A 113,330-nucleotide genomic window follows, 5' to 3' on the forward strand; every position below is an offset into this window, starting at 1 on the left:
GTCCTTCAGGCGGAACGCCCGCTCGATCGGCTCGGCCAGCCCGGCCATCGACAGGCTCTTGCCACGCAGGCCGCCGCGCGTGGCGATGACGCCGTCGAGCCGCAGCACGGCGACGACGGGCGGCGGAAGCGGCAGGTGCCCCCCGGAAAGGCGATGGAGAAGGGTGCGAAGGCTCATGATGGTCAGGGAGATGGGGTGAGTGCGGCGGAATCTCCAGAGCGCGTCCGATCGTCGTCAATGTCACCCGGAGCTTGGATCGCCAGATCCGCTGCATGGGTGCCCAGCGCCTCGGATAGCCGCCGGGTCACCTGGACCATCAGATCCGGCTCAGTCCGGTCGAAACCATAGACCCAGAGCGGAAAATTAAGCGGCGCCTGCAATGCCGCAATTTCGTCGTGCCGATCGGGCGACAGGATGCGCGCTGGATCGCCGACGGCAATCCAGCCGATCGGCACGGTCACGCCCGGCGCGAGCCGCGTGCGCAGATGCACGGTGGCGTGAATGCGGACTTCCGCCCTTCGGCCGAGATGCGCGCCATGGAACACGGCCGCCCCGGTCGCAATGAACACTTCATCTTCCAGCACGGCGCCGGCGATATGCGCATTGGGGCCGATCAGGCAATGATCGCCGATGGTGCAGGTGTGGCGGCGGCTGGCGCGCACCACCGCATTCTCCATGACGATGCAGTTCCGGCCGATCCTGATGGCGCCGCCCGCCTCGCCGACGAGACGGGCGCCGTGCAGGATGCGGGCGCCGGGGCCGATCACGACATCGCCGCACACCGTGGCGTCGGGCGCCACCCAAGCGGAAGGATCAATGCGCGGCCCGACGCCGTCGTGGGCGATCAACATCTTCCATTCCTTTCGGATTGTCGTTCGATCTCGGTCGCGCGCGTCCCGACCGGGCAGCGTGGTCCGTCGCATGTCGTGTGGTCGCACATCCGGCAGACGGTGCGGGCGAAGGCCCGGGACGTCGTCGCCGCAGCCAGCACCTGATCCACGGCCCGCTCGAACGCGGCCTGATCCGGTTCCGGCAAGGCGGCGAGCAGACGATCCAGCACTTTGAGCCGCGCCGTGAGCAGAGACTGCGCCCGTGTTGCTCCTGCCTCCGTCAACGCCAGCGGGACTGTCCGCCCGATCCGGTCGTGACGGTCGACCCAACCGCGCCGGACCAGGCCGTCCAACAGCCGGACGGCGGTCGGTTGGGCCACTGCCGCCACCTTGGCCAACTGGGTGACGGTCAGGTTCGGGCTTTGGTGCAGCGTGAGCAACAGGGCCGCCGCACTCGGCGACAGTTCGCCCAGCGCGGCGTCGGTCGCGTCGGAAATCAGCACGCCGAGCGCGCCGAGCTTGTTGGCATTACTCATATGCATAGCCTATGCATATTATACGCACAGTCAAGCGCAGTCTGCTCGATCCCGCATCGTCTCTAACGGAAACAGAACACTTGAACGAGGCTATCCGCGATCGGACGGGTCGGCATGCCCAGTGTTTCGACGCCGTTCTGATTGAGGAACGCGATCAGGTCCCGGGACGAAACGGCCAGTCCCAGTCCCTCTGGAATTCCCAGCAGGACCAGTTCGGGATCGTGGGCCGGCCGGCCCTTGAAGGCGATGCCGAGCACCGCGCCATGCGCATCGACGATCGGTCCGCCGCTGAAACCCGGCGCGGCATCGCCCAGAAAGTCCCACAGGTGGAACTGCAGGACGTCGTCCGGTCGCGACGCGACGAGATGCGCGATCGGGCTGGCCGCAGGATGGGGCGCCATTGTGCCGTCCGGATATCCCAGCAGAGTCACGGCACCGGATGTCTCGACCTCGCCGCCCCTTCCATAGGGCACGCCCGCAATCTCGGCATCGTCGGGCCAGAGATCGCTGAACCGGGCGGGCGGCCAAGGCGCCCCGATCAGCGGGGCGGCTTCCAGCAGGGCGACGTCGAGTTCGAGCGCGCCATGGGAAGGGCCGGAGGCCTTGATCCGCGCCGGAACCGCCCGAAACCGGTCGGACGCTGCGGCGAGCCGGATCACCTTGCAGCCCCGGACCACATGCCCCGCCGTCAGCACGAGCCCATCGGCGACGATGACGCCGGTCCCGTTGGTCGCGACCATGCCGGGCGCCGGCCAGGGGCCGCTGAAGGCAGTCCAATCCGGGCTGGCCCCGTCACAGGCGGCAAGCAAAACCGTGGCGGCAAAGGGGGCAAACCGCTTCATCGAACAGCCCGGCCGCCTACAGCACCAACCCCCAGCCGTCCCGCAGCACGGCCTCGGCCTCGGCGGTGAACTTGCCGTCGGCCGCATGCAGGATCAGGCCGGGCGCCAGCCGGGTCGGCGTCGCGATGTCGCGCCGCGCGCGGACCAGCACGCGTTTCGCCGGCTTGCCGATCGCCGGCCACAGCGGGAACACGACGATCTCGCCGGCCCGACCATGCAGCTCGGTCAGCAGCCCGTCGATCCGGTCGGCCCGGTGGATGAAGGTCACCGTGCCCTTGGGCCGCACCATCGACAGGGCGAAACGCACCCAGGCCTTGAGATCGGCCGCCCCCTCGCCGACCGCGGCGCGGCGCGCCTCGTTCTCGGGCAGGGTCGCGGTGCCGGCTTCCAGGTAGGGCGGATTGGCGATGACATGGTCGAAGCCGCTGGGCGCCAGGCGCGGCGGCGGGTTGAGGATGTCGCCGAACACGAACGCGACCGTCGCCTCCAGTTCGTTGAGCGCCGCATTCTCGCCGGCGATGCGCACCAGGTCGCGCTGCAGCTCGAGACCGGTGACGCGAATGCCCGGCACCCGGCGGGCGAGGCACAGCGCCGCGGCCCCGGTTCCGGTGCCGATGTCGAGCACGCTGTCGCGCACGGTCGCCGGTACGCTGGCCGCCAGCAGCACCGGGTCGATCGCCGCGCGGAACCCGTCCGCCGGCTGGCGCAGCACGACGCGGCCACCCATCAGCTTGTCCTCGGTCTGGCCGCCGGTCGGCTGCGTCATCGGGCACCCCTCACCCCGGTCCCTCACGGGCAAGCTCGCCGGCCTCGACCAGCAGCCGGCGGGCCTGGGCGAAATCCTCATCATCGACCATCAGCCGCGGCGGAAAGGCGGCACCCCAGGTCGCATTCATGTTGCGATCCAGCACCAGCACCTCGATGCCCGCCTCGCCCAGCAGCGCCTCGAGGAAGCTCAGGCGCACGAAATCGGCGGAGCGAAGCAGTTCCTTCATGCCGCCGCCCGGGCGATGGCGCCCAGCACGGATGAGACCTGCGGCAGATGCGCGCGAAAGAGGTAAGGCACCGGATGAACTGCTCGCTCGGATCTGTTAGGTGTACCCTGGCTGGGCCGGGCTCGTCGGGGCGGTGCCGCGACGCGGCTTGACCCTCCCTTCCCGCACTCTATTCTGCCGGGCGGCAACCTGTCATGCCCCATGGGGATCGAGCGGACGGAAGGCGTGAGCTTGGGAGTAGATGGATTGGCAGCAATGCCCGGTTTGACGAATACGGCGGAAGCGGCGCGCAAGCCGGATATGAGCGCCCTGTCGGCGCTCGTCGATTCGGACCTGAAGCGCGTCAATGCGCTGATTCTCGACCGGATGCAGAGCCCGGTCGCGCTCATTCCCCAACTGGCCGGCCATATCATCGCCGCCGGCGGCAAGCGCCTGAGGCCCATGCTGACCCTGGCGTCGGCCAAGCTGGTGGGCTATCGCGGCGACCGGCACCTGGCGCTGTCGGCCGCGGTCGAGTTCATCCATACCGCCACCCTGCTGCATGACGACGTGGTCGATGCCAGCGACCTGCGCCGCGGGCTTGCCACCGCGAACGCGGTCTGGGGCAACAAGCCATCGGTCCTGGTCGGTGATTTCCTGTTCAGCCGCGCCTTCCAGCTGATGGTCGAGGACGGCTCGCTCGACGTGCTGCGCATCCTGTCCGGCGCCTCCGCCGTGATCGCCGAGGGCGAGGTGCTGCAGCTCGTCACCGCGAACGACATCGAGACGACCGAGGAAGCCTATCTCCAGGTCATCGGCGCCAAGACCGCCGTGCTGTTCGCCGCCGCGAGCGAGATCGGCGCCGTGGTCGCCGGCCGGCCGGAAGAGGAGATCAAGGCGCTTGCCCGGTTCGGCCAGAGCCTGGGCATGGCGTTCCAGCTGATCGACGACATGCTGGATTTCTCGGCGCGCGAGGCGGAGCTGGGCAAATCGGTCGGCGACGATTTCCGCGACGGCAAGATGACCCTGCCGATCGTGCTCGCCCTGAAGGCCGCCGACGATACCGAGCGCGCCTTCTGGCGCCGCACGCTCGAGGAGCAGGAGCAGACCGACGCCGACCTGGGCCACGCCATCGGCCTGCTGCGCAAACACGGCACCCTGGACGCCACGATGGAGCGCGCCCGCTTCTATGCCGAGGATGCCGCCGCCGCCCTGATGCTGTTCCCCGACCAGCCGATTCGGCGCGCGCTGCTGGACGTAATCGAGTTTTGTTTGCAACGGGGTTACTAGCAGCCATGCGGGTCGATGATGCCTGTTGCAGTCGGCCCATGAGCTGTCTATAACCCGGCTCCTGCGCACGGCGGAGTGTAGCTCAGCCTGGTAGAGCACTAGCTTCGGGAGCTAGGGGCCGGAGGTTCGAATCCTCTCACTCCGACCAAACCGGACGCGGGACAAGACGAAGAGAAACAAGGGGCTTGGCCGGTTACGGTCGGGCCCCTTTTCTTTTGCGCGATCGGATCAGAGCCAACTCTCGGGGATGAGAGCGACGATCGCCGCTGCCGTCCTGGCCAGCCTGGTCGCAATCGTCCTGGTCCGGCGCTTCAGCTTCCTTGCGACGCGGCGCGGACCCGGCAGGCATGCCTGGAATACCGGCACATCCGGCAGGTATTCGATATGGACCTCGGACGCCCCGTCGGCATTTCGCCGAACCGTGTAGAATTTGCTGTGATAAAGGCGTTGGTGCCGCAGACGCGCGCGATAATCGCGATTGTTCCAATGCGAGACCTGCGGATGGGAGGTATCGAAGTAGACGTCGTCCTCTTCCTCCCGCGTGTACCAGTCCAGGTGCAACGCCTCGAACGGCTCGTAGACCCGCAGGCCCGGTTTATGTCTGCGGAACGACGCGCCGGCGCGATGGACGGCGAAAGTCGTATCGACCCCGCCCGACAGCACGGCGACCTCGCCGGCCGAGGTCTGCACGAACGCAGGCCTGCGTCGCCAGAACTGTTCGATGTGGGCTTCCATGACGCTGTTGAACAGCGGGTACGATCGCGGGATGTCGCGGATGCGCAGCATCGGCCCGACGCATTCGACATGCCGGAACCGATCCAGCAGTTCTTCATAGAGATCGAGGGCGCGCGGATCGGCGACGGACAGGTCGATGTCGCAGTCGCTGACCGCATAGGCCGACAGTCGGCCCCGCTCCGCGAAATACGCCTGGACCGTCCGGTCCACCTCGTTCAACGCGTCGGCCGATGCGATCGAGGGAAAGCGGAACACCCGGATGCCGCCTCGCTCCAGGTCGTCGAGGATCGCCAGGGTGGACGGGTCCGTGCTGCCGTTGTCGTGGATGACGATCTCGGTCCGCCGCGCTTGCCGCCCGATCGCGGCGATGGCTCGCTGCAGCATGGCGCCGCGGTTGAACGAGATGAGGAAAACCGGCATCGCCGTTCCAAAAGGGCGAAGGTCGCGGTCCGGCTCTTGGAGAAGTTGCATCTGATCACCCGAACGAAGGGCCAGCCGAACGACGTGCGCCAAATATCTTGCCACGACAGCCTCCGCACGCAACAGGAGACCGGCTTCACAGGTCCCGCGCCCGGCCATGTGGCATACCGAGATACCTGGTATTTCACCCCGGATTAACTTACGATTAACCATATTCATCGGGAGGCGGTCATGGTCAATTCGACGGCGAACGTGTTGAAGGGCAAGATCAAGCGCATCACCCACAACCCGCCCTACATGCTGGCGACGATCGAGCTCGATCCGAACGCCACGCAGGAGATTACGGTTTCCTACCTGCCGGTCGGTGGAACCGCCAAGGAGCCGGTGACCGGCACCGAGCCGCAGGCGGCTGCCGACCCGGCCGCAGCCGCGCCGCTGACCCAGGGCGATGGTGTCACGGTCCTGGTGCCGGTGCCGAACGCTGTGATCATGCGGGGCTTCTGAACCCTGTCATTCCGGCGCCGGAAGCAGTTCCCGCACCACGAAGGACACGGCATCGTCCTCGCTCCATCGGGCACCCTCCGCGGCGGCGGCGGCGATGCGTTCCGCCGCCAGGGCTCCGGTCAGCCGGGACCAGAGCCGGTCGCGGATCTGCCGCTCCGTCGGTTGCAGGGTTTCGCCGGCAGCGTCGAAGCCGGCATCGACGAAGCCCAGCAGGCGAGCGGCCTGGATCGGGTTGCCGTCCAATGCGCCCAGCAGCGCCCATTGCAGCAGGCAGACGCGAACGATGAAGCCGCCTTCCTCGCGGACCAGCGACAGGGCTTCGCCGGCGACCGGCCGTGCCTCCTCGCCATTGCCCTGCGCCAGCAGGTAGGACGCGAGATTGCCGAGCGCCCAGCCGAGTTCCGCGCGCACGCCGGCCTGGCGCAGCCGGCGCACGGTCTCCCGGCCGCGCTCGACCGCCTGATCGACCTGGCCCAGGCTGAACTCGACCTCGGCCAGGTTGGCGAGGATCAGGGCCTCGCGCGTCAGGTTCCGCTGCGATCGGGCGAGCGCCAGCGCCGTCTCGAAATGCGTCCGCGCTTCGGTCAGGCGGTTTCCGAGCAGCGCCAGCGAACCCAGGTTGTTCATGACGTTGAACAAGGATTTCGGTGACGAGGACGACACCAGGATCGTCTTCGCGACCGACAACGCCGCCGCCGCCTTTGCCTCCTGCCCCAGGCGAATGTGGATGCTGGCCATGAAGGCCTGCACCGCACCCAGGCCGAGCGGATCGGACTGCCGGCGATACAGATCGCTCGACCGCTGCAGCAAGGTCATCGCCCGCTCATGGTCGACGGCATGCCAGAACAGGCCGGCATAGCGCAGCAGGCGCGCCGCGTCGGGCGAGGGATCGCCGGTTTCGACGAATTCGAGCGCCCGGTCGGTATGGGCCCGGCCCTCGGCGACGAGCGACAGCACCAGCCACAGCAGCGCGCTGGCGCCGGCCAGCTTGACCGCGAGCGGCCGACGGTCGGCAGCCCCGAAGGCCCAGTCGAGCGCCGCCCGCACATTGTCCAGATCTGGCACGTGGCGCTCCAGCCATTCCTTGTCCGGCGTGGTCTCCCACGCAGCGCTCGCCTCGTCGAACGAGGCCGCGAAATATTGCGCATGGCGCGCGGCTATTTCTGCCGCCTCGCCGCTCTCGTCGAGCCTTTCGAGCGCATAGAGCCGCAGGGTTTCAAGCAGGCGGTAGCGCGGCCGATCCCGGCCCTCGACGACGACCAGGGATTTGTCGACGAGCCGGCTCAGGCCTTCGATCGTGTCGTAGAGCGTCTTGCCGTCGCTCGACACGACCGCCGACGCCGCTTCCAGCGTGAAACCGCCGACGAAGATGGCCAGGCGCCGAAACACCGCCGCACTGGTCGGGTCGAGCAGGCCATGGCTCCAGGCGACGGTGTCGCGCAGGGTCTGGTGGCGAGCCTCGAGCGTGCGCGGTCCTGTCGTCAGCACATGCAGACGGTCGCCCAGGCGGTTGCGCAATTCCTCGACCCCGAACATCGGGACGCGTGCCGCAGCCATCTCCAGGGCGAGTGGAATGCCGTCGAGTTCCCGGCAGATCTCCGCGATGGCCGCCATGTTGGTCGCGACCAGTTCGAAGCGGCGATCCAAGGCGCGGACCCGGGCGATGAACAGTTCGATGGCGCCGAAGCGATGGATGTCCCGGGCGTCGGCCGGCGGCAATTCGAGGGGATCGAGGCGAAACACCTGTTCCCATCGGCTGCGCAGGTTTTCCTGGCTGGTCGCGAGAGCCGCGACCGCCGGTGCCTGCCGCAGCAGCGCGTCGATCAGTTCCACCACCGCCGGCAACACATGCTCGCAATTGTCGAACAGCAGCAGCAGCGAACGCTGGCGGATCGCCGTCGCGACGGTATCGACCGACAGGCCGGCCGCGCCCGGGACGACCGAAAGGACGGTCGCGGTCGCGGCAAGCACCATCGCCGGGCTGGTGAGCGGCGCCAGATCGACCAGCCAGACGCCGTCCGGGTAGCGCGGGCGCAAGGCGTCGGCCAGCGCGACCGCGAGCCGGGTCTTGCCGATCCCACTCGGCCCGGTGATCGTCAGCAGGCGATGCCGTTCGCTCAACTCATGCAGTTCGGCCAATTCCGAGCCCCGGCCGATGAGCGGCGTCGTGGCGTCAGGCAGGTTCGATGTCGGCAAGACCATATCGGCCGGCGCCTCGGGCACGTCGAGCGACGCCGAGGCGCCCATCGCCGGGTCGTCCTCGACCGGACCGGTGAACTGATAGCCGCGTCCGGGGATCGTCGCAATCCGCGCCGCGCCAATCGTTTTGCGCAAGGCCGAGATATGGACGGTGAGATTGTTCTCTTCGACGAAAGTATCCGGCCATACCAAGGTCATCAGTTCGTCCTTCGGGACGATCCGCTTCCGTCGTTCGACCAGGACCGAGAGAATGTCGATGGCACGCGATGAGAGGTGGACCGGACCGTCCGGCCCGATCAGCGCCCGCCGGTCCGCCGGAAGATAGAAATCCCCGAATCGATAGGGTCGCGCCGACTGCTCTGCCGCCATTCATGCTCCTTCCGCGGCCGATACGGCCCACCAGATGCGAAAGTTGCGACGACGGCGGTCTTGGCGCTGCCGGTCAGGGATCAGAGTACCGCGATCCAGCGCGGCGCGCGACCCCCTGGAGTCATCCCGCCGTTAGCAAACTTTAGCATCCTTTAGACCGGCGCTTAAAGATCCGGAGCCGCCCCCGGCGTCATGGTCCGGGTGTCGGCGATCATGCCGATCCGCATTAAGGGGCTTCATGATGCTTTCGATTGGCAAAGACCTCGTCAAGATCTCCGCCGGTCTCGTGATCTTGTCCGGCTGCTTCTCCTCGACCCTCGCCTTCGCCGCCGAGCCGGCGACGCGGGAGGTGCCGCTCAACCTGCCGGGCGCCCGGACCTACGTGGATCCGCCGGCCGCGTTCAATCCGCTGACGGCACCCGACGCCGACCTGGCACTCTATGGCTTCCCGCCCCGTCCCGACGCCACCAAGTCGCCGGCGACGTTCGCCACCTGGCAAAAGGCCATGGCCGCTTCGCAGAACCATGTCGTCCCCGCGCTCGAGCAGACGCAGATCATGCATGGCCCGGCGAACAAGTCGGCCTCAGTCAAGAACACGAGCTCGTCCTACAATTGGAGCGGCTATGTCCTGACCAACCAGGCGTCGAGCTACGGTTCATCGTCCTACTATTTCCTGGTCTCGGACTATATCGTGCCGATCGCCGAGCAGGCCTTCGGGACCTGCAACAACGGCTGGGACTATTCCTCGACCTGGGCCGGTATCGACGGCTGGTCGAACGGCGACGTGCTGCAGGCGGGCACCGAGTCCGACGCCTATTGCTACGGCAACAGCTCCTCCAAGGCGACCTACTATTCGGCCTGGTACGAATGGTATCCGTACGGCGAAGTCCGGATCGGCAATTTCCCGATCGCGCCGGGCGACGACATCTTCGTCGAGGTCTGGAGCACCAGCAACACGGCGGGCCATGCCTATATGGTGAACTACACCAACAACACTTACGTCAACATCGCTTTCTCTGCACCGCCGGGAACCCATCTGGTCGGCAACAGTGCCGAGTGGGTCGTCGAGCGCCCGTCCGTCGGCGGTCGCCTCGCCAACCTCACCAACTACGTGTCGGACGTGCTGTGGGCCGCCGACGCCTATGATTTCGGCTATCGTGCGGGCTCACCCGGCGCACCGGGCGCGTCGAGCTCGATCCCGGTCCAGATGCTGGACAACAACGGGGCGGTGATCTCCTACCCGACCTTGATCGGCCCGGCCGCCTTCGTCGCCAACGACACCGGATCCGCCCGTTAGGTCGATCCTGCGATCCTGCGGACCTTCGCATTCCGGCCACGGGTCTTCCCGTGGCCGGACGCGTCTTGGGCGAGCCCTATTTGCCCATCTCATCCTGCTGGTAGATCCGGATGATCTCCTCGAAGCTGGCATCGGCCTTGAAGCCGAGCGCCAGCGCCCGCTTCGGATCGAAATTGCGCGACCAGCCATCGACGATGTTCCGGATCGTCTGGTCCGGCTCTTCGCGGATCAGCGCAACCGCCGCGTCGCCCGCGACCTTGCGCAACGCCTCGATCTGCTCGGCCACCGTCACCGAAAGGCCGGGCATGGTCAGGTTGCGGCGCGGCCCCATCTCCGCGGTATCGAGCCCGGCCGCATGCAACAGGAAGCCGATCGCGGCACGCGGCGAGGCATGCCAATGACGCACGGTCTTCGGCACCGGCAGGATCGCCTCCATACCATTCAAGGGCTCGCGGATGATGCCGGAAAAGAAACCCGAGGCCGCCTTGTTGGGCTTGCCCGGACGCACGCAGATCGTGGGCAGGCGGATGCCGACGCCGTCGACGAAGCCGCGGCGTGAATAGTCCGCCAGCAGCAGCTCGCAGATCGCCTTCTGGGTCCCGTAGCTGGTCAGCGGGGTCAGGTGGAACTCGTCGCCGATCGCGTCGGGGAACGGTGCGCCGAACACGGCGATCGACGAGGTGAACACCAGGCGCGGTTTGTAGCCGCCGCCGACCTGGCGGATGGCGTCGAGCAGCAGGCGGGTGCCATCCAGATTGATACGGTAGCCCTTGTCGAAATCCGCCTCCGCCTCGCCCGACACGATCGCGGCCAGATGGAAGATCACGTCCGGCCTGCTGGCGACCAACTGTTCCGACAGGCCCGGTTTGGAGAAATCGCCGGCGATGGCACGGGTTTCGAAGGCGGCGCCTGCCGGGGCCGCCGGCTCGACGATGTCCTGCAGCACCAGCCGGTCGATCTTCCGGCCGCCGACGCTGCCGTCCGCGACCAGGCGATCGGCCAGTTTGCGGCCGATCATCCCGGCGCCGCCGATAATCAATACTTCCATCAATCCCTCCCCGTTCGGTGCTTTGCGCAGCCGACCGGAGGAGCCTAAAGGCCTCGAGCCCGCTTCGGAAGAGCCGCGCGACAATCGACCACGGCCGGCCCCCCGGCGGGTCAGAACATCGTATTGCCATTGGCGGCAGTTTCCGGGATCGGCTGCACGACATCCCCACGCTCGACGTCCTGCGGCGATCGCGCGGCCGGCGGGACGGCAAGCTATTGGGATTCCTTACGTCTTGTCCATCAGATGACAGGCGACCCGGCGGCCCGGTGCCACTTCCTGCAACAAGGGGATCTCCTCCTTGCAGCGGGGCATGACGTGGGGACAGCGCGGATGGAAATGGCAGCCGGGCGGCGGGTTGAGCGGTGAGGCCGGGTCGCCGGTCAAGCGCACCATGGTGACCTTGTGCGCCGGGTCCGGCGTGGGCGTCGCGGCGCGCAAAGCCTGGGTATAAGGATGCAGAGGTGTATCCAGCAGCGCCTCGGCCGGCGCTTCCTCGACGATCCGCCCCAGATACATCACCGCGACGCGTTGGCAGAAATAGCGGACGACGCCCAGGTCGTGGGAGATGAACACCGAGGCGAGATTGCGCTTCTCGCGCAGCTTGTTCAGCAGCACCAGCACCTGGGCCTGGACCGACACGTCGAGCGCCGAGACCGGCTCGTCCAGGAACAGCAGTTCCGGCCCGACCGACAGCGCGCGGGCGATGCCGATGCGCTGGCGCTGGCCGCCGGAAAACTCGTGGGGATATTTATGCACGGCCTCAGCCGGCAATCCGACCTCGGCCAGCAAGGCCCGCACCCGCTCGGGCCATTCCTTCGCCTCGGCGATACCATGGACCTTCATCGGCTCGGCGAGCGTGTCGCCGATGCGCCGGCGCGGATTGAGCGAGGCATAGGGGTCCTGGAACACGATCTGCAACCGCCGGCGCAGGCGGCGCAGGTCCGGTCCCGTCGCCTTGAACAGATCGGCACCGTCGAACAGGGCCTCGCCGCCGTCGGGCTCGGTCAGCCGCAGGATAGCGCGCGCGGTCGTCGACTTGCCGCAGCCGGACTCGCCGACCAGGCCCAGCGCCTCGCCGCGCGCGACGTCGAACGAGATGCCGTCGAGTGCCTTCACGCTTTGCACCGGGCCGGAAAAGCCGAAGCCGGAGCGCACCGGGAAGGTCTTGACCAGATTCTTGATGGCGAGCATCAGGCGCCCTCCCCCTCGGCACCGGCCGGTACGCCCAGCCAGCAGCGCATGCGATGGTCCGCCCGGCCGCCGACCGGGACCAGCGGGGGACGCTCGACACAGCGCGCCATGACCTGGGGGCAGCGCGACTGGAAGCGGCAGCCGGCGGGCATCTGCAACAGGGTCGGCACCTGACCCGGGATCGGCTCCAGCGCTTCCGGCCGACGGTCGGCGCGCGGCACCGACGACAGCAGGGCAGCACTATAGGGGTGGCTCGGCCGGGCGAAGAAATCCTCGACCTGGGCGGTCTCGACCACGTCGCCGCCGTACATGACCACGACCCGCTGGGCGATCGAGGCGACGACGCCCAGATTGTGCGTGATGAACAGCACGGCCATGCCGTCCTCGGCCTGCAATTCCGCCAGCAGGTTCAGCACCTGGGCCTGGATCGTGACGTCGAGCGCCGTGGTCGGCTCGTCGGCCAGCAGCACCTTGGGCCGGCAGGCGACCGCCATGGCGATCATCACGCGCTGGCGCATGCCGCCTGAGAATTGGTGGGGATAGTCGTCGATGCGCCGGGCCGCGGCCGGAATCTGCACCCGGTTCATCAGCCGCAGCACCTCGGCCCGCGCCGCCGCGCCGTCGAGCCCGCGATGGCGCCGCAGGGTCTCGGCGATCTGGAAGCCCACCGGCAGCACCGGATTGAGGCTGGTCATCGGCTCCTGGAAGATCATCGAGACCAGGTTGCCGCGCAGGGATTCCAGCTCGCGTTCGGCGAGGCCGACCATCTCGCGCCCGTCGACCGTCACGCTGCCCGTGAGGATCTTGCCGACCTTGGCCGGCAGCAACCCCATGACCGACATCGCGGTCAGACTCTTGCCGCAACCGGACTCGCCGACCAGCGCCACCGTCTCGCGCGGTGCGACCTCGAACGAAACGCCGCGCACGGCCTCGTGCCAGGCGCCGCGGATTCTGAGACCGGTGGTCAGATCCTTGACCGCCAGCGCCGGCGGGGTTTTCAGCGGCACGACGTTGCTCACGATACCGCCGCCTTCGGGTCGGTCGCGTCGCGCAATCCGTCCCCGATCATGTTGAGGGCGAGCATGACGACCAGCACGGCCAGGCTCGGGAAAACCGCGAGCCAGGGCGCATCCAGCAGGTTCTCGAAACCCTCGCGGATGATGCTGCCCCAGGTCGCGGTCGGCGGCGGCAATCCCAGGCCGATGAAGCTCAGGCTCGCCTCGGTCCGGATCGCCGTCGCCAGCCAGAGCGAGCCCATGACGATCAGGTCGTCGAGCACGTTCGGCAGGATATGCACCAGCATGATGCGGCCGTTGGAGAAGCCCAGGGCCCGGCAGGCCTCGACGAAATCGCGTTCCTTGAGGCTCAAGGTCGGCCCGCGCGCGACCCGGGCGAACGGCGGCACGGCGGTGATCGCGATCGCCAGGATCAGGTCGCCGAGATTGGCGCCGAGCAGCGCCACGATGATCAGCCCCATGATCAACTGGGGAAAGCTCAGCAGCACGTCCATCACGGCCATCACCGTCTGGTCGAAGCGCCCGCCCAGATAGCCCGACACGATGCCGATCGTGCCGCCGACCAGCATGGAGATCGCGGTCGAGACGGCACCCACGAACAGCGAGACCCGTGCGCCCCAGATCACGCGGCTCAGCACGTCGCGGCCGAAGAAATCCGTGCCGAACCAATGCTCGGCATTGGGCGCGCCCAGGCTCAGCACCGGATCCTGGTCGTTCGGATCGAACGGCGAGATCCACGGCGCCAGCACGGCGAGCAGGATTATCAGGGCAAGGATGACCAGGCCCGCCATGAGCGAGCGGTTGCCGAGCGCCCGGCCGGCGATGCCCTTGGGTGCGGAGACGGCGGCGACGGTCATGTCAGCGCACCCGGATGCGCGGATCGACCGCGCCATAGGCGAGGTCGGTCGCGAGGTTGGCCACGACCACGACCAGGGCATAGATGACCATCAGGCCCTGCAACATCGTGTAATCGCGGTCGTTGAGCGCGCCGACGATCAGCTTGCCGAGGCCCGGCCGGTTGAACACGATCTCGGTCAGCACCGAATTGCCGATCAGGATGCCGAAATAGAGCCCGACCACGGTCACGACCGGGATGAGCGCATTGCGCAGCGCATGCCGCCAGACCACCAGCCGCGCCGTCACGCCTTTGGCGCGCGCGGTGCGGATATAATCCTCGCTCAAGGAGGCGAGCATGCCGGACCGGGTGACGCGTGCCACGTAGGCGACCATGATGAAGCCCAGGTTGAGCGCCGGCAGCACCAGGGCACGCAGATGGGCCGGCGGGTTGTTGAACGGCGCGTTGCCGATGACCGGGAACCAGGGCAGCTCGACCGCCAGCAGCAGCAGCATGAGGATGCCCGAGATGAAGGCCGGAAAGCTGAGGCCCAGCAGCGAGGTCCAGCGCGCGACCGCGTCGATCCAGCCGCCGCGATGCTGAGCGGCGAGCACGCCCAGGGGCAGCCCCATGACCACGCCAAGGAAGATGCCGAGGAACGTCAGTTCCAAGGTATAGGGCAGTACCGTCGCGACCTCGCCCCAGACCGGACGGTTGCGCACCATGGATTGGCCGAGATCGCCGCGCAGCACCTGCCCCATGAACTGCAGGTATTGGTCCCACAGCGGCACGTCGAGCCCCATGCGGTGGCGTAGCGCCACCAGCGCCTCTTCGGTCGCCTGATCGCCCAGGATGACGAGCGCCGGATCGCCCGGCACGATCCGCACCAGGACGAAGACGAGCGACAGCACGGCCCACAGCGTGGGCAAGGCCATCACGAGACGAAGGGCGACGAAACGCAGCATGTGGGCGATGGTTCTCTCTCGGTCGTCATTGAAACTCACCGTCATGCCCGGGCTTAACCCGGGCATCCACGCGCCTCCGCCTGATCGGTGTCGGCAAGAAAGGCGCGCTGCACCAAGGCGTGGATGGCCGGGTCAAGCCCGGCCATGACGGCTTAGGTTGGGTGGCGGCTTCCGATCAATCCAGCGTGGACGCCTCGGTCAGGGTCGGGCCGAGGTTGAGCGAGCCTTTGAGGTCGTAGTTGAAGTGCAGATTGGTGTGATGCGCCCAGACCTGCAGCTGCTCGAACAAGGGCACGGCACAGACGTCGTCGACGATCTTCTGCTGGGCGGTCGCCCAGAGCGCCTTCTGCTTCGCCTCGTCCGGCTCGGCCCGCGCCTCGTCGATCTCCTTATCCGCGACCGCGCAATGGGAGAAGTTCGTGGCCGCGGTCGGTGTCAGCACCGTCGAGCGCGAGTGGAAGAACTGGGTCAGATAGATGTCGTCGACCGGGAAACGGGCCGCCGAATAATACACCGCCATGCTGAGGTCCTTGCGGATCTGGGCGTGGAAGGTCGCATGGTCGACCACCTGCAGGTCGAGCGTGATGCCGGCCTGCTTCAACTGCGCCTGCACGATCTGCATGGAGTTGAGCATGGTCGGCAGGCTGGTCTGGATCGCGGTGATGGTGACGCCGTTCGGATAGCCCGCTTCCTTGAGAAGTTCCTTGGCCTTGGCGACGTCATGGGGGAACAGCTTGGCTTTGATCGTGCCCAGATAACCTGCCGGCACGACCGACAGCGCCGGCTCGGCCGTCGCCTCGCCCTTGAACTTGGCGATGCCTTCACGGTCGATGGCATAGGCGACCGCCTGCCGGACCTTGAGATTGTCGAGCGGCTTCTTGGTCTCGTTGAGCGACAGCTCGGCCAGCTCGGCCGGGCGGATCACGTCGACCACGGTCTTGGGCGCTTCCTTGGTCCGCTCGACCCATTTCTGATCCTGGCGACCGTAGAGCAGGTCCAGTTCGCCCGAGGAGAAGGCCAGGTCGCGACTGGCATCCGACGGAATGAATTTGTAATTGATGCCATCGATCTTCGGCTTGCCGCGGAAATATTTCGCGTTGGCGACCAGCGTGATGCCCTGGTTGGGCTGGTATTCCTTGATCTCGAACGGCCCGGTGCCGACCGGCATGGTGCGGAACTGGTCGCCCAGCTTCTCGACCGCCTTCTTCGAGACGACATTGCCGCCCTGGTAGTTCGAGACCAGACCCAGGAAGCCCGGCACGACCTGCTTCAGCTTGATCTGAACCGTATAGGGATCGAGCGCCTTGATGCTGTCGACATTGGCGTAGTCGGCGGCGAAGGAGGACTGGTCCTTGTTGGCCGCCCGCTCGAGCGAGAACACCACGTCCTCGGACGTCATCTCGCCATAGCCGCTCTGGAACTGCACGCCGTGGCGCAGATGGAACGTCCAGGTCAGCTTGTCGGCGGAGGATTCCCATTTCTCCGCCAGATCCGGCTCCAGGTCCTCGATCAGGACCGAGCCGGGCTTGAAGCGCACCAGCCCGTTGAACACCCAGTTCATCACGGGCTTGTCCTGGGTCGAGACCGCGCGATGCGGGTCGAGCGCGCCGATGTCAGCCGCCGCCATGCCGACGTTCAGGATCTTTTCGGCCTGTGCCGTTCCGAGCGCCAAGGGTGATGCCATGCAACACAGCGCCGCCGCGAGGATGTGAAACCGCTTCATCGTCCCTGTTCCTTTTCGTTCGCCCTTTGCGGGCATCTTGGTTCCGGATATTGAATCACTGAAAACGCGCGATTGCGAAAGCCTTGATATCGGTCGACGTCTCGCCATCGACGATCAGCTCGCACAAAACCTCGCCGACCGCGGGCCCGAGCTGGAAGCCATGGCCGGAAAAGCCGAAGGCATGCAGCAGTCGCGGATGGTGCAGGCCGGGTCCGATCACGGGGATATGATCCGGCATCTCGCCGTCGAGGCCCGACCAGGATCGGATCACCATCGCGCCCTTCAGCGCCGGGATCATGTCGATCAGCTTCGCCATCGCGGTTTCCGTGGTGGGTGCCAGGGGCCGCGCGCGATCCAGGTCGATATCACCCCAGCCGGCACCGCCGCCGAACACGACGTTGCCGCGATCGACCTGGCGCACGTAGACGTCGCCGCCGCAGACGCCGATCGAGCGCGAGATGAAGAACGGCAGCGGTTCCGTCACCGCCATGTTCGGCGCCAGCGTCGCGACCGGCGCCGGATCGCCGAACCATTCCGCGACTTTGCCGGCCCAGGCGCCGGCGACGTTGATCAGCCAGCGGCTCTCGACCCGCAGGCCGCCCGCCGCGACGGTTTCGAACGTCTCACCCCCGAAGCTCGCGGACTCGACCCGGGTCAATTCGCGGATATCGGCACCCGCACGGCGCGCGGCACGGGCGAAGGCCGGACCGACCAAGCGTGGATTGGCCTGGCCGTCGTCGGCGCACAGCGACGCGCCGACCACCTTGGGCCCCAGCCAGGGATACGCGTCGCGCACCGCGTTCGGGCCGATCAGCTTCAGATCCAGCCCATGCTCCGCGGCACCCTGCGCATAGGTTTCGAGCGTGGCCATGTCGGCTTCGGACCGCGCCAGCTTGACGTGGCCGGTCGCCTTGAATTCGCCGTCCTCGCCGACCAGCTCCGGCAAACGGTCCCACAGCGGACGGGCGCGCGCCGCCAGCGGCAATTCGGCGAAGCTGCGCCCCTGGCGCCGGACCCCGCCGAAATTGACCCCGCTCGCCCCCGCCCCGCAGAAGCCCTTGTCGAGCAGGACCACCGACAGGCCGCGCTTGCGCAAGGCCAGGGCGGCAGCACAGCCGGCCGTCCCGCCGCCGATGATGGCGACATCCGTCGTCAAACGTTCGCTCATGCCATGGTCCCTGGTGACGATTCGGCGACCGGGATCGGTTTGACCGGCGCCTGGCCGCGCAAGCGTCCGACCGCGCCGACCTCGGCCGCACGCCAATGGCTGAGCAGCTCGGTTCCCGCCGAAGCGCACATGCGCCCCTGACAGCGCCCCATGCCGAGACGGCTGTAGGCCTTGAGCCGGTTCATCTCGGATGCTTCGCGACCATCCACCTGGCGGCGCAGGTCGCCGGCGGTCACGCCCTCGCAACGGCAGATGGTCAGCGTGTCGGGAATCGACGCATGGAAACGATGGGGAAACGGAAAGGCCGCCTCGATCGCCCGACGGAAGCGCTGGATCCGGGCGAGACCGCGGTCGAGCATCGCGATCCGGCCGGCATCGACCCGGCTGCCCAGGTCGCCGAGCAGGGTCAACGCGACCCGCTCGCCGGCCAGTTCCGCCGCATCTGCGCCGGCGATACCCGCGCCGTCGCCAGCCAGATAGAGATGCCGCTCCGACGCGCGCCCTTCGGCATCCTTGACCGGCAGCCATTGGCGCGTCAGGTCGTCGAAGGCGAACGCGCAGCCGAGCAGATCGGCCAACTGGGTCTCCGAGCGCAGGCCGAAGCCGGCGCCGACCGCATCGCATTCGATCCGTCCGCCCGTGGTGCCGTGCCGCCAGGTGATCGCCTGCGGCGCCGTGGCGCCCTCGACGGCAAGGCCCTCGACACCCTCGACGATCGGAATGCCGCGCCGTTTCAGCTGCGCCAGGTAATAGAGCCCTTTGGCGAAGAGTTTTGGCAGGGTGAGCAGCCCTGGCGCCGCCTTCAGCTTGGTCAGGAAGGAGCTGGTATCCAGCACGGCCACCACCTCGGCGCCGGCCTTGGCATATTGGTAGGCGACCAGCGGCAGCAGCGGCCCGGTGCCGACGAAGGCGACGCGGCGGCCGATGGCGCAGCCCTGCGCCTTCAACGCGATCTGCGCGCCGCCCAGGCTGAACACCCCGGGCAGGGTCCAGCCGGGAAACGGAATGGACCGGTCGGTCGCCCCGGTCGCCAGGATCAGGCGATCGAACACCAGCCGTTCGGTGCCCCGCGGTCCATTGAGGTCGAGCACCCGGTCGCGGGCGTTCCACACCAGGGTTTCCGGGCGATAGTCGATCCGATCCTGCAGCCCGTCGAGCGCGCGATGGATCGAGACCGCCTTCGCCGCTTCGAAGCCGTAGAGCGCTTCCGGCGGCCGTTCGGCACCCGGCGGCGGCTGGCGGTAGATCTGGCCGCCGATCCGCATGTTCTCGTCGATCAGCACGACCGGCCGGCCGGCCCGGGCGAGCGTCGCCGCCGCGCGCACGCCGGCCGGGCCGGCGCCGATGACGACCAGGCGGGGCTCAACCATGGGGCGGCATCCATTTCGTGAACAGCGCCATATCGGGCTCGATCAGGGTCGAGCAGCCGCGGCGACGCCGGCCTTCGGCATCATGGACCCAGCACGCCTGGCAAGCACCCATCAGGCAGAAGCCGGCCCGGTCGTGGGGCGTGAAATCGCTGGCGCCCAGGCTCGGTCGGTTCAGCAGGATCGCGGTCAGCACCGTGTCGCCGGCACGCGCGGTCGCGGGCGTGCCGTCGATCGTGAAATGGATCTCGGCACCCGGCCGCTCGGCCAAGCGGACGAACTGTCCTCGGGGGCTCATAGCGTGGTCTCGTAGCGGCCGTTGACCAGCAGCTCGGCGATGGAGGCGGAGTTCGGCAGGGTTAGCAACAGCTCGACCATGCGGGCCAGATCCTCTGGGCGGATCAACTCGCCGGCCGGCAGCTCGGTATGACCGGCGATCAGGTCCGTGTCGACATAGCCCGGGCAGAGCGCGGTCGCCCGGATGCCGTGGGGCCAGCCGACCCGCCGCACGGCATGGGTCAGCGCCACCACGGCGTGCTTCGACATCTGATAGCCGACGTTGAGGCCCAGCACGCGCTTGCCCGACAGCGAGGCGAGATTGATCACACGCCCCTGCCCGCTCGCCTTCAGGTGCGGCAGGGCGGCGCGGATCACCCGGAACGGTGCCTTGACGTTGACGTCGAACAATTCGTCCAGCACCTCGTCGTCGCCGTCCTCGAGCCCGACATGGGGTGCGATGCCGGCGTTGTTGACGAGCGCGTCGATACGGCCATGGGCCTCAATCGCCTCGGCGATCCAACGGGCAGCCGCCCCGCGGTCCAGGGCGTCGTAGCGATGGGCGGTCAGCACCTCCGACGGCGCCAGGTCCCCGGTCAGAGTATCGGGCGAGCGGACGCCCAGCGCCAGACGCCAGCCGGTGGCCGCCAGACGTCGCGCAATGGCAGCGCCGATACCTCTGCTCGCTCCCGAAATCAGCGCGACCCGCTCCATCCGTCCTCCATCGTCTCACTCGGACTGCATCACGGCATGGTCGGGTCTGTCAAAGACGATTTCACATCATGATATTTATCTTCAATTGAATTCCATAATATGGAACAGTTGGATAATGGTGCCCGCCCAATCCACCCAGAAAAGCTTCGACGTGCTGCGCACGCTTGCTGCCCATGGCGCTGCCGGCGCCAGCCTGGCCCAGATCGCCGGGGCCGTAGCGCTGCCCAAGCCGACGGTGCACCGGCTGTTGGCCGCGATGGTGCAGCAGGGTTTCGCCCTGCGGTCGGCCACCGGCCGCCGCTATCAACTGGGGCCGGAGATCTATGCGCTGGCGCTCAAGTCGCAATCGACCATGGGCTTGGTCGAGATGTGGCGCGGCGCCCTGATGCGGGTGGCCGAGCGGACCGGCGACAGCGCCTTCCTGATGGTGCGCAGCGGTTACGATGCCGTGTGCCTGGCAAAGCAGGACGGCATCGTCAGCGTGCGGACCTTGACCGGCGGCATCGGCGGTCGCATCCCCCTCGGCATCGGACCGGGCAGCCTCGCGATCCTGGCAACGCTCAGCGAGGACGAGTCCGACACGATCCTGGTCCACAACGACCGGCGCCTGCGCATGCTGGTGCCCGATCTGCCCGAAAGCCTGCCGTCCTGGGTCGAGCGAATCCGCATCGACGGCTTCGCCCAATCGGGCGGCCTGTTCCTGGCCGAAGTCGGCGGCGTCGCCGTCCCGGTGCCGCGCCACCTGGGCGCGCCCGAATGCGCGATCAGCACGGCGACGCTCGCGTCGCGCCTCGATGAGGTCCGCGTGGCCGAGGTCGTCGCCATTCTCAAGGAAGAGATCGCGGCCGTCGTGGGGAAGACGGCCGGATAGGCGGATCGCTCCAGCACTACTCCAGTACTTACCGCCCCATTCCCGGGCGGCGATGGAGTTGGCGAAAAGTTGCATTTGCCCGGTCATATTCCCGTCGAAACCGAACTCCCATCACGTCGCGGATCGTCTATCTTCGATCGCCGAAATTCAAATGAATCCAAGTAATGATTTAGGCGATTCTGGAAATTCTTACACTTTCAACTATTAACCATGTCTTTTTTCTCTTATATTCCAAAAAAGATCGGTACCTGGATCCGCTCATCGCGCGCAGAATCGTGACTGAATGAGCAAACCGTCGGCCTAGGCCGGCAAGAATCTGGCTGAAATACTTGATTTTTTGGCAAACTCCCCTGGAGGGATCGGAGGATCCGGCACGCGGCGAGCGCCGCAACAGGTATCTTTTCAAGCGGTGATTATTAGTTTATCGTTACTTCATTAATAAAGAGAACGCGCAGCGGCGGTCCGGATTCCACCCGTTTTCGGGCGCCAACTTGTTGATGATCTGTCCGTCGACAGTCAACCGGGGGGACTCGTCATGCGGTTCGGCATTTATTTTGCCATTTCGTGTTTTGGGCTTGCTGCGCTCGCCGCCGCACCCGCAAGGGCCGACCTGATCGGCACGGGCACCAATACGGTCGATGCGATCTTCTACCTGGGCGACCGCGTTTCCGGCGACGCCGAGGATGAAGGCACGCAGACGATCACCAATCCCGGCGGCGCCTCGTACGCGCCGGGGGCGAACAGCGAAACGGGCATCGCCGTCGGCGGCTCGAAGATCACGCTGACCAACCAGTCGACCTTTCCGTTCTGCAGCACGGGCAACCCGTGCACCGATACCTTCACCGGGTTCGAGTTCTTCTTCTCGTCCGGCGTCGATATCACGGGCGTCTCCATCGATGCTTCGAGCGCCGCGGACTTCCTGCCGGTCGCCCTCACCCTGGTTTCGCCGACCGATCTGCGCATCAATCTGACCGGACTCGAGCCCAACCTGAACGACATCCTGGCGATCGACCTGTCGTTCCAGACCGGAGGCGGCACGGGTCCGACGCCCACGCCCGAGCCGATGAGCCTGGCGATCCTGGGTGCGGGACTGGCCGGATTGGCGGTCGCGAGGCGCCGCAAATCGGCCGCGCCGACCCAGGAAATCGCCTAGCCAGCCGACGGGCGGTCGCGCGCTTCCGCCGGAAGCGCGCCAGACGCCGCGAGCAGCGCCATCAACGCGGGGAACGAGCCCATGAGCAGTCCTATCCTCGGTCAAATCGCCGTGTTCGCCGGAAACTTCGCCCCGCAAGGCTGGGCCTTATGCAACGGGCAGATCCTGCCGATCTCGCAGAACACGGCGCTGTTCTCGATCATCGGCACCTTCTACGGCGGGAACGGCACGAGTACCTTCGCCCTCCCCGATCTACGCGGCCGCGCGACGGTGCATTCCGGCCAAGGCCCCGGTTTGTCGCCTTATGACCAGGGCGAGGCGGGCGGCAGTGAAAGCGTCGGCCTCACGGGCGGCCAGACACCCGGCCATTCGCACAATCTGATGGGTGCCACGACGGGAAACAGCGCGGCGCCCGGTCCCACCACCGTGCTCGGCGCCTCTCCGGCAACGACCTCGGCCTATATCCCCCTGCCGTCGACGGCCGGCGCCACGACCTTGGCGCCCAACGCGATAGCATTGGCCGGCACCGGTCTGCCGCACGAGAACAGGCAACCCCTTCTCGTCATGAACTACATGATCGCGGTGTTCGGGATCTTCCCCTCCCGGAATTGATGCCGGAGAGCCGGAGCAGATCGAACGCGCGGACGGGCCCGGATGGGCCGGCGACCAAAACGGAGTGAGTGACGATGCCATCGACGCCATTGTTGGGCCAGCTCATGCCCTTCGCCGGCAATTTTGCCCCCCGCGGCTGGGCCGCCTGCGCCGGGCAGTTGCTGCCGATCGCGCAGAGCACGGCACTGTTCTCGATCCTCGGCACATCCTACGGCGGGAACGGCACGACCAATTTCGCGCTCCCCGATCTGCGCGGGCGGGTTCCCGTTCACGCCGGCCAAGGGCCGGGTTTGAGCCCCTATGACCTGGGTGAACAGGACGGCGTCGAGCAGGTGACCTTGAATGGGGGCGAGTTGGGGAGCCATTCCCATGCCCTGCCGGCGCTGGCCGCCTCGGCAACCGTCGGCCCGCCGACCGGCGCCGCGCTCGCCGAGGCCCATGGTTCGGGCCGGGGCGGCGTCGGGTTCCCGATCAACCGCTACACGACCGCGACCAGTCCGCTCACCTCGCTCTCGCCCCAGGAACTGGCGGCCGCCGGTCAGTCGCAGCCGCACACCAACCTGCAGCCGTCCTTGGCAATCACCTGGTGCATCGCGCTTCAAGGAATCTTCCCCTCTCGCAATTGAGCCGTTTGGCACTTGAAGGAATGTGACGGATGTCAGAGCCATTTTTGGGCGAGTGCATGATCTTCGCCGGAAACTTCGCTCCCCAGGGTTTCGCCCTGTGCGACGGACAGCTGCTGCCGATCTCCCAGAACACGGCGCTGTTCGCGATCCTCGGCACGACCTACGGCGGGAACGGCACGACGACCTTTGCCCTGCCCGATTTCAGGGGCCGCCTGGCCGTCGGCCAGGGTCAGGGACCCGGCCTGTCGCCGTACAATGTCGGCGACCAGGTCGGCGTGGAAAGCCACGCGCTGACATCGGTGGAGATGCCGTCCCATACCCATACCGTCGCGGCGGTCGCGAATGGCACTACCCTCGGCACGAACGTGCCCGGAACGGGTGCGCTGCTGGGCTCCAGCTATGCCAACGAGGCGAACAATCCGACCGAGGCCGTCTACAGCACCGATGCGCCGACCGTCGTGCTGGGTCCGGTCGGCAACGGCGGCGGCAACCAGCCCCACGAAAACCGCATGCCCTTCCTTGCCGTCACCTGGTGCATCGCGCTGTTCGGCGTGTTTCCCAGCCGCAACTGACCATCGCCGACCGGGTCAGTTGAAGATGACCTGATAGTCTTGCTCGGCGCCTGGCGGCGTTATGATGGGAATGATGTAGAGGTCGAACGGCCCGCTATCCTCGGCTTCGACCGTATAGGCCCCCTCGGGCAGAAGCCGGTCGCGCGGGCTCTGGAAAAACAGGATGAACGGCTGACGGGCGCTGCCTCGAGGCGCGCGCCCATTTTCCGTAGCGACGAGCGTCAGCCGATCCTCGCGGCCGGCCACGGAAAATACGCGGCCGATATGCGGCGAAAAATCCTCGATGGTCAGCGGTTCTCTCATTGGGCATCCCTCCTGGTTTCCGGTTGGGTTCGAGCGTCGACGCCCAGCCGCAACGCCTCCAATTCGCGATAGACCGGACCCAGCCACCGTTCGGCGGCGGCGCGAAAGGCCGGCGGCGCCTTGCGTTGTTTTTCCACCACGTCCGGCACGAAGGCGAAGGATGGCGACTTGGAGTCGAATGTCAGCGTTTCCGCCATCAGGGCCCGTTCGGATACCGCCCATTCGGTCCCGAAATGCCGGCTGATCCTCGTCCAGAACGCGTCCGGCAATTCGCTGTAGTTGACGAGCAGGCCCGCCTTGGCGTGATCGAGCGCCGCACGACACAGCGCCGCCAGAACTTGCGCACAATAGTCGGGACCCGGCATCTGCACCGCGGCGGCGAAATCGATCCCGAACAATTCCGGCCGGATCATGCCGGGAACGGTCTGCACGCCGCGCTGCTTCATCTGCGACACCAGGACTTCGACCGGATCGCGATACAGAAACAGCCAGGGCACGGTCGGGAACGCGCGGCGGATCAGGGCCAGGTTCAACGTGTGCCAGCAGTCGAACTTGACGAACAGGCGGCGCTCGTCGCCCGCGCGGCGCTGTCCGAACGCGCCGATCACGCCACGCAGCAGACGCACCCGCTCCTCATCGCTCGTGCCGGCGGGGCCGAGGTCGGGCCGCAGGATGGCGTCGACCGGCGACGCCTCCGAGATCGCGATGTTCCGCGGACTGGCGGCCAGCATTTGCGACACCAGGGTCGAACCGCACCGGGACATGTGAAAGATGAAACCGGTCGGCGGCACCGGCCGGTGGTGGTCCAGCCAGTCCTCCAGCGTCGCGAGCGGCGTCTGCGGACGGAACAGCAGGTTGAAAGGCTTGCGGAGCTGTTGCGTTATCGTCTCGTCGAAGAACGGTTCGCTGAACCGCGCGCGCCCAAGCGGGCACCAGTCGATCCAAGGACCGTCCTCCTTCCAGTGGATCCGGATCGGGACGCAGTCGCCCAACGGAACGGCGCCATTCGTCATGACACGAGCGACCGTTCGAACCAGGTTCGCCGGGCCGCCTGCATGACTGCGCCCACATCGTCGGCGGTGAAGCGAAATCCGTGCCGGCTCCCGATCTCGACGACCAGATCGACGAAACGGTCGGCATGCTCCTCCTGCCGGAAGCTTTCCCGCAACCCGGCGTCGCGAAGCACGAGCGCGCAGAAATTTTCCAGCTGGCGCTGCGACGAGACCGATGCCGCCTCGGCCATCTGCGGCGACAGCCGCTGGACCTCGCTTTCCGCATCGTCCGGAAACCGGGACAGCAGCCAGTCGTTGACCTCGCAATCGAGCACGAGGTGGATGCGGTCCGTCGGCCCGTTGTTCTGGACCCGATGCGGGCGGGCGAAGTCCAGGTACCAGCACTCGCCCACTCCCATCGCGACGCGCGCGCCGTCCAGATAGAATTCGACGTCGGGTCCGGTCTCGAGCGGGACATGCAGGCGGATCACGCCCTGTTCGAAGCCCAGCCCATAATCGCGGTGCTCGCGAATCCGCGAACCCGGCGCGAGCCGCAGCAGCCGCGCCGACTGCAGCGGGCAGTGGAACCGGGCCAGGGCGTGCGCGAAGGCCGGAAGCGCCGCCAGGAGCGGCGTGTCGGCGTAGGCCGCCTGGGGGACCGGTTCGGGATAGAGGGCGACGGCGCTGCCGGCGACCGCGCGCAGGGCCAAGCCGGTCCATCCGTCATGATACTCGGCGTTGAAATGGGCGCCCCAGCCCGGCGTGGAAATCCGCGCCAGATCGGTCAGGAGCGAGGAGGCATCGAAGGCCAGCGACAGCCGACAAAAGCTAGCCTTCCCGAGCACGCCCTTCTCCCCGCGCGAGAAAAATCCGACTTCGCCTTACGAGCGTCCAAAATCGCGATATTCCGTCACGATAGCTGGTTTTAAACTACCAGGATAGCGCTTAGGATAGTCGAATAGCTCAGTCGGATTCTGGTTCATACGGGCGTCGTGCGTCGCTTTTACCGGAGGAAACCTATGCAGCCCATTTTCTCTTCCAGATTGTCTTCCCGGCGGCAGATATTGGCGGGAGCCGGCACCGTTGCCATCGGCCTCGCGGGTCTCGGCAAGGTCGCCTGGGCCGGGGCGATGGTCGATCATCGGACCCCGCAGATCACGGCGGCGACGTTCACGCCGTTCGTCGACGGTTATTTCAAGGTCTATAACGACGGCAAGCCGATGCCGACGCTGAAGCTCGTCAAGATCCTCCAGCAGGCACGCGGCACTCGCCCGTCCGCTCTGCGCGATCCGTTCTCGCTGATCCTCGCGACCATGGACGGCCTGCCACTGGCGGCGGACCTCCATCGGGTGCAGCTGCCAGATCGGCAATGGGTCGACATGTTCCTCAGCCCCATCTCGTCGGATTCCACGCGATACGAAGCGGCGTTCACCTAAAATCTCCGGAGCGACGAGGGCCGTGCCGCAGGGCCGGCCCATCATCTTCCTTCGCCTCCATTTGGCGCTTCCCAGCATGCACCCGCATCGGCTAAGCACGGTCGTCCCGTTCGCCTGGCCGGAGCCATGCCCTCATGATCGACGACCTCGGTGCGGCCGTTTCCGAGCTGTTGCGCAGCCATCGTTCGATCCGTCGTTTCAAGACCGACCCGATCGCCCCCGCACTGATCGAGCGGATCTGCGACGATGCGATCCGCGGCTCCTCCTCTTCGGGCAACCTCAATAGCTTCGCGCTGGTGCTGACCGAGGACCCGGCCCGCAAGGATCATCTGTGCGCATTGCATTACGACCAGCCGATGATCCGGCAGGCGCCGCTGCTCATCACCTTCTGCGCCGACGTGCATCGCACCCGCCGCTGGCTGGCACTGCGCGACGCGCGGGATAATTTCAACAATCTGCAGGGCTTCCTCGTCGCGGCGTTCGACGCGATCATCCTGGCGCAGAGCGTGGCGCTCGGCTGCGAGGCCCACGGGCTCGGCATCTGCTATCTGGGCACGACGGTCGACGCGGCGACCGAGATCGCGAAATATCTGGAGCTGCCGGAGACCTGCGTGCCCGTGACCAGCCTGGTCGTGGGCTACCCGGACGAGGCGCCGGCGGCGCGCGATCGGCTGGCGCTCGGGGCCTACCTGCATCGCGAGCGCTACCGGCCGCCGGCCGACGAAGACCTGCTGGGCCTCTACGCCGATCGCGAGATCAAGGGCTGGCAACGCTACCAGGCGCTGGGTCCGGGAATGGCTCAACAGATGGCCGACCACGGCATCACGTCGCTCGCCCAGTTCTATACGAGCGATCTGAAATATACGCCGTCGCGCTGCGAAGCGACCTCGGAACAGTTCAGCCAGCTACTGATCGACAGCGGCTATACCGACCGCCTGCGCGCGACGGCGCGACGCCGAGAGGACTGAGCCCCGCCTCACTCCCGGTTGCGGCCCATCGCTTTACACTTGAAATTTCATAATACTTCCGATATCGGATTGATTGCGCTCTCGGGACCGTTTCGGGAGCCATGGAGAGTCCGATGTCCGCGCTGCCCCCGACCGTCCGTTCCGACAATCCGCCCGAAAGCGTCCGGCGCTTCGTGCTGCGCCACCTGCGGGCCGATCTGCCGCGGGTCGTCTGGTTCCTGCTCGGCCAGGTGGTCTTCGTCGGCCTGACCGTCGCGTCGACCCGGCTGATCGGCAACGCGGTCGAGCTGGCCGGTCGGGAGACCGACCTCGCGACCTTCGTCACCCGCTTCGGCGAAATCCTGGGCGTGTTCACGCTCGCCGTGCTGTTCCGCTGGCTGGCCGACCGGGCGATCAACAAGCACACCGCCGATGCCATGGTCGAGATCTATCGGGCCGGGTTCGAGAAATGCCAAGGCTTCGATACCAGCTGGCATGCCGATGCCTTCGCCGGCTCGACCTCGCGCAAGATCACTCGCGCCGCCCAGGGCTACGACATGTTCGTCAGCGTCTGCTATTTCCTGTTCGTGCCGTCGGTGCTGCTGGTGCTGATCACGGCCGGCACCATCGTGAACGACAGCGCGCTCGCGGCCGCCGCGATGATCCTGGGCGCCGTCGTCTATTTCATCGTGATCGCCTGGTACAACCTGACGCGCGTCATGCCGGCGATGAAGGATGCGTTCGCCCAGGACAGCAAGATCACCGGCGAACTGGTCGACGTGCTGGGCAACAATGCGGCCGTCAAATCCTGGGCGACCGAGCCCGGTGAACACGAGCGGTTCCGCAAGGCGGTCCGGACCTGGCACGGGAAGATCATGGCCGGCTGGAACGGCGCGGTGAACAGTGGCGCGCTGTCTTCGTCGATCTCCGCGGTCATCCTGATCCTGCCGATCGCCATCGTCGTGGTCGAGGCGCGCCGCGGGCTGGTCGAGGCCGGTACCGTCGCCATGGTGATCGGCGCCGGCTTCGTGTTGCGTGGCTGGCTCGGCAACATGGGCCAGGGCATGCGCGAGGCCCAGAACGCCGTATCGGAAATGACCGAGCTGCTGGCGCTGATGGCCCGGCCGAACGAAGCGGAAGAGGATGCCGGCCTCGCCGAGTTCGAGCCCGGCCCGGGCGCCATCCGGTTCGAGCGGCTGGGCTTTCGCTATGCCGAGGCGAACGGTTCGGTGTTCGAGGAGCTGGACGTGACGATCGAGGCCGGCCAGACGGTCGCATTGGTCGGCCCGTCGGGCAGTGGCAAGAGCACTTTCGTCAAGCTGCTGCTGGGGCTCTACCGGCCGGACGGCGGCCGCATCCTGATCGACGGCCAGGACGTCGGGCGCTGTACCCGCGCGAGCTTCCGGCGCGAGATCGCCCTGGTGCCGCAGGATCCGGTGCTGTTTCATCGGACGATCGCCGACAACATCGCCTATGGCCTGCCCGGCGCCACGCGCGAGCAGGTGCGGGATGCGGCGCGGCGCGCCCGGCTCGACGAGATGATCGAAGGCCTGCCGGCCGGGTACGAGACCCTGGTCGGCGAGCGTGGCATCAAGCTGTCGGGCGGCGAGCGTCAACGGGTCGCGATCGCCCGCGCGCTGGTCGCGGCCCGCCCGGTCCTGGTGTTCGACGAGGCGACATCGAGCCTCGATACCGAGAACGAGCATGCGATCCAGCAGGCGCTGGCCCAGGCGATGAGCGGACGGACCACGATCATCGTGGCGCACCGCCTGTCGACCATCCGCCACGCCGACCGGATACTGGTGTTCGAGCACGGCCGGATCGTCGAGGACGGCTCGCACGACCAATTGGCCAAGCGCCCGGGCGGCCTCTATGCCCGGCTGCTGACCGCCGACCGGGAGCAACAGGCGGCATGAGGTTGCTGACCCGCTCCCTGGACAGCCCGTCCCGCATCCTCCGGCAATATGACGCCGAGATGCGAGCGGAACCGCCGCCGGAACCGGGCGTGTCGCGCGTCTGGTCCGGCGGCGTGCTCCGCACCACCGGGCAGTACCATTGCATCGGCTATTCGACCCTGGCCGGATGCGACGTCGACCGCGAGATCGCGACCCAAGCCGCGTTCTTCCGCATGCTGGGCGCGACGGTGGAATGGAAGGTCTACGGCCACGACCGGCCGGCCGACCTTGAGGACCGGCTGGCCCGCGCCGGCTTCGTGGCCGAGCCGACCGAGCATCTGATGGTGCTCGACCTGCAGGCCGGCGGCTTCGACGACCTGCCGCCGGACGGCATCGACCTGCGCCAGGTCCGCTCCGCGGCCGCCCTCGACGATTACGTCCTGGCCGTCGGCACCGCCTTCGATCGGGACGAATCGAGGACGGTCGAGGCTTACGGCACCCGCCTCGCCGACCCGACCCTGGCGCTGCTGGTGGCCTACGACGGCCAGTGTCCGATCGCGGCCGGCCGGCTGGAAATGCCGCCCGGCCGATGCTTCGCCAGCCTGTGGGGCGGCGGCACCGTGCCCGGCCACCGCGGCCGCGGCATCTATCGCGCCATGGTCGCCGCCCGCGCCTGGGAAGCGCTGTGGCGCGGCTACCGCTACCTGACCGTCGACGCCCGCGACACGAGCCGGCCGATCCTGGAACAGTTGGGGTTCGTGGAGCTGACAACGGTTACGGGCTGGGTGCTGGAAGCGTAGGGCTGCCGACTGAACTTGGTCGGGACTGGCTGTTTACGATCCTACTTTACCGTTCACCTGCAAATTGGGCTCGCCTGTAAGCGGTTGCTGGCGGGCGTCGGTCTAGTCATGCCAAACCGCAAGATCGGTCGAGCACGTTACGGCCATTTGCGACCAAGTTGGAGCTGCCACGGAGGATGGACGATGAAGGCGGCACTTGAAAACTACCATGCCCGAATGCAGCGGGTGCTGGACCACATAGACCGGCATCTGGACGACGATCTGGGTCTGGAAGCGGTCAGCGGTGTTGCCGCCTTCTCGAAATTTCATTTCCACCGGCAGTTCAAGGCAACCTTCGGGTTGTCCGTGCATCGCTATGTCCAGCTCGCTCGCATGAAGCGCGCTTCGTACCGGCTGGCGTACAGGGACGTCCAAAGCGTCACGGACATAGCGATGGATGCCGGTTACGAGGCACCGGATGCCTTCGCCCGCGCCTTTCGGCAACGGTTCGGGCAATCGCCTTCCTTGTTCCGGAAGTCTCCCGACTGGGAGCCGTGGCTTGCGGCCTTCGGGCCTTTCGACAACGCGAGGAGCAAGCTCATGAAGACCTTTACCACTGACGACGTGATGATTCGCGATGTGCCACCCACGCCGGTCGCGATCATGGAGCATCGGGGCAACCCGGCAACGATCGGCGCCACCGTCCAGCGGTTCATCGCGTGGCGCAAGGCCGCTGGCCTGCACCCCAAGACAAGTCCGACGTTCAATGTCTGGCGTTCGGAACGGCGACCTGCGTCGCCTGCCGATTATAGCATGGACCTTTGTGTCGGGACCGACCAACCGATCGAGGCAAACGGCGAGCAGATCAAAGCCAGCGTGATCCCTGGCGGACGCTGCGCGGTGCTGCGGGTCATCGGCAACACCGACAATCTGGAGCCCGCTGCGCTCTACCTCTATCGGGATTGGCTGCCGGCAAGTGGCGAAGAGGCGGGAGACTTCCCGATCTATTGCCAACGGCTCAGCTTTTTCCCGGAAGTGCCGGAGCATGAAACGGTCGCGGAACTTTTCCTGCCGCTGAAATAGCGCCCTTTGACGCCGGCCTGTCCCTTCCGATCGCAAGAAGCGGGCAGGCCGTTGTCCACTCATCTGCCTGAAATCCTGAGCGAGTTCTCGCCCTACACCAAGCCCCGCACCCGCTCCCCCACCGCAACCAGGGCCGGCACGCGGCTCGCCAACAGCCTCTCCGCAATAGCCGCGCGCATGTCGGGCGTGCCGCCTTCGGCCGCGCGCCAGAACCAGTCGGCGGCGGCGGGGATGTCGCCGCGCTGGACGAGTGCCGTCGCGTAATTGTACTGCGCGCGGAAATAGCCGCCCTCGGCGGAGCGGCGGTACCAGTCGAAGGCGGCGGCCAGGTCCTTGTCCGTGCCCCAGCCCTCCTCGTAGCACCGCGCGGCGAGGTTCATGGCGCGGGCGTGGCCCTGGGCTGCGGCCTTGAGGTACCAAGCGAGCGCCTGTGCCGGATCCCGCGCCACCCCGTTGCCGTCGAGGAACAGGTGGCCGAGATTGTACTGGCCCCAATCGTTGCCGGCCGCCGCGGCCTTGCCGTACCAGGTTGCGGCGGCGGCGATGTCGGCCGGCACGCCCCAGCCATATTCGAAGCAGCGGCCGAGCATGTTCATGGCGTCGGCATCGTGCGATCGCGCGGCGGTCTTGAACCAGCGCACCGCCGCCGCTTCGTCCTTGGGCAGGCCGGTGCCGTCGAGCAGCATGCGGCCGAGCCGCACCTGCGCCTCGGTCAGGCCGCCCTCGGCGGCGACGCGAACCCAGCGGGCGGCGATCGCGGGATCGCCGCTCAACAGCTGGTGCAGTTCGTGGCTCGACATCCGCGCCAGCTTGGCCGCATCGGGCTCCTCGTGCGGACCCGCCGCCTGGCGTCTGCGCGACCACATGGGTTCAGCCCTAGACCTCGGCCCAGCGGCGCAGCAGGTTGTGATAGCAGGCGGTCAGCCGCACCGTCGTCGGCGAGTCCGGCGCGGCCTGGCCGATCTCGCGGATCGCCATGTCCAGGTCGAACAGCAGGCTGCGCTCGCCATCGTCCTTGACCAGGCTCTGGGTCCAAAAGAAGGCCGCGACCCGGGCGCCGCGCGTGACCGGCATGACCTGGTGCAGGCTGGTCGCCGGATAGAGCACCATGTCGCCGGCCGCGAGCTTGACCGAATGGGTGCCGTAGGTGTCTTCGACGACCAGTTCGCCGCCGTCATATTCATCCGGCGTACTCAGGAACAGGGTCGCCGACACGTCGGTCCGGACGCGGTGCGCCGTGCCCGGCACCTGGCGGATCGCATTGTCGACATGGGCGCCGAACGCCATGCCCGGCACATAGCGGTTGAACAGCGGCGGATAGACATGGCGCGGCAGGGCGGCGGCCAGGAAGTCCGGGCTGCGTTCCAGCGCACGCAGCACCAGATCGCTCAGCTCGCGCGCGACCGGATCATGCTCGGGCAATTGCAGGTTCGCCTTGACCCGGGCGGACTGATGGCCGGCGGTCAGCCGGCCATCGTGCCAATCCGCCCGGTCGAGCCGATCGCGACATGTGGCGACCTGCTCGGCTGTCAGAACCCCGGGGATCGTCAACAGCATCGTCAGAACGTGAAGCTGGTCGAGAGGATCACCGTGCGGCCGGCACCTGGAACGACGTGATTTTCCGCCGCCGAGGTGTAATAGGCCGCGTCGTAATAGGTCTTGTCGAACAGGTTCGTGGCGTTAACCTGCAGCTTCACATTATCGGTCACCTGGTAGGATGCGACGGCATTGAAGATGACGTAGCCGGGCAGATTGGCCTGCTGGGCGAAATCGGCGTAGCGATGGCCCAGCCAGTTGGCGCCGCCGCCGATCATCCAATCGTCGGTCAGGTTGTATTCCGTGAAGATGTTCCCGGAGTTGCGGGCGACGTTCTGCAGGAACTCGCCCACATTGGCAGTCGTTCCCGACTTCGTGGTCTTCGCATCGAGATAGGTATAGCCGGCATAGATCTCCCACGCCGGGGTGATGTAGCCGCTGACGCCCAGTTCGAAGCCCTTCACCAGCTGATTGCCGGCCAGGGTCGTGATGCCCGGATGGTCCGGATCGTTGGTCTGGGCATTGTCGACTTCGGTATGGAACACCGCGGCGTTGACGTTGAGCGCGCCACCCAGCCACGAGGTCTTGGCGCCGCCCTCGTAGGTCTTGGCCTCGACCGGCCCCAGGCCGGATGTCTTGGCCGTCAAGGTCAGCGCCTCGGCCGACGGATCGAACGATGTGCCGTACGAGAAATAATAGCTCTGGCTATCGTCGGGCTTCAGCACGATGGCGGCGCGCGGGCTCGTCTCGTGATCGGTCGCATCGAGATGGAGCGTGGTATGCGAGGCCACGGTATACTGGTTGAAGCTGGCCGCGAACCGGTCGTACCGGACGCCGCCGATCACATCGACGTAGGGGCCGATCTGGATGGTGTCGGTCAGGTAGCCGGCGCTGGTGAACGCCGTCGTGTTCTGCTGGGACGAAATGCCTTGCGGCGGCTGGATCATGTTCGAATTCGGATCGAGCAGCGGGGTCTCGGGCACGAAACTGTTGTTCTTGTTGAACGGGTTGTTGAAGCGGCCGATGTCGGAGGTCTGGCGACCGAACTCGGCGCCCACGATCAGGATGTGGTTGACCGGGCCGGTCTGGAACCGGGCCGTGACATCGGTCTGGTTGGTGATGTTGGTCTGGTCGCCCTGGCTCGACGGCGCATCGCGCCCGACCACGATCGTGCTCAGCGGCGTGCTTGGGGTTGGGACCTTGGACCCGAAATTCGGCGCGCTGAAGTGATAGCCGAACAGATAGCTGGCGCCGCGCAGCGTGTCGGAAATCGACAGGTCCTGGTTGAACTCGTGCTTGATGCGGATCGTCGCGATGTCGTCCCGCGTCGTGTTCGAGTCGGAGTTGAGGCCGTAGAAGTTCGAGCGCTTGACCGGCGCCGGCTCGCCATTGATGAACGGAATGCCGAAATCGGGAACGTTGTTCTCTTCCTGATGCAGGTAGGACAAGGTCAGCGTGGTCGGTGTGCCGAGGCCGATCGCATAGGATGGTGCGAAGCCCCAGCGCTCGTTGTGGGCGCGGTCGCGATCGGCGACGTCCGACCGCTCGTCCATCGCATTGAGCCGGATCGCCGAGGTATCGGACAGCGGCTGGTTCACGTCGGCGGTGCCGCGCAACAGGGCATTGGTCCCGACCGAAGCGGTGCCGGAATAGAGCGGCGCCAAGGTCGGCGCTTTGCTGACCTGATTGATCACGCCGCCGGTCGATCCGCGACCGAACAGCACCGCGGACGGTCCCTTCAGGACCTCGACCTGGTCGAGGTCGAAACTGTCGCGGGTGTAGATGGCCGCGTCGCGGATGCCGTCGAGGAAGAAATCGTTGAAGGCGGAAAAGCCGCGCAGGTTGACCGTATCGCCGCGCGCGGCACCTTCGCCGGAATTGAAGGTGATGCCTGGCACGTTCTTCAACGCATCCTGCAGCCGCGTCGCGGCCTGATCCTTCAGGAGTTGCTGGTTGACGACGTTGATCGTCTGCGGCGCGTCCTGCAGGCCGGTCGGCAGCTTGTCGTTGACGAGTGCACGCACGCCGGTGACGGTGATCTGCTCGACCGGCTTGGCATCGGCCTGCTGCTTCGCCTGATCGTTCGACGCCGTCTGGGCGAAGGCGCCCGACAAGCTCGCGGCCGACGTCACGCAGAAGGTCGTCGCGGTCAGCGCCGGTTGCGGCAGCCCCAGGAACGAAGAACGACGCGGATTTCCGCCAACCGAACCCAATGAACGCATTTTCGAAATCCCACCCTTTGTCTTCGGCGGGAAGGAAGCGATTTCAGCACCGAAACCCTCGGTAGCCGGGTCGCCCGTTCCCGCTGTCTCCATCGACGGAGCGGACACTAAGCGGGCATCGGCTCATTTGCAAACGATTATCAATACCATTCGCAACTGCTTGGCGCATGACTGCCGCGTGACGCCGTTCCCGGGAAATGGTTCAAAGCCAGCGATCGATCGTGCCGATGAAGCGTTCGGGATCGAACGGCTTGGTCACGAAATCATCCATGCCGACCGCCAGGCAGGCCTCGCGCGCGCCCGTCAGCAGGGTCGCCGTCATGGCGATGATCGGCACCCGCGCCATGGCGCCGGCCGAGGCGCGGATGCGTTTGGTCGCCTGCAGCCCGTCCAGACCCGGCATCTGCAGATCCATCAGCACCAGATCGTAGGCCTGGCTCTCGATCGCGACCACGGCCGCATCGCCGTCGGTCACCGTGTCGACGACGAAACCGGCGTCGAGCAGGATCGTCTCGGCAACCTGCCGGTTGATGAAGTTATCGTCGGCGACCAGGATGCGGCCGTGTCGCACCGCGGCCAGAACCCGGGAGACCTCGGACGCGTCGACCGCCAAGGCCTGCCGCAGCGCCTCGATCATGGGCTGCCGCGCCGGCGGCTTGGCCACGATCGCTTTCGCGTCGGGCATCTCGGCCCGCCCGAGCGTCGTCAGCAGGACCAGCCGCGAGCCGTCGGCCCCGGCCAGCAGCAGGCGCAGGATCTCGGCATCCCGATCGGCGATCGCCTCGTCGGCCAGGATCGCGTCGAACGGCTGGGGCGCCGTGCGGATCGCATTCAAGGCGGCGAGCGCGTCGCCGGTCTCGGTGACCAACGCCTTCGCCTCGCGCAGCCACCGCCCGCAGATCGCCCGCCGCGGGGCGAAGTGGTCGACCAGCAGCACGCGGCGCCCGGCCAGATCGATCGACGGAACCGGAACCCGGGCATCGGCATGGCGCAACGGCACCTCGACCCAGAATCGGCTGCCGCCGCCCGGCCGATCCTCGGCGCCGATCGTGCCACCCATCAGATCGGTCAGGCATTTCGAGATATTGAGGCCCAGGCCGCTGCCGCCGAAGCGGCGCGCGATCGATCCATCGGCCTGCTGGAACTTCTGGAACAGCTTGCCCTTGGCCTCGGCGCTGAGGCCGATCCCAGTGTCCTCGATCGCGAACCGGATCCGGCTGCGCGCCGCTCCGGTTCCCGACGACGTGTCGATCAAGGGATCGCGCGGCAGTGGCTCGGCGGTGATCTCGACCATCACATGGCCACGCTCGGTGAATTTGACCGCGTTCGAGATGAGGTTCAGCAAGACCTGCCGCAGACGCGACGGATCTCCGTGGAACGCGCGGCGTGCCGCCGGATCGAGCCAGCAGACCAGCTCGATCCCTTTCGCGGCCGCGCGCGGCGCTGCCAGTTCGACGGTCTTTTCGACCACGTCCTGAAGCGGAAATTCGATCGTTTCGAGTTCGACCTGACCCGCTTCCAATTTCGAGACATCCAGGATGTCGTTGATCAGGTCCAGCAGCACGTCGGCCGAATACCGCACCGCTTCGGCGAATTTTCGCTGCTCGGGCGCGAGATTCGTGTCGAGCAGCAGGGCGTTCATCCCGAGCACGCCGTTCATCGGCGTGCGGATTTCATGGCTCATGGTCGCGAGGAATTCGCTCTTCGCCCGGTTCGCCGCCTCTGCCGCTTCGCGTGCCTGGATCAACTGGCCCGCCTGAACTTCGAGATCGAGCTTGGCACCCTCGATCTCGTGCTCGCGCGCGACCGCGTCGGTGACGTCGCGGATCAGCGCCAGATACCCGCCATTGGCGGTCGGCACGCAGCGCCGCTCGATCCAGCGGCCGGACCCCAAATGATGCCGGTCTTGCAGCGGCACGCCCTCACGGATCGACCGGCGTCGCGCCTCGATCAAGCCCTGGGCCGATCCGCTGCCGTAGAAATCGGCCGACGCCAGGGCCGCGAGCAGGATGCCCAGCGGATCGTCGCTGGCGTCGGCGATCGAGGGATCGAGATCCAGCAGCGCCAGGAGCTGCCGGTTCCAGGCGACCAGTTGCGGCGTCCCGTCCAGCAGCGCGATGCCATCAGGCGTATTGTCGAGAACGGCGCTCAGCCTCGCGTGCTGGAGTTCCAGAGCCGCAGCGCCGCGCCGACGATCGGTGATGTCGCGCGCGCCGAAATGGACCCGCGCGATCCGGCCCGTGTCGTCCGGCATCGGAACGACCACGACCTCCCAATCGCGGCGATCATCCGGCCCCTCGCCCTCGGCGATTTCGAACTTGAACGGCTGCCGGGTCGACACGGCCGTCGCCACATGTTCGTGGATCACGGCGGCGCCGGCCGGCGCCACGATCTCCTCGACCGGGCGTCCGCCCATACCGACGGGGTCGATGCCCAGGAAATTGCCCTCGACCCGGTTGCTGGTCTCGAACCGGACTGTGCCGTCCCAGGCGATTTCGAAAACGATGAGATTGTCGGGCGAATGGTCGAAGGCGGCGCGGAACAGCCGTTCAGCCGATTGACGCCGGCGAACCTGGGTACCGAGCCGCCATCCGATGGCACTGATTGCCAGGATGATGCCGATCAGACCGCCGACCTCGATCTGGGCGTAACGCCACCAGGCACTCAATATTTCGTCGCGGCCGAACGAGACGACGGCAACAAGCGGAAAACGCTCGGCGCTGTAGTAGCCGGTGATGCGCTCGATCTGGTCGAGCATCGACACGTGGCCGAAGTTCCCGAATGCCGCCTTTGGCAGATAAGCTCGAAACAGCAGGTTGTCCGACAGGTCGCGGCCGATTTCGCTCGATTGGAACGGTTGTTCCGCAAGCAGGGTGCCATTCCGGTTGAGCAGGCGGATCGCCCCGTCGGTTCCGACGTCGAGCGTGCCGTAATATCGTTGGAACGACGTCTGGCTCAAGGTCGCCAACGCGACCCCGGCAAAGCTGCCGTCCGCATGATTGAGCCGACGCGAGACCGGGATGATCCATTCGTTGCTCGACTTGCTGACGACCGGCGCGCCGATGTGCAGGGCGAGATCCGCATGCTCCCGATGATACTGGAAATATTCGCGATCCGAATTGTTCATGCCCGCCGGCGTCGATGGCAGGCCAGTCGCCAGCCATTCGCCGGCCTCGCCATAGACGAACAGCCCGAACAGTCCCGGCACCGTCGTGAGCTGGGTCGCGAGATGGTGGTCCAGCCGGTCGAGCGCTGCCGCGCCGATGCCATCCGCCTCGACCCGCTCGGCAATGTCCGTCAGGATCGAGTTGGCGCTCTGCACGACGTCGTCGGCGTGCTTGGCCAGCGAACGCGCCAGATTCTGCGTCTCGGTCTGGGCATGCTCCAGTTCGATCGCGCGCGATTGCAGGATCACCCAGCCGTCAACCAGCGCCAGGGAGAGACAGGCCAACAGCACGAACCCGAGAATGCCGGACGATGATGCGCGCCGAGGCTTCGAGGCCACGCGGCTCGGATCTGAAATGGACGTCACCGGGCCGCTCTCCAAACAGGTTCAAGGAAAACAGCTTAGCCTACCCATGGTTAAGCGAACCCTGCCGGTCCGGAGCATGTTCCGAGCTAGCCACAGCCGGTCGCGGCGCTCTTTCCATTCGTCGGCGAGGGCTCTAGGCTGGCGCTTTGATGGTTTTGGCGGCGGCGACCGATCAACGGTACCGCGGAGACGGGACGGCAAGCCGTTCCGTTCGGAAAAGCGGGGTATCAAACCCGATGTTTCGCCTGCTCATCCTCGGCGGCACTCAGTTCCTGGGCCGCCATCTGGTCGAGGCCGCCGTGGCGCGGCATCACCAGGTCACGCTGTTCACGCGCGGCAAGACCAACCCGGCCCTCTTCCCCCAGATCGAGCGCCTGGTCGGCGACCGGGCCGGCGATCTGCGGGCACTGACCGGCCGGCGCTGGGATGCCGTGATCGATACGTCGGGTTATGTACCGCGCCTGGTCCGCCATGCCGCCCTGACCCTCGAAGGGGCCGTGGGCCACTACACGTTCGTTTCGTCGATCTCGGTCTATTCTGCCCCGCTGCCGCGCGGGCTGGACGAGGCCCACCCGATCGCGACCCGGCTCGACGATCCGTCGACCGAGGAGATCCAGCCATCGACCTACGGGCCGCTCAAAGCCCGCGCCGAGACCGCGGTCGACGCGATCCTGCCCGGCCGGACGCTCATCATCAGGCCGGGCCTGATCGTCGGCCCGCACGACCCTTCCGATCGCTTCAGCTATTGGCCGTGGCGGCTCGCCCGCGGCGGCGCCGTGCTGGCGCCCGGCCGGCAACGCGCGCCGATCCAGGTGATCGACGGCCGCGATCTCGCGCATTGGATGGTCGCCATGGCGGAATCCCAGGCGACGGGAACCTATAACGCTGCCGGGCCGGCAGCGCCGATCACGATGGCCGACCTGCTGAAGACCGGCCGGTCGGCGCTGGGTGCCGATGCCGATCTGCATTGGGTCGACGACGCTTTCCTGCTGCAGCAGGGCATCGGCATCGACCGGGGCATGCCCGCCGAGACACTGCCGCTCTGGTTGCCCGCACGCGAGAAGGTGCTGGCCGGCCTGTTCGCGATCGACAGCCGCCGGGCGATCGCCGCCGGCCTGAAGTTCCGGCCGCTCGCGGATACGTTCCGCGACACCGCCGACTGGCTGGGTACGCGCGATCCGACCCGCAGTTGGCGCACCGGCCTCAGCCTGGAACGCGAGGCCGTCTTGCTCGCCGCCTGGCGCCAAGGCCAGCTCGCCGATCACTCGGCGGCGAAGCGCGCCCGATAATCCAACGGGCAGACGCCGAGGCGACGCTGGAACGTGCGGCGCATACGCTCCTCGTCGCCGAAGCCGAAATCGAGCGCGATCCGCTTCAGCGGCCGGTCGGTCGCCTCGAGCGCCCGGCGCGCAGCTTCGAGCCGCAGCGCCTCGACCATGCGCGCCGGCGTCCGGCCGGCCTTGGCCGCATAGGCGCGGGCGAAGGTGCGCGCCGACATGCCCGCCTGCTCGGCCAGCCGCTCCACCTTGATTTCCTCGGCCAGATGTTCGCGCACCCAGGCGTGCAGCCCGGCGAAATCCTGGTCGGCGGCGATCTGCGCCTCGAGTGCCGCACTGAACTGGGCCTGGCCACCCGGCCGTTTCAGGAAGACCACCAGATGGCGCGCGATCAGCATGGCCTTGTCATGCCCCAGGTCGTCCTGGATCAGCGCCAGGGACAGATCGATTCCGGCGGTGACGCCGGCCGACGTCCAGATACCGCCATCGCGAATGAAGATCGGCTCCGGCACCACTTCGATCTTGGGAAACCGCCGCTGCAGATCGTCGGCAGCCCACCAGTGGGTCGCCACACGCCGGCCGTCGAGCAGCCCGGCCTTCGCCAGCAGATAGGCGCCGGTACAGACCGACGCCAAGCGGCGCACCTTTGGCGCCAGGTCGCGGATCGCCTGCACCAGCGTATCGTCATGCATCGCCCGCCGCGTGCCGATGCCGCCCGCCACGATCAGCGTGTCGAGTTCCACGCCGTCGAGATCGGCAAGCGCCTGGGTCAACACGACCAGACCGCCCGAGGTCCTGAGCGCGCCGCCGTCCCGCGAGACCACCAACGGCTCGTAAGGCGGCGCGCCCTTGGCACCCTGCAACTCGTTGGCGCTCGCGAAACATTGGAACGGGCCGCTGATGTCGAGCAGGTGGCCATCCGTCACGGCGAGCACGGCGATCTTGCGGGGCATGGCATTCTCCCTGGCAGAAAAGGAGGGGGATTTGACGTAGCTGCCAAGGATGCCACCCTGCACTATCGCCCTGCGGCCGTCGAGGCCGTCCCATCACGGTGGAGCGTCGCGTGGAAAAGAATTCCTTCCGGATCGGCTTCGTCCTGTTTCCGGGCATGACCCAGCTCGATCTCACCGGACCCTACGAGGTCCTGGCCCGCCTGCCGAATGCGACGATCCACCTGGTCTGGAAGGATCTGGCACCCGTCGCGTCGGACCGGGGCCTTGCGATCGTGCCGACCGATACGCTCGAGACCTGCCCCACGCTCGACCTGATCTGCGTACCGGGCGGTCCCGGCATCAACGCGCTGCTGACCGACCAGACCGTGCTGGAATTCATCCGGCACCAGGCCTGGGGCGCGCAATACGTGACCTCGGTCTGCACCGGCGCCCTGGTGCTGGGGGCTGCCGGCCTGCTGCACGGCAAGCGCGCGACTACCCACTGGATGTCGCATGACCTGCTGGCAGAATTCGGCGCGATTCCGGTCAAGGCGCGGGTCGTCAGCGACGGCCGGACCATCACCGGCGGGGGTGTCACGGCCGGCATCGATTTCGCGCTGACGGTGATTGCCGAGATCGCCGGCCGGGAATTGGCGGAGGCGATCGAGCTCGGCCTGGAGTACGACCCGAAACCGCCGTTCGGTACCGGAACGCCCGAGCGGGCCGGTGCCGAGCTGGTAGCGCGGATGCAGTCGCGCTCCGCCAAGATCCAGGGCATTCGGATCGAGCAGGTGCGCCGAGCTGCCGCAGCGCTCGTGCCGGCCTGATCGGGTAGCGTCCGCGCATGAACGAATCGCAAAATAAAGACGGCCAGCGCCGCAGCCGGCGCCTGGCCCTGGTCCTGGCGGGTGGTGTGGTCGGCATGGTGGCGTTGAGCTATGCCGCGGCCGTGTTCTATCAGCTGATCTGCCGCGAGGCTGGCCTGGGCGGTGCCACGCAGATCGCTCAGGAGGTACCGGACAAGACTTTCGACCGGACCATCACCGTGCGGTTCGACACGGCGGTCCAGCCGGACCTGCCCTGGGCATTCTATCCGGTCCAGCGCGAGATCAAGGTCAAGGTCGGCGAGAATGCGTTGGTCATGTTCCGCGCCGAGAACAAGTCCGACGAACCGGTGATGGGCCAGGCCGTCTACAACGTGACGCCGGACAAGATCGGGCCATATTTCTTCAAGGTCGCCTGCTTCTGCTTCGACGTGCAGACCCTGGCGCCACACGAGGTCGCCGACATGCCGGTCAGCCTGTTCCTGGATCCGAAACTGCTGAAGGACCGCAATGCCGATGATGTCGGCGTCGTGACCTTGTCCTATACGTTCTTCAAGGCCTCGACCCAGCCGACCCAGGTCAGCGAGGCGAAATAGGCCGATGCGCTGGCGTACCGCCCTTTCGCTCGGCGCCGCCGCGGGCCTCGTGGCCGGCCTCGCGGGCGTCGCCATGGTCGAGCTGACCCGACCGGCCGAAGCTGTCACGGCGGGACCGGTCGCCGTCGACTTCCGCCTTGGCGACGCGGCAGGCCAGACCGTGACGCCGAAGAGTTTCCCCGGCCGCTGGCTGCTGATCGACCTCGACCAGCCGGATTGCACCTGTGACCGCCCGGGCCGCATCGACGCGATCGGCCAGGCCATGAAGCTGATGGGCCGGCGCGGCCGCGAGGTGCATATCCTGGTCGCCTCGCCCGATCCAGCCATCGCTGCCGTTCCGGTCGCCGATAGCGAGCGCAGCGGTGCTACCGGCCCGGCCGAGACTTTCCTCCGCTTGCGCCGCGCCCTGGTGGCGCCGGATCCCCGTTCGCCAATGCTGGTGCTGCTCCATCCCGACGGCAGCCTGGACCGGACGATCGAGGGGCCGATCAAGGGCGAGCAGCTGGCCAAGGACCTGCTGAAATACCTGACGCGCGGCTACTGAGGCCGCCGTCGCGGGTGGACGCGGCTTCCGCCGATCATTTGTTGCGCAGCAACGCGAGCGCAGTGCCGGCACCCATCAGCAGGCCGCCCGAGATCCGGTTGCGCAGCTGGCCGCGCCCGGCAAGCAGGCCGCGGGCGCGGCCCGAGAGCAGCGCCCATCCGCCGTCGACCAGCAGGGCCAGGACGAGGAAGGTCGTCGAGAGGATTGCGACCTGCGTGGCAACGTCCCCGCTCGTCGTCAGAAACTGCGGGAAGAACGCGCCGTAGAACAGCAGCGTCTTCGGGTTGGTCAGCGAGACCAGCAGGGCCCGCAGGTAGATCGCGCGCGGCGACTTCGGCTGCGGCCGGGTCCGCGTCAGGTCGATCGCGGGCGCGCGCCACTGCAAGATGCCCAGATAGACCAGGTAGGCGACGCCGATCCAGCGCAGCCCCTCGAACCAGATGCCGGCTGTTGCCAGCAACTCCGTCATGCCGAGCGCGGTGAAGGCGAGCTGGATCACCATGGCCGAACTGGTCCCGGCCACCGTCAGGAGGCCGTATTTCGGTCCGTAAGCGATACTGTTGGCGGTGATCAAGGCGACGTTCGGCCCGGGGATCAGCATGAGAACGGTGACGGCGGCAACAAACGTCAAAAAAAGACCGGGGTCGATCATGTGGCTCTCCCAAGAAAGTAGGCTGATCGGCGGGAGTCCTGAAACGAAAACCCCGCCGGAAAAGGCGGGGTGCGGTTGACGGCAATGCTTAGGCGATCGTCAGGATCGTCGCATTCCGGCCCCATCCACGCGCACGTCGCCCGCCGCGGTCGAAACTCGATCGCATTGTCGTTGCGCCGCGGCGGGAAGGATCTGCGTCATGCCCCGATCGTAGGGGGCCGCGGGACGAAGCGTCAATCGGCGAAATCCACCGCCCGCGATGATCGTTTTCGCCACCGGATGGCGGAAACTACCATTTTCCCGCGAACCCTTTCGCAGTGTCTTTCGGATTATCCTTCATAAACAGCCGGTTAGACCGTGCCAAGCGAGTTGGCATGCGGCGTGAAATAGCTCTTTCATCGGCGCTGAAGCGTAGCGCGAAGCCGGCGGAAAGAGGACCCAGTCCCGCCGATGCTTCGAGCAGGCGATCAGCAAAGATGGAAGTGACGGCAGACGGAACGGACAAGACGCCGAAGCATGTCTGGCTTGGCGGAGCCCCCCTTACTTGGATGATCCGGCAGCCGTCACTTCAAACCGACAGATGAATTCTGGTTGAGACCCGCGCGAGCCCCGGCAACACCGGCGAGGCCCCAAGGCGGGAACGCTACCCCCTTGTCCCGAGGGACGGGGAGATGAACGGAGTACGGAAGATGTCGACGAAGAATATCTGCCTCGCCCTGGTCGCCGTTGCGCTGACTGCCGGTCTCGGCACCGTGGCGCATGCCCACCGCAGCCTGGCCGTGCCGACCGCGGCGACCGTGCCGGCCGCCTGCACCACGAGCTATGAAACGGTCACCGGCGCGGACGGCCGCCCGGTTTCGGTGACCACCCTGACCTGCTCGCGCTCCGCCCAGCGGCTCGCGAACGGGGCAGCCCTCTAACCGGGGCTGCCAACCCCACGTCCCGGACGGAGTCGCGGCTGGGCGGGACGTGGGCACCTTCTTCGAACAATCGATTTGCCTCGCGTGGCCGCCTCTGCGGCTCCGCGAAGCAGAGCGCCCCTCGCGAGAGGGACGCGAAGCCCCCCGTTCCGGACGGAGTCGCGGCTGGACGGAACGGGGGATTTCACGGGAGGCGGTCTACCAGACGCGGCAGGCGTTGGGGCGGACCATCGGGTCCGCTGCCTTGCAGGCGAACGCCTTCTTGAATTCCGGCATGTTCGAGACGACACCGTTCACCCGGTATTTGGCGGTCGAATGCGGATCGTTGAGCGCCTGGTAGCGGACCGCCTCGTCCCGGTCGTTCTCGCACCAGACCTGGGCGAACCCCAGGAAGAAGCGCTGGTCCGGCGTGAAGCCGTCGATCGGCGCGGTCTTCCTGCCCTTCAGCCGCCGCTGCAGCGCCTGGAAGGCGATATGGGCGCCGCCATTGTCGGCCGTATTCTCGCCCAGGGTCAGCCGACCGTTCAGTTTCACGTCGCCGACCGCCGTGTAGGCCGAATATTGATCGGCGATGCAACTCGCCCGGGTCTCGAACTTCTGAGCGTCCTCCTTGGTCCACCAGTCGTGCAGATTGCCGTCCTTGTCGAAACGGCGCCCCTGGTCGTCGAAGCCGTGGGTCATCTCATGGCCGATGACCAGCCCGATGGCGCCATAATTGACCGCATCGTCCTGGGTCGGATCGAAGAACGGCGGCTGCAGGAAGCCGGCCGGGAAATTGATGTCGTTGCGCAACCACGCGTAATAGGCGTTCACCGTCGGCGGGGTCATGCTCCATTCCAGGCGATCGACCGGCTTGCCGATCTTGGCCAGATCGCGCCGGGTCTCGAACCGGTCTGCACGAAAACCATCACCCAGGTAATCGTCCCGCACGACATCCAGCGTCGAGTAGTCGCGCCATTTCTCGGGATGGCCGATCTTGCGGCCCATTGCGCCCAGCTTTTCCAGCGCTCGCTGCTTCGTCTCGGCGCCCATCCAGGGCAGGTTGCGGATGTCGGCGGCATAGGCCGTCTTGAGGTCGGTGATGAGCTGGCTGATGCGCTTTTCGGATTCCGGCGGATAGGCCTTGGCGACATACAGCTTGCCCAGCGCCTCGCCCAGCGCGCGATCGGTCGCGATGACGCAGCGCCGCCAGCGCGGCTGCTGGTCTTTCGCCCCGTTCAGCACCTGGTCGTAGAAGGCGAAATTCTCGTCGACGAACGCCTTGGGCAGCAGGGGTGCGGCCCGATGCACCAGATGCCAGGTCAGATAGGTCTTGATGTCGTCGAGCGACGTCGTGCCCAGCGACGCGTCGAATGCGGCCAGGAATTCCGGCTCGGCGATATTCAGGTCGTCGAAACGCGGCGCACCCGTCGCGCTGAGATACGCGGCCCAGTCGAACGACGACGCCAAGCCCGCGAGATCGGCCGAGGGCCGCTTGTGATAGATCGCACTCGGATCGCGCCGGCGCAGCCGATTGAGCGACTCCTTAGCCAGCGCGGTCTCGATCGCCATTACCACCGTCGCTTTGGACTCCGCCGCTTCCGGTGCATCGCCGAGCAGCCCGAACATCTTGGCGACATGGCTCGCATAGGCGGCACGCTGCTCGACCGACTTTGGATCGGTCTTGAAGTAATAGTCGCGGTCCGGCAGGCCCAGCCCGCCCTGCTCGACTGCCGCGATGTCCTGCCCGGTGTTCTTGAAGTCGGGCTGCGCGCCGAAACCGAAGAAGACGTTGACGCCGATTTCGTGCAGATGGGCCAGCAGGGCCGCCAGGTCTTTTTTGTCGGCGAGGGCCGCGACGCGGGCCAGTTCCGGCTGCAGCGGTGCTATCCCGCGGGCCTCGATCCCCGCCTCGTCGCTGCAGGCGGCAAAGAAGTCGCCGACCTGTTTCGCCTCGCCCGACGGGTCGGCCGCAGCGGCATCGAGAATCTGCCGCAGGACGTCGCGATTATGGGTCGCCAACTCGTTGAACCGGCCCCAGCGGATCTGGTCGGCCGGCACCGGGTTGTTCTGGATCCAGGCCCCGCAAGCAAACTTGTAGAAGTCCTGGCACGGGGCGACTGACCGGTCGAGGAACGCGGGATCGAACGAGTGGGTCGCCGTCTCGGCGCGCGCGATGCCTACCGACAGCAGCGTTGCAACGGCGAGCCCGACCAGGGCCGAAATCTGGCGCATGCAGACTCTATTCCTCGTGACGGGCGATCGTGGATGGATCGTCAGGCTGCCAGCACCTTCTCGGCCTCGCTCACCACCTCGGCAAGCGCGCCTGGCGCGAATGGCGACACGAGGCCGGCCGAGCGTACCAGATCCTGGAACGAGGCCGAGCCTCCACGGGCACAGAGGGCGATATAGGCCTCGAGGCTGCGCCGGTAGTCGCGCCGCGACTTGACCCAGAACTGCATCGCGCAACACAGCGCCAGCGTATAGTCGATGTAATAGAACGGCAGGGAGTAAATGTGACGCTTCGCCTGCCAGCGGCCGCCCTTTTCGCAATAGGCGATGTCGCCATAGTCGGTCCAGGGCATGTAGCGTCGTTCGAGGCTGTGCCAGACCGCATGCCGCTCGTCCGTGGTCATGTCCGGCCGCGCATAGATCTCGTGCTGGAAATGGTCGACGCAGACGCCATAGGGCAGGAAGGCGAGCGAATCGATCAGATGCATCCTGCGGAACCGGTCGGCCGCGTCGGCGCCGACCATCAGCTCCATCTGCGGATGGGACAGGAACTCGAGCCCCATCGAGTTGATCTCGGCCGCCTCCATGGTCGGCCACAGATAGTCGATGCCCGGCTGATGGCGGCTTTCCCAATTCTGGAAGGCGTGGCCCATCTCGTGGACGAAGACCTTGATGTCATGGTCCGTGCCGTTGAAATTGGCGAAAATGAACGGCACGCCATGGGTCGGGAACGAGGTGCAGAACCCGCCGCCGGCCTTGGCCTCGCGATTCTTCAGGTCGAGGAAGCCGCCCTCGTTCATCAGGCGATAGAAATCGCCCAGGCGCTTGTCCATGTTGTCGAACATGGTCTGGGCCTGGGCGACCAGGAAATCATGGTCGCCGGCCGGCACCGGATTGCCGGCGGAATCGGTCAGGCTCTCGTCCCAGAACCGGATCCTGTCCCAGCCGTTCTCGCGGCGGCGCGCTTCCATCACTCTCGCGATCAGCGGCACGACATGCTCGGCGACCTGGTCGCGGTAACGCGCGACGTCGGCCGCGTCATAGTCGACCCGGCGCATGCGCCGATAGCCGAGTGGGATGTAGCTGTCGTAGCCGAGCTTCAAGGCCATGGCATGCCGCAGCTTCACCAGCTTGTCATAGATCTCGTCCAGTTCGGCGCCATGGGCTTCGAAGAATGCCCAGCGCACGCGCTCGGCCCGATGCCGCGTCTCGCGGTCGAGAGCCTGGGCGAAGGGTTCGATGCCGGCGAGATTGACGGCCTGCCCATCGATCTCCAGCTTGGCCGCCGACAGGATCTCGGTGTACCGCGCGCCGAGCTTGGCTTCCTCCTCGAGATCCTTGGCAATGACCGGATCGAAGGTCGTGACGTCGGTTTCCCACAGCCGGATCGCATGGGCGCCGACCAACTGTTCCAGACCGGCACGGTCGGCGTCCGCCAGCAGCCGGCGCTTCACCGCGACCTCGAGCCCAGTCGCGTCGGGCGACAGCGCATCGCAATAGTCGCGCGCCTCCTTGGCCGCCACGTCGGCGGTATCCTGCTGGAAACGCAAGCCCACCAGCGCGCTCCAGCTGTCGTATTCCCGACGTACCGTGTCCCATGCCGCGACGGCCTCGGCGCGGCTGCCCCGATCCAGCAAGGCGTCGATCGCCTGGTAGCGGGCGGCCAAGCTGTCCTTGGTCGGGGTCGCGACCGAGATGTCGGCGAATCGAAGCGGCATGTCTGTTCCTTTCACGCGAAACCATCGTCGGCCGGACATTGCCAGAGGCGCCCTCGCCCGTCGATGGGCTGGACCGTCGCGGAAAAACTCTCGCGGCGCAGCAAATTTGGCGGATGATAGAGGTGTGGTCTGCCGTTGGACCGACGGACCGGTTCCTTGCTGCCCGCATTGCGAAAGCCAAGCCGATGCACGTTCTTGCTATGACCCAGGCCGATAACGCGGACCGCCGGCTTGCCTGGTCGCTGGCAACGATTGCCGGCGCGGTGAACGGGGCCGGCTTCTATGTCGCCGGGCACTACACGTCGCACATGACCGGCACGATCTCGCTGCTCTCCGATGCGTTGGCCCTGGGCGACCTCGAGCAAAGCGCCGTGGCGCTCGCGGTCATCGCCAGCTTCGTTGCTGGCGCGGCGGTCTCGACCGTCCTGATCAACCGGGCGCAGCGACGGCTGCCCAACGGCGCATATGCCTTCAGCCTGCTCGCGGAAGCGGCACTGCTGTTCCTAGGCGGACTGATCGAGGTATTGGCGCCCGAACCGATGCGCGCGCCGCTGCTGATCCTGAGCCTGAGCTTTATCATGGGGCTGCAGAACGCCATCGTGACCCGCGTGTCGAATGCCCGTGTTCGCACGACACACGTGACCGGCATGGTGACAGACATCGGCATCGAATTGGGGCAATTGCTGGATCGCCGCCTGTCGCCGCGCGACGACGGCGTGGCCGCAGCCGATCGCCGGAAACTGGCCCTGCACATCCCGACTGTCTGCGGATTCCTGGTGGGCGGCATCCTGGGCGTCATCGGCTATAGGATGATCGGCGCCTTGCTGCTGCCGGTCGCCGGCAGCCTGTTGATCGCGATCGCGGTGCCGGCCATCACCCGCCGCAGCGTGGCCGGCCGGATGGCTCAGACCATGCCGAAGTAGGTCAGCGGCCCATCTTCGATTCGCGGAGCAGGCGCTCGGGCCGGCGCCAGAATCGGGGACTCATGCTCAGTCGGCACTTGAAGCCGACCGGCAGGCGCGCTTCGATCAGGCCTAGCCGATAGGCGGCATATTTGACCAAGACGCGGGCGCTGGCGGACAGGATGGCGAGCGGGTCATGCTTCAGCAGATAGCCGAACTGGGCGCGAATGAACGCCAAGCCCTCGCCCTCGGCGCGCCCGAATGCTTCGAGCAGCCAATGTTCCCGGGAATGCAGGACGCCAACGTCGAAATAGCGGCGAGCCTCCTCGCTGATCAGATAGTCGTGGGAATGCACTACGGCCGCCCTGCTGACGTATGCCTTCGTCCAGCCCGCGAGCAGCAGGCGGCCGGTGACGATCGCATCCTCGCCGAAAATCGTTCCGCGCGGAAAGCCGCCGACCTGGGCCAGGGCATCGGCGCGATAGGCGGCGAAGGAATTCGAACAGAAACTCGCCTTGATTCCCATGCCGCGCGCACTGCTGGGCGTCACGATCCGGTCGGTCGGCGGATAGTTGAACAGGCGCGCCACGGCTTCCAAGGCGCCGGCCTCCGGGCGCGGCAGCTGCCGGCCATAGGCGACGCCCACGGTCGGATCGGCGAAGGCTTCGACCAAACGGCCGATCGCATCGTCGTCGGCCGGAATCGCGTCCTGGGTGAGGAAGATCAGAAATTCATATTCGTCGCAGAGATCCGCGCCCTGCTGCCGCGTACCGCCATGGTCGAAGTTCGCGCGCTCGACCTCGATGACGTCGGCGCCGGCGCGACGAAACTTGTCCGCCGTGCCATCGGTCGACTGCGAGTCCAGGACGAGCAATTTGGCGGGCTTGAACTGCTGCCGATCCAGGGCCTCAATCAGTCGGTCGGCCATGTCTCCGGCATTGAGCGTCGGGATGATCAGTGCCGAACGAGATCGTGCGTCGAATACCATGAGTACCTGCTAGTTCGCCCGCGACCGACAGGCGACATTTTCTTGGTGAGCCAACGACAAACTTCCCCGATGCGAATCGGTCGGCATCAAACTTAGACCCTCACGGATCAACACGCGCATTAGATCGCTTGTCAATCTTCAATTGTCTTTTGTAGATCTCGATACCGCACGACCTGCAGAACTTTCCATCTGGGATTTAGGCGCGCGGGCCTGCCCATATCGTTCAGAGGCTGAGATCGAATTTCTGTTTCGCCAGCGCCATGAGGTACTGGCCATATTCGTTCTTCAGCAAAGGCTTGGCCAATTGGATCAGGTCGGCCTGGCTGATCAGCCCCGTACGGTAGGCAATCTCCTCGGGGCAGCAGACCTTTAGATTCTGGCGCTGCTCGATCACGCGCACGAATTCCGAGGCCGTCAGCAGGGACGTATGGGTGCCGGTGTCGAGCCAGGCATAGCCGCGGCCCAGCTTCTCCACCTGCAGCGCGCCACGGTCCAGATAGATGTTGTTGAGCGCGGTGATCTCGAGTTCACCGCGGTCCGACGGCTTCACTTGCTTGGCATATTCGACGACGTTGCGGTCGTAGACGTACAGCCCGGTGACCGCGTAGTTCGATTTCGGATGCAGCGGCTTTTCTTCGATGCTGATCGCACAACCCGCGTCGTCGAACTCGACGACGCCATAGCGCTCCGGATCGGACACCTGATAGCCGAAGACAACCGCCCCCTGCTTCAGCTGGACCGCGCGACGCAAGGTTTCGGTGAGGCCGTGACCGAAGAAGATATTGTCGCCCAGAATGAGCGTGCACTCGTCGTCGTCGATGAATTTCTCGCCGATGATGAAGGCTTGCGCCAGCCCATCGGGCGACGGCTGGGCCGCATATTCCAGGCGAATGCCCCATTGGGTGCCATCGCCCAGCAGGGCCTGGAACTGTGCCTGGTCGCCCGGGGTGGTGATGATCAGGATCTCGGTGATGCCGGCCAGCATCAGGGTCGACAATGGATAATAGATCATCGGCTTGTCGTAGACCGGCAGCAGCTGCTTGCTGACGCTGCGGGTGATCGGATAGAGGCGCGTTCCGGTGCCACCCGCGAGAATGATGCCTTTCATGACGCGTTCCTTGAAATATCGCCGGTACCGCGCAAAATCGTCTCGACGACCGTGCTTAGCGTTGCCTGCCAGTCGGGCTGCCGAATGCCGAATTGCGCCTCGATCCTGCGGCAGTCCAGCTCGGAATTCGCCGGACGGCGCGCCGGCGTCGGATAATCGGCGGTGCGGATCGGCGTGACCGTCGGAAGACGCTGCAGCCACGGCGCGGCCCGCGCTACGATCTCCCGGGCGAAGCCGCACCAGGTGACGGCCGGCGCGCCGCTGAAATGATAGGTCCCCCAGGGATCGCCCTGGTCGAGCTGCCCGGCGATGGCGAGCAAGGCGTCTGCGATGGCGCCGGCCTCCGTCGGGCCGCCGCGCTGGTCGTCGACCACGCGCAGTTCCGGACGCCCGCCTGCCAGGCGCAGCATGGTTGCGACGAAATTGCCGGTCGAGGCGGCATAGACCCACGAGGTTCGCAGGATGACGTGCCGCGGTTGGGCAGCCCGCACCGCCTCCTCGCCGGCGAGCTTGCTGGCGCCATAGACGCCGGCCGGCCCGACCGGGTCGGTTTCGCTATAGGCGCGGTCGCTCCTGCCGTCGAACACATAGTCGGTCGAAACTTGCAGCAACGGAATGCCGTGTTCTGCCGCGGCCACGGCGAGGTTCTGCGGGCCGTCCCGGTTGATTGCGAAGGCCGCCGCCGCGTCGCTTTCGGCTCGGTCGACCGCGGTATAGGCGGCGGCATTGACGATCGCCGAACAAGGGCGACGATCGAGCGCGGCGCGCACCTGTGCCAGGTCGGTGATGTCGAGTTCGCCTCGCGTCAGGCCGACGATCTCGACCCCATCCGTCCCTTTGCGCGCGCAGAGCGCGCGACCGAGCTGGCCACCGGCGCCGACGACGAGGATGCGGTTCATCGGACTGCGGTCTTCCGTGCGCCGGCCAGGCCCAGCCGTTCGCCGCCGTACTGGCGGTCGACCAGCGGTCGCCACCAGGCTTCGTTACCCAGATACCAGGCGACGGTCCGCTCCAGCCCGGCCTCGAAATCGACCGAGGGCGTGAAGCCGAGCGCATCGCGGATCTTGCCGGCATCAATCGCATAGCGGAAATCATGGCCGGGCCGATCGGTGACGAACGTGATCAGGTCCCGATGCGACGCGCCACCGGCCCGCGGCCGCAGCCGGTCCATCAGCGCGCAGATGGTCTCGACGACGGCGAGATTGGTCCGCTCGCTGTTGCCGCCGATGTTGTAGCTCTGCCCGACCCCGCCGCGCGTCAGCACCAGGGCCAGCGCCGCCGCGTGATCCTCGACGAACAGCCAGTCCCGCACGTTGCTGCCGGTGCCGTAGACCGGCAACGGCTTCTCGGCCCGGCAGTTGAGGATGGTCAGCGGGATCAGCTTCTCGGGAAACTGATAGGGTCCGTAATTGTTCGAGCAGTTGCTGACGACCGTCGGCAGGCCGTAGGTGCGCTGCCAGGCCCGTACCAGATGATCCGACGAGGCCTTGCTGGCGGAATAGGGCGAACTCGGGTCGTAAGGCGTGTCCTCGACGAACTGGCCGGTGTCCCCCAGGGCGCCGAACACTTCGTCGGTCGAGATATGGTGGAAGCGAAATGCCTCGGCCTTCGTGCCCGCCAGCCCACGCCAATAGCCGAGCGCCGCGTCGAGCAGCGTGTAGGTCCCCAGAATATTGGTGCGGATGAAATCGCCCGGGCCGTCGATCGACCGGTCGACATGGGATTCGGCCGCCAGATGCATGATCGCATCCGGCTGGTGGCGCTGCAGGATCGCCTGCATCGCCGCAGCGTCGCAGATATCGGCCTGCTCGAACGCATAGCGGCCGGTGGCGTCGGCCTGCTCCAGGCTGCGCAGGTCGGCCGCATAGGTCAGCTTGTCGACATTGACCACGGTATGGTCGGTTGCGGCCAGCACGTGGCGGATCACCGCCGATCCAATGAACCCTGCCCCACCCGTCACCAATATCTTCATCAACATGCCTCTCGCAATCGCAGTCGGGCCGCTCGCCCCCCGCCGTCAGTGCCGGAAGTAGAACACCGGCTCGACGTCTTTGAGGCGCGGCTGGTGGCGATCCTTGTCGGACAGCGTCGCGACATCGGGCTCCACCGGCCAATCGATGCCGAGATCGGGATCGTTCCAGAGCACCCCGCGGTCGCAGGCGGGGCTGTATGGAGCGCTGACCTTGTAGAGCACCATGGTATTCGGTCGCAACGTGCAGAACCCGTGGGCAAAGCCGACCGGCACCAGCAGTTGGGTCAGTTCTTCGGCCCGCAGTTCCACGACGATCGACTGCCCGAAGGTGGGCGATCCGTACCGGATATCGACGGCCACATCGAGGATGGCGCCCTGCGCCACCATCACCAGCTTGTCCTGCGCATCCGGTGGTTCCTGGTAGTGCAGTCCCCGGACCGTGCCTACGTCCGCCGACAGGGACAGGTTTTCCTGCACGAAATTGATCTGCGGCAGCCAATCGGCCCGAAAGACTTCGCAGAAGAAGCCCCGATGGTCGCCATGGACCTTGGGCGCCAGGATCTTCACGCCATCAATTTTCGTGTCGGTAATTTTCACGAAATCTCTCCGAACGATCTCAACAGCAAACGACGCATCGGCCGACGGCGGACCGGCACGGACGGGCGACATCGCGATGGTTTAGCCGAATTTGCCCGCGGCCGGTTACGTCATTCAAGCGACTCTCCCCTTCACGGCGCTGCCTCCTCGCCGACCTCGCTCAGCAGCCAGTCGCGGAAGGCGGCAACCCGCTTCAGCTTCATCCTGGTCGGGTGACGGACCAGGAAATAGGCGCCCTCCAGCGCCAGAATGCGGGGGAACAGCTGGACGAGCCGACCCGACTCCAGCTCTTCGCCGACCAGGGCCGGATCAATGACCGCGACGCCCAGGCCCTGGAGCGCCGCCTGGATGACGAAGTTCCGCGTCTCGAACAACGGTCCGGCGCGGCAGTCGAGCTCGTCGAGGCCCGCCTCGTGCAGCCAGATGCGCCAATGGTCGGCGCGCAAACGGGCGTGCAGCAGGGTATGGGCGCGCAGATCGCCCGGTTCGGCGAGCGGCGGTCCCTTGGCCAGTAGTGCCGGGCTGCACACCGCGGTCAGCCGCTCCGCGAACAGGCGATCGGCGACCAGCCCGGGCCAGTCGCCGCGTCCGAACCGGATCGCACAATCGATGTCGCCTCTGGCTAGGTCGACCAGTTCGACCGAGGTCGACAGGCGCACCTCGATCTCCGGATGGGCTTGGTTGAAATGCCCCAGTCGCGGCAGCAGCCAGCGCATGGCGAAGGTCGACAGCATGCTGACGGTGACGACGCCGCTTTCCGGACGCGGCCGGACCTTGTCGACCGCCAGGGCGATACGCTGGAATCCGTCACTGAGGCCGGTGAGCAGCGCCGTGCCCGCCTCGGTCAGCACCAGCCCCGTCCGCACGCGGCGGAACAGCGGCAAGCCCAGATCCTCTTCGAGCTGCCGCACCTGGCGGCTGATCGCGGACGGCGTCACCGCCAGGGCGTCGGCCGCGGCCGTCACGCTCAACAATCGGCCGGCGGCCTCGAAAGCTTTCAGTGCGTTCAATGAGGGTAGTCGGGTCTGTCTCATGGCATCTGGAGATTTTCTCAAACCGCCCGACAAGTAAAGTCCTTTGCCAGCCTCGCCTTCGGCGCTCTCAGATAAGCGGAACGCTCAACCATCGAGGATCGCCCCATGAGCGACGCCGTCAAGAAATTCGACCCCGCCCGCGCTGCCGCCTACGATCGCCAGGCCCGCATAGCGCTGGCCGGCTACGAGGCCATGCACGAACTCGGCGCCTGCTGCCTGGCAGCGGCGCTGGGTGCTGGCGGGCAGCGTTCCCTGCTGGTGGTTGGGGTCGGCACCGGCCAGGAGATCGTGACGATCGGCGCGCTCGAACCGGCGTGGCGCTTCACGGCCGTCGATCCTTCGGCCTCCATGATTGCGATCGCCCAGGAGCGGCTGGGAGCGGCCGGCCTCCTCGATCGTACCGAACTGGTGACCGGCGAGGTCGCGGGTTTGAGCGACACCCGGCACGACGGGGCGACCTTGATCGGCGTGCTGCACCATCTGAGCGACGCCGCGACGCGCGTCGGCCTGCTGCGCGACATCGCCCAGCGCCTCGGGCCCGGCGCCCCGCTGATCCTCGGCGGCAATTTTCGGAGCTACGCCCGCGAACCGCTGTTGCTCGCGGCCTGGAAGCAGCGCTGGCGCCAACAGGGCATCGCTGCCGAGGACGCGGACGCGCAATTCGCCCGCATCGTCCAGGGCGTCGTGCCGCCGGATTCCGAGGCGGAGGTCCATCGGCTGCTCGCGGCCGCCGGGTTCACCCGGGTGACCCGGTTCTTCAACAGCCTGTTCTGGGGCGGCTGGGTCGCCTTCCGGGACGCGGATCAGGCCTTGTAATAGTCGCGATACCATTCGACGAAGCGCGGCACGCCCTCGTCGATCGCCGTCGTCGGGACGAAGTCGAAGTCGCGGCGCGTCGCCTCGATGTCGGCAAAGGTTTCCGGCACGTCGCCGGCCTGCATCGGCTTGAACTGGATCTTGGCTTCGCGGCCGCACGCCTGCTCGATCACCCGGATGAAGCGCAGCAGCTCCTCCGACCGGTTGTTGCCGATGTTGTAGACCCGGTGCGGCGGCGTCCGGCCATCGTCGACCGGCGGCCTGTCCAGGCAGGCGACCACGCCCGACACGATATCGTCGATATAGGTGAAGTCGCGCTTCATCTCGCCGTTGTTGAACACCGGGATCGGCTCGCCGGCCAGGATCGCCTTGGTGAAGATGAAGGCCGACATGTCCGGCCGGCCCCAGGGGCCGTAGACCGTGAAGAAGCGCAAGCCCGTCGCCGGCAGCCGGAACAGGTGGCTGTAGCAGTGGCCCATCAGCTCGTCCGCCTTCTTGGTCGCGGCATAGAGCGACAGCGGCGCGTCGACCGGATCCTCGATCGCGAACGGCAGCTTGGTATTGCCGCCATAGACCGAAGAGGAACTGGCATAGACCAGATGGTCGAGCTTCTTCAGCCCACGGGCCAGTTCCAGGATTTCGAGAAAGCCCACCACGTTGGTATCGACATAGGCGCGGGGGTTTTCGAGCGAATAGCGCACGCCCGGCTGGGCCGCCAGATTGACGATGCGCGTGATTTCGGGATGGGCCTGGGCCAGCGCCGCCATGGCCGCGCGATCGGCGATGTCGACGCGCAGGAACGTGAAGCCCGGCTGCGACGCCAGGCGCGCGAGCCGCGCCTCCTTCAGCCGGACGTCGTAATAGTCGCTGACCACGTCGAGACCGATCACCGCCTCGCCCCGCGCCAGCAGGCGGTGGCTGAGATGAGAGCCGATGAAGCCGGCGGCACCGGTCACTAGAATCGCCATGTCGTTCCCTGGGCCTTGCGTCGAGAGGTCGGGCGCCGCTTTTCCGAAGGAAGCCGGCGCCGGCGGCACTCTACCCAGATCATCCGGGGCACGAAAGCCCCGCGAGCCTCAGTGGACCGAGGCGAACACCGGTGCCATCTCGTCGACCGGAACGACCGCGTCGTGCACATCGTCGGCGCGCAGGCACGCCAGCAGATCATCGACCGTCGGTGCGGCGTGGAGCGCTTCGATCAGCCGATCGACCAGCATGAACGCGGTATAGAGCAGGCCGGTAACGTCCGGTTCGTCGGCGCCGTAGATCAGGCAGGTCTCGGCGGCGGCGACCATGATCGTCTCCGTCACCAACGCGCGCGGCCCCGGTACCGGCAGGGTCGCCGGCAATTCGCGCTCGCCCGAGCGCGCCGCCCGCAGGCCCCGGATGATGAGCCGGTCGCGGATCGCCCCTTCGAGGATCGACACCATCGTATAGCCGCCGACCTCCTCGACCGCCGCCCGGACCCGCTTCACAGCCGCGATCAGGCCATGGGCCACGTCGCCGACCGAGGCCCGGTTGTTGGCGATGGTCAGGCTATGGTCGATGACGGGTTCGATCATCTCGATGAAGCTCATGAGGCTGGTCCTTGTCTTTCCTGTGCTAGGCGGCGGATGCCGCTCGATCTCGACGTGGTCATGGCAAGTTCCAGGCCTGGAGGCGTCGCAGACCCAAGCCATTGAAATCGCGCAATTCTCGCGATGGGGCCGTGCGGCGCCCGACCGAAACCGCCGGGTCGAAACTGCCCTCTGCCCCGCCGATCCGGCAAAATGTGCCGACGGTGCTACACTCGTCGGCCGATCGGGCGGCCGGTCTGCGTTTGCCATGGACGGCCGGGGCGCCGGGCCGGATAGTCGAAATCGATTTCACCGGCACGGACGGTCCGCTCGCGGGCCGCCGGAGACCGGAAAGCAAATTGGGAGGATGAAGATGATCGGCTTCGGCATGCTGGCCCGAGTGCGCGTGCGCACCCGCATTCTTTTCGGCTTCGGCGTGCTGCTGAGCTTGGGTCTGGCGATCGCGATCTTCGGCGTCATCGGCCTCGGCCGCGTCGGCGGCCAGGTCGACCGGCTCGTCGCGGTTTCCGATGCCAGCACTCACGGGCTCGAGGCGGGGCGGCTGTTCGAGGCATTGCGTCGCACGGTCGCGCGCTACCAGTTGAAGCTCGACGACGATTCTTCCGCCCGCTTCGCCGACCTGCTGGGCCGGGCCCACACCGAACTCGCCGGCAGCGGCGCCACGGCCGAGCAGTTGCAGCGCGCCCAGGATCTGGGCCGCGACCTGGACGGCTTCGCCGCCAGTTTCGACAAGTCCGTCGCCCTCGGCAAGCGGCTGAAGGACTTGCGACTCAAGCTGATGATCGGCGGCGACGCGCTCAGCATCGCCAGCAGCCGGCTGATGGATGCCGCGCGCAGCGGCGCCCAGACTGCCGACGTCGGGTATGCCGGCGACGTCGAAACGACGATCCTGCAGGCCCGCGAAGCGACCTGGCGGTTCGTCGCGACCAACGACCGCCGACGCCTGTCGATCGTCAACGGCTCGCTCGATCGCGCCGGCGCGACCATCGAGGCGGCAGGCAAGAGCATGACGATCGCCGAGAAGGACACGCTGGTCGGCGGCGCCCGCACCGCGCTGGCGACCTATCGGCAGAGCTTCACGGACCTGGCCGAAACCATGGCGGCGGGCGACGAGCTGTCCGATAAGGTGATGGACCCGGCGGTCGCCGCGATGGCCGATCGCAACGACCAGGCGATCCAGTCCCTGATCGACGACCTGCATGCGACCAAGGCCGCGACCGACGGGACCTTGTCCCACACCGCGCTCGCCTCGAAGATCCTCGCGGTCCTGGCGCTCGGCATCGGCGCCCTGCTGGCCACCGTCATCGGGCGCAGCATCGCGCGGCCGCTCGACGCCATGAAGCTGGTCATGACCCGAATGGCGGCCGGCGAACGCTCGATCGAAGTGCCCGCGCGCGACAATCGCGACGAGATCGGCGAGATCGCCCGTGCGGTCGAAGTGTTCCGCACCGGCCTGATCGAGGCCGAACGCTCGGCGGCCAGTCAGGCGAGCGAGCGCACCGCACGCGACGAGCGAGCCCAAGTGCTGGAGGCGACCTCCCGGAAATTCGAAGCCCAGGTCGCGCGTCTGGTCGAGGCCCTGTCGCACGCCGCTCAGATCATGGAAGGCACCGCGCGCGGCATGTCTGAAACCGCCGGCACGATGAACAGCCAGTCCCTTGCGGCCGCCGGCTCGGCCGAAGAGACGTCCAACAACGTCTCGACCGTCGCCGCCGCGGCCGAGCAGCTCGCCGCCTCGATCCAGGAAATCGGGCGCCGGGTCACGCAATCCTCGACCATCGCCCAGCGGGCGCTGGGCGATGCGCGCCATTCGGACGCGACCGTGCAGACCCTGGCCGCCGGTGCGGCCAAGATCGGTGAGATCGTCCAGATGATCAGCGGCATCGCGGCCCAGACCAATCTGCTGGCCTTGAACGCGACGATCGAGGCGGCCCGCGCCGGCGAGGCGGGCAAGGGCTTCGCGGTCGTGGCGAGCGAGGTCAAAAGCCTCGCCACCCAGACTGCGCGCGCGACCGAGGAGATCGCGGCCCAGATCGCCGAGATCCAGGCGGCGACCCGCGAGGCGGTCTCGGCCATCGGCCATATCGGCCAGACCATCGGCGAGATCAACGAGATCGCCGGCGGCATCGCGGCGGCGGTCGAACAGCAGGGCGCCGCCACGGCGGAGATCGCCCGCAACGTCGAGCAGGCCGCCGCCGGCACGAGCGAGGTTTCCCGCAACGTCGCAGCCCTCAAGGAAACCGCAGCGGCAACCGGCCATGCCGCGAACGACGTGCTCGAAGCCGCCGGCAGCTTGGCGCAGAACGCCGGCGAGCTGTCGCGCGAGGTCGATGGCTTCATCGCCAGCGTCAATGCCGCTTGAGCCCGGAACGGAACGCGACAAACCAGCCGCTTGACAGGAGACCGACCGGCCCCGGAGGTTGGCGCCGAAGTTCTCCTGGTTCGAAGGCTATCCGTATGACGCGATCCCTGTGCCGGTTCCTGACCGGTTTCCTGTTCGGCCTCGCCCTGATTTCGGGCATGCCGGCCCAGGCCGCCTTTCCAAGCTCGCCGGACGGGCCGGCGCCGACCGTGGCGCCCGTGCTGCGCCAGGTGACGCCGGGCGTAGTGAACATCGCGGTGCAGGGTCGGGTGCGGGTCAACAATCCGCTGCTGGCCGATCCGTTCTTCCGGCAGTTCTTCAACCTGCCGAATGGGCAGGTCGAGCGGCGGACCCAGGCGAGCGGCTCGGGCGTGATCGTCGATGCGGACAAGGGCTATGTGCTGACCAACAACCACGTGGTCGAGAATGCCGACGTCATCGACGTCACCTTGCGCGACCGCCGGACCGTGCGCGCGAAGCTGATCGGCCGCGATCCGCAGACCGACATCGCCGTGCTGCAGATCCAGGCCGACAACCTGGTCGCCGTGCCGATGGGCGACAGCGACAAGAGCGAGGTCGGCGATTTCGTACTGGCGATCGGCAATCCGTTCGGCCTCGGCCAGACCGTCACCTCCGGCATCGTCTCCGCCCTCGGCCGCTCGGGCCTCGGCATCGAAGGCTTCGAGGATTTCATCCAGACCGACGCCGCGATCAACCCCGGCAATTCCGGCGGCGCGCTGGTCGATCTCAAGGGCCGGCTGATCGGCATCAACACCGCCATCCTGGCACCCGCCGGCGGCAATGTCGGCGTGGGTTTCGCCGTGCCGATCAACATGGCAAAATCGATCATGGAGCAATTGCTGCGCTATGGCACGGTCGAGCATGGCCGGGTCGGCATCAGCGGCCAGGACATGACGGCGGAGATCGCGCGCGGGCTCGGCACCAGCCGGACCGAGGGCGGCGTCGTCACCGCGATCGAGCCGGGCTCGTCGGCCGACCGCGCCGGCTTGAAGGTCGGCGACGTCGTGGTCGCGGTCGACCATCAGCCGTCGCGCAACTGGATCTCGGTCGTCAATCGCATAGCCCTGGCGCGGGTCGACCAGGACGTGACCCTGACCGTCGACCGCCATGGCGCGCTGAGCGACCTGCATGTCACCGTTGCAGCGACGCCGGCCAAGCCGCGCCAGGCGCGTGGCGGACAAGGCTACCAATAGCTTTCGCCGGCTTTTTTATGGGTTTTTGATACGAGGCATCTGAAACCCATCTCGCATTTTCATGCGTCCTCGCGCATGTCTCAAGCCACCGTGTTCACCCGGTGCTGCGGTTTGAGGTAGGCTTTCCGTTCCATGTCCGATCCGGCCGACCGCGACCAACGCCCCGATCCCGAAGCGCTGCTGGCCGCAGCGGCCAAGGAGGGACGTGGGCGCCTGAAGATCTTCCTGGGTGCCGCTCCCGGCGTCGGCAAGACCTACGAGATGCTGAAGACCGCCCAGAAGCGCCACCAGGAAGGCATCGACGTCGTCGTCGGCATCGTCGAGACCCATGGCCGCAGCGAGACCGCGGCCCTGGTCGAGGGGCTGGAGCTGATCCCCCGCCGGGCGGTCGACTATCGCGGCCGGCATCTGGAAGAGATGGATCTCGATACGATCCTGAAGCGCCGCCCGAAACTCGTGCTGGTCGACGAGTTGGCCCACACCAACGCCCCGGGTAGCCGGCACGCCAAGCGCTACCAGGATGTCGAGGAACTGCTGTCGGCCGGGCTCGACGTCTATACGACGCTCAACATCCAGCATGTCGAAAGCCTGAACGACGTCGTCGCGCAGATCACCCGGATCCGGGTGCGCGAGACCCTGCCCGACAGCGTGCTCGACAAGGCCGACGAGATCGAGGTCATCGACCTCACGCCTGAAGACCTGATGGAGCGGTTGCGCGAGGGCAAGGTCTATGTCCGCGACCAGGCGCACCGTGCGCTCAAGCATTATTTCTCGCCGGGCAATCTGACGGCGCTCCGCGAGCTCGCACTGCGCCGCACGGCCCAGCGCGTCGACGACCAGATGCTGAGCTATATGCGCGAGCACGCCATCAGCGGCCCCTGGGCCGCCGGCGAGCGCATCATGGTCTGCATCAGCGAGGCCGCCAACACGCCGGGGCTGATCCGCTATGCCCGTCGCGTCGCCGACCGGCTGCGCACCACATGGACCGCGATCTATATCGAAGGGCCGCGCTTCGCCCGCCTGACCGAGGCCGCTCGCGGCCGCGTCGCCGACCATATGCGGCTCGCCGAGAAGCTGGGCGCCGATCTCGTCACCATTCCGGGCCGCCAGGTGGTCGACCAGTTGATCGACTATGCCCAGGCCAACAACATCACCCAGATCATCATCGGCAAGTCGGACCGGTCGCGCTGGTTCGAGATCCTGCACGGCTCGGTCGTCCATGACCTGGTCCGCAAGGCCGGCTCGATCTCGATCCATGTCATGGCCGGTGAGCCGATCGGCGACGAGGCCAGGACCGAAGAGGTCGCGACCAAGCCCGCGTCCCGGACGTTCGATGCCACGGGCTATTGGCGCGCGGCCCTCGCGGTCGCCGCCGCGCTCGGCGCCGGACAGGGTATCGACGAAATCCTGCTGCTGCCGCCGCCGAACATCTCGCTGGTGTTCCTGACCGCCGTGCTGTTCTCGGCCGTGACCTCGGGACTGGGCCCATCCCTGTTCGCCTCGCTGCTGAGCGTGCTCGCCTACAATTTCTTCTTTCTGCCGCCGCTCTACACCTTCACCATCGCCGATCCGGCCAACGTACTGGCGCTCGTCGCCTTCATGATCGTGGCCGTGATCGCGTCCAACCTCGCCTCGCGCACCCGCGACCAGGCGATAACGGCGGCCAGGCGGGCCAACACGACGGCCGAGCTCTATGCCTTCTCGCGCAAGCTCGCCGGCACCGCCACGCTCGACGACGTCCTATGGGCGACCGCCTACCAGATCGCCGTCATGCTCAAGGTCCGGGTCGTCATGCTGCTGCCGGACGGCGAAGGACGGCTCGACGTGCGGGCAGGCTATCCGCCGGAAGACGCCTTGGACGAAGCCGATCTGGCCGCGGCGCGCTGGTCCTGGGACCGCAACCATCCGGCCGGGCGTGGCTCCGACACCCTGCCGGGCGGCAAGCGGCTGTTCCTGCCGCTGCGCACCGGCCGCGGCGCTGTCGGCGTGATCGGCATCGACAAGGACGCCCCGGGCGCCCTGCTGACGCCGGACGAGCGGCGCCTGCTCGACGCGCTCGCCGACCAGGCCGCCGTCGCGATCGAGCGGACCAAGCTCGCCGAGGATATCGACGAGGCCCGCCTGCTGGCCGAGACCGAGCGCCTTCGCTCGGCGCTGCTGACCTCGATCTCCCACGACCTGCGCACGCCGCTCGCCTCGATCATCGGCGCCATCACCTCGCTGCGCTCCTACGGCGACCGCTACGGCATCGAGGCGCGGGACGAACTGATGGCGACGGTGCAGGACGAGGCCGAACGGCTCAATCGCTTCGTCGGCAACCTGCTCGACATGACCCGGCTCGAATCGGGAGCGCTCGAACCCAAGCGCGACTATGTCGACATGAGCGAGATCGTCGGCACCGCACTCGACCGGACGTCCAAGATCATGAACGCGCACCGGGTCGAGATCGACCTGGCCGTCGACCTGCCGATGGTAAAGCTCGATGCGGTGCTGATGGAACAGGTGCTCGTCAACCTGCTGGACAATGCCGCGAAATATGCCCCGGCCGGCACGTTGATCCGGCTCGAGGCGCGCGAGGCCGACGATCAGGTCGTGCTCGAGATCACCGACGAGGGACCGGGCATTCCCGCCGACGCGCTGGAGCGCGTGTTCGACAAATTCTACCGCGTCCGCCAGGGCGACCGTCAGCGCGCCGGGACCGGCCTGGGATTGGCGATCTGCCGCGGCTTCGTCGAGGCGTTGGGCGGCCGGATCGCGGCAGGCAATCGCACGGACCGATCCGGCGCCATCCTGCGCATCACCTTTCCCGCAGCGCTTGCCGCCCAGGCCTCGCTGCTGGTCGGAGCCGACCATGAAGTCTAGCCATACCACCGTGCTGATCGTCGATGACGAGCCGCAGATCCGCCGCTTCCTGAAGACCAGCCTCGCCGCCCAGAACTACGAAGTGATCGAGGCGGTCGATGGCACCGAAGCGCTGAAATTCGCCCAGCGCGACAAGCCCGACCTGATGATCCTGGATCTGGGCCTGCCCGACATCGACGGCATCGAGGTGATCCGGCGTCTGCGCGCGTCCGGCGCCAATGCGCTGCCGATCGTCGTGCTGTCGGCCCGGTCGGACGAACGTGGCAAGGTCGAGGCACTCGACCTGGGCGCCGACGACTACATCACCAAGCCGTTCGGCATGGAGGAATTGACCGCGCGGGTGCGCGCGGCCTTGCGCCACCGGCTGCAGGTGCAGGGCGTGGCGGCGGCGCTGGTGACCGGTGACCTGCGCATCGACCTGGTCCAGCGGCTCATCAGCCGGGCGGGCCAGCCGATCAAGCTCAGCCCCAAGGAATTCGACATCCTGCGCATGCTGGCGACCCATGCCGGCAAGGTGCTGACCCATCGCTTTCTGCTGCAGGAGGTCTGGGGCACCGCCAATGCCGAGGACGTGCAATATCTGCGCGCCTTCATCCGCCTGCTGCGCCAGAAGATCGAGCCGCAACCGGATCGGCCGATCTATGTCGTGACCGAGACCGGCGTAGGCTATCGCCTGAAGATGCTCGACGAAATCCCGCCGGCTCAGGCGCCCGGCAGCGTCGAAACGCCGTAGACCAGCAGCGCGATGATGCCGAGCAGCAGGCTCAGGCAATAGATGCTGCCGATGATGCCCAGCTTGATCCCGGCCCACAGCCGATTGCCGGGATAGGTGCGGAGATAGGCCAGGTAGCTGTAGACCGAGAAGATCGCGAACAGCGGCCAGCCCAGCGCCACGGTGGGCCACGCGAGCCGCACCCCGATCACGACCAGGCCGACCGCGAACACGAACGCCTGCAGATGCAGCGCGAACGTGACGTGGTCGACGAAATAGAGCCGGCGCTTGCGGCCGAACAGGGCCAACAGCAGGGCGGTGAACGGCAATGTCACGATCAGCAGGCGCGGCAGCCACTCGTCGATCACCGGGTTGAGCGCCCGCGGATGGGCGAGTGCCAGCGAAAACCCGTCGGTCAGCCGGCCGGTGAAGTCGACCAGCTTCCTGGCGCCGGCCGAATCCTTGGCCGCGCTCTGGATGTCGTCGTCGAGCGTGAAGCGGGATTTGACCGCGTCGGGCAAGGCTTCGCCATCCCGGGCCGGCCGCAGGATTTCGATGATCGGCGTATCGGCGCCCTGGGATCGATCGGTCTCGACGACCTGGCCCGCGGACCCGTCGCGCGACAGCGCCGCCACGAGGTCGTGGGGAACATGGAACTGGATCATGGCGAAGCCGGAGGCCCAGAGCGCCACGAAGAAGGCGAAGCTCGAGAAAAGATAGAGCCGGATCGGCGAGACGAACCGCACCCGCCGACCCTCGATGAAGGCGCGCGTCAGCCGGCCAGGCCGGAACAGCAGCGCCACCACGGTCGTCATCATCTTGCCGTCGAGGAACAGATGATGCTCGAGCAGTTCGCGCGCGACCTCGAACAGCGAGCGGCTGTGATCGTGCCGGCTCTGGCCGCAGTTGCCGCAGAAACGCGTCGTGACCTCCGTCGCGCAGTTCGGACACAGATGCGCCTTGCCGACCTCGGTGGCGGCTAGGGCTGCGGCGGATTCATGCGGCGAAAGCTTCTCAAGGTGCATGGCCGGAAAGATAACGGTCGGACCTCGAAAAACGCAACGGCGGCCGCGCCGGCTATTGGGGATTTTCCAGCGAGGGAAACTCGATCGCGTCGACCGCGGCATGGACCCGACCGCCCGCCGCCATGCGGTCGTTGGGCGGCAGCACGCCGACGACCGCGTCGGCCACCGCGCCCCGCGCCGCCGGCACCATGGTCGACACCGCCACCGCGATCTGCGGCGCCGCAGCGGGATCGGCGACCGCCGCCGCCCCGGCCAGTTGTGGCGCGATCTGCGGCGCCTGACCGGCTGCAGCCGCGGCGATCCGGGCGGCGAGATCGGGACGACGGGTCACGGCGATGACCACGATCTCGGCTCCGATCATCGGATTGCCGCCGACCAGCAGCCCGATCGAATCGGCATCGCCCACGGCGACGGAGCGTTCGAGGGCGCGTGCGACCGGCGCCGGCAACAGGTTGCTGGCGGCAATCGCCGGCCAAGGCAACGCAAGGCCAGCCAAAGCTACGTCTCGAAGCGCTCTAGCGATCCCGTCCAACCGCGCCCTCCCGCGACAAAGATGGCACGCGCGGACCCCATAGCACCGATGCCGATCGACCGGTTGTGGATCACGGGCAAGCCAATGTGTATATCGACCATAAGCGGATCCAGCCTGGAGCGCGACCATCGAGGCATCAATGGGCTATTTTCGCGAGGCGTTCGACGATCATTCGACGACGGTGCGTCCATGATCGCGACCAACCCTCTGCTGGAACGGATCGACCGGTTTACCGGCTGCACGATCCTGATCCTCGGCGACGTGATGCTGGATACCTATGTTTACGGCCAGGTCGAGCGCGTGTCGCCCGAGGCGCCGATCCCGGTGCTGCGCATCGACAAGAAGCGCGAGATGCTGGGCGGCGCCGGCAATGTCGCGCGCAACGTCGCGGCACTGGGCGCGCGCGCCATCCTCATCGGCGTGACCGGCGAGGACGATGCCGGCCGCGCGATCGAAACCCAGATCGCCGAAGCGGACGGCGCCCGGATCGATGGGCGGCTCGTGGTCGACCAGGGGCGGCCGACCACGCGCAAGACGCGATTCGTGTCGGGATCCCAGCAGTTGCTGCGGGTCGACGAGGAAATCGCCCGCCCACTCGACGGCGGCCCGGCCGAGGCCGTGCTGACGCGCTTTCGCGCAGCCCTGAGCGAGAGCGACATCGTCGTCCTCAGCGACTATTCGAAAGGCGTGCTGTCGGATGCCGTGCTGGCGCCAGCGATCGCAGCCGCCCGTGCCGCCGGCAAGCGCATCATCGCCGATCCGAAGAGCCGCGATTTCTCGCGCTATCGTCTGGTCGACGTGCTGAAGCCGAACCGGCTTGAAATCACCCAGGCGACCGGCATCGATTGCCGGGACGACGCCACGACCGAACAGGCCGGGCGTGCGGCACTCGCCACGGCCGAGGCCGGTGCGGTCGTGGTGACGCGCGGTGCGCACGGCGTCTCGATCATCCCGAAGGACGGGCCGGCCCTGCACCTGCCGACCCTGGCGCGCGCCGTGTTCGACGTGTCCGGCGCCGGCGACACGCTGGTCGCATGCCTGGCCGTGGCGCTTGCGGCAGGGGCGGACCTCGCCGAGGCGACGGCGCTTGCCAATGCTGCTGCGGGCATCGTCGTCGGCAAGGCCGGCACCGAATGCGTCAGCCCGGTCGAGCTTTCCCAGGGCCTGCACCTGGGGGCCCTGATCGAAACGGATCGCAAGGTGACGACGCTCACCGGAGCGCTCGACCAGGCTGCACGCTGGCGCGCCGCCGGCCTGCGCGTCGGGTTTACCAACGGCTGCTTCGACCTGATCCATCCCGGCCACGTCCGGCTGCTGGGCCAGGCGCGCGCGGCGTGCGACCGTCTGATCGTCGGGCTCAATACCGATGCCTCGGTCAAGCGGCTCAAAGGACCGGAGCGGCCGGTCCAGAACGAGTTGGCTCGCGCCACGGTGATGGCATCGATCGGGGCGGTCGATCTCGTCGTCCTGTTCGGCGAGGACACGCCGCTCGAAATCATCGAGACGCTGAAGCCCGACGTCCTCATCAAGGGCGCCGACTACCGGATCGATCAGGTCGTGGGCGCGGACGTCGTGCAATCCTACGGCGGCAAGGTGATTCTGGCCGAACTCGAGGCCGGACAAAGTACGACCGGCACGATCGACCGGATCCGCGAGATCGACGACCGGGCATAGTCCCCGCATCCAGCCCGAGAGACGATCGCCCAATGTTCTTCCTCATCGCCAAGCTATACGGCTTCGTCGCCTCGCCCAGCCATTTCGCCCTGATCCTGCTGATCGTAGGCGCGCTGCTGCTGTTCACCCGCTTTTATCGAGCCGTGCGCTGGCTGTTCCTGCTGCTGGGCCTCGTCGGTCTGTTCGTGCTGCCGGGCGGCGTACAGCGGCTGGCGCAGCCGCTGGAAAACCGCTTTCCGGCGCAACCCACGCTGTGCCGGATCGACGGCATCATCCTGCTCGGCGGCGGGGAGGCGACGAAACTGTCGGTCCAACGTCGCCAACCGATCCTGGACCAGCGTGCCGGCAAGTATTTTGCCGCACTCGAATTGTTGCGCCGCTTTCCCGAGGCCAAACTGATCATCGCCGCCGGCAATGGCAGCCTGGATCCGGGCGGCACGCATGAAACCGACGTGGCGGCCGGGTTGTTCGCCCAGGCCGGTGTCGATCCCAGCCGCCTGCTGTTCGACCCGGACTCGCGGGACACCTTCGAAAACTTTGAGAACGCCAAGAAGATGGTCTCGCCCAAGCCGGACGAACGCTGGGTGCTGCTGACCGGTGCCATCCACATGCCGCGCTCCGTCGCGATCGCCCGCCAGGTTGGATTTCCGGTCATCCCCTGGCCGACCGACTATCACACGAGGCCGGACGGGCTGCTGTTCACGCAGAATTTCGGCCATAGCCTGGCCCTGCTCGACGACGTGTTCCATGAATGGATCGGCCTCGCGGTCTACCGCCTGACCGGACGCAGCAACGCCCTGCTGCCGGACGTGACGCCGGTCGATGGCGGGTGCGCGCCGGGAACCCCGTCATGAAGGACGAGACGCCTCCGGTCATTTCCGTCATCGGGCTCGGCTATGTCGGCCTGCCGCTCGCGGTCGCCCTGGCCGGGCATTATGAGGTGATTGGTTTCGATATCGATCCGTTCCGTATCGGCGCGATAAAATCAGGAAATGATCGGACCGGCGAGATCGCGCGCGAGGCGCTTCTCGCGACGTCGCTCGACGTGACGAGCGACGCCACGCAACTCGCCAGGGCGTCCATCCATATCGTCACCGTGCCCACGCCGGTGACCGAGCGCAACGAGCCGGACATGCGGGCGCTGTTCGCCGCATGCGAGACGGTCGGGCGCGTGCTGCGCCGTGGCGGCATCGTCGTGTTCGAGAGCACGGTCTACCCGGGCGTCACCGAGGAGCTGTGCGGACCGGCGCTGGAGCGCACGTCGGGGCTCGCGGCGGGCCGCGACTTTTTCCTGGGCTATTCGCCGGAACGCATCAACCCGGGCGACCGCGTCCATACCGTCGACCGCATCACGAAAGTCGTCGCCGGCCAGACGGCGGAGGTCGCAGCCACGCTGGCCGGGATCTATGGCCGGATCACCTCCGGCGGCACGTTCGTCGCCGCCTCGATCCGCGCCGCGGAAGCGGCGAAGGCGATCGAGAACGCGCAGCGCGACCTGAACATCGCCTTCATCAACGAAGTGACGATGATCTTCAATCGCCTGGGATTGTCGGTTCACGACGTGCTCGAGGCCTCGGCGACGAAGTGGAATTTTCTGCCCTTCAAGCCGGGTCTGGTCGGTGGCCATTGCATCGGCGTCGACCCGTACTACCTGGCCCATTGCGCCCAGGCGGCCGGGCACGAGCCCGAAATCATCCTGGCCGGCCGCCGCATCAACGACGGCATGGGTGCCTATATCGCCACGGAGGTTCTGAAGGCGCTGCAGGCGCCGGCCGGCTCCGCACCGCGCCTGCTGGTCCTCGGATTGACCTTCAAGGAGGATGTGCCGGACCTGCGGAACTCGAAAGTGGTCGATCTGATCGCCGTCCTGCGCGAGGCTGGCGCCGTCGTCACGGTGCATGATCCGCTGGCCGACCCGGTCGAGGCGATGGCGCTCTATGGCATCGCGTTGGAACGGGAATTTCCGACGGGCGGCTTCGATGCGCTGATCGCGGCGGTGCCGCATGCCGCCTATCGCGATTTTGCGCCGGAGACCTTCACCCGCCTGCTCCGACCGGACGGGCTGATCGCGGACGTCAAGGGCATCTGGCGCAAGCGCACCTTGCCGCCAACGCTGCGACGCTGGCAGCTTTAGCGCCTACTCGGGTGTCGGCATCGGCGATTCTTCGGCTGCCGGTGGCGCCGCCGGCGCCTGATAAACCACCGTCACCGATCGCTTGACCAGATCGACCAGATAACGGCCGCCGGCCTCATCCTCGATCGAGAGTTCGTCCGTATCGGACACCAGCGACATGCGCTTGAAGAATCGGTCGAAGGTCGGCAGCCCCGGCACGTTCTGCGGCGTGACCTGATAAATCTTGAGCATCCACAGCCGCGCGCCAGTCTGCGCGTCGATCGCCATCAGGTAGCCGCCGAACGGATCTCCGCCGTGCTGCGTGCTCTCCAGATCCTGTTCGTAGCGCACGCCCTTGTGGAACACCGGCGGCACTTTGGGCGGTGCCGGGCGGCTGGCTTGCGGCGGATTGCTCATCGAAGGCCTCTCCTGGTCGGGGGCGACAGACACCGGCGCCCCGTTGTCCGCAGCATGCGCCGCGCCTGCGACGATCGACAATGCCACGAGGGCCGCCGCCCCACATCGGTTCATATGATCTTGAGGGCCATCTTCCGCTCGCCCTCGGTCAGAACGCCGGCGCAGTCGGCAGCGAAAAAAGCCCAGCTGTCGGCGTTCCTGACGGCGGCGCTGCCTGGGAACCCGACATGGGGGCCGATGCCATACCAGGCGTAGCGGGCCCTGCCGATGTTCACGTCCTCGGTCCCGCAGACCAGATGGGTCAACTCATGGACGACGACGCGCGTCCAGTTCTTCTGACCCTGGACGACGCCGCCCTCGTCCTTGCGGAAGAAGGATTGCTCGATATAAACCACGTCGAGCCCTTCGCCGGCACTGGCGAAGGTGAACGCCTCGGAATCGCGATAGGCGATGTCGTCGGCGACCGTGGCGGCACGCAGCGGCACCCAGTCGGTCAAGATGAACTGTCCTTTGTTCAAGGTCGCGATGATCGCCTTGAAACCTGTATCCAGCTTGTCGATGAACCGATCGAGATCGGGCTCGGAGGTCGTCGGATCGGAAAACCAGCGCTTGACCAGATCGCGGGCGGTGCTCTTCGACTTGCCGCGCTTGACGTCCGAACTCTTTGCGTCGGCCAGCACCATGGATGTCCGCTGGCACCAGGCCATCGCCTGCTGGGTCGAGGTCGCCAGATACTTCTTCTGCGTCTCGGAGAAGATCTCGTTCTCGGTATCCAGAATCCGCTCGACCGCGTCCCGGGTCGACGTACGCGCATGGATATGGCGGGACGGCCAGTCGTGGAATTCCAGCGGCAGGGAATGGATCCACACCGCACGATTACCCGACTTTTTGACCAGATAGACGTGGCGCAGGAATTTGAGGGCCGCCGCGCGCATCTTGGATGCATCGTCGAGCGTCGTGGCGTTCGGCCGGTCGCTCCAGGCCTTGACCGCCTGCAGAATGCCGCGGCTTTCCGAGATCGCCTGATGCCCAATGAACTTGGCAGCACCCTGGGTCGTCTTCTTGCGAAGCTTCTGGAGACTTTCGGCATGGCCGACATCGAAGCCGGTCAGGCTCATCAGGCTATAGAGCGAAGCGACGAGATCCTGCCACTCGGGGTCGAAGGCGCCCTTGTTCTTCAGCCAAGCCCGCGCATATTCGTATTCAACCTTGAATTTCTTGTCCCAGTCCACGCTACCCCCGCTCTCTCGGGACGAGGCCCCCGACAGCGGACGAGCTTATGCGACCGTCACACACCACTCAAGCGCGCTTGCACAACCCGGATGGGCGCAAAGCACGAGCATGCCGAGATCGAGCGTCTGGCACCGTCGTCGGGCATCAATAGGCGCCCGATTTCCTGAGGACCGCCGGCAAGGTCTTGAGCATGATCAACAGGTCGAACTTCAGCGACCAGTTCAATACGTACCGCGCGTCGAACGCCACGCGCTCGTCATACGTCACATCGTTCCGACCGCTGATCTGCCACAAGCCGGTGATACCGGGCCGGACGAGATAGTAGAGGTCGATGTCCTCGCGATAGCGCTCGATCTCCGCTTCGACGATCGGACGGGGACCGACAAAGCTCATCTCGCCGCGCAGCACGTTCAGTAGCTGGGGCAACTCGTCGAGACTGCTGGAGCGCAGGAAGCGGCCGAGCTTGGTGATCCGCGGATCGTCCTTCAGTTTGAAATCGCACGCCCACTCGCGCGCCGCCTCGGGATCTCGCGCCAGGAGATCGGCCAGAACCTTGTCGGCATTATGGACCATCGAGCGGAACTTCAGGCACCGGAACGGCCGGCCGCCACGGCCGACCCGCACCTGGCCGTAGAAGGTCGGCCCGCCGTCCATCCGGATGACGAATGCGAAGATCAGGAACAGCGGCAGCAGACCCGACAGCAAGACGAGGGCGAGAAGGATCTCGCAGGCGCGCTTGATCCGGAGCCTGATCGCCTGGTCCAGCCGTGTCAGGCCCAATTCGAGCGACAGTCCCTGGCCCAGGGCATAGCGTCGTCCGGCAAAGCGCCGATTCGACGCTTCGGCCTGAATGGCACCGAACGGCATGCGGAATTGGACGAGATCGCGCAGGATTTCCTTTTGGGCGATCGCGGCATCGCCGTTGCCGGCCAGCAGGACGAAATCGACGTCCGCCCGGCGCAGATGTTCCTGGAGGGCGCGACGACCCTCCAATTCCGTCCCGGCCGACGGCTCGATCCAGTGAACGATCTCGACGCCGAGCGACCGGTCCGAGTGCAGCGCATCGCTCACCCGCGCCCGGAGGCTTTCCGGGCCGACGACCAGGGTTCGCAAGCGCCAGCGCCCCAGGCGGAGCAGAATCGATCGGGCCGTTTCGCGCACCACTCGTAAAAATACGGCGATCGAAAACCAGACGACGACGGATTCCCAGAGGAAGCGTGCCGTGAACCGATCGGAGAAGCCCGACAGCATCAAACTGAGACCGAAGGCACCGAGGCAGCCGATGAGGACGACCCGGACTTCGGCCCGGCTCGTCGCGCGCGAAGTATAGCGGCCGCAGGCGGCGTAGTAGCAGAGCATCGACGCGGCAGAGGCGTAGATGAACCAGTGGTTCCAGCCGGACAGTTCGGCCGTCAGCGACCGGCCCGGCCCGGCGAACCAGGACAGGACCAGCAGACCGGCACAGGCGATGGCGATCACGTCGGCGAAAAGCAGCCAGTAGACGTTGCCCGCAGACTTATGGTGGACCGCTGCCATCCGGGCATTGATCACCCTATAGTTTAGGGAAACATCAAGATCCATTATTGAAACACACCTATAACGCGATACCGCCGACGGCAGTTGCAGTCTTCAAATCCGTCCGCCTGACCGAGGGTCAATCAAAAATACCCAGATCCGGTGTCGACAGGCTTATCACGTATCAATTCAGACAAATTACGGCAATTTTAGGAACTTACTCGAAATAAATTTAGTGAACCAGAAATCTGAACAGAAAAATTGTGAAGTTTTTATCTTACGAAACAGCAAAGTTCAAACATGACACTCTCAAGCCAGGGCGCCCCGTCCGTCATCGAAACAACTCTGCCTGGTTCGGAAGATCCGGACCCTGCTCCGTGCAAGCACATCATGAAAAGCCCAGCGCGAGGAGTGAGGCGCTACACAGGTACCGAACAAAGGCATTACGCCAAAGGTGCTTAGCCAGCTATGCGACGAAAGGACTGGCGATTCAGCCGGTCGATCTTGGTCGAAGGCTAGCCCGCGACAGATCGACTGGAAAGGACAGTCAGGCAGAAATGCGCGCGCTCAGCGAAACTTTGTCGCGACCTGTGGCCATCCGGCCATGGAATTTCGGCTTTCCTGGTTTGGGGCAACCGCGCCCCGGGGGATCAACACCGCAGCCGGCAGGAACGATCCGTCAAATCGCGGTGGAAAGATGACCCATCAATACCCCGACCAGCAATTCGCACCCCTGCCGGTCATCCGCATCGAATCGACCCGGCCGCGGACTGTCGAGATCGAGGACTCCCACGACGGCGCCATCACGAACGAGCGGCACGACGAGTTCCGAGCGGGACGCCGCATCGCATGCGATATGGCCAGGAAAGGCGTGAACGTCATCGACGATGACGCTCGACGCCCGTTCCACGGCGGTGCCGCAGACGCCCCTGCCGACCGGGATGCGGACGCAGGCTGGCTTGCCCTGGAAGGGCCCCAGCACCAGCTCGCCGCCCCGCATCAGATAGAAGCCGGCCCAGTTGAGTTCGTCCAGCCCATCCATGACGAGCGCCGATGCATTGGCGAGATTGGCGATCGGATCCGGCTCGCCCGCCAGCAAGGCTTCGAGCGCTTCGGCCAGTTCGGCGTAGAGCTCGCTCTTGGTGAGCGCGGTGGAGCTCTTGGCGACGTACATCGTGATCTTCCTTTCGGCGGCTGCGTCATCCCGCGGCAATCTGGCGCCCCATCATCATAGCCGCTGCCTTTTCGGCGATCATGATCGTCGGGGCGTTGGTGTTGCCGCCGACGAGCCGCGGCATGACCGACGCGTCGACCACGCGCAGCCCATCGATGCCGCGCACCCGGAGCGACGGATCGACCACCGCATCGGCGTCGTCGCCCATCCGGCACGTCCCGACCGGGTGATAGATCGTCTCGCCGGCGAGCGCAATCAAGCGATCGAGATCTTCGTCCTCGACTGCGTCGGGTCCGGGGACCAGTTCCGCTCCGCGATAGAGCATCAGGGCCGGTCGCTCCAGGATGTCGCGAACCAGCCGGACACCGGCGCGCATGACCGTCCGGTCCGTCTCCGTCGCCAGATAGTTCGCGTGGATGTGCGGCGGCACCGCCGGATCGGCCGATGCGAGCGTGATCCGGCCGCGGCTTTCGGGTCGAAGCTGGCAGACGTGGCAGCTATAGCCATGGCGGTCCGGCCTGATGCGGCCGTGATCGCGCAGGCGCGTCGCCATGAAATGCAGCTGGATATCGGGTCGCGACAGCGCGCGATCCGTCTTTAGGAAGCCGCCGACCGGCACGATCGGCGCCGCACCCAGCCCGGTCCGCCCGGTCAGATAGTCGAATGCCACTCTCAGCCGGCCAAGCGGCGACAGCTCGCGATAGATCGTCACCGGTCGTCGCGACTCGTATTGCACGATCAGGTCGTAATGGTCCTGTAGATTGGCGCCGACCGCCGGGCGGTCGAGCACGACCGCGATGCCGTGCCCGCGCAGCGCATCGGCCGGCCCGATGCCGGACAGCATCAGGATCTGCGGGGAATTGACCGTGCCGCCGCATACGACGACTTCCCGCACCGCGCGGACGCGCTTCGACCCCGCGCGGGTGTGGTAGTCGACGCCGACCGCCCGGCCCTGTTCGATCACCAGCCGGTGCACCATGGCTCCTGTGACGATCCGCAGATTGGGACGATCGCTGACGGGAGCAAGGTAGGCGACCGCGGCGCTGCAGCGGCGACCGTCGAGGATCGTCGATTCGTACCAGCCGAGACCCTCCTGGTCCGCCCCGTTGAAGTCCTCGTTGATGCGCTGCCCGGCCTCGCGTCCAGCCGCCAAAAACGCCTCCAGCAAGGGTTGGCCGCGTGGGCCCGGCGTGACGGCGAGCGGCCCGGCCTCGCCATGCAGTCCGCCTGGCCCCGGGCCGGCCAGTCGGCGCTCCGACCGGATGAAATAGGGCAGCACGTCCGCCCAGGACCAACCGCTGCAGCCGAGCGTGGCCCATTCGTCATAATCGGCCGGATGACCGCGGACATAGAGCATGGCGTTGAGCGAGGACGAACCGCCCAGCACCTTGCCGCGCGGCCAATAAAGCCGGCGTCCGCCGCAATGCGGCTCGGGTTCGGTCTGATACGCCCAATTGACCCAGCGGTGCTTCAATAGCTCGACCAAGCCGCCCGGCATGTGGATCAGCGGGTTCCAGTCGCGCGGCCCCGCTTCCAGCAGCAGGACGGAGATATCGGGATCGGCGCTCAGCCGGTTGGCCAGCACGCAGCCGGCCGACCCGCCGCCGACGATGATATAGTCCGGCACCGCCAAGCCGATCTCCCGTTCGAGTGCGCCCGCTGTTGGGCGCGACCGATCCCGTCAGGCGTGCCGGGCGCCTTTGAGCGTCATCTCGGCGCCGGGAAAGTCCCGCATCACGATGCGACGCTCGACCTCTTCCTGCAAGCCGCGCTTCAGCCCCAGGGCGAAGAACAGTTCCGCCGTCAGGAAGATAGGCGAGACCACGGTCTGGAACAGGTTGGACAGGAGCGCCGGCTTGTTGCCCTCGAACCAATGCCCGATCAGCTGCACGATCCAGCCGGCGACGAAAAGGCCCGCGAAGATTTCGAGCGCCGGTGCGGTACCGAGCGCCGCGATCGATCCGGCCGCCCACACCAGCGGTACGAACAGGATGGCCATCGCAAGGCCGATCGCGAGGTCGAGCTTGATGTAATAGAGCGTCAGCACGACCGCCACGATCAGGGCAGGCGTGACACCGACAGGGCCGATCGCCACCGTCGCGAACGACAATGGGATCAAGGCGGCGAAGATGATCGTCGGCACGCCGACGAAATGGGTCAGCCGGTTGCGCAGATCCCGATGATAGCAGCCATAGAAGGCCATGTGTTCGGCAAGCGTCTTCATCGCACGGCTCCCAGAAGTGGCCCGCCGCTCGGACGCCGGAGCGGCCGGTCATGGCGCGATTGCAGGAAATCACGGGTAACGCCGGTCCAGAGCCCGCGCAGGGCGGCCTGGCCATCAGGGCTCTCGGCGAGCATCTCCTGCATCGCCATGCCGCGCAGCACGAACAGGGTCAGGGTCAGCAGATCGCCGCCGCCGGTCGCGTCCGGCGTGGCCGAACCCCAGGCGCCGCGGAAACTGTCGATCAATTCTACGAAGACCGGGTGCAGCCGGCCGGCAAGCGCGCGATCGGTGCGGCAGGCCACGACCAATTCGAACAGTACGTCGCGATGGCGGCCGCAGTAGAAGCGCTGCCAAACCTGCTCGATCAGGGACGTGAAGCGATCCTCCTGACCGTCGAGCGTCGCCGCAACCGCCCGGGCTGCGGCGGCGGCATCCGCCATCATCGCTTCGGCCGCGGCCGCGATCAGCTCCTGCTTGCTCGGGAAGTGATGGGCCCAGGCACCGCGCGACACGCCTGCCTGCTTGAGGATCACGCTCAACGAGGCGCCATGGAAACCGTGCGCCTGCAGGCAATCCAGCGTCGCCTCGATCAGCAGGGCCCGCATGTCACGGCTGCGCTCTTCCTGAGTCCGGCCCGGGCCTATGCCTGCTGTCGACATGACATTCTCGAAAAAGAAACCGACTGATTGGTTTGTATATTATCGGATCAAACGGTTCAAGAATTCATCGGTCATCCGGGAACCTGACCACCGACCGTTCGGGCAAGCCAGCTCCCGGGGCGCGTCAGCAGCGCGTCCCAGGTGCCCTGGTCGGTGACGCGACCCGCCTCGACGACGATGATATGGTCGGCCTGACGGATCGTCTCCAGCCGGTGGGCGATCACGAGCATCGTCACGCTATGCTGAAGGCGATTGAGCGCGTCCTGGATCAGGCGTTCGTTCGCATTGTCCAGGTGGCTCGTCGCTTCGTCGAGGACGAGGAAGCTGGGGTCGCGCAGTAGCGCCCGCGCCAGCGCGACGCGCTGCCGCTCACCGCCTGAAAGATGGGATCCACGGTCGCCGAGCACGGTGTCGATGCCTTCAGGCAGGCGATCGACCGTCTCGTCGAGCGCCGCCGTCTGCAACGCGTGACGCAGCGCCGCCTCGTCCGCGTCGGGCCGGGCCCAAAGCAGATTGGCCCGCAAGCTGTCGTGGAACAGCACGTCGGACTGCGGCACATAGGCCGACCCCTGATGCCAGGCGGCCCGGGACGCCCCTTCGAGCGCAACGCCGCCCACCAGGATCCGGCCGCCGCTCGGCACCAGCAGCCCCAGCGCCAGATCCGCCACCGTGGACTTGCCGGCCCCGGACGGGCCGACGATCGCCGTGGTCCGACGATGTTCGAGCCGAAAGTCCATATCGCGGACCGCGGGCTCCGCCCGCCCGGGCCAGGTCAGCGACACGCCTTCGAAGACGATCGTCCCGGTCGGGCAGGCGATGCCGACCATGACCTTCGGCTCGGCCACGGCATCGAGCCGCCGGAACAGCTGTTCCGCCTCCGCCCAGGCCGCCAGGGCTTCCGCCGACATGTGGGCGTGCTGCAGCACCTCTGTCAGTGCCGGCACGAGGCGCGCGAAGACGGCGATCAGCACGAGCAGCGCCGGCCCCGCGGCGCCGAGCTTGGTCACCGAAATCCAGATCACGAGGGCCAGGCCCAGCAGGGCCGAAATCCGGAAGCCCGATCTGGCGAGTACGCGCTGCTGCCAGAGCCCGAGCCGCCGGGCCCGCAGGTCGTCCAGCGTGCGCACGAAATGATCGGTCAAGCCGCGCTCGGCGCCGTGGGCCTTGGCCAGCTTGATCGCCGCAATATGGTCGCTGACGATCGCCTGCACCGTGTGCTGGCCGCGCATGACCTCGCGTCCCTTGCGGAAGGCCCGGCGCAGCCGGACGACCTGGAACGGCATCAGGAGCAAGCCGACCCCGAGTGCTACCACACAGGGTCCGGGCGCCACCGCGACCGCGATCGCGATCTGGACGATCACCGCCAGCATCCGGGCGGCGAATTGAATGAGCGCGACCACCCCCTCCCCGGCACGCGTGAGCGTGTCGGAAATGACAGCGACCAGATCCGACGATCGTTCGCGCTGCAGCGCCATCCAGTCGGCGCCCATCGCGGCCGCCTGGAAGCGCCGGCGTAGCACCAGCATGAAGCGCTCCTGCAACGCCGGCGCTTCCATTTCGCGGAACGACGACAGCACCGTCACCACGATCGCGGCGGCGATCCACAATCCGATCAACCCGGTCTCGCCAATCCTGTTCTGCAGATCGAACAGGCCGAAGGACTGCAGGGTCCGCGACAAGGCGCCGGTCATGGCCGTCTGGCCGGTCAAGCCGGCGAGGGACAGCAACGGCGCCAGCATCAGCAGCAGGACGCCCTCGGCCAATGCCGCCACCGCCGACGCGACGATCGTCACGGCCACCCGGAGTCCCGCCTCGTCCCACAATGCCGAAAAATAAGTGCCGACGTTCCGCAAGGTCGTTTTCTGGGGGCGGATTTCGATGTCTCCCGCCCGAGTCCCGTCAGGCATTGTCGATGATATGTTCACGGGCTCGACGGAAGCCACGCGTCGGCCACCGGCGATTGGCACGGCACTGGTTGTAGATTCGCCGTCATCCTTGTCAAGCGATGGCGGCTCGTGCATGGAGGGCGCATGAAGCTGCTCCATATCACCTCGGCCTTTCCTCCCTCCATTGGCGGGGTCGAGACGTTCGTCGCCGATCTTTCGGCCTGGCAAGCCGCGAACGGTGTCTTCGCGACCGTGGTGGCGGGCAGCACCGACGGCGATGCGAGGGAGGAACACCACAACGGCGTCCCGCTGCATCGCCTGCCGTTCGTGGACGTGCTCGGCCGCCAGGACCTGGGCGACATCATGGCTCTGCGTCGCCGATTGGCGTCGTTCGTCGCCAGCCAGGCGCCCGATGTCATCCACCTGCACCCGGTCGCGGCGGAAATGATCTTCATGCGGGACGTCGCCAAGGCGGCCGCCGTCCCCGTCGTGACCACCCTGCACGTCGACATCGCCTGGCAGCCGGCCGCTTACCAGACCAACCTGCGCGGCTTGCTGGCACGATCCGACAGGATCGTCGCGGTGTCCCGGCCGATGCTGGAGAATGCGGCCCAGACCTTTCCCGACCTGGCCGGCCAGTTGCGCCTTGTTGAAAACGGCATGCCGTGGCGCGACCCGAGTGCGGACCAGGCCGAACCGGCGCATTTTCTCTACCTGGGTCGCCTGGCCGGAGAGAAGGGTGTCGACATTGCCCTGCGGGCGGTAGCGCTGCTGACCGATCGGATCCCTGCCCTGCACCTGACGATCGCCGGCGACGGGCCGGAACGCGCCGCACTCGAAGCCCTGACCGAAGCTCTCGGCCTCGGCGAACGGGTCAGCTTCCTGGGGCAGGTCGGACGCGATCGGATCTCCACCCTGATGGCACGGCACGTGGCACTGCTGGTGCCGTCGCGCTGGGAGGAACCGTTCGGCCTGGTCGCGATCGAGGCGGCGATGGCCGGTCGGCCCGCGATCGTCTCCATCTCGGGCGCGTTGCCGATCCTGGTCGAGCATGGCGTCACCGGACTGCATGTCGAACGCGACGATCCCGAGGCGTTGGCCGACGCGATGATCGGTCTGGTCCAGGCGCCTGCGCGGGCGGCGCTCATGGGGCGCGCCGCCGCCGGGCAGGCCGCCACCAAATGGTCCATCGCCCGGTGCGGCGAAGCCTACGGACGGATCTATGCCGAGGCGATCGGCGCGAAGCCAGGCGCCTAGCAGTAGCCAATTAGATCTTCAAAGGCACCGGGACACCGAGCGCGTCCCGAAGATAGCGGAGCGCCGCCAGCAGGGGTTCCCGCGGAACGCGGGCGCGCAACTCCGCGACGGTTGTCCATTCGTCGGACGACAGCAGCGACGCCAGCATCGCAGCATCGATCATCGCTGGAACATGGCTCGCTGCGATCGGAGGATAGCCGGTGATGCAGCAGCAGACGAACAGCAAGGGCGTCGACAGCAGGGACAAGCCACCGCTTCGGTCGGCGAGAAGTTCATCGACCATCGGGCTGCGGTCGGTCGGGAACAGCCGGTCGAGCAAAACGACCCGGGCGCCGCTGGCAGCCTTCAGCTCGAGGCCGCCCCCCAGCGTACGCTCCTGCACGAAGCCATCCGCCCTGCAAAGCGCCTGCAGTGCCGGAAGGGCCTGTGTCTCGGCGATGATCGTGACCGCCGTGATATGGCGCGCCTCCGCCTTCGGATAGGCGATCTGGGCCGTCGCGGCATCGCCGCCGAGCAGGCTCGACACGCCAGCGTCCTCCATCAGCCCGTTCAGCCGTTCGATGATCGCCAGATAGCGGGTCGTGCGCAGCGGTTCGACCATCTGGGTGAAGCCCAGCACCGCGCGCAAGGACGGCGGCGCCTTTTCGCCCCGCAATTCGATGGCATAGGCGAGGGCCGGAAGGTTCGATTTGAATGGATTGGGGTTGGCCCTGAGTGCGGCAAGGCCGCCGCCGAGTTCGAGCCAGCTCTCGAGATCCTGCGCTCCCGTCGGATTTCCCGGCAGGCACGCCCGGACGAAGACGGTATGCAACTCGCCCGGCCGACGTGGCGGCAGCCAGCGGCGAATCTCCGCTCGGACCGTCACTTGACGCCTGCCGACGGCGGTTTGGCGGCGCGCAGCTTGTCCCGGATGAGGTCGAGAAATTCGTCTCGCGCATCCTGTGAGGCCACCCGCGACAGGTTGGAATTATGGCGACGGCGCCGGACCATGGCGTCCGCCAGGACGTGCACACCGATGCCCTCGGCCTCCGCCCGCATGATCCAGCGGATCAGATCGGTATGCCGGCGGGTCGAATCGAACGGTCCAACCCGGTCGAACGTAGCCTTGGATGCCACCAGGGCGGAGGCGCAATAGCCGGGCAGCACCTTGGAAAAACGCGTTTCGGCGACCTGGGCCCGCTCCTCTTCGACCTCCTCCATCCAGAAGTTCTCGACGCCGCACACGCAGATGCCCGTGTTCGCGAGAGCCTCCAAGGCCTCAGCCTGCATTTGGAGCTTGCCGGGCACCCAGATGTCGTCGCAGTCGAGCAAGGCGACGAGATCACCCTGCGCCTCCGCGATCCCGGCATTCCGCGCGGATGCGGGCCCAAGCGCCGGCGTACGCAAAACCCGGACAGGCGTGCCGAACGCCTCCGCGACCTCTGCGCTGCGATCGGTTCCCCCATCGTCGACCACGATGATTTCGGAGGGGGGCCTGGTCTGACCGAGCGCACTTTCGATGGCTTGGGCCAGAAACCGCTCGCCGTTCCGCACAGGAATGACGCAGGTGATCGAAGCATTCGACATCGGGCAGGCTTAAATTTTCTTGGTCGGCAAACGGTCCGTCACCCGGGTCGGCAATTCCGGCATCGGCGGATCCAGCGCCAGCATCATCGCCATGTCGTCGAACTTGTCGATGCCTGGTTCCGCGTAAGGACCCCATCGCTCGGCAGAGGCTTGCAGCGCAGGCAAATCCGTTTCGGCCGGCATGGGTACGACGAGCTTTTCCGCGACCAATTGGCCCAGAAACGCGGATATCTGCGCAGGGGCCGTCGCCGGAACCTCGTCGAACGCGGCCTCGACGGCAGCGACCAGTCGCGGGAGATCGCCACCCTGGGCCAACACCTGCCAAATCACGACGGCACAGCCGGAAAAAGAGAAGTAGTCACCAGTGACCAGATTTATGGCGATTGCCTCCCTGTCCATGTTCTTGGAGGCAATGTTTTGTTCGTCCACCACATAGATATTCGACATTTACAATCGTGCCCAAAAAGAGAGAAACGTAAGCAATCGCAATCAGAAAGGATCCGATAGACCCTCGCGGATTTCATCCTGAAGGCCAAAATGCGCGAGCCGTTCAGTTACTTCAGCGTAGTTCTGGATACTTTCCTCGAGAGAGAGTGTTGAGAGGCGTCCCGCAGCCGGCGGAACCGCTATCGGATCGACGTCGAGGAATTTGAAAACGTTCGCACTCGCGGTGGGCCAGTCTCCCACCATCTCGCCATATTCGAGACGATGGACAGAATGCCCGGCGATCATTTCCCCAATCTTCGCATGCCAGCGTCGCATTCCGACAAAATATCGAACGACAGCCTGTGGATCGAGTGTGAGCGGACGGTCGACGTACCCTGCCTGCCTGCGTTCGTTTTGGTACACGCCGGTCTGCTGCGATTTGACCAGGGAGAGGTAGGATCGTAGCAGGGAATGCCTGACCAGGTGGATGATCGAGAGATCGGTATCGCGTTGCAAGAACGCGGCAAGTGTCTTGTTTTCCGGCACCAGAAGCTGGCCGTACAGGATTTTGAAGCCGACCGCCCTGATTAGGGGGGAGCGGCCGTTCCAGATGTGCGATGCCAGGAATTTGGGCCCGTCTTCACGGCAAAGTCGTTCGAGATGACGTTGACTGACGAACGCCGGCGCTTGCTCCTTGCCCCAGCCAATGAATGCGCCATTGAAGAGTTCGCCGTACGAGGCTATGGCCGGGTGCTGGGACAAGGTCCACACCAGCATGGTCGATCCGGAGCGGGGCGGTGCGACCACGATAAAACGCCGGTAGTCGAAGGTTTCAACGAATTTGCCGGTGAAAGGCAGGGCTTTTCTCACCGCATCGGCCACAAAAATCGCGCGATTGACTACCTTTATACCGCGCATGTCATAGACCCTTGATCCAAGCTCTTTGAGCTTGGTACTGACATTCGTGAAACAGCGCAACATTAAGGTATTGGTGAACGTCGCAATGATTTCCCAGGTACGCGGCGACACACAAATCCGCACGGTGGTCGATCTAATCGAAGATGAATTTACTCGGCAGCGCGGCCTCGACGCGCGTCCGGATTTGCGCGTTACCATTGATCTGGCGAGCCAGCCGGTTCAACTCGAGGTATATGGGCCGGTTCTTGCCGAACATCTGGGTGGGGTGTTCAATCATCTTGTCATAGACGCCGCAACGCCGCGACGCGCATTGTTCATCGAGTTGGCGACGCTTCACGAAGCCACCATCGAATTCCGGGAGAAATTGTCCGTGCCGCCCCCGGGCATAGTGGTCGCCGAACCACTGGGTCCTCTCATGGTGGAACTACATGCCGGATTGTCGGTGGCCACCGATCGCGCCGCGGCACGGGTCACCGCGCTCGCAGGCGCGATAGGCGATCTGCCGTCATCGCACCTCAGCCACCCTTTCGCCCATGTCTTCGGCTGGCTGGGTGCGCAGCGTCAGGCCTACATCACGCACGGCGCCGCCATCGGCCGTGACGGCCGCGGCCTGCTGTTCGCGGGCAGCGGCGGCCAGGGCAAGAGTACGACGGCACTCGCCTGCGCCGCCGCCGGCTGGGAATTCGCCGGCGACGATTTCATGATGCTGGACCGCACGGCGGCCGGCACCTACGCCGCCCATTCGCTCTATGCGACCGGCCGCCTGCATCCCGCCCAGGCGGCTCGCTTCCCCTCGCTCGTGGCGAATTGGGACAGCCTGCTCTCGCCCGAGGACAACAAGCTGACCTTGTTCCCTCGTGCCGGCGCCGTCTCGCTGGTGCGCCGCATGACGATCGAAGGGATCGTGCTGCCCATCGTCGGGCCGGACCAGGGCGAGATCACGCCGCTGCCCCGCGCCGCAGCGTTGCGGGCGCTGATGGCCGATTCGGTCCGGATCTATCCGTGGCTGACCCGCGAGCGCATGCAATTCTATGCGGAGGCCGTCGAAACGCTGCCTTGCTACAAGCTGACCGTCGGGCCGGACATCGCCGCGATTCCTGCCGCGGTCGGGCGCGCCCTCGATCGGGCGCTTCAGCGGTAGTATGGCTTCATGACAAAACGGGAAACCTTGCTGCCGAGCCCCGAGGAAGAGTTGCTGCTGCAAGCCGCGCTTGGCGACCGGCCGACGGCTCTCCCGGCCTGGGAAGCCTGGTGCAGCGCCTTCGACTACGACGACCTGAACAGCGGCACGCGTCGCCTGTTTCCGCTGTTGCATGCCAACCTCTCGGCATTCGGCATCGTCGATCGACGGCTCGCTCCGAAGGACGACAGCCAACGGCTCGGCTGGTACCGCAGCCAGCAATTGATGCAGCGGCTCCGCCGCGTGCTCTCATCCTTTTCGGACGCGGGCATCGAGACGATTCTGCTCAAGGGCCTGCCGCTGGCCTTCGCCTATTACGACCATCCGGATCACCGGCCGATCGGCGATCTCGACGTGATGGTCCGCCATCGGGACTGGCGGCGCGCCGTGGATATTCTGATCGCCACGGGCTGGCACACCGACGATCCGGAAATAGACCCGTTGCAACGCAGTGCGCATGCCATCGTATTCATCGATCGCCAGGGTTTCGAATTCGACCTGCATTCCTCGCCCTTTCAGGAATGCGTCGAACTGCCGAAACTGGAAGGCTTCTGGAACGCGGCAATCCCACTGGTACGGCCGGGCATCGTCTCCCTATCGCTGTGCGCGTCGGACCAGCTTCTGCATTGCCTGACCCACGGCCTGCGCCGGAACGAGGTATCGAGCGTCCGATGGGTGGCCGACGCCGTCATGATCCTGCGGCGCGAGCCGGAATTGGATTGGCAGCGATTGCTCGAGCAGAGCGCCATCTTGCGCCTGCGCCGGCCGGTCTCGACCGGCCTTGCCTATGTGGCGGCGCTCTTCCCCAACCTGGTGCCCGCGAAGATCCTCGGCGCGTTTGCCGGCCATACCGTCGGCTGGCTGGAGCATGTCGAGTGGCATGCCCGTAAGCACGAGCGGCTCACCGGCCCGGGATCGCGTCTGGGAGCGTTCTTTCGCCTGCACGGCCAGCGGCCGCTGCGCGATCAACTCGCGGCCTTGCCATCCTATCTCGCCGATACGTTCGGTACGCGATCGCGCGTCGAAACGGCGATTGCCTTAGGACGCAAAAGCTTGAAGGCGTTGAGAAAACGCTCCTAGCCTGCGGCCTCGGGCCGGACGCCAGGAGCAAGCTTGCGAACTGACGACCGCGCCGCCGGAAGAGCTTCTCTTTCGCGACAGGCAATTGCCCGCAACATTGAATGCGCAGTCGGCGTTCGTCGGAGATTTTTCTTTCTGCAAATTAAATTAGCAATTTTTCTCATTAAATAATTTTATTTGTAAAATAAATAAAAATCGATACTTTGGCCGAATAAATCTCAGTATCGCTGCATTTACTATGATCATCCTTCGAGCGGCGAAATTGATGCCTCTGCGATTCCAATATACTGACGTGGAGATTGCGAGATGCTTCAGATCTCTCGGGAGGAAAATCAAGAATGCGCAGAAAAACTGTATTTCCCTGAATGGTTTGACTCGAATATCAAAATTTCCGCCGAGGAAATGCACAAGCTTCCTGCGCGGCGCCCGATCGATCCAGAAAACATCACGCTCGCTCTCGACAGCGTCAATCTGCTGTGCGAGGCGTGTCAGTCCTTTGGCGTTTCACCAATCTTCCGCAGCCACGCAGCCTCGCTGACCGCGGCGGAAAAACAGCGCATCGTAGCGCCAGCCATGGTGCAGAAGACCGTCACACTGCGTATTGGCGGCATGACGGTGCTCTGTACCGCCATTGGCGATCCAATTCTCCGCCGGGCGGATGCCCGAGAAATCGGAGGACACTTGGGCCTCAGCCGATCGGCGATGAAGAGCCTGCATATAAACCCCGTGGACTTCGATCCGTTGAGCCAGTTGGGGCTGCCCCAGGGCATGGTATCGCCATTCTTGCCGCCCGGGCGCCGGACTCTTTTGAAGGCAGTCGTTCTGATCGATTCCATCGAAGATGGACCAGAGACCGATGGTCTCGTGGCAGTGTCCTTGTCGCTGAACTGGAGCCTTCTGATCGATGCGAAGCGCTTCGGTCTCATTTTGCGGCAATATGCCAAGCACGCCTACCCTTGGATGCCGCTGATCGATTTGCGCTGCCGACACTGAAGCTTGCCTCGTGTTCGTCAGTCCGCTGACTTCTTGTCTCGCATGATGCGCGATTTCTCGCGATTCCAGTCGCGGGTCTTTTCCGCCTCGCGCTTGTCGTGCTTCGCCTTGCCGCGGGCCAGACCCAGTTCGACCTTGGCGCGCCCGGTCTTGTTGAAATAGATCGACAGCGGCACGAGCGTGACGCCGTCGCGCTTGATCGTGCCCAGCAGCTTGTTCACTTCCTTGCGATGAAGCAGCAGCTTGCGAGCCCGGCGCGGCTCGTGGTTGAAGCGCGACGCGCCCTCATATTCGGGAATGTGCGAGTTCACCAGGAAGATCTCGCCGTTCTCTTCGCGCGCGAAGGATTCGACGATGCTGGCATGGCCTTTGCGCAGGGATTTGACCTCGGTACCGACCAGCACGATGCCGCACTCGAGCGTATCGTCGATGAAATAGTCGTGCCGCGCCTTGCGATTCTGGGCGACGAACTTGTCTGTCGGACGCAACGCCACGGGACCGTTCCTAACTCTGCTCTACGCTCTACGCTTCAATTCAGCAGTCCGGCCTGGCGCATCGCCGTCTCGACACGCGTCTTGGCGGCCGCCGAGATTTCGACCAGAGGCAGACGCACGCTGGGCGCGCTACGGCCGAGCAGCGAGGCCGCATACTTGACCGGGCCGGGACTGCTTTCGCAGAACATCGCGTCATGGACCGGCGCCAGCCGCTGGTTGATCCGCGCCGCCGTGGCGAAATCGCCGGCGTCCCACGCGCGATGCATCAGGACCAGGTCGCCGGGCGCGATATTGGCGGTCACCGAAATGCAGCCGTGGCCGCCCTGGGCCCGATGGGGCAAGGCCGTGATGTCTTCGCCCGTCAGCTGCCAGAACGGCGTCCGCACGGCAAGCGTGGTACGGATCGGGCGGGCGAGATCGGCGGTGGCATCCTTGACGCCGGCGATGCGCGGCAGTTCGGCCAGGCGCGCCATGGTCTCGACCGACATGTCGGCCGCGGAACGTGCCGGCACGTTGTAGATGATCAGCGGCAAGTCGGTTGCATCGTGCAACGCCCGGTAATGCTGGTAGAGGCCTTCCTGGGTCGGGCGATTGTAATAAGGCACGACGACGAGCGCCGCATCCGCGCCGGCCTTCTGGGCGTGAAGCGTCAGCTCGATCGCTTCGGCCGTCGAATTGGACCCGGTGCCCGCCATCACGACGGCCTTGCCCTTGGCGACCTCGATACAGAGTTCGACCACGCGGCGATGCTCGTCATGGCTCATGGTCGCCGATTCGCCCGTGGTGCCGCACGGCACCAGGCCTTGGGTTCCCTCGGCGACCTGCCAGGCGACCAGATCCTGGAAGGCGCGCTCGTCCACTTTGCCGTCGGCCGAGAACGGAGTGATCAGCGCGACGTAGGATCCGGTGAATTGCATGGTCATTCCTCCAGGCCTGCCGACGGTGTCCCGTGATCTGGGACCCGGCCTTCGGGCGGCCGCCTCTCTTCGGTCCGACCATAGCGAGCAGGGCTGGCGCCCGCAACAAACCCTGCAGATGCCGTGCCCTGCCCTGTCCGCGGCGCATCGCGCGGCCGAACGAAACCCGTGCCGCGCCCCCAAGGTCGCTTGGCGCCGCCCCCCGTTCACCGGTAGGATGCCGTCCTCTCAGGGGAGTGTTCCTTGTTCGACGACATGAAGAGCGGCGCGCGTCGGTGCCGCAGGACCAGAGGCCGCGTGTTCGACAAGTCAATTGCCCGCGGTGCCTCGCTGCTGGCGCTCGGGTTCGCGGCCCTGCTGATCGGAACGAGTCTGCCCGTCCGGGCGGCAGAACCCCTGTCGGCCCGCGATCTGCCGGTGACGCGCCAGGCGTTCGACCTCATGGACCGCGGTCAGTGGGCGCGCGCCGAGAGTCTGGCGCAGACGGCCAGCGATCCTCTGCCGGCGAAGATCATCCTCTGGCTCGATCTGCAGCGCAGCCAGGCCGGCCACGGCTTTGCCGAGATCGCGCAGTTCATCGAGCAGCATCCGGATTGGCCTCGCCAGTCGACGCTGCGGCTGCGGGCCGAAGAGACGATCGACCAGGTACCCGAGGCGACGCTGCGCGCGTGGTTCACCCATCACAAACCGGCCAGCCCCTTCGCCAAGCTGAAGGAGGCCGAGTTGATGGTCGCCGGCGGCGATCCTGGTGCCTACGCCGCACGCCTGCGCGACATCTGGATCGCCGGCGATTTCTCGCCCCCCGAAGAACGGATCGTACTCGCCCGCTATGGCGACAAATTCACGGCCGACGATGAGGCGCGACGGCTCGACCGGCTGATCTGGGACGGCAAGGCCGAGGAGGCAACCCGCCAGCTCGCGCGCGTATCGCCGGACTGGCGGCTGCTGGGCGAAGCGCGCCTGAGGCTCTCCAGCTCGGCCAAGAACGCCGAATCCCTGGTCGCCAAGGTGCCGGCGAACCTGCAGAACGATCCGGGATTGCTGTTCGCGCGCATGAAATGGCGTCGCCAGCACGATATGGACGACCAGGCGCTGGCGATTCTGCTGCAGCCGCCCAAGGACCTGGGGCGCCCGGAGCTGTGGTGGCCCGAGCGTCAGGTCTTGGCGCGCCATCTGCTGGCCGCCAACGACGTGCAGCGCGCCTATCGCGTCATCGCCGACCATCGCATGCAGGACGGCACCAACCTGGCCGAGGCGGAATTCACCGCCGGGTGGATCTCACTGCGCTTCCTGCATGATCCGCAGCACGCCTACGAGCATTTCCAGCGGCTCTATGCGGCCGCCAAGCTGCCGTTGACCATCTCGCGCGGTGCCTACTGGGCCGGCCGGGCCGCCGATGGGCTGGGCCGCACCCAAGAGGCGCTCGACTGGTACGGCAAGGCGGCGGTGTTTCCGACGACCTATTACGGTCAGCTGGCGAGCGCGGTGCCCGGCGTGGCACCCCCGCCGAAGCCGGTGCCGGAACCCAAGGCTACGTCGGCCCAGGCCGCTGCTTTCAACAAGAAGGATCTGGTGCGCGCCATCCGCATCCTCGCGGCGGCCGACGAAGAGGATTACATCAAGCCTTTCCTCGCCAGCCTGTCGGAAAATGCCGAAGGACCGACCGACCATGCCCTGGTCGCCGACCTGGCCGAGGAGATCGGGCGCCCCGACCTGGGCGTGGCCGCGGCCAAGCGCGCCAGCTACAATGGCGTCTCCCTGCTGCGCGCCGGCTACCCGCTGGTGCCGATGCCTCGCAATGCCGGTGCCGAGCAAGCCCTGCTGCTGGCGCTCACGCGCCAGGAAAGCGCGTTCGACACCCGCGCCCTGTCGCCGACCGGCGCGCGCGGCCTGATGCAGCTGATGCCTGCAACGGCAAGCCAGGTCGCGAAGTCCCTGGAATTGCCCTATGCCGAGCGCAAGCTGAGCACCGATGGCGTCTATAACGTTACGCTGGGCCAGGCCTATCTCGACTCGCTGATCTCGCAGTTCAACGGATCCTACGTGCTGGCGGTCGCGGCCTACAATGCCGGGCCGGGGCGCGTCCGGCAGTGGCTCGATACCAATGGCGATCCGCGTTCCCCCGACGTCGACGCGATCGACTGGGTCGAGGAAATCCCGTTCAGCGAGACCCGCAACTACGTGCAGCGGGTGCTGGAGAACCTGCAGGTTTATCGTCTGCGGATCGGCAACCGGGCACTCGCCTTCTCGCTCGAGGCCGATCTGCGGCGCTGAGCAGGACCGCCTGTCTTGTTCTAACTGTGCGCCGGCGTCGGCAGATGTCCGCGCGGTCGCGATCGGATGAACAGAAAGAGCGCCACCAGGCATCCCACCGTCAGAATCTCGATGAAGAGATAATAGCCGATCATTTCCGTGGGGTTGGGCCACACCGGTGCCGGCAGGGTGATGCCGATGCCCGACAGGAGCGGCGCCTCGTTCAGCTTCGTTCCGAATTCGGTTTCGGCCGTCAGCAGCTGGGCGATCAGACGATCCCGAATGGCCAGCGAGCCGGCCTCCCCTGCGCGTGTGCGCAGGAACTTGTCCATGGTCGTGATGTCGTCGGTCAGTTCCCGCAGCAGAAAGCGATTGCTGTCCTGTTCGACCACATCCGCCAAGACCTGGGCCGCATGGGCGGTCTTTGCCTGGGTGATGAGCTTCAGCGTCGGCTCTCTCGTCTGCCTCTCGCCAAGGATCCTGACGATGCGGAAATGATCCTGTAGTGCCGCGCGGACCAGCGACCCGTCCCGTTTCCCCGGAGCGCTGGCGGCGGCGCAGACCGCATCCTCGAGCAACTCGGTGCAGGCCACACCCGCCGATGCCAGATCGCCCAGCATCGCGAGCGCCGCATCGTCGGTCCGAAGAATGGAAAACAGCCGCTTCGGCAAGGCCGGTGCACCGAGCGCCACCAGCCGGTCGCTGAGCGTCAGTCTGGGTGCCTCGCGCACGATCAGCAAACGTTCGGTTCCATAAACGATCGGGCTGGACCACACGGCCCACAGGGGCAGGACCAAGGCCGCGATCGATAGGAGGGCGATTGCGGCGGCGCCCTGCAGGAGGTCCCACCTTCGCTGCCGCAGATACCAGGCCCGTAGCCGCCGTCTCCAGTTCACCCGGGACAATGTCTGCCCCGCCGTGCCGGCTGCGAGGCAAAGGCCGAGCGCGCACAGCGAAGCGGAGGAACCAATTTCGTCCTGGCTCATCCAGTCCAGAACGCCGCCGATCCAGCAAAGCAGCGCCATCTCCTTGCCCGACCGGTTGATCCCCGATCGCAGCGCCACGACCAACGGGTATGCGGCGAACGCCCCAAAGCACAGCAGCACTGGGAGCCCCATTTCGGCGGCGAGGCGTGCCGGCAGATTGGAGGTATTTTCCCGGATGCTCGAGATGATCTCGACTTCCGTCGACGCTTCCGGAGAAGGAAGAACGAAATTCGGAATGTAGGTCGGATAGTAAGAGGTGAAATTTCCGAGACCGACACCGTAGACGGGGTGATCGAGGAACATCCTGATGGCCGCGACGGCCGCCCCCGACCGGCTGGCCGAAGACTGGTCCGTACCGATGTCGAATACGTTGATATAGTCCCAGAAATAATAGACCGCGCCGCCGAAAATGAGGACGACGATCAACGCTTGAATGAAATTTCCACTCAGCAGTCGCCTGCTGATGATCCCGCGATAGACCGTCAAAACGCCGACCTGGAGCCCGAGCAGGACGATGAAGGTCCGCGCGAAAGACATGATGGCGCAGGCAATCACCAAAATTCCGACGAACCGGGCACAGATTTGCAGCGTTCGACCGCACCGCTCCCTGTCGGCCAGGAAAAGCACCGGCCAGGCAAACGCACACCAGCTGCCGAAATGCGACGGCTCGCTGTTCAACCCCGACGGACGAGCCGTCGTCGCCTTCGCGATCGCATCCACGAACAAGCGGGGCACGAGTTCGACCCTGGTGGCCACCCTGACGAAATCGTTCAGGAAAAACAGGCTATGGACGAAGCACACAATCGTCATCGCCAAGATGAAGAAAGCGAATCCCCGTCCGAAGACATCTATCTTGTCGAGGACGGTCGCCCAGAGCACGACGGCAAACAGGCTCCAGAACAGCATGAGAGCCTGCAAGCCCCATGACATCATCGGGTCGCGCCATTGCCAGATCAGTTTGTCGGTATCGATGAACAGATATCCGTTCAATATCGAAAAGAAAGAGAACGCCAATAATATGGCGATGAATTTATCCGAGATCGTCGGGACGATTTTCCCACTGAAGACCGCATAGGCAATCGGCAGAAAGAATATGTTGACCGGCCTCGAGCCAAATTCTCGCAGGACTATCGTTCCGATCGTGAAATTCGTGATCGGCAACACCAGGAGACAGGCAAACAGATACCAGCCGAACGGCGCTCGAAAACTCGCCGCAGGGATCAGGCGCCCGGCGTCACCGCCGATAGTATCGGCTGATCTCACCATGCCATTGCTGGTCACGAGGGTTACGCGCCGATTTGCTCGTCGGCATACGCCGGCGCGATGGCGACTCGCTGGCGACGCCCTCTGATCCGCAACGAGACGAGGACGCCTAAAGCCAGTCCAAGCCCCCAGGCGATCAGCAGCCAGCGCATCGGGGCGGGCGATACCGGCGCGCCGGAGAGCGTGGGACCGCTCGACAATTCGGCCGCGAACGGCAGGCCCGCCTGGGCCAGAACCGCCTGGACCTCCTGGTCCTGTTCGGTCTCGATCAGGGACTTGCGCACGGCCTCGCTGGACGTCCCGTCGAGGCGCTTGCGCAAATAGGCCGCATAGTCGATGTATTGCTTGATCTTGGTGTTCCGCAGCCGCTCGTCGTCCGCGTGATAGAGCCAAACCAGCAGATCCTTGGCGACATCGGGATCCCGATGCCGCACCGAAATCTGATAGAGCCCCGTCGTCGCCAACTGGCGGATATCGACGATGTTGCTGATGTAGCCTGCGGTCGCCCGGCGGTCGTCGATCGGAAAATCCACACCCAACATGGAAAAAAGCCGGTGCTTCAACTTCGAAAGCACCCCGGTAGAGGGCCGAATGCTTTTGGTCGCCGGGTCCCATGCCGGACCGAGGACGCGGCTATGGAAGTTCGGCTGGGCCGATATGTCGTCGATGACCGCCTCGGACGTCAACAAAGCCCGGAAGATGGTGAAGTCGTCCGCGCTGCCGCCCCGTCCGAACCCGCCGGTCAGGGCGCTGAGAGCGGCACCGGCATTCCCGCCGCCGAGCTGCAGCCCCTGGGATCGCGTGGCTGCTTGCGTGGGCCCGACGACGATATTCGCCTCGTACATCGGCACGGTGTGTGAAACGACGATTGCCCAGATCCCGGTAGCAACCAGAACGCCGCCCAGAGGCCCCCACAGGTATCCAGCTCTAAAAGGAATTCGACGGCTCCGAAACGGCGGTTGTTTGACGGGACCGTCGGGACCGCTGCCAAAGCAGGCAGCGGAACACCCTTAACAAGCCCCATGACATGTGCCGGCGACCGTAAGGGGCAAGCAGAGAAAATGCAAGCCGACCCGGCCGGCCCCTGAGGCTGGTCTGGGCGAACGAGCTGAACGCGACGCATAGCTCACACTTGGAGAAGCCTCAGCGACGCCGGGCGTTCTGATGATAGTGGGAGATGGATTTTGCGCCCGTCCCGGCGCGGGTGTCGTCGCGGCAAATCGCTGCGGCAGCCGATCGACAGGATCGAAGGTAAAAGAGATTTCGACCATGAAAGACCTTCGGATCCTGATCTATGTCGAGGATATTCCCGTCGGACAGAACACGGTCGCTCACGGCCTGCACCGCGCGGCAGGCCCCATCTTGAAGTCGGTTCAAGGCGATGTGGAAAAGATCGCAATCTATCCGACCCATGCCTGGTTTCCGCGCCACGATTTCGACCTGGATCTGGTCGATAGCTGCCTGACCCTGGGGCTCTGGGCGACATTTTTGTCCAAACTGTCGAGGCGTCTCCCGTTTTTGCGCAGGTTCCTGGGAACAACGGTTCCGCTGCGCTCGCTGGCGTTCCGACTGCGACGTTCGAAAGCCGATATCATCCTGGCCATCGTCGGATCCAGCGCCGAGACGATCGAGCGGGCCGCTCTGCTCTCCAGGCTGCTCGGCAAGCCCTACGCGCTCTATCTGGTCGACGACTTCCTTCTGCCCCTTCGCCTGGCAGGTCAGGCTGAAGCGGCGATCGATCTCGTCCGGAAATCTGCGACAAGGTGCCTTCGAGGCGCACGGAGAATCTTCACCATCACAGATGGGCTCGGGGAACTGATCACGACGGAATATGGCGTCGCTTCCACCACGCTCCATCTCGCGTTCGAAGCCCAGCAGCGTCAGCAGCGGCCGGTAAAGCCGCAGATCTTCTATCTGGGCAGTGTCAATTTCCTCTATGCCGACGGGTTGAAGGCGCTGTTCGTCATCATCGAAAGTCTACGACGGGAACTGCGCGTGGATCTGACGCTGCGCATGACGGCACAGGCTGGTGCCGCGCGCGCGATCCTGGGCGAATTGCCCGACTTCGTCGTCGCCGCCCCGATACCGGACGGCCAGATGCTGGGCCAGGAACTCGCCACCAGCCTGTTCGCCTATCTGCCCTACTCCTTCGCGTCCGAGCATCGCCAGATGATTTCCAGTTCGTTCCCCTCCAAGACGCTCGAGTATTTTGCCCAGGCCAGAAGCATCGTCGTCCATGGACCGGTTTACGGCACCTCGACGGAGTATTTCCGGAAATACGAACTGCCGACCGTGACGGAAACCCTGGAGGATCTCGAACGAGTGGTACGCGATCATCTCGACGTAGCGCCAGATCATGGCGCGCTCTATGCCGGCGCCTTGGAGCGCAATCACTCGGTCGCGGCGGCCGGCAACACCATCCGTTCCGGCTTGAGACTCAGTCTGGCCGAATGAGGACCATGGCTTGGCGCTTCGATCAATGATCCGGCCTGACGCCAGCCTGTTCGACGGCGAGGGCGAGCAAGGCGCCAAACGCTGCCTCGCTGGTATGCCGCGCCGCGGTCTCCCGGGCGTTTTCGCTCATCGTCCGGGCCAATTCATCGTCGAGCAAAAGCTGGCGGATGCGTTCGACCGCGGCTGACTCGTCGTTCCTCTCGATGACGAAACCGTTCGAGCCATTGAGCATGTAGGCTGAGGGGCCGCCGCACTCGAACACGATCGCCGGAAGGCCCCGCGCCATGCCTTCGAGCGGCGGCAGCCCGAAGCCTTCGCGATGGCTGGTGAAAAGCGTGGCCCGTGCACGATCGAAGGCCCGGATCAAAGCGTGTTCGTCGGCCGGCCGCTCGCAGGTGAAGCCCATCGCCTGCAGACGCGCCAGCGACTCTGGATTTTGCCCGACCGCCAATATCTTGATGGCACCATAACGTTGCCGATACAGATCGAGAACTCGGACCAGCCGATCCAGCCCTTTCCAAGGCTCGTGGCGCGGAAACACGATCAGATCGAATTCCTTCCCGCCGACACGGCTTTCGAACTCCAGGAACGAGCGAGAGACGCCGAGATTGATCTGCGAGAACACCGCGCGCCGGCGGACCGCCAGTTCCTTCGCTAGATAGGTGTTCGCCGCGACGATGAACCGACTGCGATAGCTCCACTCGCAAAGCGCGTTCAGAACCTTGCCGAAAATCCCGCTGTATTTCGATTCGATATCCTGGACGAAATACAGGTAATTCTTCCCGAAGATGTGCTTCGTCAGTAGAACCGGGAAAAGCGTCACAAAAAAATTTGCGATAAGCACCCGCCCGCGCATGAAGAAGGGTGCCAAGATCAAGAACAGGAAATAGTTCAGGTATTTATTATCTAACGGAAACCTGATCTCCGAGATATCGAGATCCGGATGGAATTCGTATTTCTTTCCGATCCGCCCCTTCGGAAGCGAAATCCTGACGGAATATCCAGCGGTGGCGGCATAGTTGGCGAACTCGACCAGAATGCGCGTGCCGCCGTGCTGGGAGAGCGCGATCACCGGGATCTCGATATCGATCGGCTGGTCGCGAGAGCCTGTACCGCGCATTTCAGCTCCAGGCGCGCAGCGCTGCCCTGATGACGGCTTTGGTCACGAGCTTGCCGTAGGAGAAGTTGGCCCAGATCTTGCCGAACCCCATGTCGATCAGGTTCTTCTTGACCTCTCTGAAGCCGTCGAACATCCGGCGATCGCTCAGCCCGCCCAAACTATAGTCGGCAACGACCGTATCGATCGTGGAGAATGCCGACGCGCCGAATTGCTTGAAGATCTTCAGAAAGAACAGGTGATCCATCGCGATGCGCCGGGCGACGTCGTAGCCGCCGACGGCTTCCCAGGCACCCTTGCGGACGATGCACCCCATGTGCGGGACCGACATCTTCTCGCGAAGCTTGAGCGGTTCCGGTCGAAAGAGCCGGAACAGCTTGTCGCCATCCATCACGCGCACCTGGCCGCAGACGACCTGGCCGTCCGGTGTCGCAGCCCGCGCGAGCAGCTCCAGCGCGCCTGGCATCAGGCGATCGTCCGCGTGCAGCAGATAGTGGAACTCCCCGGTCGAGAGCGCGATGCCCTTGTTCATGGCGTCGGATATCCCGTCATCCCGTTCGCTGACGAAGCGATCGATCGAGGCGGAATAGCGTTCGATGACGTCGAGCGTGCCGTCGGTCGAGCCGCCATCGACAACCACATATTCCAGGTTCGGATAGTCGGACGCGAGGACGCTTTCGATCGCCCGCGGCAGGCATTCTTGGGCATTCCTGCAAACGGTGATCACGGAGATGGTCGGCAACGTCATGTGTTACTCAAGACTGGCAGGCGGTGAACGGCATCCGGAGCTGGCAGCCTTGTAGCCCAAATGCGGCTTCGACGCGCGTAAAAATGGCCTGCCGCACATGGTTGCGGGGCAGAAATACGATCGGAACGGGCGGCGTCCCCGAACTGTTTTACCTGGCGCCCGGATGGCGAAGCCCCTATGAAGACCCCGCGTGATCGCCGAGGAAGCCGCCATGCCGCCCTTCGCCCAGACTCGCCATTTCGTGTTCGATGCCTACGGCACCCTATTCGATTTCGCTTCGGCCGCCCGACGCTGCACCGACCGGCTCGGCGACAAGGCCGACGCCCTGACTCAGCTCTGGCGTACCAAGCAGGTGGAGTACACCTGGCTGCGCAGCCTGATGGGTCGCCATGCCGATTTCTGGCAGGTCACGGGCGAGGCGCTCGACAATGCCATGGCAAGCCTGGACCTGGCCGATCCTGCCCTTCGGGAGCGGCTGATGGGCCTCTATCTCGAACTCGAACCTTTTGCCGATGCCCGCGACCTGCTGGAGGCGCTTCGCGCCGACGGACGACAGACCGCGATCCTGTCGAATGGCGCGCCGCACATGCTGCGGCCCCTGGTCGAGGCCGCCGGCTTCACTGCCTTGTTCGACCACGTGCTATCGGTCGAATCGACCGGCATCTTCAAGCCGCATCCTTCGACCTATCGCCTCGCAACCACCCGTTTCGGCTGCGAGGCGCGGGACATCGCCTTCGTATCCGCCAACAGCTGGGACAGCTGCGGCGCCGCCAGCTTCGGCTTTCGCGGCATCTGGATCAACCGCACCGGCGGCCCCAAGGAAGCGGTGCCCGGCACGTCGGAGCGCGAGATTCGCGCGCTGGGCGACATCAAAGCGCTGGCCGGTCTCGCATGACGGAAGAATTCCGCGAGCGGTTTGTTTCGGCCCAGGATGGCGCGCGGCTCTATGTGCGTGACTATGGCGACCCGCTCTCGCCGCGCGTGCCATTGCTGTGCCTGGCCGGCATCTCGCGCAACGCCAAGGACTATCACCCCCTCGCCCTGCGCCACCGGGACAGGCGGCGCGTCGTCTGTCCGGACTATCGTGGCCGGGGCCGATCGGACCGGGCAACGGATTGGCGGAAATATGCACCGCCGGTCACGCTCGCCGACATCATCCAGATCATGGCAGCGCTCGATCTCGGCCGGGTCGTCGTGATCGGCACGTCGTTCGGTGGCCTGCTGTCATTGGCGCTGAATGCGCTCAAGCCTGGCGCCATCACGGGGCTGGTGCTGAACGACATCGGTCCCGCGGTCGGCACCGGATCGACCGGGATCATGGGCCGAATCGGCCGTGAACACCCCCAGCCAGACCTCGCCACCGCTGCGCGCACCCTGATGACCGAGTTTCCCCACCTCTCCTATCGAACCGAGGCGGAATGGCTCGACTTCGCCGAGCGCACCTACCGACGGGGCGCGGATGGTATCTGGCGCCATGACTGGGATCCGGCGATCGCGCGCCCGTTCCTTGCCGGCGACACCGGCGGCATGGATCTCTGGGCCCTGTTCCGCGGCTTCGCCCGGGTGCCGGCCCTGGTCGTGCGTGGCGGCATCTCCGACTTGTTGACCGAGGATGCGCTGGCCCAGATGGTCGCGGCCAAGCCCGACCTTCTGACCGTGACCGTCCCGGGAGTGGGTCACACGCCGCACCTGTCGGAGCCGGAAGTGCAAGGAGTACTCGATGACTTCCTCGACCGATGCTGATCCAGGGGACCTGCCGACCTTTGCTCACGTGCTGGCGGCAGCCGACAGGCTGAAGGGGCACGCCGTGCTGACGCCCCTGCTGGAGTCGAGCGCGATCAACAAGCGGCTGGGCTTTCGATTGCTGGTCAAGGCCGAACCGTTGCAGCGCACAGGATCGTTCAAGTTTCGCGGCGCGTTCAATCGCCTGGTCCAGTTGGACGAGGCGGCGCGCAAGCGAGGTGTCGTCGCCTTTTCGTCAGGCAACCATGCCCAGGGCGTCGCTGCCGCCGCCGAGATGCTGGGCATGCCTGCGACCATCGTCATGCCGGCCGACGCGCCGGCGATCAAGCTGGCCAATACCCGCGGCTATGGCGCCACTGTCGTGACCTATGACCGCCACACCGAAGATCGCGAGGCGATCACCGCGCGGATCGCCGAGGCGCAGGGCGCCACCATCGTACGCCCCTATGACGAGCGCGAGATCATGGCCGGACAAGGCACGGCGGGCCTCGAGATCATCGAGCAGGCGGCCGCGCGCGGCATCACGATCGACGCCATGGCCGCCAATTCCTCGGGCGGCGGTCTCATCGCCGGCTGCGCCCTCGCCTTCGCTGCGCGCAGCCCGGCCACCAGGCTCTATTGTGCGGAACCGGCGGGCTTTGACGACCATGCCCGTTCACTGGTGGCCGGCACCCGGCTGCGGAATGTGGCGGGTGCCTACTCCATCTGCGACGCGTTGCTGGGCGCAATACCCGGCCAGCTGACCTTCGAGATCAACCGACGGCATCTTGCCGGTGGCCTGGTCGCTAGCGACACGGAGGCGAAGCGCGCCATGGCCGTGGCGTTCAACGACTTGAAACTGGTCATTGAGCCGGGCGGCGCAATCGCGCTGGCGGCGGCGCTCGAAGGGCGCTTTCCCGGCAATCCCCGCACGATCGCGGTGATCGCCTCGGGCGGCAACGTCGATGCCGCCGTGTTTCGCGAGGCGTTGGCGGCCTGAGATCAGGAAATCTCAGTCGGTTCCGGCGTGGCCTCGACCGATTCGCCCGGTAGTTCGAAGACAGCGCCCGGCGCACGGTCGAACGCGTGGCAACGCACATCGGCGTACACGCGGGCAGTTCTCATCAACGAGACATTGGAAGCGCTCACGGTGCCGTGGACCGTGCCGGCGATGGTGATGCGGTCGGCGGTCAAGTCCCCGATCACCGTCCCGGACTGGCCGACCATGATCGCACTGGCTGCCACATCGCCGTTGACGATGCCGTCGATATGGATCTCGCCGTCGGAGCGCAGGCTGCCGGTTATCTGGAAATCGGCCGCGAGAATCGACAGGCCGCCGCCCCGCCTCACCATCGGCGGGGTTCCGTTGCGACCGTCAGTAGGACGCCTTGAGAATGCCGGATTTTCCAGCCTCCAGGAATTTCTCCGGATCCTGAGGCGTGCCGTTCACGACGACTTCGTAGTGCACGTGCGGTCCGGTCGAGCGGCCGCTGGAGCCCAGGAGCCCGATCGGGCTGTGCTTGCCGATCTTCTGGCCGACATTGACCAGGATGCGGTTCAGATGGCCGTATTTGGTGTGAATGCCATTGCCATGGTCGATTTCAACCAGCTTGCCATAGCCGGTCGAATAGCCGGCGAACACGATGGTGCCCGGCGCCGTGCTCATGACCGGCGTCTTGTACGGACCCGACAGATCGACGCCGGTATGCATCGCCGCCCGACCGTTGAACGGGTCGTGGCGCACGCCGAACGGGCTCTCGAAATTATATTTGTCGAGAGGGGCCGTCAGCGGCAGCGTCTTCATCAGCTTCGCGACCTGCTCGTCGGGCAGCTGGGCACCCTTGTTGGCGCCGACCGCGACATAGGGCCCACCGACCGCCGCCTGATGGACGCCCAACTGAGCCAGCAGCTTTTCGATGCTGAAGCCATTGTCGACCGGCACGATCTTGCCCGTCGGCTCCGCGTCGCCTTCGGCCGGGACGGTGATGAGCTTACCTGTGACCTCAGCCTGCTGCTGCGGCATCACCCTGGTCGCCAGCTTCTTCTCGAGCTCGCCGAGCTTGAGCTTCAGGCGCTCGCGATCAGCCGAAATCGTCTTCTCCGCGGCGTCCTTGGCCTGGGCCAGCTCGCCCATCGATTTCTGCAGCTTGCCCTTTTCCGCCGTCAGCTTCTGACGGTCGCTGGTCGCCTGGGCCAGTTGCTCCGCGGTATGTTCATAGAGCGAACGATTCTGTGCGTTCTGCACGCCCAGAATCTTGATGTCGCTCTCGAGCTGCGCCACGCGTTCGGTCAGCTTCGCGGCATCGAGCTCGGCCGCGGCCTGCTGAGCGTCCCCGTCCGCGGACGGTGCCGTATCCTTGCGCTGGTCGGCGAGCGTCTTCACCCGGCTGTCGGCTTGATCGGCGGCGGATTTGGCATCGGCGAGCTGGGTCTTGAGCGCCTCGACCGCTCGGGCAAGCTCGGCCTGAGACGAGCCGGCGTCGACCTGCAGATCGATCGCGAGCTCGGATTTGGCCGCGAGGGAGGTCAGAGCGATCGCGGCGACGCTCATCACGGATGCGGCCACGACCGACATCTGGAACATGCTGGACAGGTTCAGCTGAGTGACCTGCCCATTGCTGCGGATCAAAACTTGCCGGTCAGGGAACAAACGTCCCCCAAGCCTCGAAAGTGTGCCGATCATTTTCCCCCACGCGGTAAGCCGATTGCCGCCCGTGCATCACCGCTCCTGCGAGACGATGCCCCTGCGCCTGGGCTGCAAACCCGTCTTGAGCCACATTCGGTCAGGCTCGCCCGTGTTCCCGACTTAGCCTCGAGCCTCATCCGTAAGATGAACTCGATTTGGTTCCACGTCCGCCCGTCCACAGGGCGAGGCCTTACCGAACGCGTTGGACCGTATCCGTTGAAGTCCAGGGTGGCAACCTAAATTGCTTTATGCTGTCACTTTTTTGCCGCGGTTCGGCAAGCCGGAGAATCAGCACAACTCGGGCAAGACATCAGGATTTGCTTGATTTTCCGTCAAAACGGGAGCCGAGCGGTCGACGCCGCCGATCGACACCGAGTCGCCGAGGCGTCGACCGCGAACGGCCGTCCCCCCGTCGGGACGACCCTGCCGACGATCGGCATATCGCGCCGTCGATGCCGCCGCAGCACCGGCTCCAGCAACTTTTGGGCGTAAAGCCCCCTCCCTGATTCGCCGATGCTGCGATGCATCCAAAATCGAACGGAGGCCGGCAGACCGCCAAACAGGTTGATCCCGATTGGAGGCGCGGGATATGACCCGAGCTACGGCTCGCACAGGGCTTTCGTCTTTCGATCGAGATCCAGCACCCCATGACCTGGGACGTCTATGCCAACGTCATCATCGGCGGGATCCTGACCGGTCTCGTCTACGGCCTGATGGCGCTCGGTTTGTCGGTCATCTTCGGGGTCGTGCGCGTCGTCAATTTCGCCCATGGCGAAATGATGATGGTTGCCATGTATCTGGCCGTGCTCGGCTGTGGCACCTGGGGCATCGATCCGCTGTGGCTGATGGTCCCGCTGGCGGCTCTGCTGTTCGTGTTCGGCTACGCGTTGCAGAGCCTTGTCGTCCATCCGTTCATGACACGACCGGATCACGCGCAATTCATGTTGCTGGTGGCCGTCGGCATGATCCTGACCAATGGCGCGCTGATCGTATTCGGGCCGGATGCGCGCGGCGTACAGGTCGACTACGCGCTCGACAGTCTCGAATGGGGTCCGCTGCTGATCGACAAGGTCCGGCTCTATGCCGCCCTCGCCGCCTTGGCCGTCGCCGCCGCGCTGTTCGCATTCTTTCGGCTGTCCGCCACAGGCAAGGCGATCCGGGCCTGCGCCGACAATTATCGCGGGGCGCTGGTGGTCGGGCTCGACGTCCGCCGCCTGTTCGCGCTCACCTTCGGCTGCGGCACGGCCTGCGTCGGCGCGGCCGGCGCCATGCTGGTGCTGCTGGGCGACGTGACCCCGTCGCTCGGCCCCGCCTACACGCTGCTGGCCTTCGTCATCGTGATCGTCGGCGGGCTCGGCAGCATGGCCGGCGCGCTGGTCGCCGGCGTTCTGATCGGCGTCAGCGAAGCGCTGGCCGGACTGATCCTGGTGCCCTCGATGAAGAGCATGGTCAGCTTCGGCCTGTTGATCCTGGTGCTGATGTTCCGGCCGCAAGGGCTGCTGGGACGCAGTTCATGAACCGGCTGTTCGGCGCCCTGCCCGCCCGCGCCCGGGCGGCCCTGTTGGTCGTGTTCGTGCTGCTGCTCGCGGCGCCCTGGATCGCTGGCCCCTATCTGCTGTCGGTGCTCGTGCTGGCGCTCTACTACGCCTATGTCGGGCAGGCTTGGAACGTGATGATGGGCTTCGCCGGACAGCTCTCGCTCGGCCATGCGCTCTATGTCGGGCTGGGCGCCTACGTCTCCGCGGCGCTCTATGTTCACGGCGGCATCGGGCCATGGCTGGGCGCGCCGATCGCCGCGGCGGTTGCAGCCCTGGCCGGCGCCGCGATCGGCTTCCTGGCGTTTCGATTCGGCATCGGCGGCGTCTATTTCGCGCTGCTGACCATCGCCTTCGCCGAATTCACCCGAATCGGCTTCGAGCATATCGACTGGCTGGGCGGCGCCGGTGGACTGTTCCTGCCGGTGGTCGAGCGTGGGCGACTAGACATCGTCGACCTGCGCGGCGGCCCCCGGCTGTTCTACTACCTGCTGCTCGCGCTGGCCGTAGGCTCGCTCTTGTTGTGCCGAACGTTGCGAACCAGCCGGATCGGCTTTTATTGGCTGGCGATCCGCGAGGATCCGGACGCCGCGCGGGCGCTCGGCATCGACCTGTTCAAGTATCGGGTGCTCGCCGCGGCCATTTCCGCGGCGATGGCTTCGGTCGCCGGCGTCGTCGCCGCCTTCTACTACAACAGCCTGACCCCGGCCGACAGTTTCGGTGCGGCCAAATCGATCGAGATCATCCTTGGCCCGTTGGTGGGGGGGCTCGGCACGTTGATCGGGCCGATCCTGGGCGCCTTCGTCCTGACCGGCCTCAGCGAGGGCCTGCGGGCACTGCTCGACGCGACCGGCCATCAGATGCCGGGCGCGACGCAGCTGTTCTATGGGATCGTGCTGCTGCTGGTCATCAAATACCTGCCCAACGGCATCTGGCCCGGCCTAGCCCGACGCCTGGGCCTCGTCGAGCGGGAGCGCTGAGCGATGGCGCTGCTGGAAGTGACCGGCCTGTCCAAGAGCTTCCGCGGGTTGAAGGCGGTCGACCGGGCCAGTTTCTCGGTCGAGGCGGGCACCATCGTCGCCTTGATCGGCCCCAATGGCGCCGGCAAGACAACCTGCTTCAACCTGATCGCCGGCGCATTGCCGCCCGATGCCGGCACGATCGTGCTCGACGGGCGATCCCTGGACGGGCTCAGCGCCGACAAGGCCTGCCACGCCGGCATCGGCCGGACCTTCCAGGTGGTGAAGCCGTTCGCCCAACTCTCGGTCCTTGACAACGTGACGGTCGGCGCCCTGCGCGTCACCGCCGATGTCGGCAAGGCACAACGAGCGGCACGTCGGGTATTGGAATTGCTGCACCTGGATCACAAGGCAGCGCACCCCGCGCAGATCCTGACCCTGCCCGAGCGCAAACGGCTCGAGGTCGCGCGTGCGCTCGCGACCGGACCCAAGCTGCTGTTGCTCGACGAAGTCATGGCAGGGCTGCGACCGACCGAAATCGACGAGATGGTCGGCGTGTTCCGCACGCTCAACCGCGAGACGGGCCTCACCATCCTGCTGGTCGAGCACGTCATGCGTGCCGTCATGGCGCTCGCGCATCGCATCATCGTGCTGCACCATGGTGAAATCATTGCCGAGGGCGCTCCGGAAGCGGTGGTGCGCGATCCGGCCGTGCTCGCCTGCTATCTGGGCGGAGCGCCGGCGGCATGAGCGATCAGCGCCGCGCTCTGTTATCGGTCGAAGGGATCGACCTGTTCTACGGCGACGCCCAGGCGCTGGCGGGCGTGTCGCTGACCATCCCCGAAGGCGCGATCACCGCCATCGTGGGGGCGAACGGCGCCGGCAAATCGAGCCTGATCCGGACCATCGCCGGCATCGAGTGCCCCCGTGCGGGCCGCATCACCTATCGCGGCCAGCCGGTCCAGGGGCGGCCCAGCCACGAGATCTGCAATCTGGGCATCGGTCAGGTGGCAGAGGGGCGGCAGATCTTCCCGACCTTGAGCGTGCTGGAAAATCTCGAGGTCGGCAGCCATCTGCCCCGGGCGCGGCGTCGGAAGGCGGCTTCGCTCGCCGAGGTGTTCGGGCTGTTTCCCCGCTTGGCCGAGCGCAAGAGCCAAGCCGCCGGCACCTTGTCGGGTGGCGAACAGCAGATGCTGGCGATCGGCCGCTGCCTGATGGGCCGGCCGGAGCTGATCATGTTCGACGAGCCGTCGCTGGGATTGTCGCCAGCGCTGGTCGAACAGATGTTCCGTATCATCGAGCGGCTCAATCGCGAGAACGGGCTGACCGTCATCCTGGTCGAGCAAAATGTCGCAGCCTCCCTGCAACTCGCAGAACGGGCCTATGTGCTGGAAACCGGGCGCATCGTCATGAGCGGCAGCGGCGCAGAGTTGCTGAACGACGACCGGATTCGGGCGGCCTACATGGGGATCTAGCAGGGCCGCTGCCCCTCGGACTGGTCAATCCGACAGCTGCCGCGCGATCTTCGTTAATGCCCTCCTAACCATCCCGCGGCTATCTCTCTTCTGGCTAGATCGCGGGGCCCTGCCCCATCGTGAAATGTCCGGTGCGACAGGCTGGAAGAGGATGCCATGTTTTTCTTCGTCGGCGTCGGCGTGGTTTTTGTCGCAGTGTTCGGTGGGTACGTTGCCAACGGCGGCCATCTGCCGGCGCTCTGGCAGCCGTTCGAGTTCATCATCATCGTCGGCGCTGCGATCGGCGCCTTCCTGATCGGCAATCCGAAGACGGTGTTGAAAGCGGTCGGCAAGGAATTGCCGAAGGTGTTCAAGGGCCCGAAATTCAACAAGGCGGCCTTCGTCGAACTGCTGGTGATGCAGAACGTCGTGTTCAAGCTGGCGAAATCCAAAGGCGCCATGGCGCTCGAGACCCATGTGGAAAATCCTGAGGAAAGCTCGATTTTTCAGCAGTATCCAACCTTCCTGCACGATCACCACGCCGTCGAATTCTTCTGCGATTTCTTTCGCATGCTGATCATGGGCGCCGACAATCCGCACGAGATGGAAGCGCTGATGGATGCGCGCATCGAGGTGCATCATCACGAGTCGCTCGAGGTTTCCCATGCCGTCACCGGCATGGCCGACGGCATGCCGGCGCTCGGCATCGTCGCGGCGGTGCTGGGCATCATCCACACCATGGGCTCGATTACCGAGCCACCCGAAGTGCTGGGCGAACTGATCGGCGGCGCGCTCGTCGGCACCTTCCTGGGCGTGCTGATCAGCTATGGCTTCATCGCCCCGATGGCCGCGATGCTGAAGAGCGTCGCCGAGTCGGAAGTGCGGTACTATTTCTGCATCAAAAGCGGCATCATCGCCTACATGCAGGGTTATGCGCCGATCATGGCGGTCGAGAGCGCGCGCATGGTGCTCATGGCGCACGACCAGCCGAGCTTCGCCGACATCGAACAGGCGATCGACAACGCACCGGCCGCCGCGTAGCACCCCTCAGCGCGAAGGGGCGCGCCCGCGCTTGGCCTCGGATGCGACGACATCTTTGACGATGGCAATGTATTTCGCGCCCAAGACGGCGAACCGGTCTTGCAGCCGGTCTCGTGCGGCCTCGTAAAAGCGGCTGTCCTCTTCCGCAGAAAAGACGATCTTGGCGGCCTGCATTTTCTGGGCGAGATCGGCCGCATCTTGCGGATCGAAGAACACGCCCCGCTCCGGCGCCTGCTCGCGATGGACCCCGATGTTCGAAAGCAGGATCTTCTTGCCGATCGACTTTCCTTCTTCGACGGTGCTGCTCCAGCCCTCGAACAGGGATGGATTGATGATGGCGATCGAATGCCGCATCAGAGCCAGCAGATCGTCGTAGGGCACGATGCCGAGAACGGTGAACATGTCCTCCACACCAAGCTCGGCCGCATATTTCATCAGGTTCTTGTAGTGCTCGGGCTGCCGCCAGTCGGCGATGTTGCCGGTCGCGACGACCGATGTCTTGAGGCCTTGCGCTCGCAATACGCCCAGCGCTTCGATGACGATGCGATGGTTCTTATGGATCCAGAACTGATTGGGCAGATGGAAGAACGGATATCCGATGCCGTATTTCTCGACCAGCCTTTCGGGTGCCCCGTAATCGACGTTCTTGTCGTCGCCGGAGACGAATTGCAGGACACGGGATTTGTGAAGCGACTGCGGGTAAAATTCCCTCAGATCATTCTGGGCATCGTGGCTGCTGAGGACGATCGAGGAAGAATAATCGAGAATCTCTGCGAAGGCCCGGTTGCGCCCGGTGATTTCGCGCTCCGGGAAAAACTCCGGCAGGCGCAGGTGCTGGAAATCCGGCAACCAGCTGATGGTGGGAATTCGACCGCGCGGCCCCAGATGGCCGGAATGCGACAACACGGAGATCGAGGATCGCTCGAGCAGGCGTTCCATCAGAATGTCGCGACCCAGCAATTTTGCGATCCGATCCCGAAACGACGCGGGCCGCCACCAGCAGTCGCCGTCGACCAGCCGTGTCCGGATGATCTCCGCCTCCCGGAACCCGTCGAGCAAACGGTCGGACGCGTGCGGCGGCACCAGCAGGACCGGTTCGACCTCGCCGTTCGGCACGGATTTTATCGCGTGGACCAGATTTCTCAGATAATTGACACCGCCGATCCAACCATTGTTGGTTTGAGCCATGACGAAACCGACACGTATCAAAAAACGTCACTCCTGAACCATTCGACGTAGCGGCCGATTTCCTGGCGCAGATCCTTGCGTGGCGCCCAACCCCAGGAGAGCGCATCGCTGATGTCGGCCTGGTAGTGGGCGGGATCCCCCGCTCGGATCCGTCCAGAAAACCGCGGGGGCTCGGCGCACCCGAGATCGGCGGCGATCGCCTCGACGATGTCGCGGATCGGCACGGCCACGCCCGTCCCGCCGTTCACGACGGCACCGGCGCTCGTTGCATGGTCGCCGGCGCGCACCATGAGGTCGCCCGCGTCCTCGACGTGCAGCCAGTCGCGCGTCTCGTCGCCCGTCCCGCCGAAAGCATTGTCCCCGGCGGACAGCTTCATGCAGGCATCCCACAGAAGCTGCTTGCGAATGCCAATGCCATAGATCGAGAACAGGCGGACGTTGACGCTGCGGATCCCGAAATTTCGCCCGTAGGATCGGCACAGATCTTCGGCGATCCGTTTATGCATGCCGTACGGCGATACAGGATTCAAGGCGTCGGTCGTCCGGATCGGCATCTGCGTGGCGGCACCGTAGACGCCGGCGCTCGACGCGACGACGACATTTGCGGCGGGGCAATGAAGCCGCGCGAATTCGAGGACGGCCAAGGTGGTCGAAACGTTCCGCTCATAGTCGCGAACGGGATGCGCCAGGGAAAAAGGCACCGAACCGCTGCCGGCACAATGGAACACGACGGCCGGCGTATCGACATAGGTCGACAGCGTCTCGAGGGTGACTTCCGCCGTGTGCCAGTCGGCGAGGCCCCACGATTGCCATTCGTCGCGGCCCCAGGACCCGTGGCCGATTCCGATGACGCGATAGCCGTTCGCCGCCGCCGAGCGCGCCACATGTCGACCAACGAACCCATAGGCACCGGTCACGACAGCAACGCCGGTCACGCCGCCCTCCGTTCGGGATTACGCCGATATCTGCCGGCCCAAGCGATGATTTCAGATACTCCCCACGTCGCATCCGCAGGAAATTTCCCGTCCCATGCGGCGGCGACATTAGGGGAGCCCCTGCGGATCGTCCAGTGCCGGATGGGTTCCCTGCGCCAAGCCTCAGGGCAGATCGCCCATCGACTTGCCCGCCGCATGCAACGGCATTCCCGGGAAGACGATGGCCGCGTCCAGCGTGGCGAGATAGGCTTCCTCGTCCGGGATCAAGCGTTCCTTCTCGGCCGTGAACTGATCGGCCGGGATCCAGGCCTGCGCTTCCATATCGTAGCGCTTGATCACGCGCGCCGGATTGCCGACCGCGATGCTGAAAGGCGGCACGTCCTTGTTGACCAGGCTCGCTGCACCGATGATGCAGCCGTGCCCGATTTTGACGTTGCCGATGATCGTGACCCCGGCGCCGAGTTGACAATTGACGCCGAGCGAAATGACGGCGTCATCTCGCACGCCCGCAAAAATATAGGGCGTGAAAGGATTTTCAAAGAAATGATTGCTTCCCAGAAAGCAGCAATTAACGCTGGTCATCGTGTAATCTTTAAATTCGATCAAGAGTCCTGAGCTGAAGAAATTCCGCCTGCCGATATAACTTCTCCTGCCGATGGCTATCTGCCTGACGTCCCGATCACGATGATTGACGTTCAGCCAGCATCCCTCCGACAGGATGGCATCTTCTCCGATCGCCACGTTCCTCCACCCCAAGACATGAACATTCTTATCGACAAAAGCGGTCGAAGAAACGTGCTTTCTCCCGTAACGCCAAACGTCGATCAAACCACGAGAGCGGCGCAAAAAAGTAATCGCGCGTTCCGGCAAGCATGAGAGCAGGATTTTTCGGACCGGTTCAAAGGTATCTTTCAATCGGCCACTCCTGGATTTCACGCATATTTTGCGAGTCGGCCTTTAATAAAAAATGCCGTGGGGATGGCCGCGAAAATCAAATAGGCGATCGTCGCGCCCCAGGGAATGGCCGGGACGCCATAGTGCAGTACCAGGGCGATCTTGAAGGAAATAATCGCCAAGCCGGCAACAACGCCAACGATCAGTTGGAACGTAACGATGTGTGCTCCGTTCAGGAACATCGCTACGGCCGTACCGCCGGCTTCGACGATCTTCCAACAGCCGAGACCGAGGAGCAAGGCGAAGGACGGCGCTATCGCCCGACCGACCCAGAGCTGGAGAAGCCAGGGTCCGAAGACAACGAGCCCTCCTGCAAGCACCGTGGCTGCCGCCACGGCCACGCCGAAAGAGCGTCCGAGGGTTCGTCTGACCCACGCATAGTCACCACGGGACAGAGCTTCGCCATAGGCCGGCCAGAACGGCACCAGAACCATCCCCAGGATCATCGGAATGATGCTGAACATCTTTTCGGGAACCGCATAGCCAGCGATGGCGCTCGCTCCCAGCGTTTGCGCGATGATGATATTGTCGGCGCCATAGGAAACCGAAGCGACGATCTGGAGGAACAGAAAGAGCATCCCGGTGCGCACGGTGGCGGAAATGGCCCGGCGCGAGATGCACGGGATGGATGGTCGGATATCGACGCGTTGAACACCAAAAAAGATAATCGTATTCAAGATACTGACGATGAGAGGTCCGCCGACCAGGGCCAGAACGAGCCAGGGCAGACCTTCCTTCAGCAAGATCGCTGCCACGACCCAGATCAGGGCGAGCACGCTACCGAGACATTGCCACAGATTCGCGGCGAACCCCATCTGCAGGCCCATCTGCACGCGCTGGACGACGCTGAAGGGCACGGAAAGGGCGAAACAAAGAAAGAATACCGCGAGCGCCTGTCTCGCTTCGCCACGTGCGAGATCGGAAGTGACGTTGAAGATTTTGTACCAGGGAACGAAGGGATAGGCGGCGGCGACGACCAGGATGATCGTCAGCGCTATCAGAACCAGCACGAAAAATCCGCTGGAGATATAGCTTCTGATCATGGGCCAGTCATCGAGGCCATGGGCAGCGGCAATGGCATTCAGCAGACCGTTGCCGATACCCAGGTCGGCGAAAGACAGCATGGCGATGAACGAACTGATGACCATCCACATCCCATAGCGCTCGGCGCCTAGATAGTTCAGGGCGAGCGGAATGTAGATCAGTGCCGCCACGACCGAAAAAACCTTGGAAAGCATACCGGCGCCAGCGGTGAGCGCGACGCGTCGATATCGTTCCTGCGTCCGCCCGTCGACGGTCGACACGTCGAACGGGCGAAACCGAATGAGCCCGATCGTTTGGCGGAATTTAGCAGCCGAGATGACCATGATTTCATGAATGACTTTAAAGGAAACCCGAGGCCTCGCAAATCTCGCGATCTGTACAGCAGGAAGAAGAATACTGAGGAAATTTACCGCCCATTGCCCTTGCGGGATCAAACGGCGCTAGCGCGGCTCCGTCATATTCGCCTGACGTTCGATGATCCCAGCATAGAGCGCAGCATAAGCGGCACCGACCGTCGCTCGACGGCATCGTTCCAGGGTTTCCCGCGGCGGCTGGTGCCGCTGCGGGGCGTCCAGCGCCTTGCGCAGGGCGTTTGCCACGGAAATCTCGGAGCCCGGCGAGGCAAGAGCGGCATTGGCATAGAATTCCTGCCGCGCATAGGCGCGATCGCCCAGTACCAGTGGAACGCCTGCCGCCGCGGCTTCCAAGGCCGAGATCGGCTGCTGCTCGCGATGGCTCGGCAAGGCGAACGCCGCAGCGCCGTGATAGGTCGCCGCCAGTTCCGGCGATCCCGCTGGCAGCCCGCGGATCCACTGCATGTCGGATCGCCCGGCCATGGCATCCGCAACGGCCTGCCCGTAGGCCTCCTCGCCCGTCAGCACGCTGCCGACGAGCAGCAGCGGAACGCCCAGACGACGGCAGGCGCGAACCAGGGTCAGTTGATCCTTGCGACGGCAGATGTTCCCGGTGCACAGCACATATCGTTCCAGCGACACGGGCGCCGGCTCGCCGCCGACCGCCGGATCGAAGAACTGATCCTCGATGATGTTGGGAATGACATGGATCCGGTCCGCCGGCACGCCCAAAGTGTGCCGGGCATAGTCCGCCTGAAGCGAGTTGACCACCGTCAGGGCCGAAATCCAGGGGATCATGCCCATACGCGTCCGTTCCTGGCCCAGAATGGTCAGGCCCCAATGACGGATACGCCGGAGTGGACTCGAATAGGGAAAGAGCGCGCTGAAAACGATGGCCTTGCCTGCCTGGTTCGCCCAGTAGGCGGACGGATAGTGGGCGGATTCCAGGCCCCACATATGCAGGATCGAGAACGAGCCATCACGATCCCAGGGGTTCATCTGCGCCACGTCCGCGCCGGCTTCCCGCGCCGCAGCGAGCGCGCCCAGCATCTGAACCTCGAACCCGCCGAATGCGAAGCAGTGGGGCTGAAACGGCAAGACCCGCACGGCCGCGGATATGGACGCCGGTGCGCAGTCGCCGATCACGTCCGACGGGGTTGGTTCGGAGCGGCCTGCCATCGCTCAGGCCGCGACGTTCTCGCAATACCACTCGTAGCTGGCCCGCACGCCGTCTTCGAGCGAGATGGTCGCCGTCCAGCCGAGTGCGGTCAGCTTCGCAACATCGACCAGCTTGCGCGGCGTGCCGTCGGGCTTGTCCAGATCGTGCACGAAGTGCCCTTCCCAGCCAACGACGCGCGCGACGAGGGCGGCGAGGTCATTGATGGTCACGTCCTCACCGACCCCGATATTGATCGGCCCTTCGCCGGCGTAGCGCTCGAGCAGGAACACGCAGGCATCGGCCAGATCGTCGACATGCAAGAATTCGCGCCGGGGCGTACCGGTGCCCCAGAGCGGCAGCGTCTCGGCCCTGGTCCGCTTGGCGTGATGCGTCTTCGCGATCAGCGCCGGCAGGACATGGCTCGAGACGAGATCGAAATTGTCGAACGGGCCATACAGGTTCGTCGGCATGGCCGAGATGTAGTTCAGGCCGTATTGCCGGCGATAGGCCTGGCACAGTTTCACGCCGGCAATCTTGGCGATCGCATACCATTCGTTGGTCGGCTCGAGCGACCCGGTCAGCAGGGATTCCTCTGGCATCGGCTGCGGAGCGAACTTCGGATAGATGCAGGTCGAGCCAAGGAACAGCAGTTTGACAACGTCGGCGCGCCGGGCGCCTTCGATCAAATTCGCCTCGATCGCCAGATTGTCATAGAGGAATGATGCGGGCCGGGTGCTGTTCGCCAGGATTCCCCCGACCTCGGCCGCCGCCACGACGAGCGCGTCGGGACGGTGCCGCTCGAGCCAAGCAAAAGTCTCGGCCTGGTTGGTCAGGTTCGCTTCGGCCCGTCCCAGGCCCAGGACCTCGCAATCGATCCGGGCCAGACGACGGACCAGGGCGCTGCCGACCATGCCACGATGGCCGGCGATCGCGATCCGCTTGCCGGCCAGCGGGAAATCGAGAGCGCTCATGATGCCGGCCCGGTCAGCGGTTCGCCGCGCCGCGGGCGGCACCGGCATGGCCGGCGTCGCGCAGGACCGTTTCCTGTCGCGCGAGTTCATGGTCCGATTCGACCATCATCGCGACCAATTGCGGGAACGACACCTTGCGCTTCCAGCCGAGCGTCCGTTCGGCCTTGGACGGATCGCCGTGCAGGGCGTCGACCTCGGTCGGCCGCAGATAGCGCGGGTCCAGCTCGACATATTTCTGCCAGTCGAGCCCGAGCTGGCCGAACGCCAGTTCGACGAAATGCTGCACCGAATAGCTCTCGCCCGTCGCGACGACGAAATCATCGGGCTTATCATGCTGAAGCATCAGCCACATGGCCTCGACGTAATCGCCGGCAAAGCCCCAGTCGCGCTTGGCGTCGAGATTGCCGAGGAACAGCTTTTCCTGCAGCCCTTCCTTGATGCGCCCGACCGCGCGCGTGATCTTACGGGTCACGAAGGTCTCGCCCCGACGCGGGCTCTCGTGATTGAACAGGATCCCGTTCGTTACGAACATGCCGTAGGCTTCGCGAT

General features: G+C 65.7%; 106 protein-coding genes and 1 tRNA gene (1 of these 107 running past the window's edge). 42 read left to right on the top strand and 65 right to left on the bottom strand.

The annotated features are described in order from the left end of the window. Positions 1 to 182 precede the first annotated feature (182 nt). From VGV37_RS08275 to VGV37_RS08295, 5 genes are all read right to left on the bottom strand, one after another. Complete coding sequence (locus VGV37_RS08275) at positions 183 to 851, bottom strand: gamma carbonic anhydrase family protein (protein ID WP_326879178.1); 669 nt, start codon at positions 849 to 851, stop codon at positions 183 to 185. After that, complete coding sequence (locus VGV37_RS08280; protein ID WP_326879179.1) at positions 845 to 1,366, bottom strand: MarR family winged helix-turn-helix transcriptional regulator; 522 nt, start codon at positions 1,364 to 1,366, stop codon at positions 845 to 847. Before VGV37_RS08280 ends, VGV37_RS08275 begins: the two co-directional genes overlap by 7 nt. A gap of 62 nt (positions 1,367 to 1,428) precedes the next feature. Continuing rightward, on the bottom strand, positions 1,429 to 2,208 hold the full coding sequence (locus VGV37_RS08285; RefSeq protein WP_326879180.1) for a serine protease: 780 nt from the start codon (positions 2,206 to 2,208) through the stop codon (positions 1,429 to 1,431). A 16-nt stretch (positions 2,209 to 2,224) separates the two neighbouring features. Then, positions 2,225 to 2,974, bottom strand: a complete 750-nt coding sequence (locus VGV37_RS08290) for a tRNA1(Val) (adenine(37)-N6)-methyltransferase (RefSeq protein ID WP_326879181.1) — start codon at positions 2,972 to 2,974, stop codon at positions 2,225 to 2,227. Positions 2,975 to 2,984: 10 nt separating this feature from the next. After that, positions 2,985 to 3,203, bottom strand: coding sequence for a DUF2007 domain-containing protein (locus VGV37_RS08295; RefSeq protein WP_326879182.1), 219 nt, complete (start codon positions 3,201 to 3,203; stop codon positions 2,985 to 2,987). A gap of 255 nt (positions 3,204 to 3,458) precedes the next feature. Between VGV37_RS08295 and VGV37_RS08300 the strand changes: the two genes are divergently transcribed. Beyond that, entirely contained in the window at positions 3,459 to 4,472 is a 1,014-nt protein-coding gene (locus VGV37_RS08300) for a polyprenyl synthetase family protein (RefSeq protein WP_414637952.1), read from the top strand. 71 nt (positions 4,473 to 4,543) lie between these two features. Beyond that, positions 4,544 to 4,620: transfer RNA gene (locus VGV37_RS08305), tRNA-Pro, on the top strand. Positions 4,621 to 4,700: 80 nt separating this feature from the next. On the opposite strand, the gene VGV37_RS08310 is transcribed toward VGV37_RS08305, so the two are convergent. Continuing rightward, the gene (locus VGV37_RS08310; protein ID WP_326879183.1) at positions 4,701 to 5,627 is read right to left on the bottom strand and encodes a glycosyltransferase family 2 protein; all 927 of its coding nucleotides are present in this window, start codon (positions 5,625 to 5,627) and stop codon (positions 4,701 to 4,703) included. A gap of 231 nt (positions 5,628 to 5,858) precedes the next feature. Here VGV37_RS08310 and VGV37_RS08315 point away from each other — a divergent pair, with 231 nt between their 5' ends. Further along, positions 5,859 to 6,131: a hypothetical protein gene (locus VGV37_RS08315; protein WP_326879184.1), complete on the top strand. Its 273-nt coding sequence runs from the start codon at positions 5,859 to 5,861 to the stop codon at positions 6,129 to 6,131. A 6-nt stretch (positions 6,132 to 6,137) separates the two neighbouring features. On the opposite strand, the gene VGV37_RS08320 is transcribed toward VGV37_RS08315, so the two are convergent. Then, the gene (locus VGV37_RS08320; protein ID WP_326879185.1) at positions 6,138 to 8,699 is read right to left on the bottom strand and encodes an ATP-binding protein; all 2,562 of its coding nucleotides are present in this window, start codon (positions 8,697 to 8,699) and stop codon (positions 6,138 to 6,140) included. A gap of 238 nt (positions 8,700 to 8,937) precedes the next feature. On the opposite strand from VGV37_RS08320, the gene VGV37_RS08325 reads away from it, so the two are divergent. Continuing rightward, positions 8,938 to 9,996 carry a G1 family glutamic endopeptidase gene (locus tag VGV37_RS08325; RefSeq protein WP_326879186.1) on the top strand — a complete coding sequence of 353 codons (1,059 nt, stop codon included), beginning with the start codon at positions 8,938 to 8,940 and terminating at the stop codon, positions 9,994 to 9,996. 76 nt (positions 9,997 to 10,072) lie between these two features. Here VGV37_RS08325 and denD read toward each other — a convergent pair whose 3' ends face one another. The 10 genes from denD to VGV37_RS08375 form a co-directional block, all read right to left on the bottom strand. Next, on the bottom strand, positions 10,073 to 11,044 hold the full coding sequence (gene denD / locus VGV37_RS08330; protein WP_326879187.1) for a D-erythronate dehydrogenase: 972 nt from the start codon (positions 11,042 to 11,044) through the stop codon (positions 10,073 to 10,075). Positions 11,045 to 11,269: 225 nt separating this feature from the next. Then, positions 11,270 to 12,235 carry an oligopeptide/dipeptide ABC transporter ATP-binding protein gene (locus VGV37_RS08335; protein WP_326879188.1) on the bottom strand — a complete coding sequence of 322 codons (966 nt, stop codon included), beginning with the start codon at positions 12,233 to 12,235 and terminating at the stop codon, positions 11,270 to 11,272. Continuing rightward, on the bottom strand, positions 12,235 to 13,254 hold the full coding sequence (locus tag VGV37_RS08340; RefSeq protein ID WP_326879189.1) for an ABC transporter ATP-binding protein: 1,020 nt from the start codon (positions 13,252 to 13,254) through the stop codon (positions 12,235 to 12,237). Before VGV37_RS08340 ends, VGV37_RS08335 begins: the two co-directional genes overlap by 1 nt. Further along, on the bottom strand, positions 13,251 to 14,108 hold the full coding sequence (locus VGV37_RS08345; RefSeq protein WP_326879190.1) for an ABC transporter permease: 858 nt from the start codon (positions 14,106 to 14,108) through the stop codon (positions 13,251 to 13,253). Before VGV37_RS08345 ends, VGV37_RS08340 begins: the two co-directional genes overlap by 4 nt. A 1-nt stretch (position 14,109) precedes the next feature. Further along, positions 14,110 to 15,117 carry an ABC transporter permease gene (locus VGV37_RS08350; protein ID WP_326879191.1) on the bottom strand — a complete coding sequence of 336 codons (1,008 nt, stop codon included), beginning with the start codon at positions 15,115 to 15,117 and terminating at the stop codon, positions 14,110 to 14,112. 109 nt (positions 15,118 to 15,226) lie between these two features. Next, positions 15,227 to 16,774 (bottom strand): ABC transporter substrate-binding protein, encoded by a 1,548-nt coding sequence (locus VGV37_RS08355; RefSeq protein WP_326879192.1) that lies wholly within the window; start codon positions 16,772 to 16,774, stop codon positions 15,227 to 15,229. 55 nt (positions 16,775 to 16,829) lie between these two features. After that, positions 16,830 to 17,942, bottom strand: coding sequence for an FAD-binding oxidoreductase (locus VGV37_RS08360; RefSeq protein ID WP_326879193.1), 1,113 nt, complete (start codon positions 17,940 to 17,942; stop codon positions 16,830 to 16,832). Continuing rightward, positions 17,939 to 19,312 (bottom strand): NAD(P)/FAD-dependent oxidoreductase, encoded by a 1,374-nt coding sequence (locus VGV37_RS08365; protein WP_326879194.1) that lies wholly within the window; start codon positions 19,310 to 19,312, stop codon positions 17,939 to 17,941. Before VGV37_RS08365 ends, VGV37_RS08360 begins: the two co-directional genes overlap by 4 nt. After that, complete coding sequence (locus VGV37_RS08370) at positions 19,305 to 19,607, bottom strand: (2Fe-2S)-binding protein (protein ID WP_326879195.1); 303 nt, start codon at positions 19,605 to 19,607, stop codon at positions 19,305 to 19,307. The genes VGV37_RS08365 and VGV37_RS08370 overlap by 8 nt, the downstream gene beginning before the upstream one ends. Continuing rightward, on the bottom strand, positions 19,604 to 20,299 hold the full coding sequence (locus tag VGV37_RS08375) for an SDR family NAD(P)-dependent oxidoreductase (protein ID WP_326879196.1): 696 nt from the start codon (positions 20,297 to 20,299) through the stop codon (positions 19,604 to 19,606). The genes VGV37_RS08370 and VGV37_RS08375 overlap by 4 nt, the downstream gene beginning before the upstream one ends. 115 nt (positions 20,300 to 20,414) lie before the next feature. Here VGV37_RS08375 and VGV37_RS08380 point away from each other — a divergent pair, with 115 nt between their 5' ends. The 5 genes from VGV37_RS08380 (at position 20,415) to VGV37_RS08400 (ending at position 24,133) form a co-directional block, all read left to right on the top strand. Continuing rightward, complete coding sequence (locus tag VGV37_RS08380) at positions 20,415 to 21,170, top strand: IclR family transcriptional regulator (RefSeq protein WP_326879197.1); 756 nt, start codon at positions 20,415 to 20,417, stop codon at positions 21,168 to 21,170. Between the two features lie 535 nt (positions 21,171 to 21,705). Then, the gene (locus VGV37_RS08385; RefSeq protein WP_326879198.1) at positions 21,706 to 22,323 is read left to right on the top strand and encodes a PEP-CTERM sorting domain-containing protein; all 618 of its coding nucleotides are present in this window, start codon (positions 21,706 to 21,708) and stop codon (positions 22,321 to 22,323) included. An 81-nt stretch (positions 22,324 to 22,404) separates the two neighbouring features. Continuing rightward, entirely contained in the window at positions 22,405 to 22,935 is a 531-nt protein-coding gene (locus VGV37_RS08390; RefSeq protein ID WP_326879200.1) for a phage tail protein, read from the top strand. 74 nt (positions 22,936 to 23,009) lie between these two features. After that, on the top strand, positions 23,010 to 23,561 hold the full coding sequence (locus VGV37_RS08395) for a phage tail protein (RefSeq protein WP_326879201.1): 552 nt from the start codon (positions 23,010 to 23,012) through the stop codon (positions 23,559 to 23,561). Between the two features lie 29 nt (positions 23,562 to 23,590). Beyond that, a complete protein-coding gene (locus VGV37_RS08400) occupies positions 23,591 to 24,133 on the top strand; it encodes a phage tail protein (protein WP_326879202.1) in 543 nt (180 codons plus the stop codon). Positions 24,134 to 24,148: 15 nt separating this feature from the next. On the opposite strand, the gene VGV37_RS08405 is transcribed toward VGV37_RS08400, so the two are convergent. Genes VGV37_RS08405 through VGV37_RS08415 form a run of 3 tightly spaced genes read right to left on the bottom strand, consistent with a single transcriptional unit; the run spans position 24,149 to position 26,273 of the window. Next, entirely contained in the window at positions 24,149 to 24,436 is a 288-nt protein-coding gene (locus tag VGV37_RS08405; protein WP_326879203.1) for a DUF6916 family protein, read from the bottom strand. Next, the gene (locus VGV37_RS08410; protein ID WP_326879204.1) at positions 24,433 to 25,449 is read right to left on the bottom strand and encodes a sulfotransferase; all 1,017 of its coding nucleotides are present in this window, start codon (positions 25,447 to 25,449) and stop codon (positions 24,433 to 24,435) included. Before VGV37_RS08410 ends, VGV37_RS08405 begins: the two co-directional genes overlap by 4 nt. Then, on the bottom strand, positions 25,446 to 26,273 hold the full coding sequence (locus tag VGV37_RS08415; protein WP_326879205.1) for an aspartyl/asparaginyl beta-hydroxylase domain-containing protein: 828 nt from the start codon (positions 26,271 to 26,273) through the stop codon (positions 25,446 to 25,448). Before VGV37_RS08415 ends, VGV37_RS08410 begins: the two co-directional genes overlap by 4 nt. Before the next feature lie 219 nt (positions 26,274 to 26,492). Between VGV37_RS08415 and VGV37_RS08420 the strand changes: the two genes are divergently transcribed. The 5 genes from VGV37_RS08420 (at position 26,493) to VGV37_RS08440 (ending at position 31,568) form a co-directional block, all read left to right on the top strand. Further along, positions 26,493 to 26,864, top strand: coding sequence for a DUF6916 family protein (locus VGV37_RS08420; protein ID WP_326879206.1), 372 nt, complete (start codon positions 26,493 to 26,495; stop codon positions 26,862 to 26,864). Positions 26,865 to 26,998: 134 nt separating this feature from the next. Next, positions 26,999 to 27,832: a nitroreductase family protein gene (locus VGV37_RS08425; RefSeq protein WP_326879207.1), complete on the top strand. Its 834-nt coding sequence runs from the start codon at positions 26,999 to 27,001 to the stop codon at positions 27,830 to 27,832. Positions 27,833 to 27,945: 113 nt separating this feature from the next. Continuing rightward, positions 27,946 to 29,727 (top strand): ABC transporter ATP-binding protein, encoded by a 1,782-nt coding sequence (locus VGV37_RS08430; protein WP_326879208.1) that lies wholly within the window; start codon positions 27,946 to 27,948, stop codon positions 29,725 to 29,727. After that, the gene (locus VGV37_RS08435) at positions 29,724 to 30,506 is read left to right on the top strand and encodes a hypothetical protein (protein ID WP_326879209.1); all 783 of its coding nucleotides are present in this window, start codon (positions 29,724 to 29,726) and stop codon (positions 30,504 to 30,506) included. Before VGV37_RS08430 ends, VGV37_RS08435 begins: the two co-directional genes overlap by 4 nt. A gap of 183 nt (positions 30,507 to 30,689) precedes the next feature. After that, positions 30,690 to 31,568 carry an AraC family transcriptional regulator gene (locus VGV37_RS08440; RefSeq protein WP_326879210.1) on the top strand — a complete coding sequence of 293 codons (879 nt, stop codon included), beginning with the start codon at positions 30,690 to 30,692 and terminating at the stop codon, positions 31,566 to 31,568. A 92-nt stretch (positions 31,569 to 31,660) separates the two neighbouring features. On the opposite strand, the gene VGV37_RS08445 is transcribed toward VGV37_RS08440, so the two are convergent. The 4 genes from VGV37_RS08445 to VGV37_RS08460 form a co-directional block, all read right to left on the bottom strand. After that, entirely contained in the window at positions 31,661 to 32,434 is a 774-nt protein-coding gene (locus VGV37_RS08445; RefSeq protein ID WP_326879211.1) for a tetratricopeptide repeat protein, read from the bottom strand. Between the two features lie 10 nt (positions 32,435 to 32,444). Then, a complete protein-coding gene (locus tag VGV37_RS08450; RefSeq protein WP_326879212.1) occupies positions 32,445 to 33,125 on the bottom strand; it encodes a Fe2+-dependent dioxygenase in 681 nt (226 codons plus the stop codon). Positions 33,126 to 33,127: 2 nt separating this feature from the next. Next, positions 33,128 to 35,326, bottom strand: a complete 2,199-nt coding sequence (locus tag VGV37_RS08455; protein WP_326879213.1) for a TonB-dependent siderophore receptor — start codon at positions 35,324 to 35,326, stop codon at positions 33,128 to 33,130. Positions 35,327 to 35,528: 202 nt separating this feature from the next. Next, positions 35,529 to 38,858 (bottom strand): response regulator, encoded by a 3,330-nt coding sequence (locus tag VGV37_RS08460; RefSeq protein WP_326879214.1) that lies wholly within the window; start codon positions 38,856 to 38,858, stop codon positions 35,529 to 35,531. A 236-nt stretch (positions 38,859 to 39,094) separates the two neighbouring features. Between VGV37_RS08460 and VGV37_RS08465 the strand changes: the two genes are divergently transcribed. Next, entirely contained in the window at positions 39,095 to 40,147 is a 1,053-nt protein-coding gene (locus VGV37_RS08465) for an NAD-dependent epimerase/dehydratase family protein (protein ID WP_326879215.1), read from the top strand. On the opposite strand, the gene VGV37_RS08470 is transcribed toward VGV37_RS08465, so the two are convergent. Continuing rightward, complete coding sequence (locus tag VGV37_RS08470) at positions 40,120 to 41,088, bottom strand: GlxA family transcriptional regulator (protein WP_326879216.1); 969 nt, start codon at positions 41,086 to 41,088, stop codon at positions 40,120 to 40,122. The two genes, VGV37_RS08465 and VGV37_RS08470, sit on opposite strands and share 28 nt — an antisense overlap. Before the next feature lie 110 nt (positions 41,089 to 41,198). Between VGV37_RS08470 and VGV37_RS08475 the strand changes: the two genes are divergently transcribed. From VGV37_RS08475 to VGV37_RS08485, 3 genes are read left to right on the top strand one after another with little or no spacing between them, the layout of a single operon-like run. Beyond that, entirely contained in the window at positions 41,199 to 41,894 is a 696-nt protein-coding gene (locus VGV37_RS08475) for a DJ-1/PfpI family protein (protein WP_326879217.1), read from the top strand. A 17-nt stretch (positions 41,895 to 41,911) separates the two neighbouring features. Beyond that, complete coding sequence (locus tag VGV37_RS08480; RefSeq protein WP_326879218.1) at positions 41,912 to 42,487, top strand: cytochrome c oxidase assembly protein; 576 nt, start codon at positions 41,912 to 41,914, stop codon at positions 42,485 to 42,487. 4 nt (positions 42,488 to 42,491) lie between these two features. Beyond that, on the top strand, positions 42,492 to 43,031 hold the full coding sequence (locus VGV37_RS08485) for a hypothetical protein (protein ID WP_326879219.1): 540 nt from the start codon (positions 42,492 to 42,494) through the stop codon (positions 43,029 to 43,031). A gap of 34 nt (positions 43,032 to 43,065) precedes the next feature. Here the strand turns inward: VGV37_RS08485 and VGV37_RS08490 are convergent, their stop codons facing one another. Then, the gene (locus tag VGV37_RS08490) at positions 43,066 to 43,683 is read right to left on the bottom strand and encodes a LysE family translocator (RefSeq protein WP_326879220.1); all 618 of its coding nucleotides are present in this window, start codon (positions 43,681 to 43,683) and stop codon (positions 43,066 to 43,068) included. Positions 43,684 to 44,372: 689 nt separating this feature from the next. Here VGV37_RS08490 and VGV37_RS08495 point away from each other — a divergent pair. Further along, positions 44,373 to 44,603 (top strand): hypothetical protein, encoded by a 231-nt coding sequence (locus VGV37_RS08495; RefSeq protein ID WP_326879221.1) that lies wholly within the window; start codon positions 44,373 to 44,375, stop codon positions 44,601 to 44,603. Between the two features lie 198 nt (positions 44,604 to 44,801). Here VGV37_RS08495 and VGV37_RS08500 read toward each other — a convergent pair whose 3' ends face one another. Together VGV37_RS08500 and VGV37_RS08505 are read right to left on the bottom strand one after the other, a co-directional pair. Beyond that, complete coding sequence (locus VGV37_RS08500; RefSeq protein WP_326879222.1) at positions 44,802 to 46,817, bottom strand: M13 family metallopeptidase; 2,016 nt, start codon at positions 46,815 to 46,817, stop codon at positions 44,802 to 44,804. Positions 46,818 to 46,858: 41 nt separating this feature from the next. Then, complete coding sequence (locus tag VGV37_RS08505) at positions 46,859 to 48,532, bottom strand: M3 family oligoendopeptidase (RefSeq protein WP_326879223.1); 1,674 nt, start codon at positions 48,530 to 48,532, stop codon at positions 46,859 to 46,861. 185 nt (positions 48,533 to 48,717) lie between these two features. Here VGV37_RS08505 and VGV37_RS08510 point away from each other — a divergent pair, with 185 nt between their 5' ends. Continuing rightward, positions 48,718 to 49,455, top strand: coding sequence for a YoaK family protein (locus VGV37_RS08510; RefSeq protein ID WP_326879224.1), 738 nt, complete (start codon positions 48,718 to 48,720; stop codon positions 49,453 to 49,455). Between the two features lies 1 nt (position 49,456). Here VGV37_RS08510 and VGV37_RS08515 read toward each other — a convergent pair whose 3' ends face one another. The 6 genes from VGV37_RS08515 to gcvA form a co-directional block, all read right to left on the bottom strand. After that, positions 49,457 to 50,422 carry a glycosyltransferase family 2 protein gene (locus VGV37_RS08515; RefSeq protein WP_326879225.1) on the bottom strand — a complete coding sequence of 322 codons (966 nt, stop codon included), beginning with the start codon at positions 50,420 to 50,422 and terminating at the stop codon, positions 49,457 to 49,459. Between the two features lie 223 nt (positions 50,423 to 50,645). Next, entirely contained in the window at positions 50,646 to 51,530 is an 885-nt protein-coding gene (rfbA, locus tag VGV37_RS08520; RefSeq protein ID WP_326879226.1) for a glucose-1-phosphate thymidylyltransferase RfbA, read from the bottom strand. Then, complete coding sequence (rfbD, locus tag VGV37_RS08525; RefSeq protein WP_326879227.1) at positions 51,527 to 52,429, bottom strand: dTDP-4-dehydrorhamnose reductase; 903 nt, start codon at positions 52,427 to 52,429, stop codon at positions 51,527 to 51,529. The genes rfbA and rfbD overlap by 4 nt, the downstream gene beginning before the upstream one ends. Continuing rightward, the gene (gene rfbB, locus VGV37_RS08530) at positions 52,426 to 53,502 is read right to left on the bottom strand and encodes a dTDP-glucose 4,6-dehydratase (protein WP_326879228.1); all 1,077 of its coding nucleotides are present in this window, start codon (positions 53,500 to 53,502) and stop codon (positions 52,426 to 52,428) included. Before rfbB ends, rfbD begins: the two co-directional genes overlap by 4 nt. Before the next feature lie 45 nt (positions 53,503 to 53,547). Next, complete coding sequence (gene rfbC / locus VGV37_RS08535) at positions 53,548 to 54,099, bottom strand: dTDP-4-dehydrorhamnose 3,5-epimerase (protein ID WP_326879229.1); 552 nt, start codon at positions 54,097 to 54,099, stop codon at positions 53,548 to 53,550. A 131-nt stretch (positions 54,100 to 54,230) separates the two neighbouring features. Continuing rightward, a complete protein-coding gene (gene gcvA / locus VGV37_RS08540; protein WP_326879230.1) occupies positions 54,231 to 55,133 on the bottom strand; it encodes a transcriptional regulator GcvA in 903 nt (300 codons plus the stop codon). Between the two features lie 105 nt (positions 55,134 to 55,238). On the opposite strand from gcvA, the gene VGV37_RS08545 reads away from it, so the two are divergent. Further along, complete coding sequence (locus VGV37_RS08545; RefSeq protein WP_326879231.1) at positions 55,239 to 55,949, top strand: class I SAM-dependent methyltransferase; 711 nt, start codon at positions 55,239 to 55,241, stop codon at positions 55,947 to 55,949. Here the strand turns inward: VGV37_RS08545 and VGV37_RS08550 are convergent. Further along, entirely contained in the window at positions 55,937 to 56,917 is a 981-nt protein-coding gene (locus VGV37_RS08550; RefSeq protein ID WP_326879232.1) for an NAD-dependent epimerase/dehydratase family protein, read from the bottom strand. The genes VGV37_RS08545 and VGV37_RS08550 overlap by 13 nt on opposite strands. A gap of 108 nt (positions 56,918 to 57,025) precedes the next feature. Further along, complete coding sequence (locus tag VGV37_RS08555) at positions 57,026 to 57,526, bottom strand: hypothetical protein (RefSeq protein WP_326879233.1); 501 nt, start codon at positions 57,524 to 57,526, stop codon at positions 57,026 to 57,028. A gap of 352 nt (positions 57,527 to 57,878) precedes the next feature. Between VGV37_RS08555 and VGV37_RS08560 the strand changes: the two genes are divergently transcribed. From VGV37_RS08560 to VGV37_RS08575, 4 genes are all read left to right on the top strand, one after another. Beyond that, complete coding sequence (locus VGV37_RS08560) at positions 57,879 to 59,888, top strand: methyl-accepting chemotaxis protein (protein ID WP_326879234.1); 2,010 nt, start codon at positions 57,879 to 57,881, stop codon at positions 59,886 to 59,888. A gap of 95 nt (positions 59,889 to 59,983) precedes the next feature. Further along, positions 59,984 to 61,102: a trypsin-like peptidase domain-containing protein gene (locus tag VGV37_RS08565; RefSeq protein WP_326879235.1), complete on the top strand. Its 1,119-nt coding sequence runs from the start codon at positions 59,984 to 59,986 to the stop codon at positions 61,100 to 61,102. Positions 61,103 to 61,234: 132 nt separating this feature from the next. Further along, complete coding sequence (locus tag VGV37_RS08570) at positions 61,235 to 63,964, top strand: sensor histidine kinase KdpD (protein WP_326879236.1); 2,730 nt, start codon at positions 61,235 to 61,237, stop codon at positions 63,962 to 63,964. Next, positions 63,954 to 64,697, top strand: coding sequence for a response regulator transcription factor (locus tag VGV37_RS08575; RefSeq protein ID WP_326879237.1), 744 nt, complete (start codon positions 63,954 to 63,956; stop codon positions 64,695 to 64,697). The genes VGV37_RS08570 and VGV37_RS08575 overlap by 11 nt, the downstream gene beginning before the upstream one ends. Here the strand turns inward: VGV37_RS08575 and VGV37_RS08580 are convergent. Together VGV37_RS08580 and VGV37_RS08585 are read right to left on the bottom strand one after the other, a co-directional pair. Further along, a complete protein-coding gene (locus VGV37_RS08580) occupies positions 64,667 to 65,701 on the bottom strand; it encodes a DUF3667 domain-containing protein (protein ID WP_326879238.1) in 1,035 nt (344 codons plus the stop codon). The two genes, VGV37_RS08575 and VGV37_RS08580, sit on opposite strands and share 31 nt — an antisense overlap. A 52-nt stretch (positions 65,702 to 65,753) precedes the next feature. Next, a complete protein-coding gene (locus VGV37_RS08585; RefSeq protein WP_326879239.1) occupies positions 65,754 to 66,197 on the bottom strand; it encodes a hypothetical protein in 444 nt (147 codons plus the stop codon). Positions 66,198 to 66,422: 225 nt separating this feature from the next. Between VGV37_RS08585 and rfaE1 the strand changes: the two genes are divergently transcribed. The 3 genes from rfaE1 to VGV37_RS08600 are packed head-to-tail and all read left to right on the top strand — an operon-like array spanning position 66,423 to position 70,041. Continuing rightward, positions 66,423 to 67,907 carry a D-glycero-beta-D-manno-heptose-7-phosphate kinase gene (gene rfaE1 / locus VGV37_RS08590; RefSeq protein WP_326879240.1) on the top strand — a complete coding sequence of 495 codons (1,485 nt, stop codon included), beginning with the start codon at positions 66,423 to 66,425 and terminating at the stop codon, positions 67,905 to 67,907. A 32-nt stretch (positions 67,908 to 67,939) separates the two neighbouring features. After that, the gene (locus VGV37_RS08595) at positions 67,940 to 68,761 is read left to right on the top strand and encodes a YdcF family protein (RefSeq protein WP_326879241.1); all 822 of its coding nucleotides are present in this window, start codon (positions 67,940 to 67,942) and stop codon (positions 68,759 to 68,761) included. After that, positions 68,758 to 70,041 (top strand): nucleotide sugar dehydrogenase, encoded by a 1,284-nt coding sequence (locus tag VGV37_RS08600; protein WP_326879242.1) that lies wholly within the window; start codon positions 68,758 to 68,760, stop codon positions 70,039 to 70,041. Before VGV37_RS08595 ends, VGV37_RS08600 begins: the two co-directional genes overlap by 4 nt. 3 nt (positions 70,042 to 70,044) lie before the next feature. On the opposite strand, the gene VGV37_RS08605 is transcribed toward VGV37_RS08600, so the two are convergent. The 8 genes from VGV37_RS08605 to VGV37_RS08640 form a co-directional block, all read right to left on the bottom strand. Next, the gene (locus tag VGV37_RS08605; protein ID WP_326879243.1) at positions 70,045 to 70,437 is read right to left on the bottom strand and encodes a hypothetical protein; all 393 of its coding nucleotides are present in this window, start codon (positions 70,435 to 70,437) and stop codon (positions 70,045 to 70,047) included. Between the two features lie 110 nt (positions 70,438 to 70,547). Further along, the gene (locus tag VGV37_RS08610) at positions 70,548 to 71,669 is read right to left on the bottom strand and encodes a M35 family metallo-endopeptidase (RefSeq protein WP_326879244.1); all 1,122 of its coding nucleotides are present in this window, start codon (positions 71,667 to 71,669) and stop codon (positions 70,548 to 70,550) included. Between the two features lie 145 nt (positions 71,670 to 71,814). Continuing rightward, on the bottom strand, positions 71,815 to 73,206 hold the full coding sequence (locus VGV37_RS08615; RefSeq protein ID WP_326879245.1) for an exopolysaccharide biosynthesis polyprenyl glycosylphosphotransferase: 1,392 nt from the start codon (positions 73,204 to 73,206) through the stop codon (positions 71,815 to 71,817). 658 nt (positions 73,207 to 73,864) lie between these two features. After that, complete coding sequence (locus VGV37_RS08620) at positions 73,865 to 74,359, bottom strand: GAF domain-containing protein (protein WP_326879246.1); 495 nt, start codon at positions 74,357 to 74,359, stop codon at positions 73,865 to 73,867. A 25-nt stretch (positions 74,360 to 74,384) separates the two neighbouring features. Beyond that, entirely contained in the window at positions 74,385 to 75,986 is a 1,602-nt protein-coding gene (locus tag VGV37_RS08625) for a choline dehydrogenase (RefSeq protein WP_326879301.1), read from the bottom strand. Between the two features lie 54 nt (positions 75,987 to 76,040). Then, positions 76,041 to 76,583, bottom strand: coding sequence for a DUF962 domain-containing protein (locus VGV37_RS08630; RefSeq protein WP_326879247.1), 543 nt, complete (start codon positions 76,581 to 76,583; stop codon positions 76,041 to 76,043). Beyond that, positions 76,580 to 77,242, bottom strand: a complete 663-nt coding sequence (locus VGV37_RS08635) for a TetR/AcrR family transcriptional regulator (RefSeq protein ID WP_326879248.1) — start codon at positions 77,240 to 77,242, stop codon at positions 76,580 to 76,582. The genes VGV37_RS08630 and VGV37_RS08635 overlap by 4 nt, the downstream gene beginning before the upstream one ends. A 71-nt stretch (positions 77,243 to 77,313) precedes the next feature. Further along, the gene (locus VGV37_RS08640) at positions 77,314 to 79,095 is read right to left on the bottom strand and encodes an ABC transporter ATP-binding protein (RefSeq protein WP_326879249.1); all 1,782 of its coding nucleotides are present in this window, start codon (positions 79,093 to 79,095) and stop codon (positions 77,314 to 77,316) included. Positions 79,096 to 79,272: 177 nt separating this feature from the next. Here VGV37_RS08640 and VGV37_RS08645 point away from each other — a divergent pair, with 177 nt between their 5' ends. After that, the gene (locus VGV37_RS08645) at positions 79,273 to 80,385 is read left to right on the top strand and encodes a glycosyltransferase family 4 protein (protein WP_326879250.1); all 1,113 of its coding nucleotides are present in this window, start codon (positions 79,273 to 79,275) and stop codon (positions 80,383 to 80,385) included. 10 nt (positions 80,386 to 80,395) lie between these two features. Here the strand turns inward: VGV37_RS08645 and VGV37_RS08650 are convergent, their stop codons facing one another. The 4 genes from VGV37_RS08650 to VGV37_RS08665 are packed head-to-tail and all read right to left on the bottom strand — an operon-like array spanning position 80,396 to position 83,295. After that, positions 80,396 to 81,250, bottom strand: coding sequence for a hypothetical protein (locus VGV37_RS08650; RefSeq protein WP_326879251.1), 855 nt, complete (start codon positions 81,248 to 81,250; stop codon positions 80,396 to 80,398). After that, positions 81,247 to 81,951: a glycosyltransferase family A protein gene (locus tag VGV37_RS08655; protein WP_326879252.1), complete on the bottom strand. Its 705-nt coding sequence runs from the start codon at positions 81,949 to 81,951 to the stop codon at positions 81,247 to 81,249. The genes VGV37_RS08650 and VGV37_RS08655 overlap by 4 nt, the downstream gene beginning before the upstream one ends. A 9-nt stretch (positions 81,952 to 81,960) precedes the next feature. After that, positions 81,961 to 82,398 carry a PqqD family protein gene (locus VGV37_RS08660; protein ID WP_326879253.1) on the bottom strand — a complete coding sequence of 146 codons (438 nt, stop codon included), beginning with the start codon at positions 82,396 to 82,398 and terminating at the stop codon, positions 81,961 to 81,963. 42 nt (positions 82,399 to 82,440) lie between these two features. Then, a complete protein-coding gene (locus VGV37_RS08665) occupies positions 82,441 to 83,295 on the bottom strand; it encodes a hypothetical protein (RefSeq protein ID WP_326879254.1) in 855 nt (284 codons plus the stop codon). Between the two features lie 25 nt (positions 83,296 to 83,320). On the opposite strand from VGV37_RS08665, the gene VGV37_RS08670 reads away from it, so the two are divergent. From VGV37_RS08670 to VGV37_RS08680, 3 genes are all read left to right on the top strand, one after another. Continuing rightward, positions 83,321 to 84,436 carry a hypothetical protein gene (locus VGV37_RS08670; protein ID WP_326879255.1) on the top strand — a complete coding sequence of 372 codons (1,116 nt, stop codon included), beginning with the start codon at positions 83,321 to 83,323 and terminating at the stop codon, positions 84,434 to 84,436. 9 nt (positions 84,437 to 84,445) lie between these two features. Next, positions 84,446 to 85,555, top strand: coding sequence for a nucleotidyltransferase family protein (locus VGV37_RS08675; RefSeq protein WP_326879256.1), 1,110 nt, complete (start codon positions 84,446 to 84,448; stop codon positions 85,553 to 85,555). A gap of 306 nt (positions 85,556 to 85,861) precedes the next feature. Continuing rightward, positions 85,862 to 86,548 (top strand): hypothetical protein, encoded by a 687-nt coding sequence (locus VGV37_RS08680; protein WP_326879257.1) that lies wholly within the window; start codon positions 85,862 to 85,864, stop codon positions 86,546 to 86,548. 17 nt (positions 86,549 to 86,565) lie between these two features. On the opposite strand, the gene smpB is transcribed toward VGV37_RS08680, so the two are convergent. Both smpB and dapA read right to left on the bottom strand, forming a co-directional pair. Continuing rightward, the gene (gene smpB / locus VGV37_RS08685; RefSeq protein WP_326879259.1) at positions 86,566 to 87,042 is read right to left on the bottom strand and encodes an SsrA-binding protein SmpB; all 477 of its coding nucleotides are present in this window, start codon (positions 87,040 to 87,042) and stop codon (positions 86,566 to 86,568) included. A 35-nt stretch (positions 87,043 to 87,077) separates the two neighbouring features. Next, positions 87,078 to 87,959, bottom strand: a complete 882-nt coding sequence (dapA, locus tag VGV37_RS08690) for a 4-hydroxy-tetrahydrodipicolinate synthase (protein WP_326879260.1) — start codon at positions 87,957 to 87,959, stop codon at positions 87,078 to 87,080. A gap of 297 nt (positions 87,960 to 88,256) precedes the next feature. Here dapA and VGV37_RS08695 point away from each other — a divergent pair, with 297 nt between their 5' ends. After that, a complete protein-coding gene (locus VGV37_RS08695; protein ID WP_326879261.1) occupies positions 88,257 to 90,233 on the top strand; it encodes a lytic transglycosylase domain-containing protein in 1,977 nt (658 codons plus the stop codon). Positions 90,234 to 90,253: 20 nt separating this feature from the next. Here the strand turns inward: VGV37_RS08695 and VGV37_RS08700 are convergent, their stop codons facing one another. Both VGV37_RS08700 and VGV37_RS08705 read right to left on the bottom strand, forming a co-directional pair. Beyond that, positions 90,254 to 92,479 carry an O-antigen ligase family protein gene (locus VGV37_RS08700; RefSeq protein ID WP_326879262.1) on the bottom strand — a complete coding sequence of 742 codons (2,226 nt, stop codon included), beginning with the start codon at positions 92,477 to 92,479 and terminating at the stop codon, positions 90,254 to 90,256. Between the two features lie 5 nt (positions 92,480 to 92,484). Then, entirely contained in the window at positions 92,485 to 93,306 is an 822-nt protein-coding gene (locus VGV37_RS08705) for a hypothetical protein (RefSeq protein WP_326879263.1), read from the bottom strand. 424 nt (positions 93,307 to 93,730) lie between these two features. Between VGV37_RS08705 and VGV37_RS08710 the strand changes: the two genes are divergently transcribed. Continuing rightward, complete coding sequence (locus VGV37_RS08710; protein WP_326879264.1) at positions 93,731 to 94,915, top strand: hypothetical protein; 1,185 nt, start codon at positions 93,731 to 93,733, stop codon at positions 94,913 to 94,915. Between the two features lie 22 nt (positions 94,916 to 94,937). On the opposite strand, the gene VGV37_RS08715 is transcribed toward VGV37_RS08710, so the two are convergent. After that, the gene (locus VGV37_RS08715) at positions 94,938 to 96,035 is read right to left on the bottom strand and encodes a glycosyltransferase family 4 protein (protein ID WP_326879265.1); all 1,098 of its coding nucleotides are present in this window, start codon (positions 96,033 to 96,035) and stop codon (positions 94,938 to 94,940) included. A 1-nt stretch (position 96,036) separates the two neighbouring features. Then, entirely contained in the window at positions 96,037 to 96,780 is a 744-nt protein-coding gene (locus VGV37_RS08720) for a glycosyltransferase family 2 protein (protein WP_326879266.1), read from the bottom strand. Between the two features lie 190 nt (positions 96,781 to 96,970). Here VGV37_RS08720 and VGV37_RS08725 point away from each other — a divergent pair, with 190 nt between their 5' ends. From VGV37_RS08725 to VGV37_RS08735, 3 genes are read left to right on the top strand one after another with little or no spacing between them, the layout of a single operon-like run. Continuing rightward, positions 96,971 to 97,675 (top strand): haloacid dehalogenase type II, encoded by a 705-nt coding sequence (locus VGV37_RS08725; protein WP_326879267.1) that lies wholly within the window; start codon positions 96,971 to 96,973, stop codon positions 97,673 to 97,675. Continuing rightward, positions 97,672 to 98,523 carry an alpha/beta hydrolase gene (locus tag VGV37_RS08730; RefSeq protein ID WP_326879268.1) on the top strand — a complete coding sequence of 284 codons (852 nt, stop codon included), beginning with the start codon at positions 97,672 to 97,674 and terminating at the stop codon, positions 98,521 to 98,523. The genes VGV37_RS08725 and VGV37_RS08730 overlap by 4 nt, the downstream gene beginning before the upstream one ends. After that, positions 98,501 to 99,502: a threonine/serine dehydratase gene (locus tag VGV37_RS08735; protein WP_326879269.1), complete on the top strand. Its 1,002-nt coding sequence runs from the start codon at positions 98,501 to 98,503 to the stop codon at positions 99,500 to 99,502. The genes VGV37_RS08730 and VGV37_RS08735 overlap by 23 nt, the downstream gene beginning before the upstream one ends. Positions 99,503 to 99,504: 2 nt before the next feature. On the opposite strand, the gene VGV37_RS08740 is transcribed toward VGV37_RS08735, so the two are convergent. Next, the gene (locus VGV37_RS08740) at positions 99,505 to 99,855 is read right to left on the bottom strand and encodes a polymer-forming cytoskeletal protein (RefSeq protein WP_326879270.1); all 351 of its coding nucleotides are present in this window, start codon (positions 99,853 to 99,855) and stop codon (positions 99,505 to 99,507) included. Between the two features lie 22 nt (positions 99,856 to 99,877). After that, a complete protein-coding gene (locus VGV37_RS08745; RefSeq protein ID WP_326879271.1) occupies positions 99,878 to 101,131 on the bottom strand; it encodes a peptidoglycan DD-metalloendopeptidase family protein in 1,254 nt (417 codons plus the stop codon). A 704-nt stretch (positions 101,132 to 101,835) separates the two neighbouring features. On the opposite strand from VGV37_RS08745, the gene VGV37_RS08750 reads away from it, so the two are divergent. The 5 genes from VGV37_RS08750 to motA all read left to right on the top strand — a co-directional run bounded on the left by VGV37_RS08750 (position 101,836) and on the right by motA (position 106,177). Then, positions 101,836 to 102,705: a branched-chain amino acid ABC transporter permease gene (locus VGV37_RS08750; RefSeq protein ID WP_326879272.1), complete on the top strand. Its 870-nt coding sequence runs from the start codon at positions 101,836 to 101,838 to the stop codon at positions 102,703 to 102,705. After that, entirely contained in the window at positions 102,702 to 103,703 is a 1,002-nt protein-coding gene (locus VGV37_RS08755; protein WP_326879273.1) for a branched-chain amino acid ABC transporter permease, read from the top strand. Before VGV37_RS08750 ends, VGV37_RS08755 begins: the two co-directional genes overlap by 4 nt. A gap of 3 nt (positions 103,704 to 103,706) precedes the next feature. Beyond that, the gene (locus tag VGV37_RS08760) at positions 103,707 to 104,432 is read left to right on the top strand and encodes an ABC transporter ATP-binding protein (RefSeq protein ID WP_326879274.1); all 726 of its coding nucleotides are present in this window, start codon (positions 103,707 to 103,709) and stop codon (positions 104,430 to 104,432) included. A gap of 17 nt (positions 104,433 to 104,449) precedes the next feature. Beyond that, positions 104,450 to 105,157, top strand: a complete 708-nt coding sequence (locus tag VGV37_RS08765) for an ABC transporter ATP-binding protein (protein WP_326879302.1) — start codon at positions 104,450 to 104,452, stop codon at positions 105,155 to 105,157. A 156-nt stretch (positions 105,158 to 105,313) separates the two neighbouring features. After that, the gene (gene motA / locus VGV37_RS08770; RefSeq protein ID WP_326879275.1) at positions 105,314 to 106,177 is read left to right on the top strand and encodes a flagellar motor stator protein MotA; all 864 of its coding nucleotides are present in this window, start codon (positions 105,314 to 105,316) and stop codon (positions 106,175 to 106,177) included. Positions 106,178 to 106,183: 6 nt separating this feature from the next. Here the strand turns inward: motA and VGV37_RS08775 are convergent, their stop codons facing one another. From VGV37_RS08775 to gmd, 7 genes are all read right to left on the bottom strand, one after another. After that, entirely contained in the window at positions 106,184 to 107,026 is an 843-nt protein-coding gene (locus VGV37_RS08775; protein WP_326879276.1) for a glycosyltransferase, read from the bottom strand. Between the two features lie 356 nt (positions 107,027 to 107,382). Beyond that, positions 107,383 to 108,300 (bottom strand): NAD-dependent epimerase/dehydratase family protein, encoded by a 918-nt coding sequence (locus VGV37_RS08780; protein WP_326879277.1) that lies wholly within the window; start codon positions 108,298 to 108,300, stop codon positions 107,383 to 107,385. A gap of 162 nt (positions 108,301 to 108,462) precedes the next feature. Then, positions 108,463 to 109,215: an acyltransferase gene (locus VGV37_RS08785; protein ID WP_326879278.1), complete on the bottom strand. Its 753-nt coding sequence runs from the start codon at positions 109,213 to 109,215 to the stop codon at positions 108,463 to 108,465. Between the two features lie 17 nt (positions 109,216 to 109,232). Next, a complete protein-coding gene (locus VGV37_RS08790; protein WP_326879279.1) occupies positions 109,233 to 110,732 on the bottom strand; it encodes a lipopolysaccharide biosynthesis protein in 1,500 nt (499 codons plus the stop codon). Between the two features lie 6 nt (positions 110,733 to 110,738). Beyond that, the gene (locus VGV37_RS08795; RefSeq protein ID WP_326879280.1) at positions 110,739 to 111,701 is read right to left on the bottom strand and encodes a glycosyltransferase family 4 protein; all 963 of its coding nucleotides are present in this window, start codon (positions 111,699 to 111,701) and stop codon (positions 110,739 to 110,741) included. A gap of 132 nt (positions 111,702 to 111,833) precedes the next feature. Continuing rightward, positions 111,834 to 112,781, bottom strand: a complete 948-nt coding sequence (locus VGV37_RS08800) for a GDP-L-fucose synthase (protein ID WP_326879281.1) — start codon at positions 112,779 to 112,781, stop codon at positions 111,834 to 111,836. 13 nt (positions 112,782 to 112,794) lie between these two features. Continuing rightward, on the bottom strand, positions 112,795 to 113,330 hold the 3' portion of the coding sequence (gmd, locus tag VGV37_RS08805; protein WP_326879282.1) for a GDP-mannose 4,6-dehydratase. 511 nt of this gene lie beyond the right edge of the window; the window shows 536 of its 1,047 coding nt (coding positions 512-1,047); its start codon lies off the right edge, out of view; its stop codon occupies positions 112,795 to 112,797.

Origin of the sequence: Aliidongia sp. (assembly GCF_035943795.1) — a bacterium.
Taxonomy (GTDB): Bacteria; Pseudomonadota; Alphaproteobacteria; order ATCC43930; family CGMCC-115725; genus Aliidongia.

Excerpts from the sequence above, each read along its gene's own strand:
- VGV37_RS08325 (WP_326879186.1), top strand. The coding sequence starts at position 8,938 with ATGATGCTTTCGATTGGCAAAGACCTCGTCAAGATCTCCGCCGGTCTC.
- VGV37_RS08385 (WP_326879198.1), top strand. The coding sequence starts at position 21,706 with ATGCGGTTCGGCATTTATTTTGCCATTTCGTGTTTTGGGCTTGCTGCG.
- VGV37_RS08740 (WP_326879270.1), bottom strand. The coding sequence starts at position 99,855 with ATGGTGAGGCGGGGCGGCGGCCTGTCGATTCTCGCGGCCGATTTCCAG.
- VGV37_RS08575 (WP_326879237.1), top strand. The coding sequence starts at position 63,954 with ATGAAGTCTAGCCATACCACCGTGCTGATCGTCGATGACGAGCCGCAG.
- VGV37_RS08360 (WP_326879193.1), bottom strand. The coding sequence starts at position 17,942 with ATGAGCGAACGTTTGACGACGGATGTCGCCATCATCGGCGGCGGGACG.
- VGV37_RS08365 (WP_326879194.1), bottom strand. The coding sequence starts at position 19,312 with ATGGTTGAGCCCCGCCTGGTCGTCATCGGCGCCGGCCCGGCCGGCGTG.
- VGV37_RS08510 (WP_326879224.1), top strand. The coding sequence starts at position 48,718 with ATGCACGTTCTTGCTATGACCCAGGCCGATAACGCGGACCGCCGGCTT.
- VGV37_RS08560 (WP_326879234.1), top strand. The coding sequence starts at position 57,879 with ATGATCGGCTTCGGCATGCTGGCCCGAGTGCGCGTGCGCACCCGCATT.
- VGV37_RS08280 (WP_326879179.1), bottom strand. The coding sequence starts at position 1,366 with ATGAGTAATGCCAACAAGCTCGGCGCGCTCGGCGTGCTGATTTCCGAC.
- gcvA (WP_326879230.1), bottom strand. The coding sequence starts at position 55,133 with ATGAGACAGACCCGACTACCCTCATTGAACGCACTGAAAGCTTTCGAG.
- VGV37_RS08565 (WP_326879235.1), top strand. The coding sequence starts at position 59,984 with ATGACGCGATCCCTGTGCCGGTTCCTGACCGGTTTCCTGTTCGGCCTC.
- VGV37_RS08450 (WP_326879212.1), bottom strand. The coding sequence starts at position 33,125 with ATGCTGTTGACGATCCCCGGGGTTCTGACAGCCGAGCAGGTCGCCACA.
- VGV37_RS08400 (WP_326879202.1), top strand. The coding sequence starts at position 23,591 with ATGTCAGAGCCATTTTTGGGCGAGTGCATGATCTTCGCCGGAAACTTC.
- VGV37_RS08465 (WP_326879215.1), top strand. The coding sequence starts at position 39,095 with ATGTTTCGCCTGCTCATCCTCGGCGGCACTCAGTTCCTGGGCCGCCAT.
- VGV37_RS08545 (WP_326879231.1), top strand. The coding sequence starts at position 55,239 with ATGAGCGACGCCGTCAAGAAATTCGACCCCGCCCGCGCTGCCGCCTAC.
- rfbA (WP_326879226.1), bottom strand. The coding sequence starts at position 51,530 with ATGAAAGGCATCATTCTCGCGGGTGGCACCGGAACGCGCCTCTATCCG.
- VGV37_RS08515 (WP_326879225.1), bottom strand. The coding sequence starts at position 50,422 with ATGGTATTCGACGCACGATCTCGTTCGGCACTGATCATCCCGACGCTC.
- VGV37_RS08455 (WP_326879213.1), bottom strand. The coding sequence starts at position 35,326 with ATGCGTTCATTGGGTTCGGTTGGCGGAAATCCGCGTCGTTCTTCGTTC.
- dapA (WP_326879260.1), bottom strand. The coding sequence starts at position 87,959 with ATGCAATTCACCGGATCCTACGTCGCGCTGATCACTCCGTTCTCGGCC.
- VGV37_RS08735 (WP_326879269.1), top strand. The coding sequence starts at position 98,501 with ATGACTTCCTCGACCGATGCTGATCCAGGGGACCTGCCGACCTTTGCT.
- VGV37_RS08345 (WP_326879190.1), bottom strand. The coding sequence starts at position 14,108 with ATGACCGTCGCCGCCGTCTCCGCACCCAAGGGCATCGCCGGCCGGGCG.
- VGV37_RS08275 (WP_326879178.1), bottom strand. The coding sequence starts at position 851 with ATGTTGATCGCCCACGACGGCGTCGGGCCGCGCATTGATCCTTCCGCT.
- VGV37_RS08720 (WP_326879266.1), bottom strand. The coding sequence starts at position 96,780 with ATGACGTTGCCGACCATCTCCGTGATCACCGTTTGCAGGAATGCCCAA.
- VGV37_RS08605 (WP_326879243.1), bottom strand. The coding sequence starts at position 70,437 with ATGAGCAATCCGCCGCAAGCCAGCCGCCCGGCACCGCCCAAAGTGCCG.
- VGV37_RS08635 (WP_326879248.1), bottom strand. The coding sequence starts at position 77,242 with ATGTCGACAGCAGGCATAGGCCCGGGCCGGACTCAGGAAGAGCGCAGC.
- VGV37_RS08320 (WP_326879185.1), bottom strand. The coding sequence starts at position 8,699 with ATGGCGGCAGAGCAGTCGGCGCGACCCTATCGATTCGGGGATTTCTAT.
- VGV37_RS08550 (WP_326879232.1), bottom strand. The coding sequence starts at position 56,917 with ATGGCGATTCTAGTGACCGGTGCCGCCGGCTTCATCGGCTCTCATCTC.
- VGV37_RS08315 (WP_326879184.1), top strand. The coding sequence starts at position 5,859 with ATGGTCAATTCGACGGCGAACGTGTTGAAGGGCAAGATCAAGCGCATC.
- VGV37_RS08665 (WP_326879254.1), bottom strand. The coding sequence starts at position 83,295 with ATGCGCGGTATAAAGGTAGTCAATCGCGCGATTTTTGTGGCCGATGCG.
- VGV37_RS08485 (WP_326879219.1), top strand. The coding sequence starts at position 42,492 with ATGCGCTGGCGTACCGCCCTTTCGCTCGGCGCCGCCGCGGGCCTCGTG.
- VGV37_RS08595 (WP_326879241.1), top strand. The coding sequence starts at position 67,940 with ATGTTCTTCCTCATCGCCAAGCTATACGGCTTCGTCGCCTCGCCCAGC.
- VGV37_RS08295 (WP_326879182.1), bottom strand. The coding sequence starts at position 3,203 with ATGAAGGAACTGCTTCGCTCCGCCGATTTCGTGCGCCTGAGCTTCCTC.
- rfbD (WP_326879227.1), bottom strand. The coding sequence starts at position 52,429 with ATGAACCGCATCCTCGTCGTCGGCGCCGGTGGCCAGCTCGGTCGCGCG.
- VGV37_RS08470 (WP_326879216.1), bottom strand. The coding sequence starts at position 41,088 with ATGCCCCGCAAGATCGCCGTGCTCGCCGTGACGGATGGCCACCTGCTC.
- VGV37_RS08710 (WP_326879264.1), top strand. The coding sequence starts at position 93,731 with ATGAAAGACCTTCGGATCCTGATCTATGTCGAGGATATTCCCGTCGGA.
- VGV37_RS08680 (WP_326879257.1), top strand. The coding sequence starts at position 85,862 with ATGCTTCAGATCTCTCGGGAGGAAAATCAAGAATGCGCAGAAAAACTG.
- VGV37_RS08390 (WP_326879200.1), top strand. The coding sequence starts at position 22,405 with ATGAGCAGTCCTATCCTCGGTCAAATCGCCGTGTTCGCCGGAAACTTC.
- VGV37_RS08730 (WP_326879268.1), top strand. The coding sequence starts at position 97,672 with ATGACGGAAGAATTCCGCGAGCGGTTTGTTTCGGCCCAGGATGGCGCG.
- VGV37_RS08335 (WP_326879188.1), bottom strand. The coding sequence starts at position 12,235 with ATGCTCGCCATCAAGAATCTGGTCAAGACCTTCCCGGTGCGCTCCGGC.
- VGV37_RS08290 (WP_326879181.1), bottom strand. The coding sequence starts at position 2,974 with ATGACGCAGCCGACCGGCGGCCAGACCGAGGACAAGCTGATGGGTGGC.
- VGV37_RS08705 (WP_326879263.1), bottom strand. The coding sequence starts at position 93,306 with ATGTACGAGGCGAATATCGTCGTCGGGCCCACGCAAGCAGCCACGCGA.
- VGV37_RS08300 (WP_414637952.1), top strand. The coding sequence starts at position 3,459 with ATGCCCGGTTTGACGAATACGGCGGAAGCGGCGCGCAAGCCGGATATG.
- VGV37_RS08505 (WP_326879223.1), bottom strand. The coding sequence starts at position 48,532 with ATGCCGCTTCGATTCGCCGACATCTCGGTCGCGACCCCGACCAAGGAC.
- VGV37_RS08620 (WP_326879246.1), bottom strand. The coding sequence starts at position 74,359 with ATGTACGTCGCCAAGAGCTCCACCGCGCTCACCAAGAGCGAGCTCTAC.
- VGV37_RS08355 (WP_326879192.1), bottom strand. The coding sequence starts at position 16,774 with ATGAAGCGGTTTCACATCCTCGCGGCGGCGCTGTGTTGCATGGCATCA.
- motA (WP_326879275.1), top strand. The coding sequence starts at position 105,314 with ATGTTTTTCTTCGTCGGCGTCGGCGTGGTTTTTGTCGCAGTGTTCGGT.
- VGV37_RS08795 (WP_326879280.1), bottom strand. The coding sequence starts at position 111,701 with ATGCTGGGCGCGCTCGCTGCGGCGCGGGAAGCCGGCGCGGACGTGGCG.
- VGV37_RS08755 (WP_326879273.1), top strand. The coding sequence starts at position 102,702 with ATGAACCGGCTGTTCGGCGCCCTGCCCGCCCGCGCCCGGGCGGCCCTG.
- VGV37_RS08615 (WP_326879245.1), bottom strand. The coding sequence starts at position 73,206 with ATGGCAGCGGTCCACCATAAGTCTGCGGGCAACGTCTACTGGCTGCTT.
- VGV37_RS08555 (WP_326879233.1), bottom strand. The coding sequence starts at position 57,526 with ATGAGCTTCATCGAGATGATCGAACCCGTCATCGACCATAGCCTGACC.
- VGV37_RS08715 (WP_326879265.1), bottom strand. The coding sequence starts at position 96,035 with ATGCGCGGTACAGGCTCTCGCGACCAGCCGATCGATATCGAGATCCCG.
- VGV37_RS08760 (WP_326879274.1), top strand. The coding sequence starts at position 103,707 with ATGGCGCTGCTGGAAGTGACCGGCCTGTCCAAGAGCTTCCGCGGGTTG.
- VGV37_RS08480 (WP_326879218.1), top strand. The coding sequence starts at position 41,912 with ATGAACGAATCGCAAAATAAAGACGGCCAGCGCCGCAGCCGGCGCCTG.
- VGV37_RS08490 (WP_326879220.1), bottom strand. The coding sequence starts at position 43,683 with ATGATCGACCCCGGTCTTTTTTTGACGTTTGTTGCCGCCGTCACCGTT.
- VGV37_RS08405 (WP_326879203.1), bottom strand. The coding sequence starts at position 24,436 with ATGAGAGAACCGCTGACCATCGAGGATTTTTCGCCGCATATCGGCCGC.
- rfaE1 (WP_326879240.1), top strand. The coding sequence starts at position 66,423 with ATGATCGCGACCAACCCTCTGCTGGAACGGATCGACCGGTTTACCGGC.
- VGV37_RS08350 (WP_326879191.1), bottom strand. The coding sequence starts at position 15,117 with ATGCCCGGGTTAAGCCCGGGCATGACGGTGAGTTTCAATGACGACCGA.
- VGV37_RS08800 (WP_326879281.1), bottom strand. The coding sequence starts at position 112,781 with ATGAGCGCTCTCGATTTCCCGCTGGCCGGCAAGCGGATCGCGATCGCC.
- denD (WP_326879187.1), bottom strand. The coding sequence starts at position 11,044 with ATGGAAGTATTGATTATCGGCGGCGCCGGGATGATCGGCCGCAAACTG.
- VGV37_RS08660 (WP_326879253.1), bottom strand. The coding sequence starts at position 82,398 with ATGTCGAATATCTATGTGGTGGACGAACAAAACATTGCCTCCAAGAAC.
- VGV37_RS08495 (WP_326879221.1), top strand. The coding sequence starts at position 44,373 with ATGTCGACGAAGAATATCTGCCTCGCCCTGGTCGCCGTTGCGCTGACT.
- VGV37_RS08580 (WP_326879238.1), bottom strand. The coding sequence starts at position 65,701 with ATGCACCTTGAGAAGCTTTCGCCGCATGAATCCGCCGCAGCCCTAGCC.
- rfbB (WP_326879228.1), bottom strand. The coding sequence starts at position 53,502 with ATGAAGATATTGGTGACGGGTGGGGCAGGGTTCATTGGATCGGCGGTG.
- VGV37_RS08375 (WP_326879196.1), bottom strand. The coding sequence starts at position 20,299 with ATGGAGCGGGTCGCGCTGATTTCGGGAGCGAGCAGAGGTATCGGCGCT.
- VGV37_RS08645 (WP_326879250.1), top strand. The coding sequence starts at position 79,273 with ATGAAGCTGCTCCATATCACCTCGGCCTTTCCTCCCTCCATTGGCGGG.
- VGV37_RS08410 (WP_326879204.1), bottom strand. The coding sequence starts at position 25,449 with ATGACGAATGGCGCCGTTCCGTTGGGCGACTGCGTCCCGATCCGGATC.
- VGV37_RS08630 (WP_326879247.1), bottom strand. The coding sequence starts at position 76,583 with ATGAAGACGCTTGCCGAACACATGGCCTTCTATGGCTGCTATCATCGG.
- VGV37_RS08445 (WP_326879211.1), bottom strand. The coding sequence starts at position 32,434 with ATGTGGTCGCGCAGACGCCAGGCGGCGGGTCCGCACGAGGAGCCCGAT.
- VGV37_RS08440 (WP_326879210.1), top strand. The coding sequence starts at position 30,690 with ATGAAGGCGGCACTTGAAAACTACCATGCCCGAATGCAGCGGGTGCTG.
- VGV37_RS08675 (WP_326879256.1), top strand. The coding sequence starts at position 84,446 with ATGACAAAACGGGAAACCTTGCTGCCGAGCCCCGAGGAAGAGTTGCTG.
- VGV37_RS08430 (WP_326879208.1), top strand. The coding sequence starts at position 27,946 with ATGTCCGCGCTGCCCCCGACCGTCCGTTCCGACAATCCGCCCGAAAGC.
- VGV37_RS08310 (WP_326879183.1), bottom strand. The coding sequence starts at position 5,627 with ATGCCGGTTTTCCTCATCTCGTTCAACCGCGGCGCCATGCTGCAGCGA.
- VGV37_RS08380 (WP_326879197.1), top strand. The coding sequence starts at position 20,415 with ATGGTGCCCGCCCAATCCACCCAGAAAAGCTTCGACGTGCTGCGCACG.
- VGV37_RS08425 (WP_326879207.1), top strand. The coding sequence starts at position 26,999 with ATGATCGACGACCTCGGTGCGGCCGTTTCCGAGCTGTTGCGCAGCCAT.
- VGV37_RS08655 (WP_326879252.1), bottom strand. The coding sequence starts at position 81,951 with ATGTCGAATGCTTCGATCACCTGCGTCATTCCTGTGCGGAACGGCGAG.
- VGV37_RS08600 (WP_326879242.1), top strand. The coding sequence starts at position 68,758 with ATGAAGGACGAGACGCCTCCGGTCATTTCCGTCATCGGGCTCGGCTAT.
- VGV37_RS08750 (WP_326879272.1), top strand. The coding sequence starts at position 101,836 with ATGACCTGGGACGTCTATGCCAACGTCATCATCGGCGGGATCCTGACC.
- VGV37_RS08395 (WP_326879201.1), top strand. The coding sequence starts at position 23,010 with ATGCCATCGACGCCATTGTTGGGCCAGCTCATGCCCTTCGCCGGCAAT.
- VGV37_RS08285 (WP_326879180.1), bottom strand. The coding sequence starts at position 2,208 with ATGAAGCGGTTTGCCCCCTTTGCCGCCACGGTTTTGCTTGCCGCCTGT.
- VGV37_RS08570 (WP_326879236.1), top strand. The coding sequence starts at position 61,235 with ATGTCCGATCCGGCCGACCGCGACCAACGCCCCGATCCCGAAGCGCTG.
- VGV37_RS08500 (WP_326879222.1), bottom strand. The coding sequence starts at position 46,817 with ATGCGCCAGATTTCGGCCCTGGTCGGGCTCGCCGTTGCAACGCTGCTG.
- VGV37_RS08370 (WP_326879195.1), bottom strand. The coding sequence starts at position 19,607 with ATGAGCCCCCGAGGACAGTTCGTCCGCTTGGCCGAGCGGCCGGGTGCC.
- VGV37_RS08435 (WP_326879209.1), top strand. The coding sequence starts at position 29,724 with ATGAGGTTGCTGACCCGCTCCCTGGACAGCCCGTCCCGCATCCTCCGG.